The following is a 112320-nucleotide window of genomic DNA, read 5'->3' on the forward strand; positions in this document are numbered from 1 at the left end:
GCAGTTGTTGCTGCAAGACGGCCCACTTTTTAACAAGGTGTAGTTGCGATGAAACGTGTAGGTCTGATCGGTTGGCGCGGTATGGTCGGTTCCGTGCTCATGCAGCGGATGCTGGAAGAGCAGGATTTCGATCTTATTGAGCCGGTGTTTTTCACCACCTCGAACGTGGGTGGCCAAGGGCCGTCCGTGGGCAAGGATATTGCCCCGCTCAAGGATGCCTACAGCATTGACGAGTTGAAGACGCTCGACGTGATCGTGACCTGCCAGGGTGGCGACTACACCAGCGAAGTCTTCCCGAAACTGCGCGAAGCGGGCTGGCAGGGTTACTGGATCGACGCCGCGTCGAGCCTGCGTATGCAGGACGATGCCGTGATCATCCTCGACCCGGTCAACCGCAAGGTCATCGACCAGCAACTGGATGCCGGCACCAAGAACTACGTCGGTGGCAACTGCACCGTCAGCCTGATGCTGATGGGCCTGGGTGGCCTGTTCGAAGCGGGTCTGGTCGAGTGGATGAGCGCCATGACCTATCAGGCGGCCTCCGGTGCCGGCGCGCAGAACATGCGTGAGCTGATCAAGCAGATGGGCGCCACCCACGCGGCCGTCGCCGATCAACTGGCCGACCCGGCCAGCGCAATCCTCGACATTGACCGTCGTGTGGCCGAAGCCATGCGCAGCGATGCTTACCCGACCGAGAACTTCGGCGTGCCATTGGCCGGTAGCTTGATCCCATGGATCGACAAAGAGCTGCCGAACGGCCAGAGCCGCGAAGAGTGGAAGGCCCAGGCCGAGACCAACAAGATTCTCGGCCGTTTCAAGAGCCCGATCCCGGTTGACGGTATCTGCGTGCGCATCGGCGCCATGCGCTGCCACAGCCAGGCGCTGACCATCAAGCTGAACAAAGACGTGCCAATCGCCGATATCGAAGGGCTGATCAGCCAGCACAACCCGTGGGTCAAGCTGGTGCCGAACAACCGCGACATCAGCATGCAGGAGCTGAGCCCGACCAAGGTCACTGGCACCCTGAATGTACCGGTGGGCCGTCTGCGCAAGCTAAACATGGGCAGTCAGTTCCTCGGCGCGTTTACCGTCGGCGACCAACTGCTGTGGGGCGCGGCTGAGCCGTTGCGTCGCATGCTGCGGATTTTGCTGGAGCGTTGATCGCTTGAAGCAATAACAGAAACCCGCGTTCTGGTGACAGGCGCGGGTTTTTTATTGTTCTTTTGGGGGCTGTCGGGGGCAAGCCGCCTCCCACATTCGACCGAATTCCAACGTTGAAATGCTGTTCATTGTGGGCCGGGGCTTGCCCCGATAGCGCCGTCAGCCATGGCCCCACCCCCAGGTTAATTGCCTCACCTCCAGCCACCCGGTAAAGTGCCGCTCCCCCCGCAATGCCCGAGGCAGCCCCCATGACCCAGACCTTTGAAATTGCCGTGATCGGCGCCACCGGCACTGTTGGCGAAGCCCTGGTGCAGATTCTCGAAGAGTTGGCATTCCCGGTCGGCACCCTGTACTTGTTGGCTGGCAATAATTCCGCCGGTGCGTCGGTACCGTTTCGCGGCAAGAACGTGCGGGTCAAGGAAGTTGATGAATTCGATTTCAGCAAGGTGCAACTGGCGTTCTTTGCCGCCGGTCCAGCCGTCACCCTGAGCTTCGCCCCACGTGCCACGGCGGCGGGTTGTTCGGTGATCGACCTGTCCGGTGCATTGCCCGCCGAACAGGCGCCACAGGTCGTGCCGGAGGCCAATGCCCACGTCCTGAAGGGCTTGAAAAAACCTTTCCAGCTCGGCAGCCCGAGCCCGTCCGCGACCAACCTGGCGGTATTGCTGGCGCCGTTGCGTGGGCTGCTGGATATCCAGCGCGTCAGCGTCACGGCTAACCTGGCGGTGTCTGCTCAAGGACGTGAAGCCGTCAGTGAACTGGCCCGTCAGACCGCCGAGCTGCTAAACGTACGCCCGCTGGAGCCGAAATTCTTCGACCGGCAAATGGCCTTCAACCTGTTGGCACAAGTCGGCACGCCAGATGCCCAAGGTCATACAGCCCTTGAGAAGCGTCTCGTACACGAACTGCGTGCTGTGCTTGAATTACCGTCACTAAAGATTTCTGCGACCTGCGTTCAAGCTCCGGTGTTTTTTGGCGATAGCCTGACGGTGTCGTTGCAATTGGCTGCGCCGGTCGACCTTGCTGCGGTCAACCGTGCGCTCGACGTTGCGCCGGGTATAGAACTCGTGGAGGAGGGGGATTACCCAACAGCCGTTGGTGATGCGGTAGGCCAGGACGTGGTCTATGTCGGTAGGGTTCGCGCCGGTGTGGATGACCCGGCGGAACTAAATCTGTGGCTGACGTCAGATAACGTACGCAAAGGCGCTGCACTTAACGCCGTGCAACTGGCGCAGTTGTTGATAAAAGGCCTTGCGTAAAAGATACTTGGCCGCAATTTGTAGATTGATTCTAGCCAGGCGCTATGCTTGGCCCGAAGTGCAACAGAAGCGTGTCGGTAACCTATCGGCTCGCCATGCCTTATGGCAAGCGGTTACCAACCTTCTCGCAGGCCGGGGAGTGTTCAAACAAAGGATGAGGCTATGGTTCAAGTTCGCAAACTGGTGTTAGCAATAGCGGCCGCCTCGGCGCTGTCCTCCGGTATGGCGCAGGCGCTGCAGCTGGGGGAAATGACCCTCAAGTCGAAGTTGAACCAGCCGCTGTCGGTGGAAATCGAATTGCTCGATGTCGGCGGCCTCACCGCGTCCGAGATCACTCCTAGCCTGGCGTCCTCGCAGGCGTTTGTGGATGCCGGCGTCGATCGCCAGGCATTCCTCAATGACCTGACATTTACCCCAGTGATCAACCCCAACGGTCGCAGCGTGGTGCGTGTCACCTCCAGCAAGCCGCTGCCTGACTCCTACGTTCGCTTTCTGCTGCAAGTGCAATGGCCCAATGGTCGTTTGATGCGCGACTACAGCGTATTGCTTGATCCGTCCAAGTTCGACCGGTCGACCCCGGCCGCTGTGGCGCCAGCCCCACGCTTGGGCGCACCTGCCAGCGCCGCGCCTGCCGCAAGCAAACCGGCCCAGCACACCACCACCTCCCGCGACACCCTATGGGAAATCGCCGAGAAACACCGCAATGGCGGTTCGGTGCAGCAGACCATGCTTGCGATTCAGGCGCTTAACCCTGGCGCCTTTATCGACGGCAATATCAACCGCTTGAAAACCGGCCAGGTGCTGCGCCTGCCGGACACTGTCCAAAGCACCGCACTTCCGCAACCCCAGGCGATTGCCGAAGTTCGCGCGCAGAATGATGCCTGGCGCCAGGGGCGTCGCACGGCAGCCAACCAGGCCGCCGGCAAGCAACAACTGGACGCCACCAAGCGTACCCAGGCGGGCAGTGCGCCGTCGACCACCAATGCCCAGGACAACTTGAGCCTGGTTTCGGCCGAGGCGGCCAAGAAGGGCGGCAAGGGCAAGGCGGGCGACAGCCAGGGTCTGAGCGACAAGCTGGCGATGACCCAGGAACAGCTGGATACCACTCGCCGCGATAACGACGAACTCAAGAGCCGTGCAGCTGACCTGCAAAGCCAGCTGGATAAACTGCAAAAACTGATTCAATTGAAGAATGATCAGTTGGCCCGTTTGCAGGCGGAAAAAGGCGACCCGGCGACGCAGGCAACTGCTGCAACGGCTGCAGCGGTGATGCCCGCGCAGTTGGCCAGCGAACCGGCAGCCACTCCGGCAACCCCCGCCGAACAGGCGGCAACACCAGCACCAACGCCGGCCGTTCCGGTAGCTGCTCCCGCACCGGAAGCGGCTACACCGGTTGCCGCAGCTGACGCTCCCGAAGGCAAGTTCAATGACCTGCTGACCAACCCGGTTGTCCTCTCTGTGATCGGTGGTGCGGCGGGCCTGGTGGTGTTGTTGCTCCTGCTGCTGTGGCTGCGCCATCGCAACGCCCGTCGCGAAGAGGAAAAACACCTGCGGATGGCGCGTGCATTGGCCGAAGAGCCGCAATTTACCTCTGATATCGAACACGACCTTCCTTCGGATAGTTTCGAGGGGCTTGAAGTCCCGCCGCCGAACGTCAAACTGTCCGCCGCTCCGGCGCCCGCTCCAGTGGTTGAGCCTGCAGTGGTAGTGCCGACGGTCGCCTCCGTGCTCGCGCCGCTGGCCGTTGCCGTTGCGCCGCAAAACGCCAACGACGCACTGGTGCAAGCCCAGTCCCATATCGATCGTGGTCATCTTAACCAAGCTGCTGATGTGCTCGAACAAGCCATCAAGCACGAGCCCAAGCGCAGTGACCTACGTTTGAAATTAATGGAGGTCTACGGCCTGCAAAGTGACAAAGACGGTTTCGTGACCCAGGAGCGTCAACTGGTGGCCAATGGTGAAAACCACGCCCAGGTCGAGCAACTGAAGTCGCGCTTTCCGGCGATGGCGGTGTTGGCGGCAGGCGTCAGTGCGGCGGTTGCTGCCGCTGCGCTGGATGCTCAGTACGTCAAGGACTTGCTCGAAGACAAACCGGCAGCCCCCAAGCCAGAGGCTTTTGACACCGATTTTGATTTGAGCCTGGATGATCTGGAGGCTGCTTCACCGGCCGAGATCAAGGACGATCAGCAGACATTCGAGTCGCTGCTGCGAGAGCAAACCGCCACTAAGCCGGCCTCGGACGACCTGTCTGACTTTGATTTGGACCTGCAGTTGGATGCGCCGACGTCAGCTCAGTCCGATGATGACTTCCTGTCCGGCCTTGAAGATCAGATGAACGACGTGCCTGCCGTTGAGCCGCCTACGCTGACGCCTGCGGCCGTGGATGACTTCGACCTGCCGGAAGATTTTGATCTGTCCCTTGCCGATGAGCCGGACGCAGTCGTCAAGCCTGACGCGTTTGCATCGGAGCTGGACGATGTCAACGCCGAGCTGGATCGCCTGTCCCAGAGCCTTGAGCATCCACCCATCGAGCCATCTTTCACTGCTGAAGACGCAGCCTTGGGTGGTGATGAGCCTGAGTTCGACTTCCTGTCCGGCACTGACGAGGTCGCTACCAAGCTCGACTTGGCCCAGGCCTATATCGACATGGGCGATGCGGACGGCGCTCGGGACATCCTGTCCGAAGTACTGACCGAGGGCGACGAGTCCCAGCGCGGCGAAGCCAAGGAAATGCTCGGCAAAATCTGAAGGTCGATACCGCTCTGATGTGGGAGGGGGCTTGCTCCCGATAGCAGTGGATCAGCCCAGCAGGTGCTGATTGACACGGCGCTATCGGGAGCAAGCCCCCTCTCGCATGTGGTCTGCGTCAATCTCCAACAAAAGCGCCCGTCACACGGCTGCCGCATTTATAATGGCCGCCTTTGCGCAACTCATCAGGCTCTCAGTTCTTGGCAAATATAGATAACGCGGCCGCCGAAATGGCGGCCGCAGGCTTTTACCGCATCGCCCTGGGCGTGGAATACAAAGGTTCGCGCTATCGCGGCTGGCAGCGCCAGGCCTCTGGCGTGCTGACGGTACAGGAAACCTTGGAAAAGGCCCTGTCCAAGGTCGCCGATTCGCCCGTTTCGCTGATGTGCGCCGGACGTACCGACGCCGGTGTGCACGCCTGTGGCCAAGTGGTCCACTTCGATACTCAGGCCGAGCGCACGATGAAGGCTTGGGTGATGGGCGCCAACATCAATTTGCCCCACGACGTCAGCGTCAGCTGGGCCAAGGTCATGCCAGCGCATTTTCATGCGCGCTTCAAGGCGATTGCGCGGCGTTACCGCTACGTGATCTACAACGACCAGATCCGCCCGGCGCACCTTAACGAAGAAATCACCTGGAACCACCGTCCGCTGGATGCCGAGCGCATGGCCGAGGCCGCGCAGCATCTGGTGGGTGTGCATGATTTCAGCGCCTTCCGTGCCGGCCAGTGCCAGGCCAAGTCGCCGATCAAGGAAGTCCACCACCTGCGTGTGACCCGCCACGGCAAGATGATCGTGCTGGATATACGCGCTGGCGCGTTTCTGCACCATATGGTGCGCAATATCGCCGGTGTGCTGATGACTATCGGTACCGGCGAACGCCCTGTCGAATGGGCCAGGGAAGTGCTGGAGAGCAGGGTTCGCCGTACCGGCGGAGTAACTGCGCATCCATTTGGCCTATATCTGGTGGATGTGGAGTACCGCGACGAGTTCGAACTGCCCCAGCGATTTATCGGGCCGCACTTCCTTACCGGATTCAGCGAACTTGGCGGCTGACGCCCGGGAAAGCTTTTGTTACCATCCGGGACTTTCTCGGTCCAACCCTGAGGTTTCTACGATATGCCCGTCGTTCGCAGCAAGATTTGCGGGATTACCCGCATAGAAGATGCGCTGGCGGCAGTCGAGGCGGGGGCAGACGCCATTGGTTTCGTGTTTTATGCCAGGAGCCCGCGGGCGGTGAATGTGTTGCAGGCGCGGGCGATTATTGCCGCATTGCCACCGTTCGTGACTACCGTGGGTTTGTTCGTCAATGCCAGTCGTTGTGAACTCAATGAAACCCTGGATGCCGTGCAACTGGACATGTTGCAGTTTCATGGCGACGAAACCCCGGACGAATGTGAAAGCTATCAGCGTCCGTATATCAAGGCGCTGCGCGTGAAGTCTGGGGACGATATCGCCAGCGCGTGTGCCGCCTACGGTGGCGCCCGCGGGATTTTGCTGGATACGTATGTCGAAGGCGTTCCCGGTGGCACCGGCGAAGCGTTCGATTGGTCGCTGATTCCTGAGGGATTAAGCAAGCCCATCATCCTGGCAGGTGGGCTCAATCCCGCGAACGTTGCGGCAGCCATTGAGCAAGTTCGCCCTTACGCCGTGGATGTCAGCGGTGGCGTGGAGCAGGGCAAGGGTCTCAAGGATCACGACAAGATTCGCGCATTTATGCAGGCTGTGCGCGGGATGTGACGGCTGGCAGTCTGCCGCCGTCCATAACTACCACTGTGTAAAACAGCCCGGTGCCGTCTGAGGATGGCCCGGAAATGAAGTGGCAACCCTGCGCTGGCAGGTTGTCTGGAAGGCTGAGGATGCAGGCTGGAAATGGCAGGTCGAACGTCTGACCCCGTCCAGCCGGGCGTCATCGCCACATATGAATTTAGCTCAAGGGCATACGCGGGGCTGTGTTCAAGCCACCGGTACTGGAGAAAGAAAGCATGAGCAACTGGTTAGTAGACAAACTGATCCCTTCGATCATGCGTTCCGAGGTGAAAAAAAGCTCGGTTCCTGAAGGTCTGTGGCACAAGTGCCCTTCCTGCGACGCGGTGCTGTACCGTCCGGAGCTGGAAAAGACCCTGGACGTTTGCCCAAAGTGCAACCACCACATGCGTATCGGCGCCCGCGCCCGCATCGACATCTTCCTGGACGCTGACGGCCGTAACGAGCTGGGTGCTGACCTGGAGCCAGTGGATCGTCTCAAGTTTCGCGACGGCAAGAAGTACAAGGACCGCCTGACCGCTGCACAAAAGCAGACCGGTGAGAAGGACGCGCTGATTTCGGTCAGCGGCAAGCTGCTGGGTATGCCGGTGGTGGTCTCGGCGTTCGAGTTCTCCTTCATGGGCGGCTCCATGGGTGCCATCGTCGGCGAGCGCTTCGTGCGCGCCGCCAACTACGCCCTGGAAAACCGTTGCCCGATGATCTGCTTCGCCGCCTCCGGTGGTGCGCGTATGCAGGAAGCCCTGATCTCCCTGATGCAAATGGCCAAGACCTCAGCGGTGCTGGCGCGTCTGCGCGAAGAAGGTATTCCGTTCATCTCCGTGCTGACCGACCCGGTCTACGGTGGTGTTTCTGCCAGCCTGGCGATGCTGGGCGATGTGATCGTCGGCGAGCCAAAAGCCCTGATCGGCTTTGCCGGCCCGCGCGTGATCGAGCAGACCGTTCGCGAGAAATTGCCGGAAGGTTTCCAGCGCAGCGAGTTTTTGCTGGAGCACGGCGCAATCGACTTGATCATCCCGCGTGGTGAACTGCGTCCACGTCTGGGTAACCTGTTGGCGCAAATGATGGGCCTGCCGACACCTGTGTACGTCGCGCCTAAAGTCGAGCCTATCGTCGTACCGCCAGTGCCTGCGAACCTATGACCCAACGTACCCTGGGCGAGTGGCTCGCCTACCTTGAGCAGTTGCATCCGTCCGCCATCGACATGGGCCTGGAGCGCTCGCAACAGGTAGCGGCCCGCCTCGGGTTGGGCCGTCCGGCACCGCGTGTGATCACGGTGACCGGCACCAACGGCAAAGGCTCTACCTGCGCCTTCGTCGCCGCGCTGCTGCAAGCCCAAGGGCTGAAGGTAGGCGTGTACAGCTCACCGCACCTGCTGCGCTACAACGAGCGGGTGCAACTCAATGGCCTTGAGGCCACTGACGAGCAACTCTGCGAAGCCTTCGCCGCACTGGATGCCGGCCGGGGCGAGACTTCCCTGACTTACTTCGAGATGGGCACCCTGGCTGCGTTCTGGTTGTTCGAGCGTGCGCAGTTGGATGTGGTGGTTCTGGAGGTCGGTCTGGGTGGGCGTCTGGACACAGTCAACGTGGTAGATGCCGACCTGGCGCTGGTGACCAGTATTGGTGTTGACCATGCTGACTACCTAGGGGATACCCGCGAGTCGGTGTCTTACGAAAAGGCCGGAATTTTCCGCCAAGGCAAGCCCGCGCTGTGTGGTGATCTGGATCCGCCGCAGCCCTTGCTGGACAAGGTGCGCGAGCTGGATTGCCCGTTCTACCTGCGTGGTCGCGAATTTAATCTTGAAATCGGCGCGCAGCACTGGCAGTGGCAAGGGCGGGATGCCCGTGGCCAAGTTGTAGAGCTGCGCGATCTGCCGCTGCTGAACCTGCCGATGGAAAACGCCGCGCTCGCCTTGCAAGCCTATCTGCTGCTGGATCTGCCTTGGCATGCCGAGCAGATTGCTGCGACTTTGCTGGCAGCCCGGATGGTGGGCCGCTTGGATCGTCGCGCATTCGAGTGGCAGGGCAAACGCCTCAACTTGTTGCTGGATGTAGGTCATAACCCTCATGCGGCCGAGTACCTGGCGCAGCGCCTGGCGCTTACGCCGCCGGTGGGGCGTCGTCTGGCCGTCTTTGGGTTGCTTGCCGATAAGGATCTGGACGGCGTGATTGCACCGTTGCAGGGCAGTGTTCAGGCGTGGGCGGTGGCGCCGCTGGATACCCCGCGCAGCCGTCCGGCCGCAGAGCTTAAAGTTGCGTTGCAGAACCTTGGTGCGCCCGTGACGTCGTATGCAAGCGTGACCGCTGCCCTTGAGGCGCAGTGCGCGTTAGCGACGGCCGAGGACGAGATTCTGTTGTTCGGATCATTTTATTGTGTTGCCGAGGCGCTTGAGTGGTTGGCCCGGCGCTCCACGGAGGAAGCTGCACATGGCATTACTGGATAGCGCATACAAGCAGCGAATGGTCGGCGCCCTGGTATTGGTGGCATTGGCGGTGATTTTCCTGCCGATGCTGTTTTCCCGTCAGGACGAACAGCGCCAAGTGGTCGTCGAGGCCCCGGCTGCGCCCGAGGCACCGTCATTGCCGCAGGTGCAGGTTGAGCCGGTTGTGGTCCCTGAGCCCCAGGCCTTGCCTGAGGAAGAGCCTGTGCCGACCGATGAGGAAATGGCGGCGCCCTCTACGCCGGTGCAGCCGAGCGTGCCGGTGGTCAAGCCCGCTCCGGCTCCAGTCGTAGCCGCCAAGCCTGCCGCACCGGTGCCTGCGCCCAAGCCGGTAGCGCCGCAACCTGCCGCGCCGGGCAAGCCGGACGTGGGTCAGAGCCGTATCGATCCTAACGGTTTGCCGATCAGTTGGTCGATCCAGGTGGCTAGCCTGGGCAATCGCGAAGGTGCCGATGCCTTGCAGAAGAAGCTGCGCAGCCAGGGTTACAACGCCTATATCCGCAGTGCCGATGGCAAGAATCGCGTGTTTATCGGGCCGCTGATCGAGCGTGCCGAGGCCGACCGCCTGCGTGACTTGCTGGATCGCCAGCAAAACCTGAAGGGGTTCGTTACGCGTTTCCAACCTGAGCGCGGCTGAGTTCGTATCGATTTTGGCTTGGAATGCGATCAAATGTGGGAGGGGGCTTGCTCTCGATGGCGGTGTGACAGTCAACGGATGAATTGACTGATCCACCGCCATCGGGAGCAAGCCCTCTCCCACATTGGTTTTTCAATGGGTTGAAATGGTGCTGGCTCGCCACAAACTATTGATTTGCAAAGCAGCTGCAATCACAGCTTACCGATAGCCCGGCGCTCTGCTAAAATGCGCCGCCTTATCTGTCCGTAGGCTCAAACGTGCCATTTACCTGGGTTGATTGGGCGATTGTTGCAATCGTCGCCATCTCCGCTTTGATCAGTCTAAGCCGCGGCTTCGTAAAAGAAGCACTGTCGTTGCTGACCTGGATCATCGCAGGAGTCGTAGCCTGGATGTTCGGTGGTTCACTGTCGGTCTACCTGGCCGGATACATAGAGACACCCTCGGCTCGCGTCATCGCGGGCTGCGCCATCATGTTCATCGCCACGCTGCTGGTGGGAGCAATGGTCAACTATCTTATTGGCGAATTGATACGTGTCACCGGCCTCTCCGGGACCGATCGATTTCTCGGCATGGCCTTTGGCGCCGCGCGTGGCGCGTTGCTGGTGGTCGTGGCGGTCGGGCTGTTGAGCCTGGGGCCGGTACAGCAGGATTCGTGGTGGCAGGAGTCGGTACTCGTGCCAAAATTTCTATTAGTTGCAGATTGGTCCAAGAACCTCATCTTGGGGTGGAGCAGTCAGTGGCTGGCCAGCGGGATCAGCGTACCCGCTGATCTTCCGTTCAAGGAACACCTCTTACCGGCCAAAACGCCTCAGTAAGCTGTGTTCAGTCAAGATTCATTAAGTAGGGGTTGCGTCGCATGTGTGGCATCGTCGGTATCGTCGGTAAGTCGAACGTCAATCAGGCGCTGTATGACGCGCTAACCGTCCTCCAGCACCGCGGCCAGGATGCTGCCGGTATTGTGACCAGCCACGACGGCCGGTTATTCCTGCGCAAGGATAATGGGCTGGTACGTGACGTGTTTCATCAGCGTCACATGCAGCGCCTGGTCGGACACATGGGCATTGGCCATGTGCGTTACCCGACTGCTGGTAGCTCGACCTCGGCTGAGGCTCAACCGTTTTACGTCAACTCGCCTTATGGCATCACCCTGGCGCACAACGGTAACCTGACCAACGTTGAGCAACTGGCCAAAGAGATTTACGAGTCTGACCTGCGCCACGTCAACACCAGTTCCGATTCGGAAGTGCTGCTCAACGTGTTTGCCCACGAGTTGGCCCAGCGCGGCAAGCTGCAGCCCACTGAAGAAGACGTGTTCGCCGCCGTGATCGACGTGCATAACCGCTGCGTCGGCGGTTATGCCGTCGTGGCGATGATTACCGGCTACGGCATCGTTGGTTTCCGTGACCCGCACGGTATTCGCCCAATCGTGTTCGGCCAGCGTCACACCGACGAAGGCGTCGAGTACATGATCGCTTCCGAAAGCGTGTCCCTGGACGTGCTGGGCTTCACCCTGATCCGCGACCTCGCGCCGGGCGAAGCGGTGTACATCACCGAAGACGGCAAGTTGCACACCCGTCAGTGCGCCGTAGCTCCGAAACTCACCCCGTGCATCTTCGAGCACGTCTACCTGGCGCGTCCGGATTCGATCATCGACGGCGTTTCGGTATACAAGGCACGCCTGCGCATGGGTGAGAAACTGGCCGACAAGATCCTGCGTGAGCGTCCTGAGCACGACATCGACGTTGTGATCCCGATCCCGGATACCAGTCGTACTGCGGCGCTGGAGTTGGCGAACCATTTGGGCGTCAAGTTCCGCGAAGGCTTCGTGAAGAACCGCTACATCGGCCGTACCTTCATCATGCCGGGCCAGGCAGCGCGCAAGAAGTCGGTACGCCAGAAGCTCAACGCCATCGAGCTGGAATTTCGCGGCAAGAACGTGATGTTGGTGGATGACTCCATCGTGCGCGGCACCACCTGCAAGCAGATCATCCAGATGGCCCGCGAAGCCGGTGCTAAGAACGTGTATTTCTGTTCCGCAGCGCCTGCCGTACGTTATCCGAACGTGTACGGTATCGACATGCCGAGCGCTCACGAATTGATCGCACACAACCGCACGACCCAGGACGTGGCCGACCTGATCGGCGCCGATTGGCTGATCTACCAGGATCTGCCGGACCTGATCGAGGCTGTCGGCGGTGGCAAGATCAAGATCGACCAGTTCGATTGCGCTGTGTTCGACGGCAAGTACGTGACCGGTGACGTCGACGAGGCTTATCTGAACAAGATCGAACAGGCGCGTAACGACTCGTCGAAGATCAAGACCCAGGCGGTGAGCGCGATCATCGATCTGTACAACAACTGAGTAAACACCGGCCCTGAGGGGCCGGTTTTGTATCTTAAATAAAGAATTGAGTAAGGAGTCGCAGCATGAGTCAGGAATGGGATGCCGGTCGCTTGGACAGCGACCTCGATGGCGTAGCTTTCGATACCCTGGCTGTGCGCGCTGGCCAGCACCGTACGCCAGAGGGCGAACACGGTGATCCGATGTTCTTCACCTCCAGCTACGTGTTCCGCACTGCCGCCGATGCGGCTGCGCGGTTTGCGGGCGAAGTGCCAGGCAATGTGTATTCGCGCTACACCAATCCGACCGTGCGCGCGTTCGAAGAGCGCATTGCGGCCCTGGAAGGCGCTGAGCAAGCGGTGGCCACGGCCACCGGCATGGCGGCCATCCTGTCGGTGGTGATGAGTCTGTGCAGCGCTGGTGACCACGTGTTGGTGTCGCGCAGTGTGTTTGGTTCGACCATCAGCCTGTTCGAGAAGTACTTCAAGCGCTTCGGTATCGAAGTGGACTATGTGCCCCTGGCAGATTTGTCCGGCTGGGACGCTGCAATCAAGGCCAACACCAAGTTGCTGTTCGTCGAGTCCCCGTCCAATCCGCTGGCCGAGCTGGTGGATATCGCCGCGCTGTCCGAAGTGGCTCACGCCAAGGGCGCGATGCTGATAGTCGACAACTGCTTCTGCACGCCGGCCTTGCAGCAGCCGCTCAAGCTGGGCGCGGACATCGTCGTGCACTCGGCTACCAAGTTCATCGACGGCCAGGGTCGTTGCATGGGTGGCGTGGTCGCCGGTCGCGGCGAGCAGATGAAGGAAGTGGTGGGTTTCTTGCGCACTGCCGGCCCAACCCTGAGCCCGTTCAACGCATGGATCTTCCTCAAAGGCCTGGAAACCCTCAGCCTGCGCATGAAAGCTCATTGCGCCAACGCTCAGGCTCTGGCCGAGTGGCTGGAGCAGCAGGACGGTATCGAGAAAGTGCACTACGCCGGCCTCAAGAGCCATCCGCAACACGAGTTGGCCCAGCGCCAGCAGCGTGGTTTCGGTGCCGTGGTGAGCTTTGAGGTGAAGGGTGGCAAAGAGGGCGCCTGGCGCTTTATCGACGCGACGCGTCTGATCTCCATCACGGCCAACCTGGGTGATAGCAAAACCACCATTACCCATCCGAGCACCACCTCCCACGGGCGCCTGGCGCCGCAGGAGCGTGAAGCGGCCGGCATTCGGGACAGCCTGATCCGCATCGCGGTAGGCCTGGAAGACGTGGCCGACTTGCAGGCAGACCTGGCCCGCGGGCTGGCTGCCTTGTGATCGAATGGTCCATGGAGGCTGCAACGGCCAGTAATGGGCGCGTCGCACTGGTGACTGGCGCGGCACGAGGTATTGGCCTCGGGATTGCCGCGTGGCTGATCAGCGAAGGCTGGCAAGTGGTATTGACCGACCTGGATCGCGAGCGCGGCTCCAAGGTGTCTAAGGTGCTGGGCGAGAACGCTTGGTTTATCACCATGGACGTGGCCGACGAGAAGCAGGTTGCCCAAGGGGTTGCTGAAGTGCTCGGGCAATTCGGCCGCCTGGACGCGTTGGTGTGTAACGCGGCGGTGGCCGACCCGCGCAATATCACCCTGGAAAGCCTGGACCTGGCTTACTGGAACCGCGTGCTGGCGGTGAACCTGAGCGGGCCGATGTTGCTGGCCAAGCACTGTGCGCCTTACCTGCGTGCTCACGGCGGGTCCATCGTCAACCTGGCGTCGACTCGGGCCCGTCAATCGGAACCCGATACCGAGGCTTACGCGGCGAGCAAGGGCGGCCTGCTGGCCCTGACTCATGCCTTGGCGATGAGTCTTGGGCCGGAAGTGCGGGTGAATGCGGTCAGCCCTGGCTGGATCGATGCCCGTGACCCCGCTGCGCGGCGTGCCGAGCCGTTGACTGACGCCGATCATGCCCAGCATCCGGCGGGCAGGGTGGGGGTAGTGGAGGATGTGGCGGCAATGGTGGCGTGGCTGCTGTCGCGCCAGGCCGGGTTTGTCACTGGCCAGGAGTTCGTGGTGGACGGTGGTATGAGCAAGAAGATGATCTACAGCGAGTAGTGGGGTCTTGAAGCAATTTTGTCTTTTTCAGAAAAACTTCAAGCAGGCTATTGACTTAGGTCCGCTACCTGCGTAAATTTCGCGGCCTCAACGAAGCAAAGGGTGATTAGCTCAGCTGGGAGAGCATCTGCCTTACAAGCAGAGGGTCGGCGGTTCGATCCCGTCATCACCCACCACTTCTTGAGAGTTTTACCTTCGGGTAAAACGCAACGTTAAAAGTTGCACCGACGCGCAGCGGTAGTTCAGTCGGTTAGAATACCGGCCTGTCACGCCGGGGGTCGCGGGTTCGAGTCCCGTCCGCTGCGCCATATTTTACAGGTCTGACTTGTCAGGCTTGAGATTGAACAGCCAAGGCTGATTGATAAGATGTTTAAAGACGGTTGAGGTGTTTTGCTCAACTGATCAAGCGATACGCAGCGGTAGTTCAGTCGGTTAGAATACCGGCCTGTCACGCCGGGGGTCGCGGGTTCGAGTCCCGTCCGCTGCGCCATATCTGCCTCAAGGCCCACTGAACGCCTTGAAGCACAAAGTAAGCCTTTGGCTACTTTGACCCGATAGCAAAGACCCTGGTCGAAAGACCGGGGTTTTTTGTGTCTGCGATTTGGTGGTGTGTTGCTAGAGCCGGCGAGCCGGCTCCTGAGGCATTGTTAGAATCCCAGCTTGTCGCGCAAGCCGTAGTACCAAGCTCCCAGCGCCGCAAACGGCGTGCGCAACAGTTGCCCGCCCGGAAACGGGTAATGCGGCAGGTCGGCAAACGCATCAAAACGCTCTGCCTGACCTCTCAATGCCTCCGCCAGTACCTTGCCCGCCAAGTGGGTGTACGTCACGCCATGGCCGCTGCAGCCCTGTGAGTAGTAGATGTTGTCGCCAAGGCGCCCCACCTGCGGCAAGCGCGACAGGGTCAGCAGGAAGTTGCCGGTCCAGGCGTAGTCGATCTTCACATCCTTGAGTTGCGGGAAGGCCTTAAGCATCTTCGGGCGGATGATCGCTTCGATATTCGCCGGGTCGCGCGCGCCATATACCACGCCGCCGCCGAAGATCAGGCGTTTGTCACTGGTGAGGCGGTAGTAGTCGAGTAGGTAATTGCAGTCCTCTACGCAGTAATCCTGCGGCAGAAGGGTCTTGGCCAATTCATCCCCCAGCGGTGCAGTGGTGATCACTTGCGTACCGCAGGGCATCGACTTGGCTGCAAGCTCCGGTACCAGGTTGCCCAGATAGGCATTACCCGCGACGATGATGAACTTGGCCCTGACCTTGCCCTGGGCTGTATGCACGACCGGATTGGCGCCACGCTCGATACGCACTGCCGCCGATTGCTCGTAGATCGTGCCGCCCAGGGATTCTACGGCCGCGGCTTCGCCGAGTGCCAGGTTGAGCGGATGGATGTGGCCCCCGCTCATGTCCAACAGGCCGCCTACGTAGTTGTCACAGGCCACCACCTCACGGATGCGACGCTCGTCCAGCAACTCCAGCTGAGTATGGCCGTAGCGCTCCCACAGGCGCTTCTGCGATTCCAAGTGGCCCATGTGCTTGCTGTTGAGTGCGGCGAACACGCCGCCGTCCTTCAAGTCGCACTGGATCTGGTACTTGGCTACCCGCTCGCGAATGATCCTGCCGCCCTCGAACGCCATCTGCCCCAGCAACTGAGCTTGCTGAGGACCTACGCTGCGCTCGATCACATCGATGTCGCGGCTGTAGCTGTTGACGATCTGCCCGCCATTGCGGCCCGACGCGCCAAAGCCCACCTTGGCAGCTTCCAGCACGGTAACGCGAAAGCCGTTCTCTAGGAGAAACAGCGCACTTGAGAGGCCGGTATAGCCGGCACCAACCACGCACACATCGGTTTCGACTTCACCCTGCAGCATCGGGCGCGGCGGAACGGCATTCGCGGAAGCGGCGTAATACGACTGTGGGTAGGGGGTGTTCGCCATCCTGGAACCTCTGTTTTATATTTTTTACGAGTGCGCCGATCCTACCTGAGTTGAAAATTGCCTGCCAGCCACCCAAAAAATGCAGGTAGGTTGGTCGCAAATAAAAAATTCGCATATTCATAGGCTTAGCTGCAAAAAAGATGTTGACACCCCTCCGGAATTCCGTAGAATGCCGCCTCACAGCAGGCACGTAGCTCAGTTGGTTAGAGCACCACCTTGACATGGTGGGGGTCGTTGGTTCGAGTCCAATCGCGCCTACCAAACAAAATCCGCTCTGCTGGGCGGTCTAGAAGGGCTCACCGAAAGGTGGGCCCTTTTTTGTTGTCTGCGATTTGAAAAGTATCATTTCGTTGCCTGCCTCTCACTAGATAGTCTTCTTCATTCCCTCATCCGTGCCAATCCAGCCAGTTCGGGCTTGGATTCCTTTTTTGCAATGCCAGCCCTTGCGCGTTCACTTTCTACAGCTGAAATCTCAAGATCTTTGACGGGGTGTCGATACTGTCGTAGTGCCATCTTTTTGGGTGGGTGATGTTAAAACAGGGAGAAGCAACATGTCGGGTGTAGAGTGGTATTACGCGCTGAGCGGTTCGCGACAGGGACCTTTTACGTTTGAGCAAATGCAAGGTTTCTTGAGTTCGAACACTATCAGCGCGCAAACAAAAGTATGGCCGGGCGAGGGCGATTGGGTCGCGTTGAAAGACACTGACTTGGCCCAAAGCATTCCACGCCCCTCGGGCCCACCACCTCTTGCAGCAACAGAAATAGACAACCGATTTGTATGGGCGTTGGCGGGCGTCCAGTTGGCGGGTGGGTTGATCGAGTACTTTTCCGGTATGAGTATTTGGTGGGTTTTTGTGATCTTCAACGTAGCCCTGTGTGTTGTCGACGAAAAGCGTTTGAAAGCAGCCGGTCATGCCGCGCCACAAAGCTGGTGGGCGTTGATTGTTCCTGTTTATCTTTGGAAGCGAGCGGCGCTTTTGAAGCAGGAAAAGCACTATTTTTACGGTTGGGTGGCGGCGTTCGTTGTATCGGTCGTGCTGGGAATGTTCGGTGGCCAGTCCGCTATCGAAGAAGCGGCATGCCCAATTGTCACCGACATCATTCATAAGCAGTTTTACCAAACGTCATCGTGCGTTGCCGTGACGATTGACGACGAGATTAAAAGTGGTCTCTATCGTGCGAGCGCCTTGCTCGATAACGGAAATGAGATCGACATCACCATTGAGGAAAAGGGCAAGCAGATCCTTGTTCGGATTCCTCGCCAGTGATCGCATTGGCGTGACCAGTAAAAGCCCAACATTGTGTTGGGCTTTTTTTTGCTGCTGCGACTAAACGTGCAAGGCTTGTCTAAAGTAATTGCCTGGCAGGCCGATGCATTCTCAAATCTCTGAACGTCGGATATTTGGCATGCTTATCAACATTAGCACTACCGTTTCCGTAGCAAGCACTCCAAGCACTGTCACGTCGACGGATACCGCCACCGCCGAAAGTACACGTACCGCCAGCAGTTCCTCCGCTGGCGCGAGCGGTGAAACTAAAGGTGCGGCCGGCGCGGGCGGCGGCCAGGCCTCATCGAGCTCGCAGGAGTCCGATCGGGTCAAAGAGTTGAAAAAACAGATCGAGCAGTTGCAGCAGCAGCTTCAAGAACAGCAGCAGGCCCTTCAGAAGGCTCAGTCCAGTAGCCAGAGCGCAGACGCCAAGGCTGCCGCTATAGCCGCGGCTCAAACGCAAATTGCAGGCACTGCTGCCGCATTGCAGACGGCAACTTCGGCGCTATTGCAGGCCGTCACGGATGAGGGGGGCAGCGCGTCCGGTTCGATGGTCAGCACCACCGCCTGATCGCAGAAAAGTGTGTTGAACCGCCGTTTTTATCCGCGGTTCAGCACACTTTCTCCTGCACCCTTGGGCAATCGATACACATCCACCAGCGCCCACATCCCCAGCAATGCCACCCCTATGAACGCCACGCGGAAATCCCCCGACTGCGCCTGAACCTCATGGCCTTGCACGGTCATGGATGCGCGCAACAACAGCGCAGCTACCGTCACGCCCATGCCCATGGCCAGTTGGAATGACAGGCTGAACAACGCCGACGCTTCGCTCATGCGTGCCTTGGGCACATCTGCGAAGCCAATCGAGTTGTAACAAGTGAACTGCATTGAACGTGACAGCCCGCCCACAAACAACACGGCCGCAATCAGCGAAAACGGCGTCTGTGCCGTGAACAGCGCGCACGCCATTATGGACACCACGCCGATTACCCCATTGACCAACAACACTCTGCGAAAGCCGTAGCGTTGCATGATGGCGGTGGTGAAGGGTTTCATCGCCAGGTTGCCGGCAAACACCGCAAGTACCAACAGCCCCGCGTCCACTGGCGACAGGCCAAATGCGACCTGAAACAGCAGGGGCAGCAGGAAAGGCAGGGCGCTGATGGCAAGGCGAAACAGTGAGCCGCCGTAGATGCTCACGCGGAAGGTGTTGATGGACAGTGTATCGAGCGGCAACAGGGGAGCGCTGTAGTGCCGACAATGGCGCACGGCCCATACCGTCAGCAGTAAACCTGCCGCAACCAGCGCTGCGCCCGGGATGAGCATTTCGCCTGCCTGGCTGCCCAGCCATTCCAGCCCGCCCAAGAGGGCCACGCAGGCGCCTGCCAGCAGTAAAAACCCCGTTGTATCGAACTTGCGCACATCCGCCTCGCGGCCTTCCGGTACCAGCCACAGTGCCGCGACCAAGGCCAGGGCGCCCAATGGAAGGTTCACGTAGAAGATCCATGGCCACGATGCATGAGTCACGATCAGTCCACCCGCCAGCGGCCCAAGAATCGGCGCCACCAAGCCGGGCCAGGTAATCACTGCGACCATCTTCACCAAGTCTTTTTTATCGGTATTGCGCAGCACCGCTAGACGCCCGACCGGCACCATCAGTGCGCCACCGATGCCTTGCAGGACGCGGGCAAATACGAACATTTCGAGGCTTTGGCTGAGCCCGCAGAGCAGCGAGGCGAGGGTGAAAACAATGATCGCGCCAGCAAATACCCGGCGTGCACCGTAGCGGTCGGCGATCCAGCTGGACATAGGAATGAAGATCGCCACGGCAAGAATGTAGGCGGTGATGCCAATGTTCATGTCGACCGGCGTCACGCCGAATGCCGCGGCCATGGTTGGCAGCGCGGTGGCGATCACCGTGGCGTCGAGGTTCTCCATAAAAAAAGTCACGGCGACCACCAGGGCGATCAGGCGGGTTTGCGTGCTGAGGCCGGTGTCGGCTGTGGATGAGGTCACCGGTATTTCCCCTTGTTGGATGAGGGATGGCTGCTTGGCGTCGGTCTCAGCCGTTCCATATTTAAAGTTGTAATGAAGGCGCCATAAGCACGCGGCGCCACGATGCGCGAATCTGTCGCGGACTGTCTACAGGTTGTTAACGGTGTGGACTCCAGTCGCCGACAAAATTTATTGGTTCGCAGCAACAATTTTTCTTGTTGGACACCTTCCGCTTTCAGGCAGCACAGTTGCTGCCACTGACGCTCGCCCTGACGGGTCAACAATAAAAAAACCGAGCCGACTGCACGCCACTTCCTGCTGTGAACCCTTTGTTCACATCCTGCTGTAATGGCGCCGCAGCGCGCACTTAAGGACCTCTCCGCCATGCAAACTGTTGTGAACTTATGGCCGTTGATCGGCGTACTTGTGATCGTGGTTGGCTTTGTTTTACGTTTCAATCCGCTGTTGGTGGTCACCGCTGCGGCTATTGCCACCGGGCTTGCTGCCCACTTCCCGTTGGAAAAAATCCTCGCCACCATGGGTGATGGCTTCCTTCAGACCCGTGCCCTGCAATTGATCCTGTTGTTGCCTCTGGCCGTCATCGGCTTGCTGGAGCGCCATGGCTTGCGCTTGCATGCGCAAAACTGGATTGCACGGTTTGAGCGTGCCACTGTCGGGCGTCTGCTGATCATCTATCTGTTCGTGCGTGAATCCACCGCCGCCATGGGCTTGACCAGTCTGGGCGGGCACCCGCAGATGGTGCGCCCGCTGTTGGCACCGATGGCCGAAGGTGCGGCGGAAAAGCGCTACGGCAAGCTGCCGGACAAGTTGCGGCATAAAGTGCTGGCCATGTGCGCGGCGACGGACAACGTCGGGCTGTTTTTTGGCGAAGACATTTTCGTTGCGTTTGGCGCCATTGCATTGATGCACACGTTCCTGCTGGGCTCTGGGATTGATGTCGAGCCGCTGCACATCGCGGTGTGGGGTATCCCGACGGCGATCTGCGCCTTCATCATCCATGCGATCCGCTTGCATCGGTTTGATCGACGATTGACGCGTGAGATGACTCCCGTCGCCACGCCGGCAGGGGCCTCCCAATGATTATTTCCATTCAATACCTCTACTGGCTGGCTGGTGTGTTGTTGCTGATCACCGCAGGCATGATTCTGTTGGACCGAACCCATCCCAAGCGCTGGTCCAGCGCCTTGTTCTGGCTGCTGTTTGCCATACCGTTTCTGGTGGGCGAGCGCCTGCCATCGGTGGTGATCGGTGCGGGTGTGGTGGTGATGGCATTGATAGCAGGGTTCGGCGGCGTGGGCCGTGGCACCCATGTCGAGCTGCACGATAAGGCCTCGCGCGCCAGTGCTGGCCGCCTGGGCCACAAGCTGTTTATACCGGCGCTGGCCATTCCCCTGACCACGGTAATCGGCTCGGTATTGCTCAAGCACACCGAGATCGGCGGTATACCGTTGCTGGATCCGAAAAACACCACCTTCGTGTCTCTCGGTATCGGCTGTCTGATCGCTCTCGGCCTGGCCTGCTGGCTGACCCGCGATACGCCGGTACAGGCCTTGCGCGAATCACGCCGCCTCACCGAAGCCTTGGGCTGGGCCATGGTGTTGCCGCAGATGCTGGCGATGCTCGGGCTGCTGTTCAATGAAGCGGGCGTCGGCACGGCTGTCGCCCACGTCACCACCACTTACATCAACCTGGATTTCAAGTTGGTCGCGGTGATGGTGTATGTGTTGGGCATGGCACTGTTTACGGTGATCATGGGCAATGGCTTCGCCGCCTTCCCGGTGATGACTGGCGGCGTCGGTGTGCCGGTGTTAGTGGGCATTTACGGCGGCAACCCGGCAGTGATGGCCGCCATCGGCATGTTCTCCGGTTACTGCGGGACCCTGATGACGCCAATGGCCGCCAACTTCAACATCGTGCCGGCGGCGTTGCTGGAATTGCCGGACAAGAACGCAGTGATCAAGGCCCAGTTGCCGACGGCGCTGATGATGCTGGTGGTCAATATTGTGCTGCTCTACCTGTTGATGTGAGGTCTTGTATGCGTACCGTACTGCTGACGGGCTTTGAGCCCTTTGATCAAGATTCGGTTAATCCGTCCTGGGAGGCCGCACGCCAATTGGACGGCGTGCAGCTCGCCGAGGATGTGCAGATTGTTGCGCGTCGGCTGCCCTGTGCGTTCACCACCGCCCCCGAGTGTCTGGTGCAACTGATCAATGAACTGCGTCCGGTCATGGTTATCGCCACTGGTCTGGCGCCGGGGCGCGGCGAGATTTCCATCGAGCGGGTGGCGATCAATATCAACGACGCGCGTATCCCCGACAACCTGGGGTATCAGCCCATCGATACGGCAGTTGTCGTGGATGGCCCGGCGGCCTATTTTTCGACGCTACCGATCAAGGCCATGGTCAAGGCGGTGCGTGGGGCGGGGATAGCCGCGGCGGTGTCCCAGACGGCGGGCACGTTTGTCTGCAATCAGGTGTTCTACCGTTTGCAGCACGTGCTTGCGGGCACGGATGTTCGCAGTGGTTTTATTCACGTTCCCAACCAGCCATTGATGGCGCTGTCGAGCTTGGTCGATGGGTTGCGCGTCGCAGTCGCTACGGCGTGGAACACGCCGGTAGACGTGGTGGAAGTGGGCGGTCAGGTCAGTTGACGCCGCCCCAGGGATGACACTTCGGCTTGCCGGTGGCGGCAAGAGGCGATTGTTTACGCCTCGCGGCCAGGGAAAAACAGTTCGAAACAGGTCACGCCGTCCTTGCTGCTGACGCTGTACCGGCCGTGATGCAACTGCATGATGGTCGCCACAATCGACAGGCCCAGGCCATTGGACTGGGCCGAACGTTCCCTTGATTCATCCACCCGATAGAACCGCTCGAACAGCCGCGATAAATGCACGGCAGGGATGGTTTCCCCCTGGTTGCTGACTCGCAGGTGGATGCCCTCGGCGTCCGCAATCGCCTGGATCAACAACTCGGAACCCGGTGCGCCGTATTTGATGGCGTTGGCGCACAGGTTCGCCAGGGCCCTGCGCAGCAGCATCGGTTCGGCCCAGATCACGCCTTCACCCTCGGCACGAATGCTGATGTCCGCATCGCCTGCCAAGCCTTCAAAGTAATCGGCAATGCGGGCCACTTCATCGGTGACGCTGAGTGCCTGGCGCTGGCGCAGGGCGCTGGCCGGGTCGGTGCGGGCCAAGAACAGCATGTTGTCGAGCATTCGCGCCAGGCGCTCAAGCTCTTCGACATTGGAGGCCAAGAGCTGCTGATAACTTTCGATGCTGCGGTTCTGTTGCAGGGCAACTTGGGTTTCCCCCAGCAGGTTGTTGATCGGCGTGCGCAGTTCGTGGGCCATGTCGGTGGATACTTGGCCCAGTTGCGCAAAACCCTTGGCCAGGCGCTCAAGCATGGTGTTGAACGACTCGATCATCGGCAGCAGTTCTTTTGGTACTCCCTGGCTGTCGATGCGTTCGGCCAGGTTGCCGACGCCGATCCCTTGAGCGTGTTGGGCCAGTCGACGTAACGGTAGCAGGCCGCGATGCACCAGCAGGTAGCCCACCAGTGCTAGGAAGATCGCGGCGATGCTCGCCAGTACGTACACGCTCAACCGATAGCTGGCGAGCATGGCGGTACGCTCGGTCATCAGGCGCCCGCTGGTGACTTGCAGGCTCCCCAGGTCGCCGGAGTCTATGGATGCGGCCAAGGTGGAAAAGGGCACGCCATTTACGCCCGGCAAATGCTGCACATCGCTCAGCGTGAGGATGTGGCCTTTGGGGACCGGCTCGACTGCTGGCAGATCGATGTTGGCGGGGTTTACCAGCAGCAGCGGTTTTTGGCCGGGTGCGGCGATGCTCAGCACCGATTCGCGGTTGCCCAACATATTCTGGAACAGTTCCGGCTTGGTCTTGATCAAGTCCAGTGTGTTGCTGTCGTTAAGCAGGTTGCGTAGTTGATCCACGCGGGAAATCAATTGCACATCGTCGCGGCGGATCAGCTCGCGCTCCAACTCGCGGTACAGCGCCACGCCGACGGTAGCGAGCAGTGCAAAGGCGAGCAGGGCGAAGATCAGGGCCAGGCGCAGTGTCAGGGAATAATGGCGATGGTGGGTCATGGTTGGGTATCGAAACGGTAGCCAATGCCCCGCACGCTGTGGATCAACTTGAGCGTGAACGGGTCGTCGATTTTCAGGCGCAGGCGCCGTACGGCCACGTCCACCACGTTGGTGTCGCTGTCGAAGTTCATGTCCCATACCCGCGAGGCGATCAGCGAGCGCGACAGCACTTGGTCCTGATGGGTGGCGAACAGGTGCAACAGTGCGAACTCTTTATTGGTCAGGGTGATGCGTGTACCGGCGCGAGTGACGCGGCGTTTCAGTACGTCGATGTGCAAATCTGCGATTTGCAGGTGTTCTTCTTCCCTGATCGGGCCGCGACGGGTCAGGGTACGTAAGCGTGCTACCAGCTCGGCGAAAGAGAAGGGCTTGATCAGGTAATCATCGGCACCCAGCTCCAGGCCCTTGATGCGATCGGCAATATCGTCGCGAGCTGTCAGAAAAAGCACTGGGGTGTCGGAGTCTTTACGCAGGCGGCGCAGTACTTCCCAGCCGTCCATTTTCGGCATCATCACATCCAGCACGATCACGTCGAACGGCGTTTCCAGTGCTTGGTGCAGGCCGTCCACGCCGTCCCGTGCCAGGCTTACGGAGTAGCCCAGTTCCTGCAGGCCGTTGAGGAGGTAATTACCGGCCTTGGGTTCGTCTTCGACAACGAGGATGTTCATGTGTAATGCCTTGATTCAATACGTGGCGCCAGTGTAGCTCGATCAATTGTCACTGGCGCAGGCCATGGCCTGCACTGGGTAGTTGAGTCGTGCCAGTGCGCTCACGGTAACCCCGTACTTCAAACAGCCAGCCAACAGGATGATGACAAATTCGTAATGATTGGCTGGCTGTTGGGGCGTCAGCGTTTACAACCCAGTGGGTGATCCGTAGATTGCATCGGGCCGATTATTCGTTTCAGCTTACGAGGAAACCCCGCAGTGTCTATCCGAGGTTCAGCTGTATCAGCCCGCCCTTACCGCGCCTTCCTGTTCGATATGGATGGAACCCTGCTCAACTCCATTGCCGCTGCCGAACGAGTGTGGGGCATCTGGGCTGAACGCCATGGGCTGGACGTGGCGGCCTTCCTGACCACCATTCATGGTGCGCGGGCGATTGACACTATCACGCGCCAGGCATTGCCCGGCGTCGACCCGCAAGTTGAAGCGCAGTGGATTACCGAGGCTGAAATCAACGATGTGGAAGGCGTCGTGGCGATTCCCGGTGCCGTCGAGTTTCTCAATAGCGTGCCTGGTGATCAGTGGGCATTGGTCACCTCTGCGCCGAAGGCGTTGGCATTGCGTCGGTTGCAGGCAGCGGGTATCGCGCCACCGGCGGTGTTGATAACGGCCGAGGATGTGGCCATCGGCAAACCGAACCCCGCCTGTTATGAGCTGGGTGCGCAACGCCTGGGTGTGCCGGTGCAGGATTGTCTGGTGTTTGAGGATGCGACGGTGGGGATTCGTGCGGGGGAGGCGGCGGGTGCGGATGTGCTGGTCGTAACATCGACGCACCTCAAGCCCATGCTCACGGAGCATCCATCGATTGAAGGGTATGAACAGTTGCAGGTGCATCGCAGCGCTGATGGCTTGTTGTACCTGCAGAGCGCAGTGGACTGACACAAAAAAGCCGAGTCCGTATCCGGTCTCGGCTTGGTTCGCTTGGTCAGCCGCCAGTTTTATTTTCGGCCCGCCGGCACAGCTGACGCTGCAATGCTTTCTGGATAGGCTTGAGGCAGAACATGAACAGGTACGCACACAGCAGCAGTGCCAAATCAAACCAGGACTTAGGATAGGCGGGGTCCGAACCTTCGACTTCCAGCCGCAGGCCATATTCTACGCCCACAAAGGCCAGCCCAATCAGCAGGGCAATCATCCAGGATCTGGAAAAAAATGGCTGCGCGGTAATAGGCCTCATCGACGTGCTCCTGAGTCCACACGGATGGAAGTATGTCAGTCAGGAGATTCGGCTTTGGATAGTGGAACAAGTTCCAGACGCGAGGATAATTTCATCTTTGGGGCGCATGGACTTTGGACGACGCTAATCACTCATTCAGCCCAAGAACAGTCCAATAGGCTTTCGCCAGCCGTTACATGAACGAAAGGGCTGGCTACTGAGTGCGCCTCAAGGCGTCTGGTTTTTATCCGGAGCGGTCAGGCCGGCCTGGATGCGCTGGTAGATCTCCTCGCGATGCACGGCAACATCCTTGGGGGCGTTGATGCCGATTCTTACTTGCTGGCCGCTGACGCCCAGGATGGTGATCGTGATGTCATCACCGATGTTTATGCTTTCACCGACTTTGCGGGTGAGTATAAGCATGGACTTCTCCTTGATTGCTTTTAGGACACATGTTTCAGACAGGGCAGGTGTCGGATGTGTGTAGCTTACTGCTAAGCGCTTCCCTGTGACTGCCTCTTTTAGGACGCATAGAGGCGACATTAATTCCCATGGCGGCATCATACAGGTCTGGGATACATCATTCGCATTGTTTAAGCCAACGTTTATGACGGCCAGAATAGACAGTGAATGATAAAGTTGCCTCTTTATCCTTAGAGGAGCAGGGCAGTGCGTAAAGTAGCGATGGCAATTGCGGTGTTGGCACTGGCCGGTTGCGGTGAAGGCAAACGCGCCGACGCCCCCAAGGCCAAGCCTGCCGTGACCGAAAGCCAGCCACAAACCGGCGCGATTGCCGCCCAAGAGTGGGACCTGCGAGTAGGTCCGCCGGACCACAAACTGCAGGCGATCACCGACCTGACCGCCTGGTTGCTGGAACATGGTTTTAATTTTTATATCGTGAAGGTCGACGGCAAGGACGAAGTGCTGTTGGGGCCGTTCGCAACTAAGGCCGAAGCCGAGGCAAAGCAGACCCTGCTTAACGAAAAGATGGCTCGTGCCAAGAAAACTGACACGGTGTCTGAGATCATCGAACACCAGCCTGCGCAGTAACGGGCCAATTGGGCGACAGTGCCGCCCATCTTCAACCGCAGGCTTTCAGGTTGACCGGGCCGACAAACTCATTGCCACGCCCCATCACACACGCCACCGTCTGGTTACGCTGGCGCTCCCAGGCTTGGACCGGGTAGGTTTTGTTCCAGGCTTCGTACAACTGACGATCCTGTTTCGACAGGCGCAAGCCGTATTGTTTGCTCATGTAGAAGTAGGTTCGCGCGATCATCCCGCGTACGGAAGGTCGCGGCATCACCTTCTTGGCCTTGAAATCCACTTGGGTCAGGCATGAACCGTACTGCCCGCGTTGCACTGGCAGCCAGCCAAAGCTGAAGTTGCTTCGGTCTCCATTGACCTCGCCGATACTCGGCACCAAATTGTGCAGGTCTGCTTCGGCACGCTTGAACACGTCATCATGGCGCGTGCAGTTCTTGCGCCCGCCATTCTGCCAGCACTGGCGCTGATGTCCGATCTGCCAGGCCGGAACAATGTGTTCCCACTCGATGCGTGCGGCGCGGTTGGCGTTTTTGCGTGGGATATATCCGCAGGCTTTCAAGTCAACGCGGTTGCCGCTGTACTTGCAGCCGCAATAGAACTCGGTGGATTGCGGGGCGTAGAGTGTCCAGGCAACTTTTTTGGCTTCACTGAAGGTTCGGGGCGCCTGAGCGTGAGCGGTAACGGCAAAAAACAGGCAACACACAGCAATAAAACGGGCACTCATTCAATCAATCTTCCTTCGGCACAACCCAGAAAATCTGCACGCCACCGTCATCCCGGTAGGCTAGGGTGACGTTGTCGTTCTCCGCAATCTCCTCCAACAAGCGCTGCCAATCGTCCTCTGGTTCCTCCGGCAAGCGGAAGATCAGGGCTGCCTTGGCTTTTTGGGCATTGGTGGAGTTGATGATTTTTTGCACGCGAATGGCCAGGCGTGTGTAGGCATCGGGCGGGGTAGGTACTGCGGAAGATGACTTTGCCACGGAGCATTCCTTAATAATCTGTACGTGCATACAGTATTTAAGTGTGGGCAATTTCGCAACTGCTTAAAATTTAAGAGATTCGTCTGGCGGCGAGTTAGGGGGTTGGGTGTAGGGCGGGGGGAGAGGGATAGGTAGGTTGTTGTGGCGAGGGAAGTTGTTCCCGCTGGTCCGCGAAGCGGCCCCAAAAGAAGCTTTCGGGCGCTGCGTACATGAGCGGGAGCAAGCTCCCTCGCCACATACAGGGTTCAGTCAGGAATCAATATTCCCAGAAAATCCGTTGAAGCTCTTTGCTGTCTTGGGTCTTGGTCAGGGCAACCATTGCCAGAATCCGCGCTTTCTGCGGGTTCAGGTCGAGGGCAGCAACCCAGTCGTATTTGTCGTCAGGCTGTTCAGCGTTACGCAACACCATGCCGCCGGCATTCACGTGGGAGGAGCGAATGATCTGCACGCCTTGCTTGCGCAGTTCCACCAGGGCAGGTACCACTTTGGAAGATACCGAGCCATTGCCAGTACCCGCGTGGATGATTGCTTTGGCACCAGCCTGGGCCAGGGCTTTGTAGGCTGTGTCGCTTACGTTGCCGTAGCCGTAGGCGATTTCGACGTCCGGCAGGCTTTTGATGTTCTTGATGTCGAATTCCGAATCCATGGTATGGCGCTTGGCAGGCAGGCGGAACCAGTAGGATTTGCCTTCAACCACCATGCCCATTGGGCCCCATGGGCTCTTGAAGGCTTCGGTCTTGATATTGATCATCTTGCTTACGTCGCGACCCGATTGGATCTCGTCGTTCATGGTCACCAGCACCCCTTTACCGCGCGCGTCCTTGCTGCCGGCTACAGCCACGGCGTTGTAGAGGTTGAGCATGCCGTCGGCCGACATGGCGGTGCCTGGGCGCATGGAACCAACTACCACGATTGGCTTGTCAGTTTTTTCCACCAGGTTCAGGAAGTAGGCGGTCTCTTCCAGGGTGTCGGTGCCGTGGGTGATCACGATGCCATCCACGTCTTTGTTGTCAGCCAGTTCCGCGACGCGGCGACCCAGTTGCAGCAGGTTCTCGTTGTTGATGCTTTCGGATGCAATTTGCATCACTTGCTCGCCACGCACATTGGCAATCTGGCTAAGTTCAGGAACACCGGCGATCAATTGCTCGATACCGACTTTGGCCGCCTGGTAGGTAGCGCTGTTGGCCGCACTGGCGCCAGCGCCGGCAATGGTGCCACCGGTGGCGAGAATTACCACGTTGGCCAGTTTGGTCTTGGATTCAACTTCCTTTGCCTGAGCGGCAACAGGGAACAGCAGCAGAAGGGCTAACGCGCCCGGAACAAAGTTCTTCAGTGCAGATTTCATTGTTTTTCTCTCTGGTTTTTGATGAGTGCTGTAGCAGGTTCATCTAGAGCGCCCGGGCGGTTCTGAATGCCACGAGGTGCTGGGTAGGAGCAGGATTTGTACCAGGCTGATTAAGTTCTTGGATATAAATTAACTAGCTGATTTATAACAATAATTGTCATTCTTATGGCGGGTCACGCAATGCGTCTGTCCGGCTTTCCGAACACGCTGCATGATTGCGTTCGGTTGTCCGAAGATGATCATCGGGAAATACTGAGTCGCATGAAGAGGTCTGTCGTTTCAGAGAACGAAGCGTTGGGGGGAATGTTTAATAACGTCCTTTCGCCGGACGGGAGGACAGAGGCTAGAGGCCTTAGATGAAAGGCTGTGTTCTACCGTTGACAAATCTCGACAAGGTTCTCATAGTTTGATTAACGCAAACGTTTGCGAGATGTTTCACGCGGTGCTCCCTGAGTGCTCTGAAAGATCGAATCAGCCACCCTTGTGGGATGGCTGCCGAAGGACTCTTCGGTGCAAGCGTTGCTCACAATAATCATAAGATCGGAGTGAACCCATGAAGCTGCCATTCGCTGGACGTCTTCTTGCTGTCGCTGTGCTTGCTGCCGCATCCGCCGCTTTACCTCTGTCCTCTGTCTTTGCTGACGACGCCGCCGCCAAACCCAAGGTCGGCCTGGTGATGAAATCTCTCGCCAATGAATTCTTCGTCACCATGCAGGACGGTGCCAAGGCTTACCAGAAAGACCATGCCGCCGATTTCGACATGATCACCAACGGCATCAAGAACGAAACTGATACCAGCGCGCAGATCGATATCGTCAACCAAATGATCCTCGCCAAGGTTAACGCCATCGTCATCGCGCCTGCTGACTCCAAGGCACTGGTCACCGTACTGAAGAAAGCCTCCGACGCCGGTATCAAGGTCGTCAACATCGACAACCGCCTGGACCCCGGTGTACTGAAAAGCAAAAATCTCGATATTCCCTTCGTTGGCCCCGACAACCGCAAGGGCTCCAAGCTCGTGGGCGACTACCTGGCCAAGCAACTGGCAGCAGGTGACAAGGTCGGCATCATCGAAGGCGTACCGACTACCACCAACGCCCAGCAGCGCACCGCCGGCTACAAAGATGCGATGGACGCTGCCGGTATGAAGATCGTTTCCACTCAATCCGGCAACTGGGAAATCGACCAGGGCCAGAAAGTCGCCTCGGCCATGCTGAGCGAATACCCGGACCTCAAGGCCTTGTTGGCCGGTAACGATAACATGGCCCTGGGCGCTGTCTCCGCGGTGCGTGCGGCAGGAAAGGCGGGCAAGGTAATGGTCGTGGGTTACGACAATATCGAAGCGATCAAGCCGATGTTGCAGGACGGCCGCGTACTGGCTACCGCCGACCAGGCAGCTGCCCAGCAAGCGGTATTCGGTATCCAGAACGCCCTTAAGCTGGTCAAGGGTGAGAAAGTCGATGCCAAAGACGGCGTGATCGAAACCCCGGTCGAACTCGTCCTCAAGAAGTAATTCTGGCGGCACCCAACAGCGCCCGCTCGTCCTGAGCGGGCGCCTGGAGATTTTCTTATGTCATCTTCCGCCCCGAACGCTGTCCTCTCGGTCAGCGGTATCGGTAAGACCTATGCCCAACCGGTTCTGTCCGACATCACCCTCACGCTCAACCGTGGGGAAGTGCTGGCGCTAACCGGCGAGAATGGCGCAGGCAAAAGCACCCTGTCCAAGATCATCGGCGGGCTGGTCACGCCGACCACCGGGCACATGCAATTCAATGGTCAGGATTACTGTCCTGCCAGCCGTACCCAGGCTGAAGCGTTGGGTGTGCGCATGGTCATGCAGGAACTCAACCTGCTGCCGACGCTGACCGTGGCCGAAAACCTGTTCCTGGATAACCTGCCCAGCCACTGTGGCTGGATCAGCCGCAAGCAACTGCGCAAAGCCGCGATCGAGGCCATGGCCCAAGTCGGCCTGGACGCCATCGACCCTGACACGCTGGTCGGCAGCCTGGGCATCGGTCACCAGCAAATGGTTGAAATCGCTCGCAACCTGATTGGCGACTGCCATGTACTGATCCTCGACGAACCCACGGCCATGCTCACCGCGCGTGAAGTCGAGATGCTGTTTGAGCAAATCACCCGCTTGCAGGCTCGGGGCGTGGCGATTATTTACATTTCGCACCGGCTGGAAGAGTTGGCCCGTGTTGCCCAGCGCATTGCGGTATTGCGCGACGGCAAGCTGGTCTGCGTCGAACCGATGGCCAATTACAACAGTGAGCAATTGGTCACCTTGATGGTGGGGCGCGAGCTGGGTGAACACATCGACCTGGGGCCGCGTAGCATCGGCGGCCCGGCCCTGACTGTGAAAGGCCTGAGCCGCTCGGACAAAGTCCGTGACGTGTCCTTTGAAGTGCGTGCCGGCGAGATCTATGGCATTTCCGGCCTGATCGGCGCTGGCCGTACCGAATTGCTGCGTCTGATCTTTGGTGCCGATCTGGCCGACAGCGGCACCGTGGCCCTGGGCTCACCGGCTAAGGTGGTGAGTATTCGCTCTCCCGTGGATGCAGTGGGGCATGGTATCGCCCTGATCACTGAAGATCGCAAGGGTGAAGGCCTGCTGCTGACTCAGTCCATCAGTGCCAATATTGCCCTGGGCAACATGCCGGAAATCTCTGGCGGCGGCGTGGTAAACAGCCGCGATGAAACCGCGTTGGCCAAGCGCCAGATCGACGCCATGCGCATCCGCAGTTCCAGCCCGGCGCAACTGGTGTCGGAACTGTCCGGCGGCAATCAGCAGAAAGTGGTGATTGGCCGCTGGCTGGAGCGCGACTGCTCGGTGATGTTGTTCGACGAGCCCACCCGCGGAATTGATGTAGGTGCCAAGTTCGACATTTATGCCTTGCTCGGCGAATTGACCCGCCAGGGCAAAGCGCTGGTGGTGGTATCGAGCGACCTGCGTGAGCTCATGCTGATCTGCGACCGCATCGGCGTGCTGTCTGCCGGGCGTCTGATCGAGACCTTTGAGCGTGACAGCTGGACCCAGGACGAATTGCTCGCCGCCGCCTTTGCCGGCTATCAGAAACGTGATGCGCTGCTCAATGACGCAGTGCTTAGGGATACCCCATGAAAACCACAACTACCTCCGGTAAAGCGGGCGGCAACTTCTACGGCCTGGGCACCTACCTGGGGCTAGCGGGCGCCTTGCTCGCGATGATTGCGCTGTTTTCGGTGCTCAGTGACCACTTCCTGTCCTATGACACCTTCAGCACCCTGGCCAACCAGATCCCGGACCTGATGGTGCTGGCGGTGGGCATGACGTTCATCCTGATCATCGGCGGTATCGACTTGTCGGTGGGCTCGGTGCTGGCCCTGGCTGCGTCGGCAGTCAGCGTGGCGATTCTTGGGTGGGGCTGGAGCGTGTTGCCGGCCGCTCTGCTCGGCATGGGCTGCGCCGCGTTGGCCGGCACCATCACCGGCTCGATCACCGTGGCCTGGCGGATCCCGTCGTTTATCGTGTCCCTCGGTGTGTTGGAAATGGCGCGGGGCGTTGCGTACCAAATGACCGGTTCGCGCACCGCCTACATCGGTGATTCGTTTGCCTGGCTGTCCAACCCGATTGCGTTTGGTATCTCGCCGTCGTTCATCATTGCCTTGCTGGTGATCATCGCTGCGCAGCTAGTATTGACCCGCACCGTGTTCGGTCGTTACCTGATCGGTATCGGCACCAACGAAGAGGCCGTGCGCCTGGCTGGTATCAATCCCAAGCCTTACAAGATTCTGGTGTTCAGTCTCATGGGCCTGCTGGCCGGTGTCGCGGCGTTATTCCAGATCTCGCGTTTGGAAGCAGCGGACCCGAACGCTGGCTCCGGTCTGGAGCTGCAAGTGATCGCCGCGGTGGTGATCGGCGGCACCAGCCTGATGGGCGGGCGCGGTTCGGTAATCAGTACCTTCTTTGGTGTGTTGATTATCTCGGTATTGGCCGCTGGCCTGGCACAGATCGGCGCCACGGAGCCCACGAAGCGCATCATCACCGGTGCTGTGATCGTGATTGCAGTTGTTCTCGATACGTACCGCAGCCAACGTGCTAGTCGGCGGGGCTGAACCATGGCAACGATCAAGGATGTGGCGGCGCTTGCAGGAATTTCCTACACCACCGTGTCCCATGTGGTGAACAAGACGCGCCCAGTGAGTGAGCCGGTACGGGTCAAGGTCGAAGCGGCCATCAAGCAGCTCGACTATGTGCCCAGCGCCGTCGCGCGCTCGCTCAAGGCCAAGACCACGGCCACCATCGGTTTGCTGGTACCCAACAGCCTCAACCCGTATTTCGCGGAGCTGGCACGAGGCATCGAGGATTACTGCGAGCGTAACGGCTACTGCGTGATCCTCTGCAACTCCGACGACAATGCTGAAAAACAGCGCAGCTATTTGCGGGTGTTGTTGGAAAAGCGCATCGACGGCTTGATCGTGACCTCGGTGGGTGGTGATGACAGCGGCCTCGCCGCAGGGTTGAGCGCGGTGCGCACGCCCATGGTGATTGTCGACCGGGCGCTGGACGGCATTGATGTCGATCTGGTGCGCATCGATCATGAAGAGGGCGCCTACCTGGCGACCCGGCATTTGCTTGAGTTGGGGCATCGGGACATCGCCTGTATCGGCGGCCCGGCCCACACCCGTGTCGCGCAAATGCGCCTGGCGGGATACCAGCGCGCGCTCCGCGAGGCCGGTGTGGACGTTGCGCCCAATCGCACCCGGGAAAGCGACTTCACCAGCACCGGCGGTTATGCTGCTGCCGTGCAATTGCTGGCGCAGAACCCGCCCAGCGCGATTTTTGCCAGTAACGACATGATCGGCTTCGGCGTATTGCGTGCTGCAGCTGAGCGTAATATCCGCGTGCCCGGCGAGCTGTCGGTGATCGGATTTGATGATATTCAAATGGGCCGCTACGTGTACCCAGCCCTGACCACGGTCGGCCAGTCGATCCTGCAACTGGGCGAGACGGCCGCCGAGCTTTTACTGCGACGAATTGCAACACCCCAACTGCCGATCGATCAACGCATCGTGACGCCGAGCATCATATTGCGCGAGTCGACGGCGCCCGTCGCCGGTGTGTTCGCGCAATACCGCTGAACCGAATTGATGAGTACTGATGTATGCCAGCAAAAGTAGTGGTAGTAGGCAGCTTGAACATGGACCTGGTCACCCGCGCCAGCCGGCTGCCCCGTGCCGGTGAGACCCTGATTGGCCAAACTTTTTCCACGGTGCCGGGCGGCAAGGGTGCCAACCAGGCCGTTGCATCGGCGCGACTGGGTGCGAGTGTGGCGATGATTGGCTGTGTCGGCACCGATGCCTACGGCACTGAGTTGCGTGACGCATTGCTGGTGGAAGGTATAGATTGCCAGGCCGTCAGTACCGTGGACGGTTCCAGTGGCGTGGCGTTGATCGTGGTGGATGACAGCAGCCAGAATGCGATTGTGATTGTTGCCGGCAGCAACGGCGAGCTGACGCCCGCGTCACTGCAGGCGTCTGATGCGGTGCTGCAGGCCGCCGATGTGATCATCTGCCAGCTGGAAGTGCCGATGGCTACCGTGGCCTATGCGCTCAAGCGCGGTCGTGAACTGGGCAAGACCGTGATCCTCAACCCGGCGCCGGCCAGCGCGCCGTTGCCCGCCGAGTGGTATGCCTCGGTCGATTATCTGATTCCCAACGAAAGCGAGGCCACCGCATTGAGCGGTGTGACAGTCGACTCTCTGGACAGTGCCAAAGTGGCTGCCACGCAACTGATTAAAGCCGGTGCCGGCAAAGTCATCATCACTCTGGGCGCCCAAGGTGCATTGTTTGCGGATGGCAGTGGCTTTGAGCACTTGGTGGCGCCCAAGGTCAAGGCGTTGGATACCACGGCTGCTGGCGATACCTTTGTCGGTGGTTTTGCGGCGGCCCTTGCCAGCGGTAAAAGCGAAGCCGAGGCCATACGTTTTGGTCAGGTCGCTGCAGCATTGTCAGTCACACGTGCGGGTGCGCAACCTTCCATTCCTACGCTGCATGACGTTCAAGGTTTTGTACCTTTATGAAAAAGACCCCTCTGCTCAATATCGCTCTGTCGCGGCTGATAGCTTCCCTGGGCCATGGCGACATTCTGGTGATCGGCGATGCTGGTTTGCCGGTGCCGCCCGGCGTCGAGTTGATCGACCTGGCGCTTACAAAAGGTATTCCTGATTTCATCAGCACTTTGCGTATCGTGCTCAGTGAGATGCAGGTGGAAAGCCACGTGCTGGCGGAAGAAATCCTGCTCAAGCAGCCACCTGCGCTGGCGCAGTTGAACGTGCTGAGTGAACAGGCCGCCCTCGGCGAGCGACGTCTGCTCAGTCATGAAGCGTTCAAGCAACTGAGTCGCCAGGCGCGCGCGGTTGTGCGCACCGGCGAATGCCAGCCTTACTGCAATATCGCGCTGGTGTCCGGCGTAACGTTCTAGAGTTCCCCAACGACAAGGAGTGTTTTATGCAACGTGGTCTTCCAATCCTGAGAAATCTGTTTCGGAGTGTCCTGCTTTTGTCCGCGCTCACTGCTGCAAGCGCCCACGCGGCGGAAAAAATCGACCTCATCATCGACACTGACCCAGGTGCCGACGATGTAGTGGCCTTGCTCTTCGCCATGGCTTCCCCGGACGAATTGAACATCCGTGCGCTGACCACCGTCGCCGGTAACGTGCGCCTGGACAAGACCTCGCGTAACGCGCGCCTGGCCCGCGAGTGGGCGGGGCGTGAGGACATTCCGGTCTACGCCGGTGCACCAGCGCCGATGCTGCGCAAACCGATCTATGCCGAAAACATCCATGGCAAGGAGGGCATTTCCGGCGTCACCGTGCATGAGCCTAAAAAGGGCCTGGCCGAAGGCAATGCCGTTGATTACCTGATCAAGACCCTTCGTGCTGCCAAGCCTCACAGCATCACTATCGCCATGCTGGGTCCGCAGACCAACCTGGCGCTGGCACTGACTCAGGATCCGGAAATCACCCAGGGCATCAAAGAAGTGGTAGTGATGGGCGGCGCGCACTTCAATGGAGGCAATATCACGCCGGTTGCCGAGTTCAACCTGTTCGCCGATCCGATTGCTGCAGAGATCGTGCTCAAGAGTGGCGTCAAGCTGACTTACCTGCCGCTGGATGTGACCCACAAGGTACTGACCAGTGAGGCGCGTCTGAAAAAGATTGCCGACCTCAAGAACAACGCCAGCAAGGTCGTCGGCGATATTCTCAACGAATACGTCAAAGGCGATATGGAGCACTATGGCATCCCGGGCGGCCCGGTACATGACGCCACCGTTGTTGCGTACCTGCTCAAGCCTTCGCTGTTCAGTGGTCGCGAGGTCAATGTGGTGGTGGACAGCCGTGAAGGCCCGACATTCGGGCAGACCATCGTCGATTGGTACGACGGTCTGAAACAACCAAAGAATGCGTTCTGGGTTGAGAACGGCGACGCTCAGGGCTTCTTCGATCTGCTGACTGAGCGCCTTGCGCGGCTGAAGTAAACCGATTGCCGGTCGACGTTCGTCGGCCGGTTCTTATTCGCGCTCGGGGTTGTGTGCTCCCATGTGATCGGCCGGGTATTTCTCGAATACCTGGCCAATGAAGGCTTGTGCCGCCTGAGTGCCGAGTTCCTTGACCAGCAGGTCTATACCGATGATTGCCAGTTCCTCTGGGCTTCCGGGGCTGTAGGAGCTTTGTCCTTGGGGCCACTTGGCTTTGATGTCGGCTTGGAGCGTTACGGTGGTCATGGAGGTCTCACGAGCTGAAATACTGGGTAATGCGCTGGGGCGCGGTTTTACCGGGCGCAGTTAAGCATTTTGCGCGGCGTTTGGCACTGCTACTTAGGCATGAAGCAAGTGCTGTGCGACACTGTGCTCCTGTTTAATTGCCGGGGAATACCGCGTGCAGATCGATTTGAATGACCCCGAGAATCTCACCCTGGCCGCCGTGCGCCAATTGATCGCCAGTGCCAGTGATGACGAACATACTCAATTGCGTGTGACTAAGGCCGGTATCGCCTACCTATCATCTGGGGTAGTCGGGGGCACTGACATAGATGGCCTGTTGTTTCGTCTTGAGACCTGGGCAAAGGGCTCCGGTTACGTCGGAAATGTCGCTGCCAGCGACGAGGTCTGGGTCACACAGGTTTTCAACGCGCTGAAGCAAAACTGGCCCAAGCCACCTTTTGACTACATCGACATCTACTGATTATGTTCATATCTGGTCACGATTGATCGGGCGAATCACTGCTGATAGTCAGGCAGACTTGCCCGACGGCGATTTACGTCTTGAAACCAATCTGCAAGACGGTTGTCGCACGATCTCTGTTCATTTTTTCAATAGGAGGCTTCATGCCTTGGAAGCTCGCATCATTCGGTACTTTGTTGGCAGCACTCGCGTTGGCGGGTTGCAGCACCCCGGGTACCTCTGAGCCAGCCAAAGACGCCGCAGTGACCGATGCAGGTCATAGCCGCTGTGAGTCAAAGGCTGCCGAGTTCACAATCGGCCAGAAAGCTTCGCCTCAGTTGCTGGAGCAAGCCCGGGCCCGTGCCGGTGCGCAGAATGCTCGCATCCTCAAGCCCAACGATATGATCACTTTGGAATACCGCTCCGACCGATTGAACCTAAACGCTGACGACAACTTGGTGATCACTCGCGTCAATTGCGGCTGATCGCTGCTTTTGCAGCGCCCATAAAAAACCCCGCCACATGGACGGGGTTTTTTTAGCTCAGCGGAGAATTACTCGCCGCGAACCTGTGCAGCTTGCATACCCTTTTGGCCTTTCTCAGCCACGAAGGAAACGGTTTGGCCTTCTTTCAGGCTTTTGAAACCGTCGCTTTCGATAGCTTTGAAGTGTACGAACAGGTCGTCACCGCCACCTTGAGGAGTGATGAAGCCGAAGCCTTTTTCATCGTTGAACCATTTAACGGTGCCGGTTTGGCGATTAGACATGGTGTATCTCCAAGAAACATATATTTTCAGTAGTGCTGTGCTGCTCAGGCCAACTGGGCACACCGGGCTATCATAGTCGAAATGTTCGGCTTGGGAGCCCCCCCAAGGCATTGTTTGCCAATCAATAGCGTTGCATTTAGTGCTTAGGTCGGCTGAAAGCCCCGGTCTACGGGGCTTTGGCGCGAAATATCAGCTGTTAAAAAAAGCCGTAAAAGCTGCGTAATTTGTGAGAAATGGCAGTTTTCGGGCGATTTTTCCAGCAGAGCGGCCGTCTGATCTGGCGCCGATCTTACTTTTTCTTCACGACTTTGCAGGATGAAATTGCAGCCACCGCTTTGTTTTTAAGTGGTGCGCTGGCGTTCGGATTGGTCATCAATTCCTTGATTTCGGAACTGCTCAATTCGGCGTTGATCTTGTCGGCGCCACATTCGCAGTGGGCTTTGGCCGTTTTGACGTCCACGTTCTGGCTTGCCGCGGAAGTGCAGTCTTTGACGAAGCTGTCACGGGCACCGGCTGGCCAGTTGGAGGGCGCAGCAGCCTGCGCGCCGATGGAAAGGAGGCTCAGGGTAGCGGCGAGAGCGAGGGTAGAAGTAAAACGCATCATGGGATGCTCCTTTGGGTCGAGGACAAACAGCGATTCTCAGTGGGTTTGAGGTAGTGCGTACAGCTCAAGTTCCGTTTTGCAGCTATAAAGGCTGGAATTAGTAGTTACCTGGCCTGGCGCCGGCGCGATGAGCGTTCATCTGTGCTAGCATCGCTCCCCTGGCTATTCCCGGGCGCGCCATTTGCCGCCTCGCCATGTTCTTTTTGTTCACTCCAGTCACTCTGGTTCGATTATCGGTTGGCCGAAAGGCTCCTGCCGCTGTAAGGCAGGCGTTCATCACTGAACGGCCTGGTATTGGATCTTGTACTGGCTCATCCCAACCCACGTGACCTTTGGTAGGGGTCACCACTAGGAGAGGAGGCGCCATGCCAACTATTACTCTTCCCGATGGCAGTCAACGTTCATTCGATCATGCTGTATCCGTATCCGAGGTCGCCGCATCCATTGGTGCCGGTCTGGCAAAGGCGACTGTGGCCGGCAAGGTCGACGGCAAACTGGTTGATGCCAGTGACCTGATCACCTCTGACGCCAGTCTGCAAATCATCACGCCCAAGGATCAAGAGGGGCTGGAGATCATTCGCCACTCTTGCGCGCACTTGATTGGCCATGCGGTCAAGCAGTTGTACCCAACCGCGAAGATGGTAATCGGTCCAGTTATCGAAGAAGGCTTCTATTACGACATCGCCTACGAACGTCCTTTCACTCCGGACGACATGGCTGCCATTGAGCAGCGCATGCACGCGCTGATCGAGAAAGATTACGACGTCATCAAGAAAGTCACCCCGCGCGCCGAAGTGATCGAAGTGTTCACTTCCCGTGGTGAGGACTACAAGCTGCGTTTGGTGGAAGACATGCCGGACGAGCAGGCCATGGGCCTGTACTACCACGAAGAATACGTCGACATGTGCCGTGGTCCGCACGTGCCGAACACACGCTTCCTCAAGTCATTCAAGCTGACCAAGCTGTCCGGCGCCTACTGGCGCGGCGATGCTAAGAATGAGCAGTTGCAACGTATCTATGGCACTGCCTGGGCTGACAAGAAGCAGCTGGCCGCCTATGTCCAGCGCATCGAAGAAGCTGAAAAACGCGATCACCGTAAGATCGGCAAGCGCCTGAATCTGTTCCACCTCCAGGAAGAAGCGCCGGGTATGGTGTTCTGGCATCCGAACGGCTGGACCCTGTATCAGGTGCTTGAGCAGTACATGCGCAAGGTGCAGCGTGATAACGGTTACCTGGAGATCAAGACCCCGCAGGTCGTTGATCGCAGCCTGTGGGAGAAATCCGGGCACTGGGCCAACTACGCCGACAATATGTTCACCACCCAGTCGGAAAATCGCGACTACGCCATTAAGCCAATGAACTGCCCATGCCACGTGCAGGTGTTCAACCAGGGCTTGAAGAGCTACCGCGAGTTGCCGATGCGCCTGGCCGAGTTCGGTGCTTGCCACCGTAACGAGCCGTCGGGTGCGCTGCACGGCATCATGCGCGTGCGCGGTTTCACTCAAGACGACGCCCACATCTTCTGCACAGAAGAGCAGATGCAGGCTGAATCCGCTGCGTTTATCAAGCTGACCATGGACGTTTATCGCGATTTCGGTTTCACCGACGTCGAGATGAAGCTGTCCACTCGTCCGGAAAAGCGTGTCGGTTCCGACGAGCTGTGGGATCGCGCCGAAGCGGCACTGGCCGCAGCGCTTGATAGTGCGGGGCTTGCGTACGACCTGCAGCCGGGGGAGGGCGCGTTTTACGGTCCGAAGATCGAGTTCTCGCTGAAAGATTGCCTTGGCCGCGTCTGGCAGTGTGGTACCCTGCAGCTCGATTTTAACCTGCCGATCCGTCTGGGAGCCGAATACGTCTCCGAAGACAACAGTCGTAAGCACCCGGTTATGCTGCACCGGGCGATCCTCGGCTCGTTCGAACGGTTCGTCGGGATCCTGATCGAGCACTACGAGGGTGCATTCCCCGCGTGGCTGGCTCCGACCCAGGCAGTGATCATGAATATCACTGATAAACAGGCAGAATTTGCCGCTGAAGTTGAAAAAACTCTCAACGAAAGCGGATTTCGTGCCAAGTCCGACTTGAGAAATGAAAAGATCGGCTTTAAAATCCGCGAGCATACTTTGCTCAAGGTCCCCTATCTTTTGGTTATTGGAGATCGGGAAGTCGAGATGCAGACTGTCGCTGTGCGTACTCGTGAAGGTGCTGACCTGGGCTCTATGCCCGTCGCCCAGTTCGCTGAGTTCCTCGCGCAAGCGGTTTCCCGGCGTGGTCGCCCAGATTCGGAGTAATTATTATTAAGCGTGAAATGAGACAAGATAAACGAGCTGCACCGAAAGCCCCGATCAACGAGAATATCTCGGCACGCGAGGTTCGGTTAATTGGCGCTGACGGCGAGCAGATTGGCATCGTCTCGATTGATGAAGCGCTTCGTATTGCAGAAGAGTCCAAGCTGGACTTGGTGGAAATCTCCGCCGATGCAATCCCACCTGTTTGTCGGGTGATGGACTACGGCAAGTCGATCTTCGAAAAGAAGAAGCAGGTTGCCGCGGCGAAGAAGAACCAAAAGCAGATTCAAGTAAAAGAAATCAAGTTTCGTCCAGGGACGGAGGAAGGGGATTACCAGGTAAAACTGCGCAACCTGGTACGTTTCCTGAGTGATGGGGACAGGGCCAAGGTATCCTTGCGATTCCGCGGCCGTGAGATGGCCCACCAGGAGCTGGGGATGGAACTCCTCAAGCGGGTTGAAGCTGACTTGCTTGAGTACGGTTCGGTCGAACAGCATCCTAAGATGGAAGGACGCCAACTGATCATGGTCATCGCCCCGAAAAAGAAGAAGTAATCAACAGGGCACGGCAGGCCTTCTGATTATGTTTATCAACTGAATGCGGAGTATCCGAACATGCCAAAGATGAAGACTAAAAGTGGTGCTGCTAAGCGGTTTCTGAAAACTGCTAACGGTATCAAGCATAAGCACGCTTTCAAGAGCCACATCCTGACCAAAATGTCGACCAAGCGTAAGCGTCAACTGCGCGGTAGCAGCTTGCTGCATCCGTCTGACGTGGCAAAAGTCGAGCGCATGCTGCGCCTTCGTTAATTTTGGATCAAGAATAGAGGAAGTAACTCATGGCTCGTGTTAAGCGTGGCGTCATGGCCCGTAAGCGTCACAAAAAAATTCTGAAACTTGCTAAAGGCTACTACGGCGCGCGTTCACGCGTATTCCGTGTTGCCAAACAAGCGGTAATCAAGGCAGGCCAATACGCCTACCGTGACCGTCGTCAGAAAAAACGTCAGTTCCGCGCTCTGTGGATCGCTCGTATCAACGCCGGTGCGCGTGTTAACGGTCTGTCCTACAGCCGTTTCATCGCTGGCCTGAAAAAAGCGTCCATCGAAATCGACCGTAAGGTTCTGGCTGAACTGGCCGTGAACGAAAAAGCGGTGTTTGCTGCGATTGTCGAGAAAGCTAAAGCCTCCTTGGCTTAAGTACCCCCGACAGTCACCTTGGGCTGCTCCTGTAGCCCAAGGTGGTAAACGTCATAAATAGGGGAAGAGCCTTCAAGCTCTTCCCCTATTTTGTATCTGGAGTCTGTACATGGAAAACCTGGACGCGCTCGTTGCTCAAGCTCTTGAGGCTGTGCAAAGCGCTGAAGATATCAATGCCCTGGAGCAAATCCGGGTTCACTACCTTGGCAAAAAGGGTGAATTGACTCAGGTGATGAAGACCCTGGGGAATTTGCCAGCCGAAGAGCGCCCGCAAGTCGGCGCGCTGATTAACGTTGCCAAGGAGCGCGTCACAGAGGTTCTCAATGCGCGCAAGGCGTCGATGGAGGAGGCCAATCTCGCGGCCAAACTCGCCGCCGAGTCTATTGATGTAACTTTGCCTGGCCGTGGCCAAGCCTCGGGCGGTCTACATCCGATCACCCGGACTCTGGAACGTATCGAGCAGTTCTTCACCCATATAGGCTATGGCATTGCCGAAGGCCCTGAGGTCGAAGACGACTATCACAACTTTGAGGCGCTCAACATCCCAGGCCATCACCCGGCCAGGTCGATGCACGACACCTTCTATTTCAACGCGAACATGCTGTTGCGCACCCATACCTCACCGGTACAGGTCCGCACCATGGAAGCGAACAAACCGCCGATCCGCATCGTCTGCCCAGGTCGCGTTTATCGTAGCGACTCCGATATCACCCACTCGCCGATGTTCCATCAGGTCGAAGGCCTGCTGGTTGATCGCGATATCAACTTCGCCGACCTCAAAGGCACCATCGAAGAGTTCCTGCGAGTGTTCTTCGAGAAAGAGCTGGCGGTACGTTTCCGTCCATCGTTCTTCCCGTTCACCGAGCCTTCCGCTGAAGTCGACATGGAATGCGTGATGTGCAGCGGTAAAGGCTGCCGAGTCTGCAAACAGACTGGTTGGCTGGAAGTGATGGGCTGCGGCATGGTTCACCCCAACGTGCTGCGCATGTCCGGAATCGACCCGGAAGAGTTCTCGGGCTTTGCCTTCGGCATGGGCGTTGAGCGTCTGGCCATGCTGCGTTACGGCGTGAACGACTTGCGTCTGTTCTTCGACAACGACTTGCGGTTCCTTGCGCAATTTCGCTAGTCGTAACGAATCTTTAGGAGAGCAGGATGAAATTCAGTGAACAATGGCTGCGCGGCTGGGTAAGCCCGCAGGTAGATCGCGACGCGCTGGTTGCTCGTCTGTCGATGGCCGGTCTTGAGGTCGATAGCGTAACGCCGGCCGCCGGTGTTTTCAGTGGCGTGGTTGTGGGCGAGGTGCTGAGCACCGAGCAGCACCCTGATGCAGACAAACTGCGTGTGTGCCAGGTCAGCAACGGGGCGGAACCTTTCCAGGTTGTGTGCGGAGCGCCAAACGTGCGTCCGGGTCTGAAGATTCCGTTTGCCATGATCGGTGCCGAACTGCCAGGCGACTTCAAGATCAAGAAGGCTAAGCTGCGCGGCGTTGAGTCCAACGGTATGCTGTGCTCCCAGGCGGAGCTGCAGGTAGGCGAAGGTAACGACGGCTTGATGGAGCTGCCGGCGGATGCGCCTGTTGGCCAGGACATTCGTGTCTACCTGAAACTGGAAGACGCCAGCATTGAGGTCGACCTGACCCCAAACCGTGGCGACTGCCTGTCCCTGGCTGGGCTGGCCCGTGAAGTGGGCGCGCTGTACAACGCCCCGGTTACCCGTCCAGTAGTTGCCGCCGTGCCTGCGGTACACGATGAAGTGCGTCCGATTGAGGTGCTAGCGCCAGCTGCCTGCCCACGTTACCTGGGCCGCGTAATTCGCAACGTCGACCTGTCCAAGCCAACTCCACTGTGGATGGTTGAGCGCCTGCGCCGCGCCGACGTACGCAGCATCGACGCTGCCGTCGACATCACCAACTACGTGATGCTTGAACTGGGCCAGCCGCTGCACGCCTTCGATCTCGCCGAAATCAATGGCGGCATCCGCGTACGCATGGCTGAAGAAGGCGAGAAGCTGGTTCTGCTCGACGGCCAGGAAGTCAGCCTGCGCGCCGACACCCTGGTGATCGCTGACCATTCCCGCGCTCTTGCGATCGCCGGCGTAATGGGTGGCGAGCACAGCGGTGTTTCCGCGACCACTCGCGATGTCTTCCTTGAAAGCGCATTCTTTGACCAAATCGCCATCGCTGGCAAGGCCCGTTCCTATGGCTTGCACACTGATGCGTCGCACCGTTACGAGCGTGGCGTAGACTGGAAGCTGGCCCGTGAAGCCATGGAGCGCGCCACTGGCCTGCTGCTGGATATTACCGGTGGCGAAGCCGGTCCGATCACCGAGACTGTCAGCCAACAGTACCTGCCATCTGTGGCACCGATCACCCTGCGCGCTAAAAGCGTTGAGCAAATGCTCGGCCTGGTCATCACACCGATTGAAATCGAGCAACTGTTGTCGGCCCTCGGGTTGAACATCTCTGCGGGCGGGGAAGGGCAGTGGCATGTTGAAGTGCCAAGCCATCGCTTCGATATCAGCCTGGAAGTCGATCTAATCGAAGAGTTGGCTCGTCTGTACGGTTACAACCGCCTGCCGGTTCGTTATCCGCAAGCGCGCCTGGCACCGCAACCCAAGGCCGAGGCGCGTGCGCACTTGCCAGAGTTGCGTCGTCTGCTGGTTGCCCGTGGTTACCAGGAAGCGGTGACCTACAGCTTCATCGATCCGAGACAGTTCGAACTGTTCAACCCTGGTGTCCAGCCCCTGTTGCTGGCCAACCCGATCTCCAACGACATGGCCGCGATGCGCTCGTCTCTATGGCCTGGCCTGGTGAAGGCCCTTTCCCACAACTTGAACCGCCAGCAAGACCGCGTGCGCATGTTTGAAAGTGGTCTGCGTTTCGTGGGTCAGTTGGACGGTTTGAAGCAAGAGCCGATGCTGGCCGGTGTTGTCTGCGGCAGTCGCTTGCCGGAGGGCTGGGCGCAGGGCCGCGATGCTGTGGACTTCTTCGACGTCAAGGCTGACGTGGAAGCCGTCCTTGGCTTTGCTGGTGCATTGGATGCGTTCACCTTCGTTCCTGGCAGCCACCCGGCGCTGCATCCAGGGCAGACTGCACGTATTGAACGTGAAGGTCGCTTGGTAGGCTTCGTCGGTGCTATCCACCCAGAATTGTCGAAAACCCTCGGTCTCGACCGTCCAGTATTCGTTTTCGAGTTGGTCCTGGCTGAAGTCGCCTCGGGCAAGATGCCTAAATTCAGCGAGCTGTCGCGCTTCCCAGAAGTGCGCCGCGACCTGGCACTGATCGCTGACCGTGAAGTTGCCGCCACTGCCGTTTTGGATGTTATCCGTGAAAATGCAGGGGAATGGCTGACAGACCTCAGGCTATTTGACGTCTATCAAGGTAAAGGCATTGATCCGCATAGAAAAAGCCTTGCAGTTGGCTTGACCTGGCAGCATCCATCGCGCACTCTTAATGACGATGAGGTGAATACCACGACACAAAATATCCTCACCTCGCTCGAACAAAGGTTGAACGCCACGTTAAGGAAGTGACGTATGGGGGCTTTGACGAAAGCTGAGATGGCGGAACGTCTGTACGAAGAGTTGGGTCTGAACAAGCGCGAGGCCAAGGAATTGGTCGAGCTGTTTTTTGAAGAAATCAGACACGCTCTGGAAGACAACGAACAGGTCAAATTGTCCGGTTTCGGCAACTTTGACCTGCGTGACAAACGCCAGCGGCCTGGCCGCAATCCAAAAACGGGAGAAGAAATCCCGATCACGGCTCGCCGTGTGGTCACCTTTCGTCCAGGGCAGAAGTTGAAGGCCCGAGTTGAGGCTTATGCTGGAACCAAGTCATAACGACGAACTACCCGTCATCCCAGGCAAACGCTACTTCACCATTGGTGAAGTCAGCGAGCTCTGTGCGGTAAAACCGCATGTGTTGCGCTACTGGGAGCAGGAGTTTCCTCAACTTAACCCCGTCAAACGCACAGGGAACCGTCGGTATTATCAGCGCCAGGATGTGCTGATGATCCGACAGATCCGCGCGTTGCTTTACGACCAGGGGTTCACCATCAGCGGCGCTCGCCAGCGCATGTCCGGTGATGAGGCCAAAGACGATACCACCCAATACAAGCAAATGATTCGCCAGATGATCTCCGAACTAGAAGATGTGCTGGTGGTTTTGAAGAAGTAATACAGGCTTTTAAATACTTCCACATTTCAAAAGCTTGCGGTATATTCCTGATCGCTTCGTTCAGAAGCGAACCCAGTAAAACGCCTAGTCGGGGCGTAGCGCAGTCCGGTAGCGCACTAGCATGGGGTGCTAGGGGTCGAGTGTTCGAATCACTCCGTCCCGACCATTATTCCTGAGTAATATCAGACACTTGAGCCGATCAGATAGATCGGCTTTTTTGTGCCTGCGCAAAACTGGCGCAAAACTACCCAGTGATTTCGCTGATATTCAGGTCCGGAATCGCCTCTGACCAGATGATTTCCTCATGGTCCCGCTGGTAGTTTTTGGTCATGCCCTCGCTCGCATGGCCAGCGATCTTTTGCCCATCCTTTCCGGCTTTCTTGTACAGGTGCAGCGACAGCGCTCGCACTTCGTGAAAGCCCGGCATTTCCTCTTCCTTCCATCCCGCGTAGAAGTTCGCCGCCTCCCTGGCCTCCTTGAATGCTCGCGTCAAATACCGCTCCTCAACCTTCGTCCAGTGGTCCTTTGTCTGCGCTTGCTTCTGTTTCAGCCGATCTGGTTTACGGTGCACCAAGTAGGGCGAGGCGTGCGCAGTAGTGGTCGAATTCTTTGAGGGTTAGCGACTGATCAACGAGGAACTGAGTGATCATCCGCTGAACAATTACCGCCTCTTCCTGAGTGCTTGCAGCGTGCTTGAGGATTTCGAGCGCGTCGTCGATAAGGATGTGAGCGCTCATAGGTTGCCATCCACGTCGTCTTCGAGCTCTTCCCGTTCTGCTGCAACCGCGTCAAAGGCGTAGGGCCTGTGCAAATCCATGGCGATTCGTTCCGCGGCTTCGATGGGACGCTGTTCGCCCATCAGTTCCGCAGCGTGCCCGCGTGAATCCGCCTGACTGCCAAGGATCGAGGAAAGGAACAGTCGAGCGAACGAATCACGCTCGTCCAGGTCGTCGATCTGGCGCTGATTCAGGATGCCCTGCAGGTAAGTGCAATACCGATCAAACGTCACCACCTGCGGTTGGCCGTGGCGACGCTTCCACTTGATGTCCATGCCGCACACCAACTGTTCCGCAGAATGTTCAAGCCACTCCTATTCCGGATTCGCGTCGCTGACCTCTGGAGGCAACTTAGCGTCGAAACGCTCCTGGCAAATCTTCAATGCTGCGTTCATGGTCGCCTCCAAGGTGGCGGGTTGTTCACCTGTATTCGTCAACACTCATGCCTCCCGCTGGTTGCCGATGGGCGCGGGGGAGGAGTGCTGACGTAACAGAGGTGGGGAAGGGGCCGGAATATCGCTTTTTGAGGGGGCTCGTCTTGTTTCAAATAAGTGGCAACGTATCTGAGGCTGTGCCAGCATCCGGCAATAAACTTTGGCAAGGAAGCTGAACAATGCTCGATGCTCTGGAAGGCACGCCACTGTGGGTTTACGGCGCATTTCTCTTGGTCTGCTACTACGGTTTGAGTGCCAGGAAAACCAGTCGTGAAAGTCAGCGGTCGCTGATCATCACACCGGTTGTTTTGGTGGTCTGGTCACTCCTTTCTCTCAGCTACGCGGACCGCGTTGAGTTGACCGTGGGCAGTTGGGTCACGGGAATGCTTTTAGGTGGCTTAGTCGCATTTGCACTATTTCCTCGACGCGGACTGACTTTGGACGAGGAGGGCAAGCACCTGATCGTTCCTGGGACATGGAAAGTTCTTGGTATCTCGCTTCTCTTTTTTGCCGTGAAATACTTCATCGGTTATCAAGCTGCCGTGCATCCAGAATTCTCGGCCACTGTGGGAATGCTCGCCCTTGCTGGTGCCGCATCAGGGTTTACGGTCGGCTTGTTCTGCGGACGCACGGGTGTCTTCTACTTGGCGTGGCATGCACTTCGAGATATCCATGAAAGCAAACGCACTATCTGAGCTCGGTCGTTGATAGCTCGATGCACTCTCATAGAGACGATCGGGCAGCAGCCTTGCAGTCGGCTGCCGTCATTCGATGACCGTCTTCGCACTCAACGACGCGACGGCCGTTAAAGAGCCTTTTCCGGCGCCGGTTGGTCGTTGGGTTGGGCGATGATTGTTTTGAGCTCTGCGCTCATGGGGAATTTGAGATTCAAGCCTTTGGGAGGGATGGGCTGAGTAAACCATTTATCGTAGATGGCGTTGATTTCACCCGAGACAAAAAGTGACTTGATCGAGTCATCCACGACTTTTTTGAGATCCGGATCACCCCGACGCATTGTGCAACCATAGATTTCGTTGGATTGCGGGGTGCCAGTCACCACCCAATCTTCCGGTTTCTTCGCCTTGGCCATCTCGCCCGCCAGCAATGCGTCGTCCTGCATAAACGCAATGGCGCGGCCGGACTCGAGCATTTGGTAAGACTCGCCAATGTCTTTGGCAGAGATTACGTTCATGTTCATCTTTTTCTCGGCATTCATGACCTTGAGCATCCGCTCGGCAGTGCTGCCAGCAGTAGTCACTACGTTCTTGCCGTTGAGATCTTGAAAGTCCTTGTAAACCGAATCCTTCCTGACCAACAGGCGGGTGCTGGCTTCAAAAATGCCGACCGAGAAGTCGACCTGCCGAGCTCTCTCGGCGGTATTGGTTGTGGAGCCGCACTCCAGGTCCACAGTGCCGTTTTGCACCAGTGGGATACGCGTCTGTGATGTCACCAGGTTGTACTGTACGTTCAGCTTGGGCATACCGAGTTCTTGCTTGATAGCCTCGACAATCTTTAATTGAATGTCATGGGAGTAGCCCACCGGCTGACCGGATCCGTCGGCTATATAAGAGAACGGAATGGACGAGTCTCGGTGACCCAGGGTGATGGTCCCCGAGGTCTTGATTTTCTTAAGCGTGCCGGTGGGTTCGGCAGCCATGAGGGCAGTACTACTTAAGGTCACAGTCAGGGTAACGCCCAGGATTGCAGGGAAGGCACGCATCAAAAGCTCCTCATTAGGGTGAAGCGAGAGGTCTCGCGGGGCTTGGCGACTCGCTTGTTGTTAGTGACGGTCCAGCCAGACGGTCTGTGCATTACAGAGTTCGCGCACACCGAAATGCGACAGTTCACGGCCAAAACCGCTTTTCTTTACGCCGCCGAAAGTGACGCGTGGATCGGTTGCGCAATAGCCATTGATGAATACGCCTCCGGTTTTCAGTTCGCCGGCCAGCTTCTGGGCAAGTTCGACATTGCTCGTGTAGATGGTCGAGGCGAGCCCGAATTCACTGTCATTGGCCAGTTCCAGAGCATGTGCGGCGTCCCGCGCAGTGATGATCGATGCCACGGGTCTAAGGCCAGAAACGTTAGTCATGACACCGTCCTTTAGGATGGGAATGGATGCATAGCTTTTAAGCAACAGCGCCGGTTTTGAATCAGATCGCGCGAGCCAAAATGGATTGTGCGCGACCAATGACCGGCGCATCGACCATTTGCCCATCCAGCACGAAAACGCCTTCACCTGAACGAGCGGCTTCGATAATGCGTTGCGCCCAGTGCAATTCTTCCTGGCTTGGTTTCAGCGCCTGATGAATGATCGCGACTTGGGTTGGATGGATACACAGCGCGCCACCAAAGCCCATGTCGCGTGCAAAATGAACAGCACGTAGCAGCCCTGCGGTGTCCTGGATCGACGGAAATACCCCATCCAACGCTGGAGCGAGCGCGGCAACCCGGGTTGCAAGCAAAACGGCGTAGCGCGCATGGCTAAGGATTTCTTCAGCGGCAGGGCTGCCAGTAGACAGGTTCAGGTCCAGACCCAGATCCAGACTACCGAACGACAACCGCTCAACGCCTTGAGTGCCGGCAATTTCGTTGAGTGCTGACAAGCCCTTCGCGCTCTCGATGATTGGCCAAATCGGTTTTTCGGTACCGGCAGCTGTGGTGACCTGTTTCGCGCTTTCTGCTTTGGGCAGCAGAATTCCGATAACGCCGGCGTGGCGTCGGCAAAGATCCAGATCCGCAACATGCGCCCAGTGATCCGGGGCATTCACTCGGACCAGAATCCGTGCATCCGGGGCTTCGCTCAGGAACGCGTCGAGATTATCCCTCGCCTGCTCCTTGAGGTTTTCTTGCACGGCATCTTCCAAGTCAACGATGACTCGATCCGCTCCGGTGGCAATAGCTTTTGAGATGCGCTCTGGTCGAGTGGCCGGCACAAACAGGGCGGAGCGAACAATTGATTCGCTCATGGCGTTGCTCCATTGCTGAACTCGATCTCTCCAATCTGTGCTGTGCCGTCCTGATTGCCAGCCCAGACCTGTGCCTTGCCGTTTTCGATTAGACGTCCGCCCACCTCGAAAGGCTTAGGCGAAATCAGAGGTCGTACTCCGCGGAATGCGAAACGCTCCAGGCGCGCAGTTGGATGCGCTTTGGTAAAGGCACGCAAACTCAACGTGGCGATCAATGGACCATGTACCACCAGCCCCGGATAACCTTCGTTCTCTGTCACATACGGCCAGTCATAGTGAATACGATGACCATTGAAGGTCACTGCGGAATAACGAAACAGCAGGGTTGGAGTGGGCTCTATCCGTTCCTGCCATTGGCCTTCAGGTAGCTTTTCTGTACCGTTCAGTTTGGGCGGGGAAGGTTCACGGTAAACAATGTCCTGATCGTCTTGAAGGGCGCGTTTGCCGTCCTGGAAAAACTCATGGCGTACTGTGACGAACAATAAGGAACCCGTGCGACCGTGCTTCTCCTCGACGTTGAGGATGGTCGATACACAGGTCACTTCAGCATCCACTTTTAATGGCTGGAAAAACTCAATTCGGCTTCCCGCCCACATGCGATTGCGGTTATGGGCCGGCGGCAAAAATCCCCCAAGCGCTGGATGGCCGTCCGGCCCCAGTTCGCTGGCACCCACCGGCTCCTGAAAAAATGCCCAGTGCCACAGGGGCGGCAGCGGCTCACCGGGTTGTGGTGCCGACTCGCCCAATGTCGCGGCAATGCGTCTGACCAGAATGAAACTGATCCGGTCCTGGCTTTCCTGACGTCGTCCAATCCAGGCGGAAAAATCGGAACTGATGCTCATATTCTTTGCTCCAATCGGTCAGTGATCAGGCCAGGGTGGCCATTTCTGGAATCGCTTCAAAAAGATCCGCCACCAAGCCGTAATCGGCCACCTGGAAGATCGGCGCTTCCTCGTCCTTGTTGATCGCAACGATCACTTTGGAGTCTTTCATGCCGGCCAGGTGCTGGATCGCGCCGGAGATACCGACGGCGATGTACAGCTGTGGAGCAACGATCTTGCCGGTCTGACCGACCTGCATGTCGTTCGGAACAAAACCGGCGTCGACCGCGGCGCGCGAAGCACCCACGGCAGCGCCCAGCTTGTCGGCCAGGGCGTACAGGTGTTTGAAATTGTCGCCGTTCTGCATGCCGCGGCCGCCGGAAACGACGATCTTGGCAGCGGTCAGTTCCGGACGATCGGACTTGGCCAGTTCTTCGCCAACAAAGCTGGAGATGCCAGCGTCGTGGGCAGCGGAGACGGCTTCAACGGCAGCCGAACCACCTTCAGCAGCAACCGGGTCGAAACCGGTGGCACGCACAGTTATCACCTTGATCGCAGCGGTCGATTGCACGGTAGCGATGGCGTTACCGGCGTAGATCGGACGCTTGAAAGTGTCTGTGCTTTCGACCGAGATGATCTCGGAAATCTGGTCAACGTCCAGCTGGGCGGCAACGCGCGGCAGGATGTTTTTGCCGTTGGAAGTGGCGGCAGCCAGGATGTGGCTGTAACCAGCGCCCAGCTCGGCTACCAGCGAAGCAACGTTTTCCGGCAGCTGATGCGCGTAAGCGGCATTGTCAGCGTTCAGGACTTTGCTCACGCCAGCGATTTTCGCAGCGGCTTCAGCCACGGCGCCAGCGTCCTGGCCTGCAACCAGAACGTGGATGTCACCGCCGATTTTTGCAGCAGCAGCCACGGTGTTCAGCGTGGCCGGAGCCAGCACTTTATTGTCGTGTTCAGCAATAACCAAGATAGTCATTTCAGGCTCCTAACTCAAAGTACCTTCGCTTCGTTTTTCAGTTTCTCGACCAGTTCCGCCACCGACTTGACCTTGATACCCGTGCTGCGTGCAGCAGGCGCTTCGACTTTTACGGTCTTGTTGGTGGAGGCGGTGGAAACGCCCAAAGCGTCCGGAGTCAGCACTTCGAGAGGCTTCTTCTTGGCTTTCATGATGTTTGGCAGGGACGCGTAGCGCGGCTCGTTCAAACGCAGGTCGGTGGTGACGATGGCTGGCAGTTTCAGGGAAACCGTCTGTGCGCCGCCGTCGATTTCGCGGGTGACAGCAACGCTGCCGCCGCTGATTTCGACTTTCGAAGCGAACGTGCCCTGACCGTAGCCGCTCAATGCAGCGAGCATCTGGCCAGTCTGGTTGTTGTCGCTGTCGATGGCTTGCTTGCCAAGGATCACCAGCTGCGGCTGTTCCTTGTCGACAACCGCTTTCAACAGTTTGGCAACCGCCAGGGACGTCAGATCTTCAGCGGATTCGACGAGGATGGCACGGTCGGCACCCAGAGCCAGCGCGGTGCGCAGTTGCTCTTGAGCGGTGGTCGGGCCGATGGAGACGACGATGATTTCAGTCGCAACACCTTTCTCTTTCAGGCGTACGGCTTCTTCCACTGCGATTTCGCAGAACGGGTTTATCGACATCTTGACGTTGGCGAGGTCTACGCCGGAATTGTCCGCCTTGACGCGAACCTTGACGTTGTAGTCGACCACTCGTTTCACAGCTACCAGCATTTTCATTGGGCAGTGTTCTCTCGAAAAACTTTGATCGTTGCAGGCAGGTTTTTTGTTTTCAGATGAAGGCTAAATCGCCCCGGCTGCGCGCATTAGTTCAATACGGTCTGTATCCAGCCCCAGTTCCCTGAGCACCTGTTCGGTGTGCTGACCGAGACCCGGTACGGCATCCATACGTGGCTCGAACGCGCTGTTGCTGCCGGGAGGTATCAAGCTCGGGACGGTACCGGCGGAGGTTTCGACTTCCCGCCAGCGATCACGCGCCTGAAGTTGCGGATGGTCCCAAACACCTTGCATGTCATTGACCCGAGCATTAGCAATTTGCGCATGCTCCAATCGATCAAACACGGCATCGAAATTGAGTGTGGAGAACGATTCAACGATGAGTGCCCGCAGCGCCTGGCGGTTTTCGACGCGCTTGAAGTTGGCAGAGAAGCGTTCATCTTTCGCCAGTTCAGGGGTAAGCAGTACCTTGTCGCAAAACAGCCGCCACTCTCGTTCGTTCTGCAACCCCAGCATGACTGTGGTGCCGTCACCGATAGGGAAGGGGCCATAGGGGTAAATCGTGGCGTGCGCGGCGCCGGCGCGAGGGGGAGGGGGAGAGCCGTTGTAGGCGTAGTACATCGGGTAGTTCATCCACTCGACCAGGCTTTCCAGCATGGACACATCAAGGTGGCTACCTTCGCCAGTGCGTCCACGCAACAGCAAGGCAGACAGAATTCCGGTGTAGGCGTACATGCCGGCCGCGATGTCAGCAATCGAGCAACCTGCCTTGGCCATTTCTTCCTCACCTGGTCCGCCGGTGACCGACAGGAAACCGCCTTCGCTTTGGATCAACAGGTCATAGGCTTTTTTCTTTTCATACGGGCCGCCTGCGCCGTAGCCTGAAATGTCACAAACGATCAGGCGCGGAAACCGCTGATGCAAAGCCTCAAATGAAAGTCCCATTCGTGCTGCGGCACCCGGCGCCAGGTTCTGCACCAGGACATCGGCAGTGGCCAGCAAGCTGTCCAGCACCTCGGTGGCCGAATCTTGTTTCAGATCGAGGGTCAGGCTTTCTTTCGAACGATTGGTCCAGACAAAGTGCGAGGCGAGACCGTTGACGCGTTGGTCGTACCCTCTGGCGAAGTCACCCGTGCCTGGGCGTTCGACCTTGATCACGCGCGCGCCAAGATCGGCCAATTGTCGGGTGCAGAAGGGAGCTGCAATGGCATGTTCAAGGCTGACGACGGTAATGCCATCGAGCGGACGGACGCCTTTGGATTGGCTCATGATTATTATCTCTTTTGTCATGGCTCCCCAGTCGCGCCTGTTCGAGCCGACGCGCTGGGTTTTACGCTGATCCTTTAAAAGGAGCGCGGCAGTTCAAGCAGGTGTTCGGCAACGTACGACAGGATCAGGTTGGTGGAGATGGGCGCCACCTGATACAGACGGGTTTCACGGAATTTGCGCTCGACGTCGTACTCGCAGGCAAAGCCAAAACCGCCGTGAGTCTGCAAGCACGCATTGGCGGCTTCCCAAGAGGCTTTCGCCGCCAGGTACTTGGCCATATTGGCACTGGCCCCGGCGTTGATACCGCTGTCGTATTCCTCGCAAGCACGCCAGCGCATCAGGTCAGCCGCTTCGATTTCAATGTGTGCTTCAGCGATGGGGAACTGAACGCCCTGGTTCTGCCCGATAGGGCGTCCGAACACGACGCGATCACGCGCATAGGCGCTGGCTTTTTCGATAAACCAGCGGCCGTCACCAATGCATTCGGCTGCGATCAGTGTGCGCTCGGCGTTCAGTCCGTCCAGGATGTAGCGGAAACCTTTGCCTTCCTCGCCGATGAGGCTATCGGCAGGAATTTCCAGGTTGTCGAAGAACAGTTCGTTGGTTTCGTGATTGACCATGTTGGCGATCGGCTGCACGGTCATGCCGTTGCCGATGGCCTCCCGTAGATCGACGAGGAAGATCGACATGCCCTCGGATTTTTTCTTCACGTCGGCCAACGGCGTGGTACGCGCCAGCAAGATCATCAGGTCGGAGTGCTGGACCCGCGAGATCCACACCTTCTGTCCGTTGATCACGTACTTGTCACCGCGTTTGATCGCTGTGGTCTTGATCTTGGTGGTGTCGGTGCCAGTGGTGGGTTCAGTGACGCCCATCGATTGCAGGCGCAATTCGCCGCTGGCCAGTTTCGGCAGGTAGTAGCTTTTCTGCGCCTCGCTGCCGTGTCGTAGCAGGGTGAACATGTTGTACATCTGGCCGTGCACGGTGCCGGAATTACCGCCGCAGCGGTTCACTTCTTCCAGGATTACCGAGGCCTCAGCCAGCCCGAGGCCGGAGCCACCATATTCGACAGGGATCATCGCTGCCAGCCAACCTGCGTCGGTCAGAGCCTTGACGAAGGTTTCCGGAAAACCTTTTTCCTCATCGACTTTACGCCAGTAAGCTGCATCGAATTCAGCGCACAGAGCGCGTACGCCCTCGCGGATGGCATTGAGTTCTTCAGAGTTGTGATCAGTCATTATTATTCTCCTCCACGCGTCACGCACAGCACCTGCCCTGCGTGACCGGGACCGGGCAAAAGGCAATCAGATCGGGTTGAAACCCAGGGCGGCACGAAAGCGATTCTTGATGTAGTGACCATCACGTGGTGGCAGCACCCGTGGCGGGTTTTCCGCCTTGATTTTGATCGTCGCAAGCTTGACGCCATCGCGAGTTGCAAAGCGCTCGCGCAAGTTATGTACGCCTTCCATGTCACGGATTTCATCGGTCCAGCTGAAGCCGCAAGTCTTTGCGACCTGATTCAGGGAAATACCAAAACCGGCGTGGCTGACTTGCATGCCGGTTTCACCAAAGTGACCGTTATCCAGCACAGCGATGGTCAGGTTGGCAGGCTTCTGCAGTGCCACCGTGGCCAGTGCGCCGAATCCCATGAGCAACTCGCCGTCACCGGTGACCACCACCACCGATTTGTTTGGCTGCGCATTCGCCAGGCCAAGGCCCACAGTGATTGCGCTGCCCATGGCGGCCCAGAGGTAATAATTCAGATCGTTGTCACCGGCTGCCATCACGTCATAGGACGCAGAGCCCAGCCCCGTCACGACCAGCACGTCTTTGCGGTCGGCCAGTAAGGCCTTGACCACTTCGCGGCGGCACAGAGTGTGGTTTGCGCTTACTTGACCCATTTCTTTTCTCCAATCAGGCGCTGGCCGAGCAGCAGGGCAGTGGACGAATCACCGTTGAAGGCCATGGTCGCGGCACCGTGCAGCAGCGGGGCGACGTCTTCCGGGACGTCCGCGCGCCAGGTCATCACTTTCATCAGGTTCAGGGAGGCTTCTGTGGCCTGGCCCATCGGGTTCTGCCACGCGTTGAATTCGGCCCAGTCGCCGCGCATGGTGACCACCATCAACAGCGGGAAGCCGGCACAGACTTGAAGTGCCAGAGTGTTGATGCAGTTACCGACTCCGCTGGACTGCATCAGGAGGGCACCGCGTTCGCCGCCAAGCCATGCGCCGGCGAGATAGCCGATGCCTTCTTCCTCGGTGGTGAGGACAACAGCCTTGATGTCCGGGTCTGCATACGACATACGGATCGCCGCCGAGTGGCCTGCATCCGGTACGAAGACCACGTGTTTGACGTCGTGGGCCTTGAGCACGCGGAACACGTCCTCTTGCCAATCCTGTCCCACGGTGTGTTCAGCTTCTGTTGACATGCCAATCTCCCAAGCAGTGCTGCTTTTGTGTTTTCACCCATTCTGGGAGGGATGGAGGAGAAGGACGACTACCGTTTTTGTCTTTGAGATATGCCCATTTTGTATAGCAGGGGGGGAATGCGTGGCCTGTTGGGCAACGGCGATAACCACGCATTATGGGAAGGGAAATGATTAATGCAGAGAGGTGCAGAACGTACGGATCGCCTCGCAAGCCCGGCGCAATGAAGCGTCATCCAGGGCGTAGGCAATACGAATGTAAGGAACAAGGCCAAAGGCGCTGCCATGCGCGACATCTTCGTCGGTGTGCAGTACTCGGCCGGCATCAAGACGCCCGTCTTCGACTCAAGTCAGTTCAAGGATCTTGATCTGGATTTGCAGGCATGGCCAAACCGGGAAAGGTAACCACGGTTCATCAAGAGCATTCATCACAAGTAGCATAGGTATTCGCTATCCAATGATTTTAAAAGGGCCCATGGGCCCTTTCAAAAAACCACGGTAATCGTCAGTGCCTCAGATCCTTGCAGCCTGCGATTTGATGCAGCCCCTCAGTCCGGTGCGTTCTTCGATCTCACCCGAGCCGCTGATGTAACCATAGCGGGACAGGTTGGGCATTAGCATCGCTGCGATGAACGTGATGGTTACTACGGCCGCGACGTAGAAGAAGAAATACTCCTCAATACCCTGCGACCGAAGCGACAAGGCGACGTATTCGGCGGTGCCACCGAACGCCGCGTTGCCGACGGCATAAGGAAAGCCCACACCCAATGCACGTACCGCTGGCGGGAACAGTTCAGCTTTGACGATACCGGCAATCGGGGTGTAGAGCGACGCGATTGCCAGGCCGCCAAATACCAGCAGGAACGCTGTAAATGGACTACTGACTGATTGCAGTGAATAGAGCAGGGGGATCACCAGTAGCATGGCCAACCCGGAAAACAACAACATATGGACCTTGATTCCGATTCGGTCAGCGAGCAGACCAAAGAGTGGCTGACAAAACATGAAACCGACCAGGGCGGCCGTCATGATGAAACTCACCGTTTCCGGACTAAACCCCGCAGAGATCACCAGAAATTTCTGCATGTAGGTGGTGAAGGTGTAGAAGTAAAGTGAACCGCCAATGGTAAACGCGACCACCAGTGCCACTGCGCGTTTGTGTTTGAACATGCCACTTAGCGAGCCGGCATCTTTGCGGTTCATTTCTTTTTTTGTGGCGGTTTCATGCATCGCGCGACGCAAATACACGACTACGATAGAACTAAAGGCGCCGATGAAAAAAGGAATTCTCCAGCCCCATTCCCGCAATTCCTCGCCGGTAAGGGTTTGTTGAAGTATGACCACGGTCATCAGGGCGAGGAGTTGGCCTGCGATGATGGTGAAGTACTGGAATGATCCATAGAAACAACGACGCCCAGGTGTCGCGATTTCACTGATGTAGGTCGCGCCGGTGCCGTACTCCGCGCCGACTGACAGCCCCTGAATCAGCCTGGCAACGACAAGCAAAACTGGCGCCGCCACACCGATGGTTTCATAGGTCGGCATGACGGCAATCAACAAGGAACCGGCGCACATCATGAACACCGAGATAATCATCGATACCTTGCGGCCGCGGGTATCAGCAATCCAGCCAAAAATCCAACCGCCGAGCGGCCGCATGAAAAAGCCGACGGCGAAGACACCGGCGGTTGCGAGCAACTGACTGGTGGTGTCGCCTTTGGGGAAAAACGAGCTCGCAAAATAGATGGCGGTATAGGCGTAAATGAAAAAGTCGTACCACTCCACCAGATTGCCCGAGCAGGCACCCATGATGGCTCTGACACGATTCGGACTTTTCATCTGATCGGACTTTTCAGTGTGGCGTGTTGAGTCGCTGGTTGATGCAGACATTCTGTTCACCCTTGTTTCAAGGCGAGACGATACGAGGCCCACGCTGATGCGCGTCCGACGTTGCTAGCTCGATGGGTTGATGTGCTTAACGCAAGTGCTGTGACCCTTCGACGACCAAGGCACATGAAGCGGGGGGGTGTATATGAGAGGTCAGCTGTGCGCTGACTGTATAAGGCGGGTCGGTCAGGTAACGAGAAAGGTAGTAAATCATGGCGGCAAGCCCTCGAATCTTATTCTTGTAGTCAGTCGATCGCTCTTGGCGTCGACGTTGATTGCACGCTACCGCAGAGTGACGAGGGTAATAAGCCGTCAGCCAGGTCTAACTGATATACCGAAATTCTATAGCTTGTCTTGCAGCCCCTACGGGCTGGGGGATACAGCCGGCTAGAAAGCCATTAGGCCCCATGCGACGTGGGCCCTGTGGCATTCCAGGAAACGCTAATGCGTTTACACTCAGACTACTTTCGACGCATTTCGCGCCGAGCCCGACTTTGACTGGCCTGGTAATGGATGTCGTTCAACTCAAAACCTTGATTCACGTGGCCGAGCTAGGCAGTCTCAGCAAGGCCTCAGACCGGCTTCACATCGCACAACCGGCACTCAGCCGACAAATTCGAATGCTGGAAAAAGAACTCGGCACCTACCTGTTTGATCGACATGGACGAGGCATGGAGATTACCGATGCTGGTCGCGAGGTGCTGGCGCATGCCACTCGAATCATGGAGGAAATGGAATCCATTCGAAGTTCGGTGGTGGGCGGAAAGACCTCTTTTCGGGGAACGGTCGTCATCGGTACGACGCCGACGGTAGCGGAAATTGTCACCGTTCCTTTAGTGCGCAAAATCAAAGACGCGCATCCGAATCTTGCCGTCAGATTTTCCTCGGCCTTCAGCGGTTATCTGCTGGATTGGGTTCAGCGTGGCGAATTGGAACTGGCGATTTCTTACGATCCCCAACCCCTGCATACACTGCGTATTGTGCCGGTAATGATGGAAAACTTGCTGCTGGTCGGACCTGCCAGTGCCAAGCTGCGCCTGGATGTGCCGGTGTCATTCGAGTCATTGGCCGAGCAGCAGTTGGTGTTGCCAAGCGCCCGCCACAGTCTTCGCGTGATTCTGGATAATTGTGCGCGAGAAGTCGGCATCAAGCTCAAAACCAGCGTTGAAGCTGACTCCTTCGGCGCGATGATTGACCTGGTTCGTAATGGCTTCGGTTTGACAGCTTTGCCACTGGCATCGATTTACGCCCAAATCGAAGCTGGCGTGCTCAGCGCCGCCCCCTTGGTTGACCCCATTCCCATGCGCAAACTTGTTCAGGTTTACCCTGCCGACAGGCGTGTCAGCCCGGCTGCCAAATTCGTCGGGGATGCCTTCATCGAAATTGCTGCGGATCTGGTCAATCGTAAGATTTGGGCTGGGCACATGCTTTGAGCCAACGGATTCGTTGGCTAGGTGAATCGTTCGTTTAAACGTAATTGCTCAGCGACTCACGCTATCCGCTTTTCTCACCACTGATGACATTGTCTTGAATCAACAAACACGACTGCCTGGCGTATTCGGCAATTTTATTTTGGGGATGCTGCAGGTTCTGGTCTGGGGAGGCTCGTTCTTCCTGATGGCCCTCATGTCGCCTACCCATTATGTTTTGCTGATGGGGCGCATGGCTCGGCCTTCGCTCATAGGACAAGCCTTGACCCCCCCTTGCAGGCGGTTACCCGTTGCAGACCTGGGCGCTGGCGGTGTGCTTGCGGGACTGAGTGTGCTTGCCGTATTGAACGTGCTCTTGGTCTTGCTGCTCATTCGACTGGTATGAAAAGAACGGCTCGGATTGCCATCCTTCCTGAGGATCCCGGCCGGCATCATTGGCGGTCAGCGACTCGAGTCCTTTATGGTGATTTTGGCGATGAAACGGACTCCCCCTACTTTTCCCCCCACAAAAACGCCGGCTCTTGATGGACGTTACTGGACTCACTTAGAGCAGAACAGCGCTGGAGCTCAAGTAAATACTCGCTTGGAAAAATCCAGAGTAAAGCTTTGGAAGCTTTCAAGAAGTATGAAAAAGGAGATGGGGTGCTAGGGGTCGAGTGTTCGAATCACTCCGTCCCGACCATATAATTCAATGACTTAGCCCAAGTGGAAACACTTGGGCTTTTTCATGCCTGAATTTCTTATTCGGCAGCAAACCTCGTCCATCACCGCTTAGCGTTATACCGAGAGCTTCGCTCAGTACGTTGTGGCGATGACCTGTGCTAATTGCATATCAGGCATGAAAGGTGGGCTGTAGGTCGAGCGATAGTACCTGGAAGCCTGCTCAAACTGGGCGCCGCGGATCTCGCCCTCTGAACCGATAAACGCCAGTGCATCGGCCTTGGCGGCGCCGAAATATTTGCTGGGATGACTTGTCACATCACTGGCGAAGGAGCTGAAGAAGGTGGGCCCCGATGTCGTCCAGAACATGGCGCGGTCGCCGGGTTTCTTGATCTCTCCTGCCATCGCTTGAGTGGAAAATAACGCCAGCCCTGCGATGATTGCTGCCTTCCATGATTCCATTCGTCGTCGCGCCCCTTTTGTTTAATCAGCCCAGGGTAGCAGCGCAGGCGCGGTGATTTTGCTGGGCTGGAAAATTTCCCATATCCGGCGCATCCATCTCGGCGAAGGAGAAGCTCAATCAGGCCTAACGCGCACGTATCAAAACGTTTGCCCCATGGAGAACTGGAACACCTGCTTATCTGCATTCTCCGGCGTTCGAATCGGATACGCCAAGTTCACACTCAGCGGCCCCAAAGGGCTGTACCACGTCACGCCCACGCCTACCGAGCTGGCCATCTGGCTCAAATCCACGCTGCCACAGCCCTGGGTGGTGCTGAGGTAGCACTTGTCCGAATACACCGTGCCTACATCCCAGAACACTGAGGTCCGTACGGATTTGTTGTCTTTGATAAACGGCACCGGGAACAGGTATTCCGCCCCGCCGGTTATCAGGATATTGCCGCCCAAAGCCTCGGTGTCGCGGTCGGTGTAGTACGCCTGGCCGGCGCTGGAGTAGGCGCCGGTGGCCGGGGTGTTGCGTGGGCCGAGGGTGCCACTTTCAAAACCACGCACACTACCTTCGCCGCCTGCCGTGTAGGTTTCGTAGAAGGGCAGGCTATCGGTCGAGCCATAGCCGCCGCCGTAGCCAAGCTTGGTATGGAAGCGCAGCGACGTGCTGTTGGTGATAGGCAGGAAGGTCTGCCCCGAGTAGTCGATCTTGTAGAAGCTCAGGTCGCTGCCGGGCACTGTCACCATCACGTTGAGGTTCTGTGAGTGTCCGCGGGTGGCCAGTACACCCTTATTCAGCGTCGATTCCGACCAGCCCAGGTTGGCCTTGAAGTTGGTGAACTCCTTGCCTTCGCGGTCGACGAAGTCGTAGATCTCGTCTGCGCTGTAGGTGCCCGGTTCAATGCTGTCGTGTTGCGCCGTGAGGCCAAAACTCAGGCGAGAGGTTTCGTTGATCGGGTAGCCCAGGGTTGTGCCAAGGCCAAAGCTATTGATTGCGTAATAGGAAACGCCATCATCGTAGTAGTCGTTGTAGTCAGTCTTGCTGTAGAACGCGTTGTAGCCCAGGCTCACGCCGTCGGGAGTGAAATAGGGGTCGGTAAAACCGATGTTGTATTTGCTCTGGTACGACGAGCGGGTCAGCCCCAGGCTGGCGTAATTACCGGTGCCCAGGAAGTTGCTCTGGCTGATCGAGCCGCCGAGGATCAGGCCCGAACTTTGGGCAAAGCCGACACTGGCGGTAATCGATCCAGACGCCTGTTCTTCCACGGCGTAGTTCACGTCCAGTTGGTCATCCACACCGGCCACCGCCGGCGTTTCCACGTTCACTTCCTTGAAGAAGCCCAGACGGTCAAGGCGCACTTTGGATTGGTCGATTAAGTAGGTTGACGCCCAGCCACCTTCCATCTGGCGCATCTCACGGCGCAGCACCTTATCGTCTGTCTTGGTGTTGCCACGGAAGTTGATCCGATTGACGTAAGCCCGCTTGCCGGGGTCGACGCTGAAGGTAACGTCAACCGTATGATCTTCCTCATGCACCTGCGGAACGCCGTTGACGTTGGCGAACGTATAGCCCTCGTTTCCCAGGCGACGGGTGATCAGCTCCGAAGTGGTGGTCATCAACTTGCGCGAAAACACCTGGCCCTTTTGTACCAGCAGCAGCGAATTGACCTGATCCTCAGGCACCTTCAGCTCACCACTCAGCTTCACCGAACGGACCCTGTATTTCTGGCCTTCCTGGATGTTCACGGTGATATACACGTGTTTTTTGTCCGGGGTCATGGAGACTTGGGTCGAGGCGATATCCATGTTGATATACCCACGGTCCAGGTAGTAGGAGCGCAGCCGTTCGAGGTCGCCGGAGAGTTTTTCCCGAGCGTATTTATCGTCGTTCTTGAAAAATGACAGCCAGTTGCTGGTCTTGAGCGTGAACTGGTCGATCAGTGCTTCATCCGGGAATGCTGTATTGCCCACCACATTGATGTGCTGGATCGACGCCACTTCGCCTTCATTTATCTTGATCTTCACGCCCACGCGATTGCGCGGTTGGGGCACGACCTCAGTGTCGACCGAGGCCGAGTAGCGGCCCTGGGCAACATATTGGCGCTGCAATTCGTTGCGCACGCCCTCCAGCGTGGCTCGCTGGAAAATCTCGCCCTCAGCCAGGCCGGACTGCTTCATGCCCTTCATCAGGTCGTCGGTGGAGATCGCCTTGTTACCCTCGAACTCGATACTGGCAACCGAAGGCCGCTCAACTACATTAATAATTAGCACGTCGCCTTCGCGGCTAAGTTGAATGTCCTGGAAGAACCCGGTCTTGAACAGCGCGCGGGTCGAGTCCACCAGGCGCCGGTCATCCGCTTCATCGCCTACGTTCAGCGGCAATGCCCCGAACACACTGCCAGCAGAGACCCGTTGCAGGCCGTTGATTCGGATATCCGAGATTTTGAAACCCTGGGCGAGCACCAGTGAGGCATTGAGCAGCAGCGCAACCGAGCAGAGCAGGCGCGAAAAATTCATCAAGATCTTTTCCAGAATACAGCGCCGGCGCAGCCGGACGGGTGAACAGGCAGCTTAAGAGCGTGCGGCGTTTGGTGCGGTTAACCGAATGTCAAGTTAGGTAAAGGTTGGCCTGCAAAAACGCGCTAGGGCCAATAATGCGCGACCACCCACTGACGAGCTCGCGATGATCTCCGTACTGTTAGTCGACGATGACCAGGAACTCACTGGAATGCTGAGCCAATACCTGGAGCGCGAAGGATTTGCTGCGACCGCCGTGCACACGGGCGAGGAGGGTGAAGCAGAGGCGTTGTCGGGGCGCTACAGCATTGTGGTGCTGGACGTCATGCTGCCCCAGCGCTCGGGGATCGAGGTGCTCCGGCGCATTCGCGCCGTCAGCCAGGTGCCGGTGGTCTTGCTCACCGCCCGTGGCGACAACATCGACCGCATCACCGGCCTGGAACTAGGTGCCGATGATTATGTACCCAAGCCCAGCTCCCCCGGTGAGCTGGTCGCTCGCCTGCGCGCCATCATGCGCAGGGTGCAGCCAGCCGGCCAGCCGACTTCGGAGATGATCAAGACCGGCTCGCTGGTGTTGTGGCCGGGCAAGCGCCAGGCAATATGGAAAGGGGTTGAGCTGGGCGTGACCAGCACCGAGTTCAGCCTGCTCGAAGAGCTCGCCCGCAGTGCCGGGCAGGTGGTGAGTAAAAAGGACCTGTCGTTGAACGCCTTGGGTTGCCCGTTGACCCGCTACGACCGGCGTATCGACGTGCACATCAGCAGCATTCGGCAAAAACTCGGGCCACGCGCGGATGCCAAGGCGTGGATTCAAAGCGTGCGCGGCCTCGGCTACCTGTTGATTGCCGAATGACCAAGCCCAGCCTGCTGTTCTGGAAGCTGTTCCTGGCGTTCTGGTTGGCCACCAGCCTGACGTTCCTGGCGGGGGTCGGCGTGATTGAATTGGGCAGTTTTCGCGCGGGTGATCCGCACGTGGAAGCCATTCTTACCAGCGAAGAAAGACTGCTGGAGCAATTCGGTGTCGAAGCGGCCACCCAACTGCTTAACGTGTGGGAGCATCCCTCGGACGAGGCCATTGGGGTGTATGACAGCGCGGGCCACCTGGTGGCCGGTTCAACGGTGCTGAACCCGGTCTATGAGCGATCAATCATCAGTAAGGAAGGGCTGTCGCTGTCGGTCAAGTCCACCCATGCCCCCGACGATCACGGCAGACCCTGGCGCCAGATCCCGCTGATTATCGGTACGCTGATGAGTGCGTTGTTCAGCGGTTATATGGCGTATTACCTGGCCTGGCCCCTGGCTCATCTTAAGCGGGCCATGAGCGACGCGGCCCAAGGGCGTTTTGAAACCCGGGTCAAGCCCGCCATGGGCAAGCGCCGAGATGAAATCGTCGACTTGGCCGAAGACTGCGACCGCATGGCCAACCAGCTGAAGGTGCTGGTGGAGGCTCAGCAGCACTTATTGCACGATATCTCCCATGAGCTGCGTTCACCCCTCACGCGCATACAGGCCGCCATCGGGTTGTTGCGCCAGGATGTGGCGCGCGTGGAAATGCTCGAACGCATCGAGCGCGAATCCGAGCGCATGGACACGCTGATCGAGGCGCTGCTCACCCTGGCTCGTCTGCAGGGGCGCCCCGAAAGCATTGAGCGTGACGCCGTGGACATCGTCGAGTTGCTGGGGATGATTGTCGAGAATGCGCAATTCGAAGCCGGCATCAAAGGTTGCCGCGTGCACCTTGGGGCATGCCCGCCATTTATTGCCTGTGTCAGCGGCGAATTGCTGTACCGCTGCTTCGAAAACGTGATCCGCAACGCTGTGCGCTACACACGGCCTGGCACCACGGTGCAGGTGTCGGCCCGGATCAGTAGCGATGGGAACCGCCTCTGCGTGCACATCACCGACCAGGGGCCGGGCGTCGAAAACCGCCGGCTGCGTAGCATTTTTAACCCGTTTGAGCGCGGTGCAGGGGACGCCAGCGTGGGCTTTGGCCTGGGCTTGGCCATTGCGGCCAGGGCAGTGCAAATGCATGGCGGCAATATTGTGGCGCGCAACGAGCCGACCGGGGGACTGACGGTGGAGGTCAACCTGCACAGCGCGCGATCTTTACACGACATTACATTGGCTTGACCGCCCTGTACGTCGCACCTCTTTAGACTGGTCACCATCGATTGAGTGGAGGTGGCGATGTTTCAGGTGCATAAAAAAGGCTTTGTGCCCGGCAGGAAAATGGTCGATGGCCTTGTCCCCTATGACTTCTTTTGTGAAGACAGCCCGGCGATCAATCTGTTTGTGTTTACCGGCGCGGCCACGCCGGATGCGACTGTGCAGGAGCAGACCTTATGGGGTTTCACCCGGCTCGAACGTTTTGAAGCAATGACCGGCGCCCTGTTGAGCAACAAGCAGCACGCCGGATGGTTTCAAAGTGTCAGCGTCCTCACCGGACCCAGCCAGAACGGAACGCAGAGCGTGAAATTCCAGCGCGTGCTGAAGATCATCAAGCACGCCAGCGCCACCTGCAACGTCGACTACGAGATCCTGACTGACGAAGGCGACACCTACTTCACCCGTCAGACCGTTGCGCAGGACACCGCACAAACCATCATCTATTCGGCCGAATCCTTCTGATTCTGCTCGGGCAGGTGGCTGTTACCGGCGACCGCACTGCCCCGGCACGGGGCATTTTCTGAGCCATTTGGTAGCACATTCCTACACCGTCTTTGCGTATGCCGTCAGGCACTTGCGACCTATTTCATCCAAATCAATCACTTGGCTTACCCAATGAACGATTGGCACGCATTCTGCATTTGTGTATCCGTGGATAATTGGATACAAAAATTCAAAAGGTGCAGCCGATGCAGTTCGCCCCCGCTTACGTTGATCGCCAGCCTCTCACTGCCGAGGAGGAGGCCTACAAGTTCCTCCTCGACGCCATCTGCGGTGGCCGCTACCACAAGGGCGACCGGCTGATTGCTGAGGATATCGCCAGCGAGATCGGCATGAGCCGCATGCCGGTGCGCGAGGCGTTCCGTCGCCTGGACGCCCAGGGCCTGGTGACCTTGCGTCCCAACCGTGGCGCCATCGTCAGCGGCCTGGATATCGATGAACTGCACGAAGTGTTCGAGATGCGCAGCGCCCTGGAAGGTCTGGCGGTGCGCGTCGCGGTGGGCCGTATCGGTGAGCGGCAACTCGCCGCGCTGGAGCGCCTGCTCGACGAGATGGACGACTACCGCGATGAAAGCGCCGTGTGGGTCAGCCGTCATCGTGCCTTCCACGAATACCTGTGCAGCCTCAGCGGTCGCCCGCGCCTGATGAAGCAGATCTCTGCGCTGTACTCGCTGGTGGAGGCGCCCATGCGCTTGTGGTTGCAACACGGCGAAAAACCCCTCAGCGCGCGTCAGGAACACGCGGTGATCCTTGAGGCGATCCGCGCCGGTGATGGAGCACGCGCTGAAGCGGTGGTGCGCGAACACATCGAAGGCACCGTGCCCGCCCTGATCCAATTCCTGCAATCCGAACAATAAGAAAGCTGTCGTGTGTTGACGTTGAGTCCTGCCCCCGTTACTTAACGAACTGGAGTGTCTGGTCATGCATAAACGCCGTGCCTTGCTGATGGCTGTCTCCCTCGGCCTCTGTACCCAATGGGCTTTTGCTGCGCCCCAGGTGCCGGAGCGCCTGCAGAAAGTCGACAAACTCACCTACTGCTCGGGGATGGATTCACCGCCCCTGGTGTCCTTCGACGAAACCCAGCAACCGCGCGGGCTCACTGTCGATCTGGGGCTGGAAATAGCCAAACGCCTGGGCGATAAGCACGTGCAATGGCGGGTGATTCCGTTCTCCGGGCTGGTGCCGGCGTTGCTCGCCCAGCAGTGCGACATGATCGTTGACCAACTGTTCGACAAACCCGAGCGGCGCCAGGTGATCGACATCGTCAACTATATGTATTCCAGCCAGTCGGTGGTGGTGCCCAAGGGCAACCCCAAGGGCATCAAGACCCTGGATGACTTGTCCGGGCACAAGGTCGCGGTGCTCAACGGATCCACTATCAAGACCCTGCTCGATACCCAGAATGAAAGCCTGACCAAGGCCGGCAAGCCGCCGATGAAACTGGTGGTCTACAACACCGACACCGATGCCTTTCAGGCCCTGCGCATCAGCCAGGTCGACGCATACGGCACCACCGTGGAAACCGCCGGCTACTACGCCGCAATGGCCCCGGATCTGTTCCAGGAAGGTGTGCCCGCGTTCAGCCGCATCCTCACCGGCCTGGGCATGCGCAAGGACGACCCGCAGCTCACCGCCGCCGTACAGCAGGTGATCAGCGACATGCGCAGCGACGGCAGCTACGTGCAATTGCTTAACAAATGGCATGTCAGCAGCGACACACTCGACTGAGGCGCACCGACGATGAATTTCAATTGGGATGTGTTCTGGCAGTACCTGCTCCAGCCCAGTGGGGTGTACCTCACCGGGCTGTGGCTGACCTGCCTGATCAGCATATTGGCGATGCTGCTGGGCTGTGCGTTGGGTTTGGCGGCGGCGCTGTTGCGCCTGTCGAAGAATCCGCTGCTGCACCTGCCGGTGCGCTTTTACGTGTGGTTGATGCGCGGCACACCGTTGCTGGTGCAGATCGTGTTTTTGTACACCGCACTGGCGGCTGGCGGGATTTTCCGCTTCGAAGACATCGAGCTGTTCGGCCTGATCGTTCCCGGCAATATCCAGGCAGCCATCATCGCACTGGGCCTCAACGAAGGTGCGTACATGGCCGAGATCATCCGCGCCGGTATCGGCGCGGTGGACAAAGGCCAATACGAAGCGGGGCGTTCCCTGGGTATGGGCTTTGCCAAACTGATGCGGCGCATCGTGCTGCCCCAGGCGTTCCGCGTGATCGTGCCGCCGTTGGGCAATGAGTTCAACGTCATGCTCAAGAACACCACCCTGGTCAGCGTGATCGGCGTGCAGGAACTATTGCTTAGCACGCAGATGATCACCTCGGCGACCTTCCGCGTGTTCGAGCTGTACCTGGTGGTCGCCCTGTATTTCCTGACGCTGACCACCCTGTGGGGCTTCTTCCAGCGCTGGCTCGAAAATCGCTTCGGCCAGTCCGATCGACCTTCCGCGCCACCGCCGGCCGCCAGCCGTATGTTCGGTCGCAGCACCCTGAAATTGCTGAGGGGACGTTAACCATGGCGCACCAAAGTGAAGAGCTGATCATTGAGGCTTTGGATGTTCAGAAGTCGTTCGGCGAGTTGCAGATTCTCAAGGGCATCTCTCTGCAAGTGCGGCGGGGCGAAGTGGTGGTGCTGATCGGTGCCTCCGGCTCTGGCAAGACCACCTTTATCCGCTGCATCAACCTGCTCGAAGATATCCAGGGCGGACGCATTCGTGTCAACGGCCGCGCCATGGGCTATCGCGAACGCAGCGACGGCAGCCTGGTACGCGATTCGGAGCGCAACATCGCCCGTCAGCGCCGGGACATCGGCATGGTGTTCCAACGCTTCAACCTGTTCCCCCATATGACTGCGCTGGAAAATATCATCGAGGCGCCGATCCAGGTGCTCGGCACCCCGCGTGCCCAGGCGCTGGAACAGGCGCGCGGCTTGCTGGCGCGGGTCGGCCTGGCCGACAAAGCCAACCATTACCCGTCAATGCTCTCCGGCGGCCAGCAGCAAAGGGTAGCGATTGCCCGCGCGCTGGCGATGAAGCCCCAGGCCATGTTGTTCGACGAACCCACCAGTGCCCTCGACCCGGAAACCGTCGGCGAAGTCTTGCAGGTGATGAAGGAACTGGCGGAGGAGGGCATGACCATGGTGGTGGTCACCCATGAAATGGGGTTTGCCCGTGAAGTGGCCGACCGCGTGGTGGTGCTCGATCAGGGCGAGCTCATCGAGCAGGGGCCGCCGGAACAGATCTTCAGCCACCCCAGCCATCCGCGTACCCGGGCCTTTCTCAGTCGCGTGTTATGACCCTTTTTTGAAGAGCGTTTGCCATGTTGAAATTTTCTCCTCACGAGTACCCCTATCCGTCGCAACGCCAGAGCGTGTTTGCCCGTCGCGGCATGGTCGCCGCGTCGCAACCCCTGGCCGCCCAGGCCGGTATCGAAGTCATGCAAAAAGGCGGCAACGCCATCGACGCCGCCATCGCCACAGCCGCCGCCCTGACGGTGGTAGAACCCACCGGTTGCGGCCTGGGCGGCGATGCGTTTGCCCTGGTCTGGTGCAAGGGCCAGTTGCACGGCCTGAACGGCAACGGCCACGCGCCGGCGGCCTTGAGTATTGAGGCGGTCAAGGCCGCCGGGCATGAACAGATGCCCCTGTATGGCTGGACCCCAGTCACGGTACCGGGTTGCCCGTCGGCGTGGGCTGAGTTGTCGCAACGCTTCGGCAAGTTGCCGTTCGCCGAGTTGCTGCAACCGGCGATTTCCTTGGCGCGGGAAGGCTTTGCGCTGTCGCCGGTGGTCGCCCATCAATGGCAGATCTCCATGAACGAATTCAGCCCGCACCGTGACGAAGTGCTGGACGCGTGGTTCGATACCTTCCTGATCGACGGTCGCGCGCCACGCGCCGGTGAGATCTTCCGTAACACGGCCCAGGCCCGCACCTTGGAAGAACTGGCCGCTACCTGCTGCGAAAGCCTCTATCGCGGCGCGCTGGCCGAGCGTCTTGACGCCCACTCGCGCGCCAGTGGGGGCTACCTGCGCGCCAGCGACCTCAAGGATTACCGCGCGCAGTGGGTGGAGCCGATCCATATCAACTACCGTGGCGTGGATGTCTGGGAAATTCCGCCCAGCGGCCAGGGCCTGGTGGCGTTGATGGCGCTGAAAATCCTCGAAGGCTTCACCTTCGATCACCGCGACAGCCAGCAGACCTGGCATCGCCAACTGGAGGCGATGAAACTTGCCTACAGCGATGGGCTGCACTACATCACCGACCCCGCGCACATGCGCGTGGCGGTGGCCGACCTGCTCAGCGACGACTACAGCCGCCGCCGCCGTGACCAGATCAGCGAGCAGGCGCAGCCGCCCAAACCCGGCGACCCCCACGCCAGCGGCACGGTGTACCTGGCCACGGCGGACGCCGAAGGCAATATGGTCTCGTTTATCCAGAGCAACTACCACGGCTTCGGCTCCGGCGTTGTGTTGCCCGACAGCGGCATTGCGCTGCAGAACCGTGGGCAGGAATTCAGCCTCGACCCGGCCCATGCCAACCACCTGGCACCGGGCAAGAAGACCTTTCACACCATCATCCCCGGCTTCCTCACCCAGGACGGCGAGGCACTCGGCCCGTTCGGCGTGATGGGGGGGTATATGCAGCCCCAGGGTCATGTGCAGATGGTGATGAACCTGGTGGACTTCGGCCTCAACCCCCAGGCCGCGCTGGATGCGCCGCGCTGGCAATGGCTGGGTGACATGAAGGTTGGCATCGAACACGGCGCCTCGCGGGGCCTGGTCAATGCACTGGCGCGGCGTGGTCATACCGTGCAGACCGACAGCGACCTGACCGATTACGGGCGCGGGCAGATTATCCTGCGTGACCCGGTCAGCGGCGTGTTGTGTGGCGGCACCGAACCACGTGCGGATTCCCATATCGCGGTGTGGTAAGGCGCAGCATGCCCGGCCGCTGCGTGGCGACGGAACCCTTCGACATCACCGGAAACACCGGCGACAGGTGAATCAAAAACCCCATGAGACGCTCCATTTCTGCATGCTGAAGGAGTTGGGATAGTATTGAGGCCCTGGTCGTCATTGGTCTCTGAATCGAGGCTGTTTTCGATAAAATTTCTCACCCCGTCGAGCACGCACCGAATGGCCAAACCCGCTTCTTACACGCTGGACCTGGACGGCTTCGACTGGTCCATCCTGGCCTTGGTGCAGCGCGACAACGCCTTGCCCCTGCGTACTCTCGCCGAGAAGGTCAACCTCTCCACCGCCGCCGTGCAACGCCGCATCAAGCGCTTGGAAGAGGGTGGAGTGATCATCGCGAATGTGGCCCTGGTGGACCCGGTGAAGGCCGGCAAGCCGATCACCATCATTGCCGAGGTTTCCGTCGAACGTACCAGCATCGACGCGCTGTCGACGACCAAGGCCAGCTTCTCCGTGCCCCAGGTGCAGCAGTGTTATTACGTCACCGGCGAAGCGGATTTCGTGCTGGTGCTGAACGTTGCCAGCATGCAGGAATACCAGGATCTCGCCGCCCGGCTGTTCGCCGAGAACCCCAACGTGAAGTGGTTCAAGACATTGGTGGCGCTGGATCGCGTCAAGGTAGGGCTGGAAGTGCCCATTGGCTAAAAAATAACTCTCGAAGCCTGTCCCCTTTTTTCACCTCGCCTGTCATTCCAGGCAAGTGAACAAAATCGAGAGCTTCCTCCAATGTCCGCAGTCCTACCCTTGCGTTTGCGCCCGTTGCTCAAACTGAGCCTGATGCTGAGCCTCAGCGCCAGCCCATTGTTTGTGCCTACAAGCTTTGCCGAAGACGCCGCCGCGCGTCGCAGCTATCAGGTGCCTGCCGGCAGCCTGAGCGCAGCGTTGACCCGTTTTGCCGGGTTGTCGGGCGTCAACCTGTCAGTGGACCCCGCGCTGGTCAGCGGGCGCAGCAGCAGTGGTTTATCCGGCGAGTACGGCGTGGAGGAGGGCTTCGCGCGCTTGCTGCAAGGCTCCGGCCTGCAACTGCAACCCATGGGCGAGCAGGCCTACATGTTGGTGCCGGCGCCGGACGGCAGCACCCTGGAACTGGCGCCGACCTCTATCCTCGGCACCACCGGCCTGTACGACGGCGATACTTACGCCGGTGGCCAAGTGGCGCGCCGTGGTTCCCAAGGTTTGCTAGGCACGCGGGACTTCATGGAAACACCGTTCAGCATGACCACCTACACCGCCGATGCGGTGAAGAATCAGCAGGCGCGCACCCTCGGCGACCTGATCAACAGCGACCCCTCGGTACGCGCCACCAACCCGGCCGGTGGGCGTTATGAGCAGTTCACCATTCGTGGCTTCAGCCTGTTCAACAGTGATGTGTCGTACAACGGCCTCTATGGCGTATTGCCGACCTACACCATCGACATGGAAATGGCCGACCGCGTCGACATCTTCAAAGGCCCGACCCAACTGATCAACGGCATCTCGCCGCGCGGCAGTGTGGGCGGCGGCATCAACGTGGTGCCTAAGCGCGCCACCGACAAGGACATCACCTCGTTTACCGGCACCTGGGCCTCTGATAGCCAAGCCGGTGGCGCGGTGGACGTGGGCCGGCGCTTTGGCGAGGACAACAAGTTCGGCTTGCGTTTCAACGGCGTGAAGCAGTCCGGCGACACCGAATGGGATCACCAGAGTGTCGACCGCGAGATGGCCGTGCTGGGCCTGGATTTCCGGGGCGAGCGCCTGCGGTTGTCCACCGATATTGGCCGCACCGAACGGGATACCGATGCGCCCCAGGAACGTGTGCAGGTAGCGGCCGCCGCGCCGGTGCCGAGCGCCAACGATGTGCGCCGCAATTACGCGCAATCCTGGAGCAAGGCCCGCACCAAGGACACCTTCGGTACGGTGAATGCCGAATATGACCTGAGCGATTCGGTGATGCTCTACGGCGGTGTAGGCGCGCGTAAAAGTAATCACGAGTTCCTGCGCCATGCGGTGTCGGTGAGCAATGCGGCCGGTGACTTCCGCGTGCAGCCCCGGGATTTCACCCGTGATGAAAACGTGCGAACGGCCACGGCGGGTGTACGCAACTGGTTCCATACCGGGCCGGTGAGCCATGAGGTCAACCTGGCACTCAGCGACTTCTATATGGACTTCACCAACGGTGGCGCGCGTTATCCAGAAGGCACGAGCAATCTCTACAACCCTGTGCAAACCCCGACGCCGTCTACGGCCACGCGCCAGGATGCGAAGGTCTACACCGAAAACCGTTTCAGCGGCGTGGCCCTGTCTGACACCCTGGGCTTCTTCGAAGACCGCTTGTTGCTGACCCTTGGCGCGCGCTGGCAGCGGGTGAAAGTCGACGACTGGAGCGATGGGGTCAAAGGCAAAACCAACTACGACGAAGAAAAACTCTCGCCATCCGGTGGCTTGCTGTTCAAGGCCACCGACAAACTGTCGCTGTACGCCAACTACATGGAAGGCTTGAGCCAAGGCAAGATCGCGCCGTCCACGTCGCGCAACGAAAACGAGATCTTCCCGCCGTTTGTCAGTCGCCAGGTGGAAGTGGGCGCCAAGTACGACGCCGGTGCTTTCGGCGTGACGGCCGCCGTGTTCCGCATCAAGCAACCGGCCTACGAGACCAACGCCACGTCGAGGCTGTTCGGGCCTAACGGCAAGCGCGAAAACTCCGGTGCGGAACTGAGTGTGTTCGGCGAGCCGCTCAAGGGTGTGCGCCTGCTCGGCGGCGTGATGTACATCGACAGCAAACTCAAGGACACCACCAATGGCACCTACGACGGCAACCGCGCGCCGGCCACGCCCAAGTACAACGTCAACGTTGGCGCCGAGTGGGACGTGCCGATGCTCGAAGGCCTGACCCTGACCAGCCGTGGCATCCACTCCAGCTCGCAGTACCTGGACCAGTCCAACGTCAAGGAAATCGACGCCTGGAACCGTATCGACGTGGGTGCCCGGTATGGGTTCAAGGTCGACGACAAGCACATCACCCTGCGGGCAAATGTGGAGAACGTCGCCGATAAACGCTATTGGAGCTCGGCGGGTGCGTCGGATGACAGCGAGCCGGGGCTGACCCTGTCGACACCGCGCACCTATCTGCTCTCTGCCACCGTCGACTTCTAGACGCCGATCAAATGGGGGAGGGGCAAGTCCCCTCCCACAAATGAGAATGTTTTTTGATCACGCCGCGCTGATATGGAATAGTACCCGCCGTTTTCCCCAGCCGGTCCAGCCGGGGTGTTTTAACGCCGAGGTCCCTTCATGCAACTGTTGCGCTCCATCCCCATCCTTGCTGCCTGCCTGCTGGCGTTCTCTTCAAGCCTGTTAAGTGCTGCCCCCATCGATCTCAACGACGGCCAGCACGCTGTGCATCTGCCCGATGCGCCCAAGCGTGTGGTGGTGCTGGAGTTCTCCTTTCTCGATAGCCTCGCCGCCGTTGACGTGACCCCGGTCGGTGCAGCGGATGATGGCGACGCCAACCGCGTCTTGCCCCGTGTGCGCCAGGCCATCGGCCAGTGGACGTCAGTGGGCCTGCGTTCGCAGCCGAGTATCGAGGAAATCGCCCGGCTCAAGCCGGACTTGATCGTCGCCGACCTCAATCGCCATCAAGCGCTGTACAGCGACTTGGCCAGCATCGCGCCAACCTTGTTGCTGCCTTCGCGCGGTGAGGACTATGAGGGCAGCCTCAAGTCCGCCGAGCTGATCGGTAAGGCCTTGGGCAAAAGCCCGCAGATGGAAGCGCGCATTGCCCAGAACCGCGCGAACCTGACAAAAATTGCCCAACAGATTCCCGCCGGTGCCAGCGTGCTGTTCGGTGTCGCCCGCGAAGACAGCTTTTCGGTGCACGGCCCGGATTCGTACGCCGGGAGCGTGCTCCAAGCCATCGGCCTGAAAGTGCCTTCGGTGCGCGCCAATGCCGCCCCCACCGAATTCGTCAGCCTGGAACAGCTGCTGGCCCTGGACCCCGGTTGGTTGCTGGTCGGCCATTACCGTCGCCCGAGCATCGTCGACACGTGGAGCAAGCAGCCACTCTGGCAAGTGCTCGGTGCCGTGCGTAACAAGCACGTGGCCGAAGTGGATGGCGACAGCTGGGCGCGCAACCGTGGCGTGCTCGCTTCGGAGCAGATAGCCGAAGACGCCTTGGCGATTCTCAAGGGCGGCAACGCCGTACTGAGCCAATAAGCATGGCGCGTAGTCTCGCGGCGGCGGGCATTGTGCTGCTCGGCGCCGTGCTGTTCTGGTTGTCGTTGTACAGCTGGTCACCGTTCACCCTGACTGCGACAGATGCCTGGAATGGCTTGGTTCATCAAGGTGCTGTCGGCGGCAATATGGCTTATATCGTTGCCCAATTGCGGGTGCCGCGCGCGGTGTGTGCGGCGCTGGTGGGTGCTTGCCTGGGCCTTGCCGGGGCACTGATGCAAGGCATCACCCGTAACCGCCTGGCCTCGCCGTCGTTATTTGGCGTGACGGCGGGAGCGGCGTTGGGGCTGGCGTTGTTTTCGACAGGATTGGTTGCACCGCCGTTTGCCGGTGGCGCCTTGCTGATGACCTGCATCGGTGGCGCGTTGGCCTGGGTCACGGTGTTCAGCCTCGGTGGCGCCTGGTCGCCGACCACGGCCCAAGGTCGCTTGGTATTGGCCGGCGTGGCGGTGGCGGCGTTGTGCGCTGCCTTGACCCGGCTCACGGTGATTCTGGTGGAGGCTCAGGCACAAAGCGTATTGAACTGGCTGGCCGGCTCCCTCGCCAATGTGGGCGCTGCCCAAGTGCAACTGCTGTGGCCGTGCACCTTGATCGGTGGCCTGTGGGCGCTGTGGTGTGCGCCACGCCTGAACCTGATCAACCTTGGCGAAGACGCCGCCCGCTCGTTGGGCGTGGGCATCGCCAGCCTGCGCTTGCAGGTGTTCATTGCCAGCCTGTTGCTGGTGGGCGCCAGTGTCTGTGCGGTGGGGCCGATTGGTTTTGTCGGCTTGATTGCGCCGAATATCCTGCGCCAGTTTCTCGGCAATGATTACCGCTGGCTGATCCCGCTGAGTGCGGCTTTTGGCGCGGTGATCGTGCTCGGCGCCGACCTGCTCAGCCGCGCCGTGGCCTTTCCGGTGGAAACCCCGGCCGGTGTAGTCACTGCGCTGATCGGCGCACCGTTCTTTCTGTTTCTTGCCAGGCGCGCCCTATGATCCGCCCACGTTTTCGCCTGTGGTTGCTGCTCGGCCTGTTGCTGCTGGCGACCTTCGTCAGCCTCAGCGCCGGCACGTTGTGGCTCAAGCCCGCGACCGTCTTCGATCGCCTGCTGGCCCATGACGCCCTCGACTTCGAAGTGTGGAACCACCGCCTGCCGCGCAGCCTGATCGCCATCCTCGCAGGCGCAGCCTTCGGCCTGGCCGGTGCGATCGTGCAAGGCGTGATCCGCAACCCGCTGGCCTCGCCGGAAATCCTCGGCGTGACCCAAGGCGCGGGGTTGGCGCTGACCGTGGCGATCATCAGTTGGCCGCACCTGCCGATTGCCTGGCTGCCGTTGGTGGCCTGCCTGGGCGGTGCCGGCGGCGCTTTGCTGCTGGCGTTGTACAACACCGGCGTGAGTTTTTCCGGTGTGCGCTTCGCGCTGTCCGGAGTGGCGATTGCGGTGACCTTGTCCAGCGTCACCGAGTTTCTGATTCTGTCCCATCCGCTGGATATCAACACCGCGCTGCTCGCGCTCACCGGCAGCCTGTGGAGCCGCAACTGGCACCATGTGGCGCTGGTGTTGCCGTTCCTGCTGCTGATCCCGTTGGGGCTATGCCTGGCCAAACCGCTGAACCTGATCGCCCTCGGTGATGAAGCGGCTCATAGCCTGGGGACCGCATTGAGTCGCACGCGCTGGCTGGCGATGGCTTGCGCGGTGCTGCTCACCAGCCTGGGCGTAGGCGTGATCGGGCCGATTGGCTTTATCGGTCTGGTGGCGCCGCACATGGCGCGACGGCTGGTGGGCGGGCATCACCAGTACCTGCTGCCGGCGGCGATGCTGGTCGGCGCGCTGTTGCTGGTGCTGGCCGATACCCTCGGGCGCACGTTGATCGCGCCCAGCGAAATCCCCGCCGGGGTGCTGACGGCGGTGATTGGCGCACCGTATTTTCTTTGGTTGCTGGCACGGTTCAAGGGTTGATGACATGAGTGTTCTCCAGGCCCGCGAGCTTGATATCGGCTACGGCGGCACACGCATCGTGCAGGGGCTTTCGTTTGCGCCACCGGTGGGAAAAGTCACCGCGCTGATCGGGCCCAACGGCTGCGGCAAGTCCACGTTGCTCAAGGCCTTTGCGCGCATTCTCAAACCTACGCAGGGTGAACTGACGCTCGATGGCCAGCCTTACAGCGCCTTGTCCGCCCGCCAGCTGGCACGGCAGATCGCGTTTCTGCCCCAGGTATTGCCGGTGCCGGAAGGCGTCAGCGTGCGCCAGTTGGTTGCCTACGGCCGCAGTCCTCACAACTCACTGTGGGGACGCCTCAGCGGCAGCGATCAATCCCAGGTAAACCAGGCCCTGCAGCGCCTGGAACTGGACAACCTGGCCGACCGCGCCCTGGCGGATCTGTCCGGTGGCCAACGCCAACGCGCGTGGCTGGCGATGGTGCTGGCGCAGAACGCGCCGGTGGTATTGCTGGATGAACCGACGACCTATCTCGACATCAGTCATCAGGTCGAACTCATGGACTTGATGTGCGAACTGGCCGCCGAAGGCAAGACCGTGATCACCGTGCTCCACGACATCAACCAGGCGTGCCGCTATGCCGATCATTTGGCGGTGATGCACGGCGGTCATCTGGTCACCGATGGCGCGCCGGGCCAGGTGATCAGTGCGCAGTTGATGCGGGAGGTCTTTGAGGTGCAGGTGCAGATCATCAATGAGCCGGTTTCCGGTACCCCGATGTGCGTCGTGGAAAAAAGCACCCGCACTCAAGCCTGACGCGTTAAAAATGTGGGAGGGGGCTTGCTCCCGATGGCGCTGAGTCAGTACAAGCTGTTCCAACTGAAGCACCGCCATCGGGAGCAAGCCCCCTCCCACATGTTGATCTTCAGGGGGGCAGTTACTTAGCTTTATCTTTACGCATTCACGATCAACACATTACCGGACTGGAATCCACTCAACTGTGGGAGGGGGCTTGCTCCCGATAGCGCTGAGTCAGTACAAGCTGTTCCAACTGACGCACCGCCATCGGGAGCAAGCCCCCTCCCACATGTTGATCTCCAAGGGGGCAGTTACTTAGCTTTATCTTTACGCATTCACGATCAACACATTGCCGGACTGGAATCCAATCAACTGTGGGAGGGGGCTTGCTCCCGATGGCGGTGCAACAGTCAAAACATCAAGTGACTGACACACCGCCATCGGGAGCAAACCCCCTCTCACATTTTGATTTCAGTGGACTTCGGATTTCCACACGGCCTGCTTCACCTCAATCGCCTTGGGCAACAACCGGTTCTGGAAAAACAAATCCGCCGTCGCTTGCTGCGCCTGAATGATCCCCTCATCAATCGGCAAAATCGGCGATGGCGGGCGGTTATCCATATAGCGGGCGATCACGTCACCGGGCAGGCCCATGAAGGCTGTCAGTACCTTCACACTGTCCTCACGCTGGCTGCGGGTCAGTGCTTCGGCGTTGGTCAACTCACCCAGCAGATCATGGATAAATCCACCGTTGGCCTGGGCATATTCACGCCGCGCGGTGTACACCGGTCCCGACAACCCCAAGCCTTCACCATTGGCCAGCACATGGCTGGGGCTCTGGCTCAAGGCGAGGGACGAGTAGGGCTCCCAGATCGCCCAGGCATCCACGCTGCCTTGTTCGAACGCCGCGCGGGCATCGGCGGGCGGCAGGTACACCGGCTGGATGTCCTTGTAGCTAAGGCCCGCTTTGTTCAGCGCGCGCAGGATCAGGTTGTGGGAGCTGGAGCCTTTCTGGAAGGCAACTTTCTTGCCTTTCAAATCCGCCACCGAATGCAGTGGGCTGTCATTGCGCACCAGTATGGTTTCGGCGCTGGGCTTGGGCGGCTCGGCGCCGATATACACCAAGTCGGCGCCCGCCGCCTGGGCGAACAGCGGCGGGATGTCGCCGGTGGAGCCCACATCCAGTGCGCCCACGTTGAGCGCTTCAAGCATCTGCGGGCCGGCGGGGAATTCGATCCACTTCACATCCGTCTGCGGGAAGCGTTTTTCCAACAGGCCATGTTCCTTGGCCAGGACCAGGGCGATGGAGCCTTTCTGGTAGCCGATGCGCAGGGTGTCCGGCTCGGCCGCCCACGCGGTTTGGGTCATCAGTAAGGCCAACAACAGTGCCGGGATCTTCATGCCGGAGTCTCCTTGAAGCGATTTTCCGGGCGCGCCAAACCGAGGTTTTCCCGCAAGGTTGTGCCGGTGTATTCGGTGCGCAACAGGCCGCGCCGTTGCAGTTCAGGCACCACCCACTGGGCGAAATCCTCCAGCCCACCGGGCAGATGAGGCACCAGGATATTGAAACCATCCGCCGCGCCGTTTTCGAACCAGTTTTGCAGCTCATCGGCAATCTGCGCGGGCGTGCCGATCAGACTGTAATGCCCGCGACCACCGGCAATGCGCCGGCCCAGCTGTCCCAGGGTCAACTGTTCGCGATGAGCCAAATCACTGAGCAATTGCTGACGGCTCCGTTGCCCGCTATCGGTCAATGGCAGCTCCGGCAACGGCCCATCCAGTGGGTACCCGGACAGGTCGAAATTGCCCAGCATGCGCCCCAGCAAGGCAACGCCGACTTCGGGCTCCACTAGATCCTGGAATGCCTCGAATTTTGCCTGGGCCTCGGCCTCGGTGTGCCCGACCACCACAAACACGCCGGGCATGATTTTCAGCGAATCCGGCTGACGTCCATACCCGTCCAGGCGCCCTTTGAGATCAGCATAAAATGCCTGGGCATTGGCCAGCGAAGTCTGTGCGGTAAACACCACCTCGGCGGTCTGTGCCGCCAAATCGCGGCCCGTTTCCGAAGAGCCCGCCTGCACGATCACCGGCTGGCCTTGAGGCGAGCGCGCCACGTTCAGCGGGCCTTTGACCCGGAAGTGTTCGCCCACATGATCGAGCACATGCCGCTTCGTCGGCTCGTAGTAGGTGCCGCTGGCTTTGTCGCGCACGAAGGCGTCGTCTTCCCAGCTGTCCCAAAGGCCCGTCACCACCTTATGAAACTCGCGGGCGCGGCTGTAGCGCTCGGCATGGCCCACGTGTTCATCGCGGCCGAAATTTTGCGCCTCTGCAGCAGCGTCCGACGTCACCAGGTTCCAACCCGCCCGCCCCCCTGACAGGTGATCCAGCGAGGCGAATTTGCGCGCCACATGGTAGGGCTCGTTGTAGGTGGTGGTCGCCGTGGCAATCAGGCCGATATGCTCCGTCACCGCACTCAACGCCGAGAGCAGGGTCAGCGGCTCGAAATGATCCGATCGCGCCATATGGCTGGCGATCTCGCCCGTGGGCGCGGCAATGCTGTCGGCTACGAACAGTGCATCGAACCTGGCCGCTTCGGCCACGCGCGCCAAGTGTTTGTACTGGGCGAAATCCAGCCCGGCATTTGCCGGTACGTCCGGATGGCGCCACGCGGCCACATGGTGCCCGGTGGCCATGAGAAAGGCGCCGAGTTTCAGCTGACGGCTCATGTTAGAAATCCTTGCGCAGTTGCACGCCGAAGTAACGTTCATCGTCACGAGGTACGGCGCGGTAGATGTAGTTGCCGCCACTGGCCAGCAATGGCGAGTAGGACTTGTCGGCGAGGTTTTTGGCCAGCAGCGCCACGCGCCAGCCATTGCTGTAGTCCGCCAGGGCCACGCTGGCGTTCCAGATGCCGTAGGCGCCTTGTTTGGTGTCGAGGTTTTGGCTGATGTCGTACTGCACTTCGCTCTGCCAGCTGTAGTCGGTGCCCAGTTCGATATCCAGGCCGTTATCCAGTGGGATGGTGTAGTCGGCGCGTACGTAACTCTTCCAGTCCGGGCTGTAGGGCAGCGGCTTGCCGTTGACGTTGCAGGTGGCCGCCGCGCCCGCCGGGCAGGCGAATTCGTCGATGCGTGCACGGGTGTAGGCCAGGGCGCCGGAGAGCTTGAGTTGCTGGGTGGCCTGCAAGGCGTAATCGAGTTCGACGCCTTCGGTGCTGACGCTGCCGGCGTTGATCAGGCGGGTCACCACTTGGCCGGCGACCGAGTCGAAAAAGTTGGCCTGGTAGTTGTCGTAGTCGCTGTGGAAAACCGCCAGGTTGGTGGTCAGTCGGTTGTTCCAGGCCGTGGCCTTGATCCCGGCTTCCCAGGTGTTGGAGGTTTCCGGCTTGAGCGCATCGGTATCGCGCGGCTGCATGTTGAAGAACACGTTGTAGGCCGGGCCTTTGTAGCCGCGCGAGTAGGTCAGGTAGCTGGTGATGTTATCGGTCAGGTCGTACTGCACGCCGAGGCGCCCGGACCAGCCATCTTCGTCCACTGAACCCGAGCTGGACGTGGCCGGTTGAATCCCACTGACGGTGGTGGCCGAGGTGGATACGCGGCGGTGATCGTATTTCAAGTCGTCATGGGTGTAGCGCAGGCCGGCGATCCCGCGAAAGCGCGAGGTGAAGTTGAGCGTGGTCTCGCCAAACACCGCGTAGCTGTCGCTGGTGGTGCTGTAGTCGGCGACGCCACGGTCGGTGCGCGTGGTGGTGGTGAGCGTGCGCTGGTAAGTCTCTTCGTCCTTGCCATGCATGTAGAACAGGCCGCCGACGTACTCCAGGAATTCACCCTTGGGCGAGGCCAGGCGCAACTCTTGAGAGTACTGGTCGAAGGCCAGCTCACCCTTGTCGGCAGTGCCGGGAAACGCGGCGGTCACGCTGCCGAGGCGGTCGCCATCCTGGTATTGGGTGTTGTCCCAGCCGCGCCAGGCGGTGATTGAGGTCAGGGTGTAGTCGCCCAGATTCCAGTCCAACTGGGCGGACAAACCTTTGTTGGTGTCCTCGACATGGCTGCGCGTATCGGTGTTGATGTCGCGGTTGTCGCTGGAGGCCCGCACCGGGCTCAAGGCGTTGCTGAATGCTGGGGTCAATGACTTACTGACCACACCATTCGGCGCATCGTCGTGAGATTGCATGTAGTCGGCGATCAGCGTCAGCGTCACGTCGTCGTTGGGGGTGAATTCCAACTTGCCGCGAATGCCTTTGTGGTTGTAACCGTTGACCTCCTGACCGTTGTGCTGGTTGTCGACGTTGCCGTCATAGCTGCCAAACAGCGTGCTGACCGAGCCTTTGAGCACGTCCGGCACCAGGCTGCCGCCGATGCCGAAACGGGTGCGGCTTTCATTGCCGCTGTAGTACGACTGGTCGATGTAGCCGTGGGTCTCGGCGGTGGGGGCCTTGCTGGTGATGTTGAGCACACCGGCCGAGGCGTTCTTGCCGAACAGCGTACCTTGGGGGCCGCGCAGCACTTCGATGCGTTCCAGGTCCAGCAGGTCGAGGGTGGCCTGGCCGGGGCGCGCATAGACCACGCCGTCGATCACCGTGGCCACGGTCGGCTCCACGCCGGGGGAGGTGGAGATGGTACCCACGCCGCGTACGAATAATGAGGTGTCCTTGTTCGATGCGCCGGTACGGAAGTTCAGCGACGGCACCTGTTGCGCGATGCTCGCTACGCCGTTGCGGTTGTCGCGCTCCAGTTGCTCGCCATCGAGTACCGAGACCGCCACCGGGACTTTCTGCAGGGATTCTTCGCGGCGGGTGGCGGTGACGGTCACCGCTTCGAGGGTGGCTTGCGGCTCGTCGGCGGCAATGGCGGCGCCTGCCGGAAGTGCGGTCAAACCGGCGAGGAATAACAAGTGAGTGTGTTTGTGCATGTTGTGCCCGCTCAAAAAAATGCCCTGGTCCGCTGCGGTTCTACGACCGCCAGCGCCTGTGAAACTGTCTTGGGCATTCGCTTGAGCGAGTAGCAGACAGCGCGCTTTGTTAGCGCTAACATCGGCATTATTGTTAGCTCTGCTTTAGAGCGTCAAATACTTAAAAATTAGTCTCATATTCTTTTTGGTTGTTAACAGGATTCTCCCGTGAGCGAAGAAAAACCGCGCAAACGCCGTGGCGCCGGGCGTGTCACCTTGAATACCGTGGCGCGCCAGGCTGGCGTGTCGGCTATTACCGTGTCGCGTTATTTCAACCAGCCGGAACAGGTGTCCCCAGAACGCCGCGAACGCATTGCCCAAGTAGTCGCCGAGCTGGGTTACGTGCCCAACCTGGTGGCCGGCGGATTGGCGTCGGCGCGTGGGCGGATCGTGGCGATGGTGATCCCGAACATTTCCGGACCGATTTTTGCCAATACCATTCAGGGGTTCAGCGATACCCTCAGTCGCCATGGCTACCAACTGTTGCTGGCGTCGAGTTACTTCAGCGCTGAGCAAGAAGAAAGCGCGGTGCGGGCGTTTCTGGGTTGGTCGCCAGCGGCGCTGGTGCTGACCAGTCGCTTCCACAGCGCGGCGACTGAAAAGATGATTGCCGACGCGGACATTCCGGTGGTGGAAACCTGGGACTACGTGCCCGAGCGCGCACCGGTACAGATCGGCTTTTCCCACTACCAGGTCGGCGTCAGCGCCGCGCGTTACCTGCATGGCAAGGGCTATCGGCGCATGGCCTTCGTGCAGAACAGCGTGGCGGGTGACTTCAGCGCCCATGAGCGTGGGGAAGGATTTGCGGCAACCCTGGTCGAGCTGGGCGTGCAGCCCCAGGTGTTCGTCCCGGACGCCGGCCGCGCACCGTTCGAGGCGGGCAAGCAGGCCATGGAGGCGCTGATGAGCCACGCCACCCCACCGGAGGCGATCTTCTTCGCCAATGACAACCTGGCCGCCGGTGGCCTGCTGGCCGGGCAGCGTTCCGGATTGAAGTGCGCGGTGCTCGGGTTCGGTGATTACCCGTTTGCAGAAATGCTGCTGCCGAGCCTGAGCACCATCAAACCGCCGGCGCTTGAGATTGGTGTGCTGGCGGCGACGCGGGTCCTGGAAAGCCTGGGGGTCTTACCGGTTGCGGAGGACGTCCAGCGGCTGAATTTCTTGCAATGTCAGTTGATCGCGCGTGAGAGTGCCTGACACAACCGGGCGCTACTCACGCGGGCTCGTATGCTTATGTGCCGGTCCGACGAGCTGCCTTCGGGTAGGCCTTGTTTGCCCAGGCGATATCGCCTGGGCTGAGCATCGAGTTTCTTGAGTGGAAGGTATTACTCGTCGTCAACGCGGGGTTGATCGCGTAGTGCATGGCTGAGTCTTCGTCATACGGCAGAAAATCATAGGCAGCGCTGCGCGGCAGGGGCAGCAAGTTGGCTTGCTGGTAGTAACGGGGTATATGCCGGTCAAGTTTGGCCAGGTCCCACGGGATATTCGCGTCAGGATGCTGATGGGCATGCCGGGCGCCGAGCATGTGGCCGAATTCGTGCAACACGGTGTGGACGAATGAAGTCGACGAGTAGTCTATCGGCAGGTTCATGGTCGGCATTCCGGGGGAGACTTTTTGTGCATCGGTACCGACCATTGAGACCCCGGAACCTTGATGAATCGGCACCCCCGAGATGCGAACATCGCCTTCTTCCCCGCTGACGAATTCGAATTTGAGGTTGATATGGGGCAGCCACTCGCTGGCGGCCTGCTTGACCGCCTGCACATAAGGGTCGTCCATCTCGTAGTCATACATGGCGATTTTGAGGGTGCTGTGCTGCGGCCAGTATTTATCGGGCTCACCCACATCGCGGCGACTTCGGGAGAGGCGTTCGGTCGGTTGAATGCTGTCGCCGTCCTCGGCGGGCGAGGGGGGTGGCGCGGGCAGCGGAGGCGTGAATAGTCTTGAAGCGATCATGGCGTCTTACTCGGGTTATCTGGGACAAGTCCGAGCATTGATTGGCACAGATTGCCCAGAGCGTTCCATTGAAGCCCCGACACTCGCCCGAGGTTTATTTGCGGCGCGGTGGCATTTTGGATACGGTGCAAGCCTCTTCCTCCAGGACTTTTCCATGACCGAGTCGCCGCCGAAAACCCGCCGCGCACCCAAAGGTGAAAAACGCCGCGAAGAGCTGCTGGATGCGGCCTTGCAAGTGTTTTCCCTGGAAGGCTACAGCGGTGCCTCGATGGCGCAGGTGGCGGGGATCGTAGGGATTTCCGTGGCCGGGTTGCTGCACCATTTTCCGAGCAAGATCTCACTGTTGATGGGCGTGTTGCAGCGGCGTGATGAGGTCAACCAGCGGATTGCCGATGAAGTGCGTGCGGAGAAAACCCTCAATGGTTTGCTCGGCAGCCTGCGCGCAATCAATCGTTCAAATGCCACGGCGCCTGGCGTGGTGCGCGCGTTTACCATCTTGAATGCCGAAAGTCTGTTGGATACCCAGCCGGCCTGGGCGTGGTTCCAGGCGCGCTACGCGGCGATTCACCAACGCATGCAAGGACAGTTTGCCGACCTGGTGGCGGCGGGGGAGGTGCGCGGCGACGTGGACATCGCCGGGCTGGTGGAGGAGATCCTGGCCATGATGGATGGCCTGCAGATCCAGTGGTTGCGGTTTCCCGAGCAGGTGGATCTGGTGGCGCGCTTCGACGCCTACATTGCGCGGGTTGAAGCGGCCATTCGAACCTGAGTCAAACACAGTCAAAAATGTGGGAGGGGGCTTGCCCATCCCACATTAGACCGAGTCGGGATCAGTTACCGGCAGCACTGCCCTGGCTGCTGTCATCGCTCATGTCATAGCCATCACCTTCACTGGTGCCGCTGTCGCCTTCATTCTGATGCAGCACACCGCCAGTCTTCACCTGTGGCAGCTCACGCAACGTCGAATTGAGCGCTGAACGCGGCAACGGGTTGCTGGTGGTCGTCGACAGTTCCTGGCGGAACGGGTTGACCAGCTTGGCGTTCAGGCGAATGTCCTGAGACGACGCGCCCACCGACAAGTTGAAGCTGTCGGCGTCCACCACCCATTGCTTGCTCTTGACGTCGTAGTAGGCCAGCGAGCGATCGTTGAGCTCGATGGTCACGCGCTTGCTCTCGCCCGGCTTCAAGAACACTTTCTTGTAGCCCTTGAGTTCCTTGAGCGCCCGCTCGACTTTCGGATTGTTCTGGCCCACGTACAGCTCGGCGACTTCGGCGCCCGCCACCTTGCCGGTGTTGGCCAGGTCGAACGACACCTTGATCGGCGCCCCTGCAACTGCAACCCCTGGCGTCACGCTGATGTTGCTGTAGCCGAAGGTGGTGTACGACAAGCCATAGCCGAACGGGTAGAGCGGCTTGATGCCTTTTTTCTCGTAACCGCGATAGCCCAGGAACAGGTCGTCCTTGTAGCTCATCTCAGCCAGGGTTTCCTGGTTGTCGAACTTGGGGAAGGTCGCGTAGATCGGGTTGTCTTCGATGTTGCGCTCGATGCTGATTGGCAACTTGGCCGACGGGTTGACCTTGCCCAGCAGGATCTCCGCCAATGCCTGGCCGCCGTTCTGCCCAGGGTAGAACGCATGCAATGCGGCCGGTACCTGGTCGATCCAGTCGCTCATTTTCAACCCGGTACCGCCGTGCAGGGTGACGACAGTATTGGGGTTGACCTTGGCGATGCTCTGGATCAGTTGGCCCTGGAACTCCGGCAGGTCGAAGCTGTGGTCAAAGCCTTCACCTTCGTATTCATTGCTGTTGCCAGCAGCCACCAGCACTGCGTCGTACTTGGCCAGGTCCTGTGGCGCCACCAGCGAGGCCCAGCTCATCTGCACGCCCACCAAACCGCCCATGGTCGAGAGGTAGCCGTTGCGGCGCGAGTATTCCAGCTTGATGTCGACGGCTTTGCCAGCCTCCAGATTGACCTTGGCGAATACCGGAATGGTCGGTGGGATGCTGTTGTTGGGCAGCGGCTTGCCGTCGCCGTTATCCAGCACTTTCTTACCGTTGACGTAGAGACGCACGGCACCGTCGGCGCGAATCTTGAACACCTGTTCGCCGCTGACGGTCGGGGTGATCTGGCCGCTGTAGCGAATCGAAGTGGCCGCCGTATCGCCGTTCACCGGCAGGCTGTCGGTGGACCAGTCCAAGTCGACATGGCGATCGGTTCGGCTGGCCGCCGGGTCGCCGGACCAGTTGGTGTTGCTGAAGAACTCGGTCTTTACGCCTTTGACGCTGTTGCCGTCGCTGTCCGTGTGAGTCCAGTTGGAGGCCGTCGGGTCCAGGGACAGGCCGTCGATAAACTCGACCTTGGCACCCGGCGCCAATTGCTGCAGGCCGCTCAGCTCGCTGATGTAGTTGGCCGCCATCACATTCGCGCTGCCGAAACCGGTGGGCGGGGCGTATTTGGCCAGGTTGCCGACCACCGCGATGGTCTTGACCTTCTTGGCATCCAGAGGCAGCAGGTTGTTCTGGTTTTTCAGCAACACGATGCCTTCGCGCGCCGCGTTCAGGGCCACGCGGTTGCTGGTGGCGCTGTTCATGTTGTGGCTGGTCAACGGCGCTTTGCTGTCGAACTTGTACAGGTAGATCTGCTTGAGGATGCGCCGCACCTTGTCATCGATGGTCGCGCTGCTCAGCTCGCCGCTGTCCAGAAACGGCTTGAGCACCGTGCTGTTCATCTGGTAGCCCATCATGTCCAAGTCGGTGCCGGCCTGCGCTGCCGGCAAGCCGTTGACCACCGCGTTGTAGTCACTCTGCACGAAGCCTGGATAGCCCCATTCGGTCTTCAGGATGTCGCGCATCAGGTGTTTGTTCTGGCAGGCGAACTCGCCGTTCACTTTCTGGAACGCACACATCATCATCGCCACCTTGCTGTTCTTCGAGGCGGACTCGAAGGGCGGCAGGGTCATCTCGCGCAGCACACGCTCGCTGATGATTTCGTCGAGGTGGAAGCGATTGCTTTCCTGGTCGTTGGCCGCGAAATGCTTGGCGTTGGCCCACACGCCACGGGACTGGATACCGTTGATCACTGCCGGCCCCAGGCTGGCGCCGAGGAACGGGTCTTCACCGGACAGATACTCGAACGCACGGCCACTGTAGGGCATGCGGTACAGGTTCACGCCGGGGCCGGTGACGAACTGATAACCGCCGCTGGCAGTGTCGTAGCCCAGTGCACGACCCAGGTCGATGGCACGGCGCGGGTTCCAACTGGCGGCCAGGTTCGGTCCGGAAGGGTAGACCACGCCCTGGGCGTTGCCTTCACTGGTGTAGCGCACACCGACGCCGCCGTCGGCACCGTGGATCTGTGGGATGCCGTATTGGGTCAGCGGCTTGACGTCCCAGCCACCGGTGCCGCCGATGTAGGCGAGTTTTTCTTCCATGGTCATCTTCGCCAGGGTTTTGTCCGCGGCCTTTTCTGCACGGTTCACCCGGCCTTCGTCCAAGGCAGGGCTGGTGGCCGCGTGCACCTGGGATACGGCCAGCGCCAGCAGGGCAAACGCCGACTGCGCACCGATCATCTTGCGTTTATTCATGGGGTTTCTCCGACAACTGTTTAGTAAAAATAGGGTGACGCTCGTCACTTTTTCGTGGGCAATAGTTCGCCTTGATCGCAATGTTTAACCGATGGCTAATTGCAATTACTTGGCGGGTTTTGCAGATTCTGTAAGTTTAATAATTGTGTTAATTATTGTTGTGGATGATGTCTTGGCGATATCACTAGATGGCATTTTGAACCGCGAAAACGTGATAATTAAGGCAATTCTTGCGGTTATAAGTCAAACGAAAGCTAATTTTTGCGTGAAATAAGAAATATTTCATTACGATTTTGAACTAAGACTAAACCTACCAGTCGATTGGTTTAAGAAAATAGATGGTGGCATGGCGAACTAGTGGCGTTGCTCGGTAGTTCTAAAAGGCCATGTTTTATACACGCTGTCATACACAACGCTTTGCTGTAGGGTCTTGAACCGATTCAAGGCGCCACGTGAGCGTTTCGCAGTTTTTTATCTGGAGAATGTTTATGAAAAAGTCCCTGCTGGGTGCCGGTTTTGTGCTGGGCGTTGCATTGAGCGGCGCGGCCATTGCGGCTGAAGCCACCGACGCGGATGCCAAGTCCGGCGCCGCCGATTCCACCGTGTTGACCCAGTCCCACGATGCCAAGGCTGCCAAGAAGCAGAAGGCAGAAACCACCAAGGGTGGCCGACCGTTGAATGGCAGCCAGGCCGCGCCGAAGACCTCGAACTAACGGCGAAACGCGGCCCCCTGCGGGAGGGGAAAGCCCACTCCCACAGGGGTTCCCAGTAGCCCTTTAGAACATCGCCCCTCAGATAGCTACTCATGCCAAGTCCCTCAACGCCCATCAACGCCTGCCAGATGCACATCCCGCACACCGAACAGGTCTGCGCGTGGCTGATGCAGCACGCCGGCTTGAAAACCGTTGACCTGGAGCGCGCCCGGCGCCTGTCCCAGGAGTCTGACGACACCGAACTACTCGGCCTGCTCACCCGCCTGGGACTGGTCTCCGAAGTGGAGTTGGCCCGCGCCTGGGCAGACCTGCTTGGCGCACCGCTGTTGCTGGCGGACGCAGCGCCGCCGTTGCTCGACCCGTTGCCGGCCCTGACCGAGCGTTTTATGCGCCATCACCAAGTGGTGCCCGTGGGCTGGAGCCAGGGCGGGTTGCGGGTGCTGGCGGCCAACCCGGCGTTGGTTTATCCGTTCCAGGCCATGGCTTATGCGTGCGGTGTGCCGGTGTGGCTGGCGGTGGGCCCGCGCAATGAAGTCGATACCCTGATCGAGCGCTATTACGGCCAGGGCCGCTCGGCGATGGGTACCCTGATCGAAAACCTCGACGAACAGGGCGGCGCGCTCGAAGACATCGAACACCTCAAGGACATGGCCTCCGAAGCGCCGGTGATTCGCCTGGTCAACCTGATCCTGCAGCGCGCGGTGGAACATCGCGCCTCGGACATCCATATCGAGCCCTTCGAAAATCAGCTCAAGGTGCGCTACCGCATTGACGGCGTGCTGCATGAGGCGGAGGCGCCGCCGTCCAGTTCATCGGCGGCGGTGATTTCGCGGGTAAAGATCATGGCGCGCCTGGACATCGCCGAACGACGCCTGCCCCAGGACGGGCGCATCATGCTGCGCATCCAGGGCAAGGAACTGGACTTGCGTGTGTCCACCGTGCCCACCAGTTTTGGCGAGTCGGTGGTCATGCGTTTGCTCGACCGCCAGACCGTGCAGTTCGATTTTCAGAGCCTGGGCTTCGATGGCCAGCGCCTGGAAACCTTCCTCGAAGTGCTCGAACGCCCCCACGGCATCCTGCTGGTCACCGGTCCGACGGGCTCGGGCAAGACCACCACGCTGTACACCGCGCTGTCGCGGCTCAATACCGCCGAGCGCAAGATCATCACCGTGGAAGACCCGGTGGAGTACCAGCTCGAAGGCATCAACCAGATCCAGGTAAAACCGGCCATCGGCCTCGACTTTGCCGGCGCGCTGCGCTCCATCGTGCGTCAGGACCCGGACGTGATCATGATCGGCGAGATCCGCGACCTGGAAACCTGCCGCATCGCCATCCAGTCCTCTTTGACCGGCCATTTGGTGCTGTCGACCCTGCACACCAACAGCGCGGCGGCGAGTATCACGCGCTTGCTGGACATGGGCGTCGAAAGCTATCTGATCGCCTCGACCGTCAACGGCATCCTCGCCCAACGCCTGGTGCGCCGTCTTGATCCGGCCACTCGAGAAGCCTTCGAAGCACCGGCCGAATTGATCGCCGAACATGGCCTGGATCGTTTTACCGAGCAGCGCCCGATCATGCTCTATCGCCCTCGCGCCGACGCGCCCGGCGGCGGCTACCACGGCCGCAGTGCAATCACTGAATTGTTGGTGATGAACGATGAACTGCGCAGCCTGCTGATGCGTCAGGCCGACGCCGCCACCCTGGAACAGGCTGCCCGTCGCGGCGGCCTGCGCACCTTGCATGAAGAAGGCCTGCGCCAAGCCGTAGCCGGGGTGACGTCCCTGGAAGAAGTGCTGCGCGTTACCCGAGGGGAGGGCACGTGAGCCTGTTCAAATACCGCGCCCTCGACAGCCAGGGCACGCCGCAAAATGGCACCCTGGAAGCCAAGGACCAGGATGCCGCCGTCGCCGCGCTGCACAAGCGCGGTTTGTTGTTATTGCACATTGATGTGGCCGGCGCTCAAGGGCTGCGCAACGCCCTTGGGCGCGGCCAGTTGAACGGCGCGGCGTTGGTCAGTTTTACCCAGCAACTGGCCACGCTTTTGGGCGCCGGACAGCCGTTGGAACGCTCCCTGGGCATCCTGCTCAAACAGCCCGGCCAGCCCCAGACCCGCGCGTTGATCGAGCGCATTCGTGAGCGCGTCAAAGCCGGTCAGCCTTTGTCCAAAGCCTTGGAAGAGGAGGGCAGCCAGTTCTCGCCGCTGTACCTGAGCATGGTGCGTGCCGGCGAAGCCGGCGGCGCCCTGGAAAACACCTTGCGCCAGCTCAGCGACTATCTGGAGCGCAGCCAACTGTTGAGGGGCGAGGTGATCAATGCGTTGATCTATCCGGCGTTTCTGGTGGTCGGCGTACTGGGTTCACTGGCGCTGTTGCTGGCCTATGTGGTGCCGCAGTTCGTGCCGATCTTCAAAGACTTGGGCGTGCCGATTCCGTTGATCACTGAGGTGATCCTGAATCTCGGCCAATTCCTGGGTGCCTACGGCCTGGCGGTGTTGGCCGGGTTGATCGTGACGATCTGGACCCTGGTCGCTCGCCTGCGGGACCCCCGGCGCCGCGAAAATTACGATCGCCGCGTGTTGGGCATTCGCCTCATCGGCCCACTGTTGCAACGGGTCGAAGCCGCCCGACTGGCGCGCACCCTGGGCACCTTGCTGAGCAATGGCGTGGCCCTGCTGCAAGCCCTGGTCATCGCCCGGCAGGTCTGCACCAACCGCGCCCTGCAAGCGCAAGTCGCCCAGGCCGCCGAGTCGGTCAAGGGCGGCGGCACCCTGGCGAGTGCCTTTGGCTCGCAGCCGCTGCTGCCGGACCTGGCCTTGCAAATGATTGAAGTCGGCGAACAGGCCGGCGAACTGGACAGCATGCTGCTCAAGGTCGCCGACGTGTTCGACGTTGAAGCCAAACGCGGCATCGACCGCTTGCTCGCTGCGCTGGTGCCGTCCCTGACCGTGGTCATGGCGGTGCTGGTGGCGGTGATCATGCTGGCGATCATGCTGCCGCTGATGAGCCTGACCAGCAATATATGAACCCTCAAGGACCCACCTCCATGCGCTCAAAACCTGCACGCCGCCAAAGCGGTTTCACCCTGTTGGAAATGCTCGCCGTGATCGTACTGCTGGGCATCGTCGCGACCATCGTGGTGCGCCAGGTCGGCGGTAACGTCGATAAGGGCAAATACGGCGCGGGCAAGGCGCAACTGGCCAGCCTTTCGATGAAAATCGAAAGCTACGGGCTGGATGTCGGCTCACCGCCCAAGACCTTGCAGCAACTGGTCGAAAAACCGGGTAACAGCGCCGGTTGGGCCGGGCCGTACGCTAAGCCGTCGGACCTCAAAGACCCGTTTGGACATGCCTTTGGCTATCGCTTTCCTGGCGAGCACGGTGCGTTTGACCTGATCTTCTACGGCCAGGACGGCCAACCCGGCGGCGAAGGCTACAGCGCCGACCTGGGCAACTGGGAATAACCCACGACCATGCCCAACGCCCAACGCGGCTTTACCCTGCTGGAGATGCTGGTGGTGATCGTCTTGATCAGCATCGCGGCCGGGTTGGTCGGTTTTGGCCTACAACAAGGCCTGCGTGCGGCGAAAGAGCGCCAGGCGGTCGGGCAGATCGTCGAGGCGCTGCGCAGCACGCGGGCCCGGGCGATTGTCGGTGGCACCACTGAAAGCACCGTCTTCGATTTGCGCGACTTGAGTTTCCAGGCGCCCGGTCGCCCGAAAAAACACTGGCCCGCCGAGCTACAGGTAACGCTGCACACCGCCGAGCAAGCGGGCTCGGCGTTGGATTTCTATCCTGATGGCAGCTCCACCGGCGGCAACGTGCTGCTGGTCAACGGCAGCCGACGTTGGCGCATCGACATTGGCTGGCTGACCGGTAGCGTCCAGTCCAAGGCCCTGCCATGAAGGACCAGCGCGGTTTTACCCTGTTGGAAATGCTCGCCGCGCTGACGCTGATGGCGATCTGTAGCACGGTGCTGCTGGTCGCCTTCGGCCAGAGCGCGCGCTCGTTGTTGCAGGTAGCCCATAGCGACCGTCTCACCCATGCCGCCTTGAGCGTAATGGATCAGGAGGGCACCGGGCCTCTGGCGAGCGGCACGCGCCAGGGCGAAATGGACGGCATCGCCTGGCAACTGCGCATCGCCCAACAGCCCAGCCGCATCGGCCAGGCGCATTTGTTTCGCCTGGACCTGAGTGTCAGCGAAGGCCCGCGCCAGGCCAGCTTCAGCACCTTGAAACTGCGCGCCGCCGGGGCTGGATTGTGAAGCGGCGCCAGCAGGGCTTTACCCTGCTCGAAATCATGATCGTGCTCAGCCTGCTGGGGGTGCTGCTGACCCTGGTCGGCGGCGCGTTGCTCGGTGCCAATCGCGCGGTACTCAAGGCCCAGCGCTACACGGTCAGCCTGGATGAAATGCGTGCTGCCCAGCAGTTTTTGCGCACCGCCATCAGCGAGGCGTTACCGCTGGATGTGACCGAGGACGACAGCCAGGTCGATGGTTTTTTCGCGGGCGGACCGCAGCGCATGCAGTTTGTGGCGACCTTGCCCGGTGTGCTCGGTGGCGGCATTCAGCGTTTCACCCTGCAACTGACTGGCCCTGAGGCGCAGCGTGATTTGCAGGTGGCGTTTGCGCGGTTTGAGTCCCTGGCGCAGGTCAGCGTGCCGGCGTCACGCAGCGAGCCACAGGTGTTGCTCAAGGGCGTCGAAGACCTGCAATTCAGCTATCGCGGCTTGTCGCCCAAGGGCCAGGCCACCGGCTGGATCAGTGAGTGGCCGTGGACCAAACGCCTGCCCTACGCGGTGCGGATTGCAGCCCGCGTCGACGGCCCGGTGCCGTGGGTGACCCAGGTGGTTGCTTTGCGCCTGAACCTGTCCGGCGGGGCGCCCGAATGATCAAGCACCAACGGGGTGTGGCCCTGCTGCTGGTGCTCTGGGTGCTGGCCTTGCTCAGTTTGTTGCTGGGCGGGCTGGCCGGTTGGGTACAGCTGGAAACGCGCCAGGCCGCGTGGCATCGCCAGCACACCCAGGCCGTGTTGGCGGCGGAGGCGGGCGTGGCGCTGGCGATGCAAGCCGTGGCCGACCCGTTACAGCGCAAACAGTGGATTGCCGACGGGCGTGAAATCCCGCTGGTGTTCGACGACGCCCAACTACACGTGAGCCTGCGCAGCGAGCGCGGCAAGTTGTACCTCAACAGCGCCGAAGTGGGGGATTTTGCCCGCTTGGCCCTGGCCTGCGGCGCCACACAGGCCCAGGCCAAGCAGTTGGCCAGGGACTTGGAAGTGCGCCGCAACCAGGGCCTTGCACCGTTTCGGGTGGTGGAAGAAGTGCGACAACTGCCGGGCATGACCCAGGCCTTGTACAGCGCGCTGGTGCCGGAAATCAGCCTGTGGAGCGGTCTGGATCGGCCCGATCCGGCGTTCGCGAGCCCGTTGATGCGCCGTGCCTTGAACCTGCCGCACCAAAGTGCGGTGGGTGCCGACCCCGGTGATGTGCTGGTGGTCAGCAGCCGCGCCCAACGGCCCGGCGGTTACCACGCCGAGCTGCAAGCCACGGTGTTATTGAGCCCCGCGCAAGGCAGCGCACAACCTTATCGAGTACTACGTTGGCAAGAATGAATGAACATTTAACCGCGCGGCTGCACCTGCTGACGCAGCCGCTCGCCCGGCGCTGGCACGGCAGCCTGCTGCAACAAGGCTGGCGCCTGTGGCTCAAGGAGCTGCGTGGCTGCCTGCCGGGGTGGTTGTTGCCCCATGACATTCCCGAGCACGTCTACCCGTGGCCGATCACTGCGCCTGTGGTAAAGCTCACCGGCGAGGCGTGCCAGGTGTTGTTGCTGGCACCGGACGCCGTGTTGGTGCAGAGCCTGCAATTGCCTGTAGCCGCCGCACGCAACCTGTCCACGGTCGTCGGTTACGAACTGGACCGCTTCACTCCGTTCGACGCCGCCCAGCTGTACTTTGTCGCGCGTCAGGAACGCCGCACGGCCGCCCATCTACAGGTGACGCTGGTGGCGATCCTGCGCGAGCGTCTGGACCAGATCCTCGATGACTGCGCGGCACTCGGCTTGCAACCCCACGCCGTGGACGTATACGACCGCGCGGGCGTGCCCATGGGCATCGACCTGCTGCCGGCGCCGTTGCGTCCGCGCCAGCGCCCGGCGGGCAAGGGCTTGCAGCGCAGTCTGCCGTGGCTGTGCGGCGCCTTACTGATTGCCGCCATGGTGCTGTGGCTCAACGACCGCCAGCGCGTGCTCGACGCCATGCAACAGAGCGTGCGTGCGCAAAAGGCCCAGGTCGCCGAGGTCCAGGCCCTGCGCCAGCAACTGCTCAACACCCGGGGCGCCGCGCAGTACTTGATCCGCCGCAAGGCCGCGCAGCCGCCCTTGGCCGCATTGCTCAATGAACTGACCGCCTGCCTGCCGCCCGACACCTGGATCGACCAGTTGGAAGTCAACGACGGTGCCGACGTGTCCTTCTCCGGGCAAAGCGCCAAGGCCAGTGCCCTGATCACCCGCATCAAGAACTGCCGCAGCCTGGAAAACGCTCAGTTCGAAGGGGTCATCCAACCCGATGCGCAAACCGGCAAGGATCAGTTTTCCTTGCGCGCCCACCTGCACCAGGAGGCCGCCGATGCGCCGACCACTGACACCCCGTGAACGCCGTGGCGCGGCCTTGATCGTCCTCGCGTTGGTGCTCGGCGGCGCGTATTGGCTGTTGATCGACAGCTGGTTCGCCGGCCCGTTGCGCACCCTGGGCGAACAGGCCGAGCAACTGCGCGAACAGCAGCAACGCTACGCCGGCGTGCTGCGCCAGGGCGACAGCTTGCGCCAGCAACTGGAAGAAGCGCGCCAGGACCCGGCCAGCAGCACCAGCCTGTTACCCGGCGATGACCCCAGCGCGGTGGCCGCCGATTTGATGCAGCGCATCGCCGACCTGATCAATAGCCGCGCCGGTCTCGGTGGCGGCTGCAGCCTGACCCAGCGCATGCCCATCACCCCGGAGCAGGACGATGCCGAGCCCTATCGCCAGGTCAAAGTCAGCCTGACCCTCAACTGCGCCATCGAGCCCTTAACCGCGATCCTCCATGAACTGGAGTACCAGCGACCGTTTCTGTTTGTCGATGAAATGAGTATCCGCCGCGCCCCGGACGCACCCGCCAGTGGCGGCGCCGGCAAATTGGTGGTGCACCTGTTGGTGCGTGGCTACCTGCAACCGGCTGCCGCCGCGCAGGTGCGCCGATGATCAGCACCTTGCGTCCCCTGGAGTGGGGCTTGATCGGCGTGGCCGGGCTGTTGGGGCTGCTGATGGCCGGCATCCTCAGCAGCATCGGCGATGCGCCCCAGTGGTTGCCGCCGCCCGCGCCCGACACACGCGCCAATGCCGCCACCAAGGTGCTGGTGGCCCCGAGCGCAACCCTGGACAGCCTGGCCGGCACCTGGCAGGCACCGTTGTTCAGCCCCGACCGCAGCCCCGACCGCGCGGTGGGCCAAGGCGCTGTCTCCAGCCTGTCGAGCCTCACGCTGACCGGCATCGTCCTCGACGGTGACCTGCGCGTGGCGCTGCTCAAGCGCGCCGACGGCCCACCGTTGAAAGTCCACCAGGACCAGACCCTGCCCAATGGCTGGCGCCTGGAGCACCTGACCCCCCGCGACGCCCGTTTCGTACTCGACGGCCGCAGCCAAACCCTGAGCCTGCGGGCCCTGCGTTTGCCGCCGCCGTCCAGCACACCGCCGATTACCCTTCCTCGCGAGTCCACCCCTTGATCGATACCTTCCCTGGCGCCTTGCGCACCACCGCATTTTGCCTGGCCACCGCCGTCGCCCTCGGTGGCTGCGGGACATTCCCCGACCACCTCGACCCGGACGAGGCCCTGCTGCACGAAGCAATGCAGGGCACCGGCTCGCAACGTCCGCCCGTGGACCCGGCCAGCGAACAGGCGCCGGTCGACAGCGGCCAGCCCCAGGCAAAAACGCCGCCCCAGCGCCAACTGATTCGCGGCAACCAACAGTTTGTGCGGCAACCGGTTGCGGCACCGTCTGCTAAGGAGGAGGGCGGCGGCGACATCGTGTTCAACTTTGCCGACCAGCCGATTGAAGCGGTGATCAACAGCGTGATGGGCGATCTGCTGCACGAGAACTACAGCATCGCTCAGGGCGTGAAGGGCAACGTCAGCTTCTCCACCTCCAAACCGGTGAACAAGCAGCAGGCGTTGTCGATTCTGGAAACCCTGCTGTCCTGGACCGACAACGCGATGATCAAGCAGGGCAGTCGTTATGTGATCCTGCCGGCGAATCAGGCGGTGGCGGGAAAACTGGTCCCCGAAATGCGCGTGTCGCAACCGTCCAGTGGCCTGTCGGCGCGGTTGTTTCCGCTGCGCTATATCTCCGCCACCGAAATGCAGAAACTGCTCAAGCCGTTCGCCCGCGAAAATGCCTTCCTGCTGGTGGACCCGGCGCGCAATGTGCTGAGCCTGGCCGGCACCCCCGAAGAACTGGCCAATTACCAGGACACCATCGACACCTTTGACGTGGACTGGCTCAAGGGCATGTCGGTGGGCGTGTTCGGCCTGCAACGCGCGTCGGTGGCCGAACTGATGCCCGAACTGCAAAAGATGTTCGGCCCCGACAGCGGCATGCCCCTGGCGGGCATGGTGCGCTTTCTGCCTATCGAGCGGACTAACTCGGTGGTGGCGATTTCGTCGCAGCCGCAGTACCTCAGTGAAGTCGGCGACTGGATCCACACCATCGACGAAGGCGGCGGCAACGAGCCGCAGATGTATGTGTATGACGTGCGCAACATGAAGGCCACCGACCTGGCCAAGTACCTGCGGCAGATCTACGGCACAGGCGCGATCAAGGACGATACCCCGGCCAAAGTCGCCCCCGGTTTGCGCACGGCAACATTGTCGTCGCCGGGCACCAACAGTACGTCCGGCAGCACGCCGGGTGGCCTGAGCAACAACCTCAATGGCAACCAACCCGCCGCAGAGGATGAGGAGCAGGAACCCGAAGTCGAGCAGGACACCGCCGAGCAGGGCGCGACCGAAGACGCCCCGGCCAAAAGCCTCGACGCAGGCACCCGGATCACCGCACAAAAAAGCAGTAACCAACTGCTGGTCCGCACCCGGCCGGTGCAGTGGAAAGAGATCGAATCGGCGATCAAACGTCTCGACAATCCACCGCTGCAAGTGCAGATCGAGACGCGCATTCTCGAAGTCAAACTCACCGGTGAACTGGACCTTGGCGTGCAGTGGTACCTGGGGCGCCTGGCGGGCAATTCCACCAGCACCACTGTGGCCAATGCCTCCGGCAGCCAAGGCGCGTTGGGGGGTGGCGGTGCTGGGCTAGGCGCGGATTCGTTGTTCTACTCCTTCGTCAGCACCAACCTGCAAGTGGCGCTGCATGCATTGGAAACCAACGGTCGCACCCAGGTGCTGTCGGCGCCGTCGCTGGTGGTGATGAATAACCAGCCAGCGCAGATTCAGGTGGGGGACAACATTCCCATCAGCCAGACCACGGTTAACACGGGTACCTCGGATACCACCTTGAGCAGTGTTGAATATGTGCAGACCGGGGTGATCCTCGACGTGGTGCCGCGGATCAATCCGGGTGGATTGGTGTACATGGATATTCAGCAGCAGGTCAGTGATGCGCAGGATCAGGCGTCGACTAACAGCGACACGCCGACTAATCCGCGTATTTCCACGCGGTCGGTGTCCACCCAAGTGGCGGTGCAGAGTGGGCAGACGGTGTTGCTGGGCGGGTTGATCAAGCAGGACAACGCCGAGTCGGTGAGTGCGGTGCCTTACCTTGGAAAGATCCCGGGGTTGCGGTGGTTGTTTGGGAATACGAGCAAGTCCAAGGATCGGACGGAGTTGATTGTGTTGATTACGCCTAGGGTGATTACCAGCAGTAGTCAGGCGCGGCAAGTGACGGATGATTATCGGCAGCAGATGCAGTTGTTGCGGCCGGCTCGGTAGGTCTGGGTATGTGGTTGATGTGGGGCTTGCTTCGGATCTGCGGGTTGTTGGTGTACATATCCGTTATTCAGGCAACGGCGGCTTATGGTTCCGCTCTTACAGCGGGTCACTTTTGTAAAGGCCGGAATTCCGGCCAGCGTGGTTGACGGGGCGATTCCAGATCAAAAGCAAGGCCGCGGCGGCCTTAGAGCCGACCGCATTCCAAATGTGGGAGGGGCGGTGCGACGATTCGACTTGCTCCCGATTGCAGTGGTTCAGTTACAGCTCTGTTGGCTGACACACCGCCATCGGGAGCAAGCCCCCTCCCACAGTTTGATCTCCGTAGACCAGACAGATACCTAGGCTCGGTGTGCCCGTAATCCGACATTGATTTGGGGGGCCGCCGCCACGCGCCATCCATGGCGCAGGGCGGCTAAACCGGCATCCCTGCCGATTTAGCCCCCAAATCAACATCGAATTCTGGCCCGCGTGGTTGACGGGGCGACTCCAGATCAAAAGCAAGGCCGCGGCGGCCTTAGAGCCGACCGGGTTCCAAATGTGGGAGGGGGCTTGCTCCCGATTGCAGTGGTTCAGTTACAACTCTGTTGGCTGACACACCGCCATCGGGAGCAAGCCCCCTCCCACAGTTTGATCTCCGTAGACCAGACAGATACCTAGGCTCGGTGTGCCCGTAATCCAACATTGATTTTTTGGGGGGGGGCCGCCGCCACGCGCCATCCATGGCGCAGGGCGGCTAAACCGGCATCCCTGCCGATTTAGCCCCCAAATCAACATCGAATTCTGGCCCGCGTGGTTGACGGGGCGACTCCAGATCAAAAGCAAGGCCGCGGCGGCCTTAGAGCCGACCGGGTTCCAAATGTGGGAGGGGGCTTGCTCCCGATTGCAGTGGTTCAGTTACAACTCTGTTGGCTGACACACCGCCATCGGGAGCAAGCCCCCTCCCACAGTTTGATCTCCGTAGACTAGACAGATACCTAGGCTCGGTGTGCCCGTAATCCAACATTGATTTTTTGGGGGGGGCCGCCGCCACGCGCCATCCATGGCGCAGGGCGGCTAAACCGGCATCACTGCCGGTTTAGCCCCCAAATCAACATCGAATTCCGGCCAGCGTGGTTGACGGGGCGACTCCAGATCAAAAGCAAGGCCGCGGCGGCCTTAGAGCCGACCGGGTTCTTAAGCCGAACGCATTCCAAATGTGGGAGGGGCGGTGCGACGATTCGACTTGCTCCCGATTGCAGTGGTTCAGTTACAGCTCTGTTGGCTGACATACCGCCATCGGGAGCAAGCCCCTCCCACAGTTTGATCTCCGTAGACCAGACAGACAGATACCTAGGCTCGGTGTGCCCGTAATCCGACATTGATTTTGGGGGGGCCGCCGCCACGCGCCATCCATGGCGCAGGGCGGCTAAACCGGCATCCCTGCCGGTTTAGCCCCCAAATCAACATCGAATTCTGGCCAGCGTGGTTGACGGGGCGATTCCAGATCAAAAGCAAGGCCGCGGCGGCCTTAGAGCCGACCGCATTCCAAATGTGGGAGGGGGCTTGCTCCCGATTGCAGTGGTTCAGTTACAGCTATGTTGGCTGACATACCGCCATCGGGAGCAAGCCCCCTCCCACAGTTTGATCTCCATAGATCAGACAGATAGGTCCTAGCCTACTGTTCTGCTTTTGATCTGCTTTTGATCTGCTTTTGATCTTTATCTTAGGCGCCCCGTCAAACACGCTGGCCGCACACCGAGCCTAGGCGAGGTGCCGAGTGTTGGGGCAAGAGTCCTTGGTTACTTTGGGATGGGCTGGTATTCCGGCTCTTTTCCAAAGTGACCCGCCGTAAGGGCGAAACCAATAACCCGCCGTTACTCCAACAACGGATATCCCCCAATCCACCTAACCCCCGCACCCAAAAAAACATCATTATTATGAATAAAGTAATTAATAAATAATGAAATTAGAGAATATTAGCTTATATCAAAACAGCATTATATTTTCAAAACCCATTCCGTTATGTTTGATCGCAACAGCCTACCCCTGACCTCGGATGGTACCCAGCGTAATCAAGATTCTGCGCGCCATAACCGGGTGATCATCCCCCGCAGCAGAATCGTTGGAAGTGAGTTCAACGTATGTTGCCAATTCAATCCCCGCAGTCGCCCTAACCCCAAATCGCCGCAATAGCCCCAAAAAACCGAGCACCGCGCATCGCCGCGTGACTGCCCGACTTCGCGATTTGGAAATACAGGCACGCCTATGAAGCAAACGTCAAAACCCACCGCCATCCTGGCCCTGGCAATTCTGGCCAACACCGCCCATGCCCAGGACGACAGCACTCTGTCCACCGTGGTGGTCACCGGTAACCGTGGTGCCGAGCAGCGCACGGTCACCAGCAGTCCGGTGCCGATCGATGTGGTCAGCGCCAAGCAACTGCAAAGCACCGGCAAGCCGGGTTTGATGGAGGCGTTGAGTGCGGTGATCCCATCGCTGACCCTGCCGGAAAAAACCGGTTGGGACGCCAGCGGCATTGCCCGCGCGCCGAACCTGCGGGGTATGAGCGCCGCCGAAGTGCTGGTGCTGGTCAATGGCAAGCGCCGCCACACCGCCGCGACGCTGAATATCAACGGCATCAGCACCGGCGCCGCCCCGGCAGACCTGGACCTGATCCCCATCAGCGCCATCGACCATGTGGAAGTGTTGCGTGACGGCGCCGCTGCCCAGTACGGCTCCGATGCCATCGCCGGGGTCATCAACGTGATCCTCAAGGCCGACACCAGCGGCACTTCGGTGACCAATGCCGGCCTTGGCTATGACGGTAAAAAACAGACCGTGCAACAAAGCCTCAACAAAGGCTTTGAGATCGGCAACGGCGGCATCGTGCAGCTGGCGCTGGATGCACGCAGCCAGAACGATGACAACAAGGCCAGCGCCAACGGCTACACCTACGCACAGGCCTATGAGCAAGCCGGCCGTTCCACTTATGGCGGCTACGGCACGCCGAAGACCAACTTGCTGACCCTGGGCTACAACGCCGAGTTGCCTATCGACGACGATTTCAGCCTGTATTCCTTCACCACCTATTCACGGCGCAAGGCCGAGCAGGGGCAGAATTTCCGCCTGCCGACCATCACCAACACCATCACCACCGGGCCTAACGGTTACCCCGGTGGCTACACGCCGACCTGGTACATCGATGAGGACGATTTCCAGGCTGCATTCGGCGGCAAGGGCACCGTCGGCGAGTGGGACTGGGATTTGTCCACCACCTACGGGCGCAACGAAGCGGAGCAGGGCACCACCCATAACCAGAACCCGTCTTTGGGCGAGGCCACGCCGAACAGCTTCACCTCCGGCACTTGGATCAGCACCGAGCTGACCACCAACCTCGACTTCAAGCGCGGCTTCGATATCGGCCTGCAAAAGCCGCTCGACCTGAGTTACGGCTTCGAGCATCGGCGCGATACCTATGAGGTGCAGGCCGGTGATTACGAGTCTTATGCCAACGGCGGTTACTGCGTAGCCCCAGGCAATTGCGCATCAAGCGGGGCGCAGGTCACCAACGGCATTTCGCCGGATGAAGAAAGCAGCGCCTCGCGCAACAGCCTGGCCAGTTACGTCGATGTGGGCTTCAACCCGGTGCCGGACTGGTACGTGGGCACCGCGTTTCGCTACGAGCATTACAACCAGGGCGTGGGCGCCACCCGCAGCGGCAAGTTGACCACTCGCTACGATTTCACTCCACAGTTCGCCGTGCGCGCCACGGTGAGCAATGGCTTCCGCGCGCCGTCCCTGGCCAACAGCCTGTTCAGTGCGCGTTCCACCACCTATGGCGTGGTGGACGGCGTGTATCAGTCGATCAACTACGGCGTGCTGCCCACCGGTTCGGCGGCTGCCCAAGCCCTGGGCGCCCAGGATTTGAAACCCGAGCGCTCGACCAACTTCAGTCTCGGCTTCACCCTCACGCCCACCGACCGCCTGAGCTTCACCGCCGACGCCTACGTGATCAACCTGCGCGACCGCATCACCTTGACCGGCACTTTGCTGGGCCCGGAAATCACCCAGGTGCTGCAAGGCAACGGCATCACTTCCACCTCCGGCGGCCAGTACTTTATCAACGGTGCCGACACCCGCACCAAAGGCCTCGACCTGGTCGGCAACTACAGCCAGGACCTGGGCCAGTACGGCGCGCTGAAGTGGACCGCAGCGTTCAACTGGAACCAGACCAAAATCCTCAACTACAAGGAGTCCACCACGATCCTCGGCACGTCCTACGACCTGATGGACCGCCAGGCACGCAACCTGATCACCGGCGTACAGCCCAGCACCAAGCTGATCCTGGGCGGTGACTGGAGCATCGATCGCTTCAACCTCAACCTGGCCCTGACCCGCTACGGCTCCTACAAGGAGGTCAATGTGTCCGCCGACCGCAGCCTCGACCGGGTCTACGCGGCCAAATGGATCACCGATCTCGACCTTGGCTACAACCTCACCAAAGACCTCAACGTGGCCATCGGCGCCAAAAACCTGTTCGACGTCTACCCCAAGAAACAAGGCGTGCCCAGCAGCACCATGGTCAGCAGCTACGGCACCTATTCGCCCTACGGATTCACCGGCGGGTACTACTACACCCGCTTGACCTATGCCTTCTAAGGCCGAGGAATAAACCATGCCTATTGTTGCCAAACCCTATGACCTGATTGACCAGCCCCGCGAGGTTCGCCAGGTCCGTGTCTCCCCACCGATCAAAGCCCTGCAAGTGGTGCCTGCCCGGCACCCGTGGCGTTGGGCCGGGTCGATCTTCGCCGCTCTGGTGCTGCTCGCGATCGCCCATTCCCTCGCCACCAACCCGCGGTGGGAGTGGGGTGTGTTCGGCCAGTGGTTCTTCTCGCCGTCGGTGCTGCGCGGGCTTGGGCAGACGTTGTTGCTGACGCTGTTGAGCACGGTGTTCAGCGTGATCCTCGGCACGGCGCTGGCCCTGGCGCGACTGTCCGGCTCGCCGCTTTTGGCGGCCCTGGCCTGGGGCTATATCTGGTTTTTCCGTTCGATGCCGGCGTTGCTGGTGCTGATCATCCTGTACAACTTTGCCTACCTGTATGACCACATTGTGCTCGGCGTGCCGTTCACCAGCGTGGTATTTGCCGAGTGGTCGACGGTGGACGTGCTCAGCCAGTTCACCACGGCGGTTCTCGGTTTGAGCCTGATGCAGGCGGCCTACGCGGCGGAGATCATTCGCGGCGGCCTGATCGGTGTGGACGCCGGTCAGCATGAAGCGGCAGCGGCGCTCGGTTTGCCTGCATCACGCCGCATCTTCCGGATCATCCTGCCCCAGGCATTGCGCTCGATCCTGCCGTCGGGCTTCAACGAGATCATCGGCCTGGTCAAGGGCACGTCCATCGTCTACGTGCTGGCCCTGGCGGAGCTGTTCTACACCGTGCAGGTCATCTACAACCGCACCCAGGCGGTGATCCCGCTGCTGATCGTCGCCACCGTGTGGTACCTGATCATCACCACCGTGCTGACCAGTGCCCAGTATTACGTCGAGCGTCATTTCGCACGGGGAACGGCAAGGGTGCTACCGCCCACGCCGTTGCAGCGCATACGCGGTTGGCTCAAGGAGAAATCCCATGAGTGAAGCGCGCGCAGGACGTATCCAGATCCAGGGCGTGGGCAAGCGCTTTGGCAGCCAGCAGGTGCTCAAGGACATCGACCTGACCATCGACCCCGGCAAGGTCACGGTGATTCTTGGGCCGTCCGGCTCGGGCAAGTCCACCTTGCTGCGCACCATCAACCACCTGGAGAAAATCGACAGCGGGCACATCACCATCGACGGTGAATACGTCGGTTATCGGCGCAAAGGTGACCTGCTGTATGAACTCAAGGAGCGGGAGATTCTCAAGCGCCGCATCGACGTGGGCTTCGTGTTCCAGAACTTCAACCTGTTCCCGCACCTCACCGCTTGGGAAAACGTCGCCGAAGCGCCTTTGGCCCACAAGCGCTGGAGTAAGGCTGAGGCGCAGTCCAAGGCCGCAGAGCTGTTGGCCAAGGTCGGCCTGGCGGACAAGGTCGATGCTTATCCGCGCCAGCTTTCCGGCGGTCAGCAACAGCGCGTCGCCATCGCCCGTGCCCTGGCGCTGGACCCGAAGGTGCTGCTGTTCGACGAGCCCACATCGGCCCTCGACCCCGAGTTGGTGGGGGAAGTCCTCGACGTGATCAAGGGCCTGACCCAACTGGGCGTGACCTTGGTCATCGTCACCCATGAGATCGGCTTTGCCCGTGAAGTGGCCGACCACGTGGTGTTTCTCTGCGACGGCCAACTGATCGAAGAAGGCCAGCCTGAACAGATTTTCCGCCAACCCCGACATCCCCGCACCGTGGCCTTTCTCGGCAAAGTGCTTTAGTTAACGGAGTGACTGCCCATGTTTATCTCTACCGCTCGTATCGGCCTATTGGCGCTTGCCGTCAGCACCGCACAAAGCGCATTTGCTGTGCAACAGGTCGACCTCAGCCCCGACCGCGTGCGCGTTCATGTGCCGCGCAACGAGGCGGCCATCGCGCAGATCCCACCGGGTTTCAAGTTCGCCCAGCCGGGCAAGTTCACCGTGGCCGTGTCCGGCGTGGCCGGACCACCCCTGGCGCTGCTGGCCAGTGACGACAAAACCACCATCGGCAGCGAAGCCGACACCGCGCAACTGGTGGCCGATAGCCTCGGCCTGCAACTCAACGTGGTGCAGACCAGTTGGGAGGATTGGCCCCTGGGCGTCAGCTCGGGCAAGTACGACGCGGTGATCAGCAACGTCACCGTGACTGAGGCGCGCAAGAAGCGTTTCGACTTCGCCACCTATCGCCAGGACGTGCTCGGCTTCTACGTCAAGACCACCAGCAAGATCTCTGAGATCAAACAGGCTGCGGATATTGCTGGGCTGAAGATCATCGTCGGCTCCGGTACCAACCAGGAAAAAGTCCTGCTGGCTTGGAACGAAGCCAATGAAAAGGCCGGCCTCAAACCCGCGCTGTTGCAGTATTTCGACGACCAGGCCGCCGCGCAATTGGCGGTGCAGTCCGGGCGCAGCGATGCGCTGTTCGGGCCTAACTCGGTGTACGCCTATTCGGCGGCGATCACCGGGGGCATCAAGCGCGTCGGCACGGTGAACGGTGGCTGGCCGTTGCAGGCCGACATCGCTGTGACCACGCGCAAGGACAACGGCCTGGTCAAGCCTATCCACACCGCCCTGGAAGGCGCGATTGCCGGCGGCCAATACGAACAGGTGCTGCAACGTTGGGGCCTGGATGTGGAGCGCGTGGACAAGTCGCTGATCAACCCACCGGGCCTGCCGGATTAAGGAGCAATCGACATGGGACTGACACGACGTGAAGCGTTGTCGAGCATAGCGGCGGTAGGCGGCGAAAAAGCCGTCAAGGATGCACTGGCGGCATTAGGTTTGGGGCCGTCGTCGCACCGCCGTCCGCAACCGTTGAAACTCAAGGAAGGCTTGGGGCAAGGCACCCGCGTGCTGGTGTTGGGCGCCGGGATCGCCGGTCTGGTCACCGCCTTGGAGCTGACCCGCGCTGGGTTTGACGTGCAAGTGCTGGAGGCGCGTGAGCGGGTCGGGGGGCGTACCTGGACCCTTCGCCATGGCGACCGCGTGGACTACAAGGATGGCCGCACGCAAACGGCGGCATTCGATCAAGGGCATTACTTCAACGCCGGCCCGGCCCGGATTCCCAGCCAGCACCGCACGATCCTCGACTATTGCAGTGAGCTTGGCGTGCCGTTGGAAGTGCTGGTCAACAGCAGCCATGGCGCCCAGGTAAGGCCCGATGTGCAAAAGCCGGCGTTCAGCGTTGGCCAGGCGATCAATGATGCGCGCGGGCACTTGTCCGGTCTGCTGGCCAAAGCCGTGCAGCGTGATGCCCTTGATGATGTGCTGAGTACTGAGGAACGCGCGCGGTTGCTGGCGTTTTTGCAGGTGTACGGCGACCTGTCCCAAGCGCTGGCCTTTGAGGGCACGATTCGCTCGGGGCACCTTGAGTCTCCTGCCCATCCGGGCGCGTTGCCGGCCAGTCGCAGCCCGTTGTCGCTGGATCAACTGCTGCACCCGGAACTGTGGGGCGCATTGCTGCACACCGAGTTTCCGGAGTTTTCGGCGACCATGTTCCAACCAGTCGGCGGCATGGACCGCATCACCGACGCGTTCTATCAACGGGTGAGTGATCACGTGCAGTTGGGGGCCGTGGTGCGTCAGATCCGCCAATTGGAGGACGGCGTGGCGGTGACCTATCACGACCAGCACAGTGGCCGCGAACAGGTGGTGCGTGCCGATTACCTGATCTCGACGTTGCCGCTGCCGTTGCTGGCCAAACTCGATACCGACTTCAGTGACCCGATCAAAGCCGCGCTGCTCAGCACCCGCAGCGACCAGGCGACCAAAGTGGCGTGGCAATCCCCGCGCTTCTGGGAAACCGACTACCGCACCTATGGCGGGCTGTCGTGGATCGAACACCCCGCGCGCCTGTTGTGGTACCCGAGCAACGACCTCAATACCCGCGAAGGCCTGCTCGTAGCCGGCTATGTAACCGGCGAGGGCGCCGATGCGTTTGGCGCAAAACCCTTCACCGAGCAATACGCCACGTCCAGAGAAGCGGTTGAGCTGCTGCACCCCGGTTTCTCCAAACACCTGCGTAACCCGCTGGCCGTGACCTGGGAACAGATCCCCTACAGCGAGGGCCCGTGGTTGCAACGCGAACACTTCCCGGCTGACGCAAGCAGCCTGCTCGAAGCCGGCCATGGCCGTGTGTACTTCGCCGGCGACGGCCTGGTGCAAAGCGGCGTGGGCATCTGGCAGGAATCGGCGGCCAACTCGGCGCGGCATGTGATCGCGCAACTGGCCGAACGGGTAACCCAACAACGACAGGTCGCGGCACTCGCCGCCTCTTAAGGAGACACACCATGAGCGACAGCATTCAACGTACCAGCGTCGGCGATTTTCCGATCTCGCAGACCGTCACCGTGCCGGCGTCCGCCAGCCTGATCTTTGTCAGCGGGACCTTGCCGGACGCTGCCGATCCTCAGGTGCCGGGGGTCTATGGAAACACCGAAGCACAGACGGTTTCGGTATTCAACAAACTGCGCAAGGTTCTTCAGCAGCAGGACCTGGATCTGGGCGATATCGTGCAATTGCGGGTGTTTTTGGTGGGGGCTGAAGAGACCGACGGCAAGCTGGATTTTGCCGGGTTGCAGCGTGGGTATACGCAGTTCTTCGGTACGCCGGAGCAGCCGAACAAACCGGCACGGACGGCGTTGCAAGTCGTCGCGCTGCCATTGCCCGGAGCGTTGGTTGAAGTCGAAGCCATCGCTGCCCGCACAGCCTGATACACGCGGTTAAACGTGTGGAAGGGGGCTTGGCCCTTGATGAGGGCGTGTCAGTTGATGCCTCTTTGACTGACCCGCAGCCATCGGGGGCAAGCCCCCTCCCACAGGGTGATCCGTTTTTTGCCAGTCAGTCCTCATGTTCGTTATGGAGAAATCCCTATGTCCACCTCACCCCGGCAACTCAAATTCGGTGCCATCCTCACCGGCGTCGGCACTGCGCAAAACGAATGGCTGCACCCACAAATCCCCGGCGATGCCAGTGTCGATATCGACTGGTACCGTGCCCAGGCGCAACAGGCAGAAGCGGCCAAATTCGATCTGGTCTTCATCGTCGACAGCCCCTACATCACCCCGGATTCCGCGCCGCATTTCCTCAACCGTCTGGAGCCACTGACCCTGCTTTCGGCCATCGCCGGTGCGACGTCGAAGATCGGCCTGGTGGCCACGCTGACCACGTCCTACACCGAACCCTTCAACGTCGCCCGCCAGTTTGCCTCGCTGGACCTGATCAGCAGCGGCCGCGCCGGTTGGAACGTAGTTACCACCGGCCTGGAAGGCGCGGCCGGCAACTTTGGCCGTGAGCAGCATATTGATCACACCGAGCGCTACCGCCGCGCGGCCGAGCACCTGAGCGTGGTGCAGGGGCTGTGGGATTCCTATGAAGACGACGCCTTCGTGCGCGACAAGGCCAGCGGCGTATTCCTCGACCCGCAACGCCAGCATCGCCTCGACCACCACGGCGAGTTTTTCTCAGTGACCGGCCCGTTGAACATCGCGCGTTCAGCCCAGGGCCAGCCGGTGATTTTCCAGGCGGGCATTTCCGAGTCAGGCCGCAGCCTGGCGGCGAATTACGCCGAAGGCATTTTTGCCGGCGTGGGCAATTTCGAAGACGCCCAGGCGTACTACAGCGACATCAAAAAACGGACTGCTGCCGCCGGACGTAACCCTGATCACGTGACCATCCTGCCGGGCATTTCGCCGATCATTGCCGACACCGACGAACAGGCCCAGGCCATCGACCGCGAGCGCAATGGCGAGCTGGACCTGGATAAAGCGCTGGTGCAACTGGGGCGGCCGTTCAACTACCACGACTTCAGCCAATATCCATTGGATGAACCCTTCCCGGAGCTGGGCGACCTGGGCAGCAACGGCTATCGCGGCCATGCCGAAAACATCAAGCAAGTCGCCCGTGATCAGGGCTTGACCCTGCGCCAGGCGGCGTTGCGTTTTGCCAAGCCGTTCTCCAGCTTTGTTGGCTCGCCCAAGACCGTGGCCGACGAGATCGAACGCTGGTTTGTCGAAGGTGCGGTGGATGGTTTCAACATCCACGTGGGCGCACCGGATGACTTCGCGCGGTTTACCGACCAGGTGCTGCCGTTGTTGCGTGAGCGTGGGTTGTTTCGCAGTGAGTACAGCCACAGCACCTTGCGCGGGCATCTAGGGCTGCCGGTGCCGGTGAATCGGCACACGGCTGCACGGAGCGAGGCGGCCTGAGGGTTACCACCATTTCCAGCGGCCCTGTTGTTTCAGGGTCGCGATGATGGCTTCGCGTTTGTGGCGTAGCTCTACCGACTTTTGCCGCAGTTCGCGGCAGCGGTTGCTGTTTAGGATCAGCAGACCGACAAGTGGGCCGAGTAGGGCCAGTGCGTAGAGATAGGTGTTGGGGCGCCACAGGATGGCGGGTAGGGATATCAGCAGGCAGAGGAGGTAAATTGCGACGTTTATCCATACCCAATGGATTCGGCCGTAGAGCACTTCGTATTTGGCCAGGGCGAAAACTGCGGCGACTACCATGCCGCCAATAAAGGATGCGTTAGTGGATGTATGAATAGGAAGTGCAGAAAAATAGGTCATTGCGACCAGCAGCGTTACCAACCCTATTGAAAAGCATCCTGCAATAAGGTCGGCGCCTATTATTGGCATGAAGCGTCTTAGGAGTTTGCGCGGACCTTCGATAAAGAGCTCTGAGTGATAGGCATCTTCTCCTGTCATCCCTTTCCCGTCGTTTATGCTTTTAAGGTTGTTCAGACTGTTGGTTTTTCTTCGCTTATTCACTCGGTCACCTCTTCGTATAGACCGATTGCGAGTGTCTTGACGTTTCCGTTCATTGCACTGCTGGTAAACCCCAATGTTGCTGCCAAGGCATCTCTTATATGGTTGGCGGTGGCTTGTTTCATTTCGGTTGCGCTAATGCGTTTGGACGCCCGACCCGCTGCCTGTTCCAACTTGAGTAGCTGAGTGGTGAGGCGTGGGTCGCGGATTCTGAGCAACTCGTTGTTCAGTTTTGCCCGCTCTTGTCGGGATAGACCGCTAAGGACTTGTCGCAGGTTTTTTCCTGTCACGCGCGTAGCAGTGTTAGCCGCTTTAACCGTTACAAGCGCCGAGCTTGTGACGCCGAGCAACGCCACACCATCCAGGACAGTCATTGCAGCTTCATACCATGCATTGTTGTCCAGTTCATCGTTGAATTGAGGGTTGTAGGCCTCACTGAATGTTCGAACAACACCAGAAAAGCATTGAATTGTGCTCGCAACTGCAGCGGCTTTACCAACGAAGGAAATCACCGCACTTGCTCCGCCAGTGAATGGCATAAACATAACTCCAGTGCCGATAACCACCCAACTCAACACTGCTCCGATACACGTCGCTGTTGTACTCAGCGCCTCTACCATCAATTTTGACTCTCGAGGCTCATGCTCCAACATCCGCTTGAACTCCACGGGCCCCACATATCTCGGCGCTTCCCGCAGCACCACTTTGATCGGCCGCACGCTGCAAATCGCCTGGAACTCCCGCAGTACCACCACGTTGAAATCCCCATCGATATACACCACCCCCGCACCAATCAACGCCGGGTCGGCGTCTATGGCGAAGAACAGCCGTTGCAGGTCGATGCTGCTTTCAATGCGTTGGCGTGTAGTACGGTGGGCTGAGGGGAATCCATCCTTGAACAGAGCGGCCGTCATTCCTTAACTCCTTTTTTTGGGAGCTGAGAGAGTAAATACGCCGCAACTGGGTTGAATGTCGGAAGCTTCGCCATTTACAGTCGGGTACGTCCTGAAGCGATGTTGACGTCTTGTATGCCCGCTCCTGATTGAGGAAAAGTGCGCGCCACGTCACTTCCGGCGGACCACAGGACAAGGAGCCAACATGGCAGTCGACATGTTTTTGAAACTGGGTGACATCAAGGGTGAATCGCAAGACTTGGCCCATCGTGACGAGATCGATATCACCAACTGGGGTTGGGGATTATCGCAAACGGGCTCAATGCATTCCGGCACGGGAGGCGGTTCGGGCAAGGCCGACTTCACCAACCTGAACCTGACCAAACCCCTGGATAAATCCAGCCCCAACCTGATGATGGCGTGCGCCACCGGCAAGCATTACCCCGAAGCCAAATTGGTGGTGCGCAAGGCCGGCGGAACCAGCCCGGTGGAGTATCTGGTGATTACCTTGAAGGAAGTCATGGTGGTGTCGTACAGCACCCGCGCTGACACGGCCGATGATGTTTTGTACGACAGCATCGCCTTGAACTTCGCCACCGTCGACGTCAGCTACCAGCCGCAGAAGGCGGATGGCGCCAAGGACGGTGGGCCGGTGAAGTTTGGCTGGAATAT

The 112320-nt window shown here is 59.6% G+C and carries 108 protein-coding genes, 5 tRNA genes and 5 pseudogenes (1 of these 118 running past the window's edge); 81 read left to right on the plus strand and 37 right to left on the minus strand.

Annotated elements, in window-relative coordinates:
* Positions 1–48 precede the first annotated feature (48 nt).
* From asd to ACKZ62_RS09360, 15 genes are all read left to right on the plus strand, one after another.
* Positions 49–1161, plus strand: a complete 1113-nt coding sequence (gene asd, locus ACKZ62_RS09290) for an aspartate-semialdehyde dehydrogenase (RefSeq protein ID WP_032888280.1) — start codon at positions 49–51, stop codon at positions 1159–1161.
* Between the two features lie 248 nt (positions 1162–1409).
* Entirely contained in the window at positions 1410–2420 is a 1011-nt protein-coding gene (locus ACKZ62_RS09295; protein ID WP_181640365.1) for an aspartate-semialdehyde dehydrogenase, read from the plus strand.
* A 162-nt stretch (positions 2421–2582) separates the two neighbouring features.
* Positions 2583–5168, plus strand: coding sequence for a FimV/HubP family polar landmark protein (locus ACKZ62_RS09300; RefSeq protein WP_447096571.1), 2586 nt, complete (start codon positions 2583–2585; stop codon positions 5166–5168).
* A gap of 230 nt (positions 5169–5398) precedes the next feature.
* On the plus strand, positions 5399–6223 hold the full coding sequence (truA, locus tag ACKZ62_RS09305) for a tRNA pseudouridine(38-40) synthase TruA (protein WP_053128844.1): 825 nt from the start codon (positions 5399–5401) through the stop codon (positions 6221–6223).
* A gap of 63 nt (positions 6224–6286) precedes the next feature.
* Entirely contained in the window at positions 6287–6907 is a 621-nt protein-coding gene (locus ACKZ62_RS09310; RefSeq protein WP_099603136.1) for a phosphoribosylanthranilate isomerase, read from the plus strand.
* A gap of 245 nt (positions 6908–7152) precedes the next feature.
* Positions 7153–8073: an acetyl-CoA carboxylase, carboxyltransferase subunit beta gene (gene accD, locus ACKZ62_RS09315; protein ID WP_032888267.1), complete on the plus strand. Its 921-nt coding sequence runs from the start codon at positions 7153–7155 to the stop codon at positions 8071–8073.
* Positions 8070–9377: a bifunctional tetrahydrofolate synthase/dihydrofolate synthase gene (gene folC, locus ACKZ62_RS09320; RefSeq protein ID WP_447096572.1), complete on the plus strand. Its 1308-nt coding sequence runs from the start codon at positions 8070–8072 to the stop codon at positions 9375–9377. Before accD ends, folC begins: the two co-directional genes overlap by 4 nt.
* Positions 9361–10011 (plus strand): SPOR domain-containing protein, encoded by a 651-nt coding sequence (locus tag ACKZ62_RS09325; protein ID WP_122752901.1) that lies wholly within the window; start codon positions 9361–9363, stop codon positions 10009–10011. The genes folC and ACKZ62_RS09325 overlap by 17 nt, the downstream gene beginning before the upstream one ends.
* A gap of 257 nt (positions 10012–10268) precedes the next feature.
* Entirely contained in the window at positions 10269–10826 is a 558-nt protein-coding gene (locus ACKZ62_RS09330) for a CvpA family protein (RefSeq protein ID WP_003192538.1), read from the plus strand.
* A gap of 41 nt (positions 10827–10867) precedes the next feature.
* The gene (purF, locus tag ACKZ62_RS09335) at positions 10868–12373 is read left to right on the plus strand and encodes an amidophosphoribosyltransferase (protein ID WP_032888260.1); all 1506 of its coding nucleotides are present in this window, start codon (positions 10868–10870) and stop codon (positions 12371–12373) included.
* A 65-nt stretch (positions 12374–12438) separates the two neighbouring features.
* The gene (locus tag ACKZ62_RS09340; protein WP_032888258.1) at positions 12439–13650 is read left to right on the plus strand and encodes an O-succinylhomoserine sulfhydrylase; all 1212 of its coding nucleotides are present in this window, start codon (positions 12439–12441) and stop codon (positions 13648–13650) included.
* Positions 13651–13661: 11 nt separating this feature from the next.
* Positions 13662–14426 (plus strand): SDR family oxidoreductase, encoded by a 765-nt coding sequence (locus ACKZ62_RS09345; RefSeq protein WP_099603132.1) that lies wholly within the window; start codon positions 13662–13664, stop codon positions 14424–14426.
* A 100-nt stretch (positions 14427–14526) separates the two neighbouring features.
* Positions 14527–14602: transfer RNA gene (locus ACKZ62_RS09350), tRNA-Val, on the plus strand.
* Positions 14603–14657: 55 nt separating this feature from the next.
* Positions 14658–14734 (plus strand) — tRNA-Asp (locus ACKZ62_RS09355).
* Between the two features lie 105 nt (positions 14735–14839).
* Positions 14840–14916 (plus strand) — tRNA-Asp (locus ACKZ62_RS09360).
* 157 nt (positions 14917–15073) lie between these two features.
* On the opposite strand, the gene ACKZ62_RS09365 is transcribed toward ACKZ62_RS09360, so the two are convergent.
* Complete coding sequence (locus ACKZ62_RS09365) at positions 15074–16357, minus strand: NAD(P)/FAD-dependent oxidoreductase (RefSeq protein WP_447096573.1); 1284 nt, start codon at positions 16355–16357, stop codon at positions 15074–15076.
* 184 nt (positions 16358–16541) lie between these two features.
* Here ACKZ62_RS09365 and ACKZ62_RS09370 point away from each other — a divergent pair.
* The 3 genes from ACKZ62_RS09370 (at position 16542) to ACKZ62_RS09380 (ending at position 18196) form a co-directional block, all read left to right on the plus strand.
* Positions 16542–16618 (plus strand) — tRNA-Val (locus ACKZ62_RS09370).
* Positions 16619–16908: 290 nt separating this feature from the next.
* Positions 16909–17625 (plus strand): DUF4339 domain-containing protein, encoded by a 717-nt coding sequence (locus ACKZ62_RS09375; protein ID WP_050442833.1) that lies wholly within the window; start codon positions 16909–16911, stop codon positions 17623–17625.
* A gap of 139 nt (positions 17626–17764) precedes the next feature.
* Positions 17765–18196, plus strand: a complete 432-nt coding sequence (locus ACKZ62_RS09380; protein ID WP_447096574.1) for a hypothetical protein — start codon at positions 17765–17767, stop codon at positions 18194–18196.
* Positions 18197–18225: 29 nt separating this feature from the next.
* Here ACKZ62_RS09380 and ACKZ62_RS09385 read toward each other — a convergent pair whose 3' ends face one another.
* Positions 18226–19650: an MFS transporter gene (locus ACKZ62_RS09385; protein WP_447096947.1), complete on the minus strand. Its 1425-nt coding sequence runs from the start codon at positions 19648–19650 to the stop codon at positions 18226–18228.
* 357 nt (positions 19651–20007) lie between these two features.
* On the opposite strand from ACKZ62_RS09385, the gene ACKZ62_RS09390 reads away from it, so the two are divergent.
* From ACKZ62_RS09390 to pcp, 3 genes are read left to right on the plus strand one after another with little or no spacing between them, the layout of a single operon-like run.
* Entirely contained in the window at positions 20008–20724 is a 717-nt protein-coding gene (locus tag ACKZ62_RS09390) for a DUF969 domain-containing protein (protein ID WP_032887001.1), read from the plus strand.
* Positions 20721–21671, plus strand: coding sequence for a DUF979 domain-containing protein (locus ACKZ62_RS09395; RefSeq protein ID WP_032887000.1), 951 nt, complete (start codon positions 20721–20723; stop codon positions 21669–21671). Before ACKZ62_RS09390 ends, ACKZ62_RS09395 begins: the two co-directional genes overlap by 4 nt.
* A gap of 8 nt (positions 21672–21679) precedes the next feature.
* Positions 21680–22294: a pyroglutamyl-peptidase I gene (gene pcp, locus ACKZ62_RS09400; protein WP_032886999.1), complete on the plus strand. Its 615-nt coding sequence runs from the start codon at positions 21680–21682 to the stop codon at positions 22292–22294.
* A gap of 53 nt (positions 22295–22347) precedes the next feature.
* Here pcp and ACKZ62_RS09405 read toward each other — a convergent pair whose 3' ends face one another.
* Complete coding sequence (locus ACKZ62_RS09405) at positions 22348–23748, minus strand: heavy metal sensor histidine kinase (protein WP_447096575.1); 1401 nt, start codon at positions 23746–23748, stop codon at positions 22348–22350.
* Complete coding sequence (locus tag ACKZ62_RS09410; RefSeq protein ID WP_032886997.1) at positions 23745–24416, minus strand: heavy metal response regulator transcription factor; 672 nt, start codon at positions 24414–24416, stop codon at positions 23745–23747. The genes ACKZ62_RS09405 and ACKZ62_RS09410 overlap by 4 nt, the downstream gene beginning before the upstream one ends.
* A gap of 258 nt (positions 24417–24674) precedes the next feature.
* Here ACKZ62_RS09410 and ACKZ62_RS09415 point away from each other — a divergent pair, with 258 nt between their 5' ends.
* Positions 24675–25352 carry an HAD family hydrolase gene (locus ACKZ62_RS09415; protein ID WP_447096576.1) on the plus strand — a complete coding sequence of 226 codons (678 nt, stop codon included), beginning with the start codon at positions 24675–24677 and terminating at the stop codon, positions 25350–25352.
* 46 nt (positions 25353–25398) lie between these two features.
* On the opposite strand, the gene ACKZ62_RS09420 is transcribed toward ACKZ62_RS09415, so the two are convergent.
* Both ACKZ62_RS09420 and csrA read right to left on the minus strand, forming a co-directional pair.
* Positions 25399–25650: a hypothetical protein gene (locus tag ACKZ62_RS09420; protein WP_032886995.1), complete on the minus strand. Its 252-nt coding sequence runs from the start codon at positions 25648–25650 to the stop codon at positions 25399–25401.
* Positions 25651–25857: 207 nt separating this feature from the next.
* Positions 25858–26052, minus strand: a complete 195-nt coding sequence (gene csrA / locus ACKZ62_RS09425) for a carbon storage regulator CsrA (RefSeq protein WP_003192511.1) — start codon at positions 26050–26052, stop codon at positions 25858–25860.
* Between the two features lie 261 nt (positions 26053–26313).
* On the opposite strand from csrA, the gene ACKZ62_RS09430 reads away from it, so the two are divergent.
* Positions 26314–26679: an SPOR domain-containing protein gene (locus ACKZ62_RS09430; protein ID WP_447096948.1), complete on the plus strand. Its 366-nt coding sequence runs from the start codon at positions 26314–26316 to the stop codon at positions 26677–26679.
* Positions 26680–26710: 31 nt separating this feature from the next.
* On the opposite strand, the gene ACKZ62_RS09435 is transcribed toward ACKZ62_RS09430, so the two are convergent.
* The 3 genes from ACKZ62_RS09435 to ACKZ62_RS09445 form a co-directional block, all read right to left on the minus strand.
* Positions 26711–27400: an endonuclease gene (locus ACKZ62_RS09435; protein ID WP_095185574.1), complete on the minus strand. Its 690-nt coding sequence runs from the start codon at positions 27398–27400 to the stop codon at positions 26711–26713.
* A gap of 4 nt (positions 27401–27404) precedes the next feature.
* The gene (locus tag ACKZ62_RS09440) at positions 27405–27656 is read right to left on the minus strand and encodes a DUF1654 domain-containing protein (RefSeq protein WP_095185575.1); all 252 of its coding nucleotides are present in this window, start codon (positions 27654–27656) and stop codon (positions 27405–27407) included.
* Between the two features lie 256 nt (positions 27657–27912).
* The gene (locus ACKZ62_RS09445; RefSeq protein ID WP_032886990.1) at positions 27913–29001 is read right to left on the minus strand and encodes an asparaginase; all 1089 of its coding nucleotides are present in this window, start codon (positions 28999–29001) and stop codon (positions 27913–27915) included.
* A gap of 553 nt (positions 29002–29554) precedes the next feature.
* Here ACKZ62_RS09445 and ACKZ62_RS09450 point away from each other — a divergent pair.
* Genes ACKZ62_RS09450 through ACKZ62_RS09480 form a run of 7 tightly spaced genes read left to right on the plus strand, consistent with a single transcriptional unit; the run spans position 29555 to position 36522 of the window.
* Positions 29555–30514 (plus strand): sugar ABC transporter substrate-binding protein, encoded by a 960-nt coding sequence (locus ACKZ62_RS09450; protein ID WP_442117497.1) that lies wholly within the window; start codon positions 29555–29557, stop codon positions 30512–30514.
* A 57-nt stretch (positions 30515–30571) separates the two neighbouring features.
* A complete protein-coding gene (locus ACKZ62_RS09455) occupies positions 30572–32125 on the plus strand; it encodes a sugar ABC transporter ATP-binding protein (protein ID WP_095185576.1) in 1554 nt (517 codons plus the stop codon).
* Positions 32122–33099 (plus strand): ABC transporter permease, encoded by a 978-nt coding sequence (locus ACKZ62_RS09460; RefSeq protein ID WP_032886985.1) that lies wholly within the window; start codon positions 32122–32124, stop codon positions 33097–33099. Before ACKZ62_RS09455 ends, ACKZ62_RS09460 begins: the two co-directional genes overlap by 4 nt.
* 3 nt (positions 33100–33102) lie before the next feature.
* On the plus strand, positions 33103–34125 hold the full coding sequence (locus tag ACKZ62_RS09465; protein ID WP_447096577.1) for a LacI family DNA-binding transcriptional regulator: 1023 nt from the start codon (positions 33103–33105) through the stop codon (positions 34123–34125).
* Positions 34126–34148: 23 nt separating this feature from the next.
* On the plus strand, positions 34149–35066 hold the full coding sequence (rbsK, locus tag ACKZ62_RS09470) for a ribokinase (RefSeq protein ID WP_099602676.1): 918 nt from the start codon (positions 34149–34151) through the stop codon (positions 35064–35066).
* Entirely contained in the window at positions 35063–35467 is a 405-nt protein-coding gene (rbsD, locus tag ACKZ62_RS09475) for a D-ribose pyranase (protein ID WP_032886981.1), read from the plus strand. Before rbsK ends, rbsD begins: the two co-directional genes overlap by 4 nt.
* 26 nt (positions 35468–35493) lie before the next feature.
* On the plus strand, positions 35494–36522 hold the full coding sequence (locus ACKZ62_RS09480) for a nucleoside hydrolase (RefSeq protein ID WP_032886980.1): 1029 nt from the start codon (positions 35494–35496) through the stop codon (positions 36520–36522).
* A gap of 33 nt (positions 36523–36555) precedes the next feature.
* On the opposite strand, the gene ACKZ62_RS09485 is transcribed toward ACKZ62_RS09480, so the two are convergent.
* Entirely contained in the window at positions 36556–36768 is a 213-nt protein-coding gene (locus ACKZ62_RS09485; RefSeq protein ID WP_032886978.1) for a hypothetical protein, read from the minus strand.
* A 154-nt stretch (positions 36769–36922) separates the two neighbouring features.
* On the opposite strand from ACKZ62_RS09485, the gene ACKZ62_RS09490 reads away from it, so the two are divergent.
* Entirely contained in the window at positions 36923–37228 is a 306-nt protein-coding gene (locus ACKZ62_RS09490) for a hypothetical protein (RefSeq protein ID WP_032886977.1), read from the plus strand.
* Positions 37229–37371: 143 nt separating this feature from the next.
* Positions 37372–37692 (plus strand): I78 family peptidase inhibitor, encoded by a 321-nt coding sequence (locus ACKZ62_RS09495; protein WP_032886976.1) that lies wholly within the window; start codon positions 37372–37374, stop codon positions 37690–37692.
* Positions 37693–37760: 68 nt separating this feature from the next.
* Here the strand turns inward: ACKZ62_RS09495 and ACKZ62_RS09500 are convergent, their stop codons facing one another.
* Both ACKZ62_RS09500 and ACKZ62_RS09505 read right to left on the minus strand, forming a co-directional pair.
* Positions 37761–37973, minus strand: coding sequence for a cold-shock protein (locus ACKZ62_RS09500; RefSeq protein ID WP_003234260.1), 213 nt, complete (start codon positions 37971–37973; stop codon positions 37761–37763).
* 289 nt (positions 37974–38262) lie between these two features.
* Positions 38263–38577, minus strand: a complete 315-nt coding sequence (locus tag ACKZ62_RS09505) for a hypothetical protein (RefSeq protein WP_447096578.1) — start codon at positions 38575–38577, stop codon at positions 38263–38265.
* A gap of 365 nt (positions 38578–38942) precedes the next feature.
* Between ACKZ62_RS09505 and thrS the strand changes: the two genes are divergently transcribed.
* From thrS to ACKZ62_RS09550, 9 genes are all read left to right on the plus strand, one after another.
* Positions 38943–40865, plus strand: a complete 1923-nt coding sequence (gene thrS, locus ACKZ62_RS09510) for a threonine--tRNA ligase (RefSeq protein ID WP_095185580.1) — start codon at positions 38943–38945, stop codon at positions 40863–40865.
* Positions 40865–41416 carry a translation initiation factor IF-3 gene (gene infC, locus ACKZ62_RS09515; RefSeq protein ID WP_015884933.1) on the plus strand — a complete coding sequence of 184 codons (552 nt, stop codon included), beginning with the start codon at positions 40865–40867 and terminating at the stop codon, positions 41414–41416. The genes thrS and infC overlap by 1 nt, the downstream gene beginning before the upstream one ends.
* A 60-nt stretch (positions 41417–41476) precedes the next feature.
* Entirely contained in the window at positions 41477–41671 is a 195-nt protein-coding gene (gene rpmI, locus ACKZ62_RS09520) for a 50S ribosomal protein L35 (RefSeq protein ID WP_002553160.1), read from the plus strand.
* A 29-nt stretch (positions 41672–41700) separates the two neighbouring features.
* Positions 41701–42057: a 50S ribosomal protein L20 gene (gene rplT / locus ACKZ62_RS09525; protein ID WP_003192488.1), complete on the plus strand. Its 357-nt coding sequence runs from the start codon at positions 41701–41703 to the stop codon at positions 42055–42057.
* A gap of 109 nt (positions 42058–42166) precedes the next feature.
* Positions 42167–43183 carry a phenylalanine--tRNA ligase subunit alpha gene (pheS, locus tag ACKZ62_RS09530; RefSeq protein ID WP_447096579.1) on the plus strand — a complete coding sequence of 339 codons (1017 nt, stop codon included), beginning with the start codon at positions 42167–42169 and terminating at the stop codon, positions 43181–43183.
* Positions 43184–43209: 26 nt separating this feature from the next.
* Positions 43210–45588, plus strand: a complete 2379-nt coding sequence (gene pheT / locus ACKZ62_RS09535; RefSeq protein ID WP_447096580.1) for a phenylalanine--tRNA ligase subunit beta — start codon at positions 43210–43212, stop codon at positions 45586–45588.
* Positions 45589–45591: 3 nt separating this feature from the next.
* The gene (gene ihfA, locus ACKZ62_RS09540) at positions 45592–45894 is read left to right on the plus strand and encodes an integration host factor subunit alpha (RefSeq protein WP_002553164.1); all 303 of its coding nucleotides are present in this window, start codon (positions 45592–45594) and stop codon (positions 45892–45894) included.
* Positions 45875–46231 (plus strand): MerR family transcriptional regulator, encoded by a 357-nt coding sequence (locus ACKZ62_RS09545; protein ID WP_003219935.1) that lies wholly within the window; start codon positions 45875–45877, stop codon positions 46229–46231. The genes ihfA and ACKZ62_RS09545 overlap by 20 nt, the downstream gene beginning before the upstream one ends.
* Positions 46232–46320: 89 nt before the next feature.
* Positions 46321–46397: transfer RNA gene (locus tag ACKZ62_RS09550), tRNA-Pro, on the plus strand.
* 78 nt (positions 46398–46475) lie between these two features.
* Here ACKZ62_RS09550 and ACKZ62_RS09555 read toward each other — a convergent pair.
* From ACKZ62_RS09555 to ACKZ62_RS09570, 4 genes and pseudogenes are all read right to left on the minus strand, one after another.
* Positions 46476–46817 (minus strand): annotated as a pseudogene (locus tag ACKZ62_RS09555) (integrase); the annotation flags it as partial.
* Positions 46792–46968 carry a hypothetical protein gene (locus ACKZ62_RS09560; protein WP_095185582.1) on the minus strand — a complete coding sequence of 59 codons (177 nt, stop codon included), beginning with the start codon at positions 46966–46968 and terminating at the stop codon, positions 46792–46794. The gene ACKZ62_RS09560 and the pseudogene ACKZ62_RS09555, both read right to left, overlap by 26 nt.
* Positions 46965–47282, minus strand: coding sequence for a hypothetical protein (locus ACKZ62_RS09565; protein WP_447096581.1), 318 nt, complete (start codon positions 47280–47282; stop codon positions 46965–46967). Before ACKZ62_RS09565 ends, ACKZ62_RS09560 begins: the two co-directional genes overlap by 4 nt.
* A 39-nt stretch (positions 47283–47321) precedes the next feature.
* Complete coding sequence (locus ACKZ62_RS09570) at positions 47322–47447, minus strand: hypothetical protein (RefSeq protein WP_447096582.1); 126 nt, start codon at positions 47445–47447, stop codon at positions 47322–47324.
* Between the two features lie 173 nt (positions 47448–47620).
* On the opposite strand from ACKZ62_RS09570, the gene ACKZ62_RS09575 reads away from it, so the two are divergent.
* A complete protein-coding gene (locus ACKZ62_RS09575) occupies positions 47621–48136 on the plus strand; it encodes a hypothetical protein (protein ID WP_339484085.1) in 516 nt (171 codons plus the stop codon).
* A gap of 110 nt (positions 48137–48246) precedes the next feature.
* Here the strand turns inward: ACKZ62_RS09575 and ACKZ62_RS09580 are convergent, their stop codons facing one another.
* The 11 genes and pseudogenes from ACKZ62_RS09580 to ACKZ62_RS09630 all read right to left on the minus strand — a co-directional run.
* Positions 48247–49161 carry a transporter substrate-binding domain-containing protein gene (locus tag ACKZ62_RS09580; protein ID WP_099602682.1) on the minus strand — a complete coding sequence of 305 codons (915 nt, stop codon included), beginning with the start codon at positions 49159–49161 and terminating at the stop codon, positions 48247–48249.
* A gap of 60 nt (positions 49162–49221) precedes the next feature.
* Positions 49222–49506 (minus strand): annotated as a pseudogene (locus ACKZ62_RS09585) (aldehyde dehydrogenase family protein); the annotation flags it as partial.
* An 85-nt stretch (positions 49507–49591) separates the two neighbouring features.
* Positions 49592–50407, minus strand: a complete 816-nt coding sequence (locus ACKZ62_RS09590; protein WP_179178701.1) for an HpcH/HpaI aldolase/citrate lyase family protein — start codon at positions 50405–50407, stop codon at positions 49592–49594.
* Entirely contained in the window at positions 50404–51249 is an 846-nt protein-coding gene (locus ACKZ62_RS09595; RefSeq protein ID WP_447096583.1) for an HTD2 family dehydratase, read from the minus strand. The genes ACKZ62_RS09590 and ACKZ62_RS09595 overlap by 4 nt, the downstream gene beginning before the upstream one ends.
* A 25-nt stretch (positions 51250–51274) precedes the next feature.
* The gene (locus tag ACKZ62_RS09600; protein WP_401380221.1) at positions 51275–52204 is read right to left on the minus strand and encodes an electron transfer flavoprotein subunit alpha/FixB family protein; all 930 of its coding nucleotides are present in this window, start codon (positions 52202–52204) and stop codon (positions 51275–51277) included.
* 14 nt (positions 52205–52218) lie between these two features.
* The gene (locus ACKZ62_RS09605; protein WP_401380219.1) at positions 52219–52968 is read right to left on the minus strand and encodes an electron transfer flavoprotein subunit beta/FixA family protein; all 750 of its coding nucleotides are present in this window, start codon (positions 52966–52968) and stop codon (positions 52219–52221) included.
* A 63-nt stretch (positions 52969–53031) separates the two neighbouring features.
* Positions 53032–54234 carry a CaiB/BaiF CoA transferase family protein gene (locus ACKZ62_RS09610; RefSeq protein WP_163033175.1) on the minus strand — a complete coding sequence of 401 codons (1203 nt, stop codon included), beginning with the start codon at positions 54232–54234 and terminating at the stop codon, positions 53032–53034.
* A 74-nt stretch (positions 54235–54308) separates the two neighbouring features.
* Complete coding sequence (locus ACKZ62_RS09615; protein WP_032886957.1) at positions 54309–55472, minus strand: acyl-CoA dehydrogenase family protein; 1164 nt, start codon at positions 55470–55472, stop codon at positions 54309–54311.
* 66 nt (positions 55473–55538) lie between these two features.
* Complete coding sequence (locus ACKZ62_RS09620; RefSeq protein ID WP_032886955.1) at positions 55539–56135, minus strand: thiamine pyrophosphate-dependent enzyme; 597 nt, start codon at positions 56133–56135, stop codon at positions 55539–55541.
* Positions 56123–56662: a thiamine pyrophosphate-binding protein gene (locus tag ACKZ62_RS09625; protein ID WP_003442221.1), complete on the minus strand. Its 540-nt coding sequence runs from the start codon at positions 56660–56662 to the stop codon at positions 56123–56125. The genes ACKZ62_RS09620 and ACKZ62_RS09625 overlap by 13 nt, the downstream gene beginning before the upstream one ends.
* Before the next feature lie 171 nt (positions 56663–56833).
* Positions 56834–56983: pseudogene (locus tag ACKZ62_RS09630) on the minus strand (aspartate transaminase); the annotation flags it as partial.
* Between ACKZ62_RS09630 and ACKZ62_RS09635 the strand changes: the two are divergent.
* A pseudogene (locus tag ACKZ62_RS09635) lies at positions 56969–57064 on the plus strand (alanine:cation symporter family protein); the annotation flags it as partial. The pseudogenes ACKZ62_RS09630 and ACKZ62_RS09635 sit on opposite strands and share 15 nt — an antisense overlap.
* Positions 57065–57172: 108 nt before the next feature.
* Here the strand turns inward: ACKZ62_RS09635 and ACKZ62_RS09640 are convergent.
* Complete coding sequence (locus ACKZ62_RS09640; RefSeq protein WP_032886952.1) at positions 57173–58549, minus strand: MFS family transporter; 1377 nt, start codon at positions 58547–58549, stop codon at positions 57173–57175.
* Between the two features lie 506 nt (positions 58550–59055).
* On the opposite strand from ACKZ62_RS09640, the gene ACKZ62_RS09645 reads away from it, so the two are divergent.
* Together ACKZ62_RS09645 and ACKZ62_RS09650 are read left to right on the plus strand one after the other, a co-directional pair.
* The gene (locus ACKZ62_RS09645; protein ID WP_447096584.1) at positions 59056–59979 is read left to right on the plus strand and encodes a LysR family transcriptional regulator; all 924 of its coding nucleotides are present in this window, start codon (positions 59056–59058) and stop codon (positions 59977–59979) included.
* A 184-nt stretch (positions 59980–60163) separates the two neighbouring features.
* Positions 60164–60361: pseudogene (locus tag ACKZ62_RS09650) on the plus strand (MFS transporter); the annotation flags it as partial.
* A gap of 410 nt (positions 60362–60771) precedes the next feature.
* Here ACKZ62_RS09650 and ACKZ62_RS09655 read toward each other — a convergent pair.
* Positions 60772–61098 (minus strand): DUF2388 domain-containing protein, encoded by a 327-nt coding sequence (locus tag ACKZ62_RS09655; protein ID WP_447096585.1) that lies wholly within the window; start codon positions 61096–61098, stop codon positions 60772–60774.
* Between the two features lie 138 nt (positions 61099–61236).
* A complete protein-coding gene (bamA, locus tag ACKZ62_RS09660) occupies positions 61237–63603 on the minus strand; it encodes an outer membrane protein assembly factor BamA (protein ID WP_447096586.1) in 2367 nt (788 codons plus the stop codon).
* Positions 63604–63769: 166 nt separating this feature from the next.
* On the opposite strand from bamA, the gene ACKZ62_RS09665 reads away from it, so the two are divergent.
* The 14 genes from ACKZ62_RS09665 to fecE all read left to right on the plus strand — a co-directional run bounded on the left by ACKZ62_RS09665 (position 63770) and on the right by fecE (position 78186).
* Entirely contained in the window at positions 63770–64453 is a 684-nt protein-coding gene (locus ACKZ62_RS09665) for a response regulator transcription factor (protein ID WP_032886945.1), read from the plus strand.
* On the plus strand, positions 64450–65730 hold the full coding sequence (locus tag ACKZ62_RS09670; RefSeq protein WP_095185596.1) for a HAMP domain-containing sensor histidine kinase: 1281 nt from the start codon (positions 64450–64452) through the stop codon (positions 65728–65730). Before ACKZ62_RS09665 ends, ACKZ62_RS09670 begins: the two co-directional genes overlap by 4 nt.
* A gap of 57 nt (positions 65731–65787) precedes the next feature.
* Positions 65788–66228, plus strand: a complete 441-nt coding sequence (locus ACKZ62_RS09675; RefSeq protein ID WP_447096587.1) for a hypothetical protein — start codon at positions 65788–65790, stop codon at positions 66226–66228.
* Positions 66229–66455: 227 nt separating this feature from the next.
* Positions 66456–67124 (plus strand): GntR family transcriptional regulator, encoded by a 669-nt coding sequence (locus ACKZ62_RS09680; protein WP_032886938.1) that lies wholly within the window; start codon positions 66456–66458, stop codon positions 67122–67124.
* A 64-nt stretch (positions 67125–67188) separates the two neighbouring features.
* A complete protein-coding gene (locus ACKZ62_RS09685) occupies positions 67189–67995 on the plus strand; it encodes an ABC transporter substrate-binding protein (protein ID WP_032886935.1) in 807 nt (268 codons plus the stop codon).
* A 12-nt stretch (positions 67996–68007) separates the two neighbouring features.
* Positions 68008–68784, plus strand: coding sequence for an amino acid ABC transporter permease (locus ACKZ62_RS09690; RefSeq protein WP_181640348.1), 777 nt, complete (start codon positions 68008–68010; stop codon positions 68782–68784).
* 2 nt (positions 68785–68786) lie between these two features.
* On the plus strand, positions 68787–69566 hold the full coding sequence (locus tag ACKZ62_RS09695; RefSeq protein ID WP_095185598.1) for an amino acid ABC transporter ATP-binding protein: 780 nt from the start codon (positions 68787–68789) through the stop codon (positions 69564–69566).
* Between the two features lie 23 nt (positions 69567–69589).
* Positions 69590–71200 carry a gamma-glutamyltransferase family protein gene (locus ACKZ62_RS09700; RefSeq protein WP_095185599.1) on the plus strand — a complete coding sequence of 537 codons (1611 nt, stop codon included), beginning with the start codon at positions 69590–69592 and terminating at the stop codon, positions 71198–71200.
* A 204-nt stretch (positions 71201–71404) separates the two neighbouring features.
* Positions 71405–71887, plus strand: a complete 483-nt coding sequence (locus tag ACKZ62_RS09705) for an Lrp/AsnC family transcriptional regulator (RefSeq protein ID WP_032886925.1) — start codon at positions 71405–71407, stop codon at positions 71885–71887.
* Between the two features lie 81 nt (positions 71888–71968).
* A complete protein-coding gene (locus ACKZ62_RS09710) occupies positions 71969–74374 on the plus strand; it encodes a TonB-dependent receptor (protein WP_095185600.1) in 2406 nt (801 codons plus the stop codon).
* A 138-nt stretch (positions 74375–74512) separates the two neighbouring features.
* Complete coding sequence (locus tag ACKZ62_RS09715; protein WP_032886920.1) at positions 74513–75433, plus strand: Fe(3+) dicitrate ABC transporter substrate-binding protein; 921 nt, start codon at positions 74513–74515, stop codon at positions 75431–75433.
* A gap of 2 nt (positions 75434–75435) precedes the next feature.
* Complete coding sequence (gene fecC / locus ACKZ62_RS09720; RefSeq protein ID WP_447096588.1) at positions 75436–76425, plus strand: iron-dicitrate ABC transporter permease FecC; 990 nt, start codon at positions 75436–75438, stop codon at positions 76423–76425.
* Entirely contained in the window at positions 76422–77390 is a 969-nt protein-coding gene (locus ACKZ62_RS09725) for an iron chelate uptake ABC transporter family permease subunit (RefSeq protein WP_032886918.1), read from the plus strand. Before fecC ends, ACKZ62_RS09725 begins: the two co-directional genes overlap by 4 nt.
* Positions 77391–77394: 4 nt before the next feature.
* Entirely contained in the window at positions 77395–78186 is a 792-nt protein-coding gene (gene fecE / locus ACKZ62_RS09730) for a Fe(3+) dicitrate ABC transporter ATP-binding protein FecE (RefSeq protein ID WP_447096589.1), read from the plus strand.
* A 453-nt stretch (positions 78187–78639) separates the two neighbouring features.
* Here the strand turns inward: fecE and ACKZ62_RS09735 are convergent, their stop codons facing one another.
* Genes ACKZ62_RS09735 through ACKZ62_RS09745 form a run of 3 tightly spaced genes read right to left on the minus strand, consistent with a single transcriptional unit; the run spans position 78640 to position 83082 of the window.
* On the minus strand, positions 78640–79569 hold the full coding sequence (locus tag ACKZ62_RS09735) for a sulfonate ABC transporter substrate-binding protein (RefSeq protein ID WP_447096590.1): 930 nt from the start codon (positions 79567–79569) through the stop codon (positions 78640–78642).
* Positions 79566–80897, minus strand: a complete 1332-nt coding sequence (locus tag ACKZ62_RS09740) for an LLM class flavin-dependent oxidoreductase (RefSeq protein WP_095185604.1) — start codon at positions 80895–80897, stop codon at positions 79566–79568. The genes ACKZ62_RS09735 and ACKZ62_RS09740 overlap by 4 nt, the downstream gene beginning before the upstream one ends.
* A gap of 1 nt (position 80898) precedes the next feature.
* Complete coding sequence (locus tag ACKZ62_RS09745; protein WP_442117486.1) at positions 80899–83082, minus strand: TonB-dependent receptor; 2184 nt, start codon at positions 83080–83082, stop codon at positions 80899–80901.
* A 207-nt stretch (positions 83083–83289) separates the two neighbouring features.
* On the opposite strand from ACKZ62_RS09745, the gene ACKZ62_RS09750 reads away from it, so the two are divergent.
* Positions 83290–84318, plus strand: a complete 1029-nt coding sequence (locus ACKZ62_RS09750) for a LacI family DNA-binding transcriptional regulator (protein ID WP_122764687.1) — start codon at positions 83290–83292, stop codon at positions 84316–84318.
* A 34-nt stretch (positions 84319–84352) separates the two neighbouring features.
* Here the strand turns inward: ACKZ62_RS09750 and ACKZ62_RS09755 are convergent, their stop codons facing one another.
* Positions 84353–85078 (minus strand): M12 family metallopeptidase, encoded by a 726-nt coding sequence (locus tag ACKZ62_RS09755; protein WP_447096591.1) that lies wholly within the window; start codon positions 85076–85078, stop codon positions 84353–84355.
* A gap of 154 nt (positions 85079–85232) precedes the next feature.
* On the opposite strand from ACKZ62_RS09755, the gene ACKZ62_RS09760 reads away from it, so the two are divergent.
* Positions 85233–85847: a TetR/AcrR family transcriptional regulator gene (locus ACKZ62_RS09760; protein ID WP_032887231.1), complete on the plus strand. Its 615-nt coding sequence runs from the start codon at positions 85233–85235 to the stop codon at positions 85845–85847.
* 61 nt (positions 85848–85908) lie between these two features.
* Here ACKZ62_RS09760 and ACKZ62_RS09765 read toward each other — a convergent pair whose 3' ends face one another.
* On the minus strand, positions 85909–88662 hold the full coding sequence (locus tag ACKZ62_RS09765) for a beta-glucosidase (protein WP_095185608.1): 2754 nt from the start codon (positions 88660–88662) through the stop codon (positions 85909–85911).
* Positions 88663–89150: 488 nt separating this feature from the next.
* Here ACKZ62_RS09765 and ACKZ62_RS09770 point away from each other — a divergent pair, with 488 nt between their 5' ends.
* From ACKZ62_RS09770 to ACKZ62_RS09860, 19 genes are all read left to right on the plus strand, one after another.
* On the plus strand, positions 89151–89375 hold the full coding sequence (locus ACKZ62_RS09770) for a hypothetical protein (RefSeq protein ID WP_032887233.1): 225 nt from the start codon (positions 89151–89153) through the stop codon (positions 89373–89375).
* A gap of 92 nt (positions 89376–89467) precedes the next feature.
* The gene (gene gspE, locus ACKZ62_RS09775) at positions 89468–91198 is read left to right on the plus strand and encodes a type II secretion system ATPase GspE (RefSeq protein WP_095185609.1); all 1731 of its coding nucleotides are present in this window, start codon (positions 89468–89470) and stop codon (positions 91196–91198) included.
* Complete coding sequence (gene gspF, locus ACKZ62_RS09780) at positions 91195–92397, plus strand: type II secretion system inner membrane protein GspF (protein ID WP_447096592.1); 1203 nt, start codon at positions 91195–91197, stop codon at positions 92395–92397. Before gspE ends, gspF begins: the two co-directional genes overlap by 4 nt.
* A gap of 20 nt (positions 92398–92417) precedes the next feature.
* Positions 92418–92834 carry a type II secretion system major pseudopilin GspG gene (gene gspG, locus ACKZ62_RS09785; protein WP_095185610.1) on the plus strand — a complete coding sequence of 139 codons (417 nt, stop codon included), beginning with the start codon at positions 92418–92420 and terminating at the stop codon, positions 92832–92834.
* Between the two features lie 9 nt (positions 92835–92843).
* Positions 92844–93275, plus strand: coding sequence for a prepilin-type N-terminal cleavage/methylation domain-containing protein (locus ACKZ62_RS09790; protein WP_447096593.1), 432 nt, complete (start codon positions 92844–92846; stop codon positions 93273–93275).
* A complete protein-coding gene (locus tag ACKZ62_RS09795; protein ID WP_032887240.1) occupies positions 93272–93634 on the plus strand; it encodes a prepilin-type N-terminal cleavage/methylation domain-containing protein in 363 nt (120 codons plus the stop codon). The genes ACKZ62_RS09790 and ACKZ62_RS09795 overlap by 4 nt, the downstream gene beginning before the upstream one ends.
* Positions 93631–94260 carry a prepilin-type N-terminal cleavage/methylation domain-containing protein gene (locus ACKZ62_RS09800; RefSeq protein WP_032887241.1) on the plus strand — a complete coding sequence of 210 codons (630 nt, stop codon included), beginning with the start codon at positions 93631–93633 and terminating at the stop codon, positions 94258–94260. The genes ACKZ62_RS09795 and ACKZ62_RS09800 overlap by 4 nt, the downstream gene beginning before the upstream one ends.
* Entirely contained in the window at positions 94257–94982 is a 726-nt protein-coding gene (locus ACKZ62_RS09805) for a hypothetical protein (RefSeq protein ID WP_032887242.1), read from the plus strand. The genes ACKZ62_RS09800 and ACKZ62_RS09805 overlap by 4 nt, the downstream gene beginning before the upstream one ends.
* Positions 94979–96022, plus strand: coding sequence for a PilN domain-containing protein (locus ACKZ62_RS09810; RefSeq protein WP_447096594.1), 1044 nt, complete (start codon positions 94979–94981; stop codon positions 96020–96022). Before ACKZ62_RS09805 ends, ACKZ62_RS09810 begins: the two co-directional genes overlap by 4 nt.
* A complete protein-coding gene (gene gspM, locus ACKZ62_RS09815) occupies positions 95997–96608 on the plus strand; it encodes a type II secretion system protein GspM (protein WP_095185613.1) in 612 nt (203 codons plus the stop codon). The genes ACKZ62_RS09810 and gspM overlap by 26 nt, the downstream gene beginning before the upstream one ends.
* Positions 96605–97129, plus strand: a complete 525-nt coding sequence (locus ACKZ62_RS09820; protein WP_122764692.1) for a general secretion pathway protein GspN — start codon at positions 96605–96607, stop codon at positions 97127–97129. Before gspM ends, ACKZ62_RS09820 begins: the two co-directional genes overlap by 4 nt.
* Complete coding sequence (gene gspD, locus ACKZ62_RS09825) at positions 97126–99345, plus strand: type II secretion system secretin GspD (protein WP_032887247.1); 2220 nt, start codon at positions 97126–97128, stop codon at positions 99343–99345. The genes ACKZ62_RS09820 and gspD overlap by 4 nt, the downstream gene beginning before the upstream one ends.
* A gap of 2244 nt (positions 99346–101589) precedes the next feature.
* Positions 101590–103983 (plus strand): TonB-dependent receptor plug domain-containing protein, encoded by a 2394-nt coding sequence (locus tag ACKZ62_RS09830; RefSeq protein WP_447096595.1) that lies wholly within the window; start codon positions 101590–101592, stop codon positions 103981–103983.
* A gap of 16 nt (positions 103984–103999) precedes the next feature.
* Positions 104000–104965, plus strand: a complete 966-nt coding sequence (locus ACKZ62_RS09835) for an amino acid ABC transporter permease (protein WP_447096596.1) — start codon at positions 104000–104002, stop codon at positions 104963–104965.
* Complete coding sequence (locus ACKZ62_RS09840; RefSeq protein ID WP_447096597.1) at positions 104958–105731, plus strand: amino acid ABC transporter ATP-binding protein; 774 nt, start codon at positions 104958–104960, stop codon at positions 105729–105731. The genes ACKZ62_RS09835 and ACKZ62_RS09840 overlap by 8 nt, the downstream gene beginning before the upstream one ends.
* Positions 105732–105749: 18 nt before the next feature.
* Positions 105750–106673 carry an ABC transporter substrate-binding protein gene (locus ACKZ62_RS09845; protein WP_032887252.1) on the plus strand — a complete coding sequence of 308 codons (924 nt, stop codon included), beginning with the start codon at positions 105750–105752 and terminating at the stop codon, positions 106671–106673.
* 12 nt (positions 106674–106685) lie between these two features.
* Positions 106686–108269 (plus strand): flavin monoamine oxidase family protein, encoded by a 1584-nt coding sequence (locus ACKZ62_RS09850; protein WP_447096598.1) that lies wholly within the window; start codon positions 106686–106688, stop codon positions 108267–108269.
* Between the two features lie 11 nt (positions 108270–108280).
* Positions 108281–108703 (plus strand): RidA family protein, encoded by a 423-nt coding sequence (locus ACKZ62_RS09855; RefSeq protein ID WP_339484066.1) that lies wholly within the window; start codon positions 108281–108283, stop codon positions 108701–108703.
* A 159-nt stretch (positions 108704–108862) separates the two neighbouring features.
* Positions 108863–110197, plus strand: coding sequence for an LLM class flavin-dependent oxidoreductase (locus ACKZ62_RS09860; RefSeq protein ID WP_032887257.1), 1335 nt, complete (start codon positions 108863–108865; stop codon positions 110195–110197).
* 3 nt (positions 110198–110200) lie between these two features.
* On the opposite strand, the gene ACKZ62_RS09865 is transcribed toward ACKZ62_RS09860, so the two are convergent.
* On the minus strand, positions 110201–110758 hold the full coding sequence (locus tag ACKZ62_RS09865) for a hypothetical protein (protein WP_447096599.1): 558 nt from the start codon (positions 110756–110758) through the stop codon (positions 110201–110203).
* On the minus strand, positions 110755–111669 hold the full coding sequence (locus tag ACKZ62_RS09870) for an Ssp4 family T6SS effector (protein ID WP_447096600.1): 915 nt from the start codon (positions 111667–111669) through the stop codon (positions 110755–110757). The genes ACKZ62_RS09865 and ACKZ62_RS09870 overlap by 4 nt, the downstream gene beginning before the upstream one ends.
* Before the next feature lie 184 nt (positions 111670–111853).
* On the opposite strand from ACKZ62_RS09870, the gene ACKZ62_RS09875 reads away from it, so the two are divergent.
* Positions 111854–112320 carry the 5' portion of an Hcp family type VI secretion system effector gene (locus ACKZ62_RS09875; protein WP_032887259.1) on the plus strand. Its footprint extends 22 nt past the window's final position, so the window shows 467 of its 489 coding nt (coding positions 1–467); it begins with the start codon at positions 111854–111856; the stop codon falls past the right edge of the window.

It is taken from the genome of Pseudomonas sivasensis (assembly GCF_052938085.1).

What these genes read in the sequence shown, in the direction of transcription:
- ACKZ62_RS09390 (WP_032887001.1), top strand. Translation starts at nt 20,008, where the DNA reads ATGCAAACTGTTGTGAACTTATGGCCGTTGATCGGCGTACTTGTGATC.
- ACKZ62_RS09670 (WP_095185596.1), top strand. Translation starts at nt 64,450, where the DNA reads ATGACCAAGCCCAGCCTGCTGTTCTGGAAGCTGTTCCTGGCGTTCTGG.
- rbsD (WP_032886981.1), top strand. Translation starts at nt 35,063, where the DNA reads ATGAAAAAGACCCCTCTGCTCAATATCGCTCTGTCGCGGCTGATAGCT.
- ACKZ62_RS09620 (WP_032886955.1), bottom strand. Translation starts at nt 56,135, where the DNA reads ATGGGTCAAGTAAGCGCAAACCACACTCTGTGCCGCCGCGAAGTGGTC.
- ACKZ62_RS09560 (WP_095185582.1), bottom strand. Translation starts at nt 46,968, where the DNA reads ATGAGCGCTCACATCCTTATCGACGACGCGCTCGAAATCCTCAAGCAC.
- pheT (WP_447096580.1), top strand. Translation starts at nt 43,210, where the DNA reads ATGAAATTCAGTGAACAATGGCTGCGCGGCTGGGTAAGCCCGCAGGTA.
- ACKZ62_RS09500 (WP_003234260.1), bottom strand. Translation starts at nt 37,973, where the DNA reads ATGTCTAATCGCCAAACCGGCACCGTTAAATGGTTCAACGATGAAAAA.
- gspE (WP_095185609.1), top strand. Translation starts at nt 89,468, where the DNA reads ATGCCAAGTCCCTCAACGCCCATCAACGCCTGCCAGATGCACATCCCG.
- ACKZ62_RS09600 (WP_401380221.1), bottom strand. Translation starts at nt 52,204, where the DNA reads ATGACTATCTTGGTTATTGCTGAACACGACAATAAAGTGCTGGCTCCG.
- ACKZ62_RS09575 (WP_339484085.1), top strand. Translation starts at nt 47,621, where the DNA reads ATGCTCGATGCTCTGGAAGGCACGCCACTGTGGGTTTACGGCGCATTT.
- fecC (WP_447096588.1), top strand. Translation starts at nt 75,436, where the DNA reads ATGGCGCGTAGTCTCGCGGCGGCGGGCATTGTGCTGCTCGGCGCCGTG.
- ACKZ62_RS09610 (WP_163033175.1), bottom strand. Translation starts at nt 54,234, where the DNA reads ATGAGCCAATCCAAAGGCGTCCGTCCGCTCGATGGCATTACCGTCGTC.
- ACKZ62_RS09420 (WP_032886995.1), bottom strand. Translation starts at nt 25,650, where the DNA reads ATGAGGCCTATTACCGCGCAGCCATTTTTTTCCAGATCCTGGATGATT.
- gspG (WP_095185610.1), top strand. Translation starts at nt 92,418, where the DNA reads ATGCGCTCAAAACCTGCACGCCGCCAAAGCGGTTTCACCCTGTTGGAA.
- ACKZ62_RS09855 (WP_339484066.1), top strand. Translation starts at nt 108,281, where the DNA reads ATGAGCGACAGCATTCAACGTACCAGCGTCGGCGATTTTCCGATCTCG.
- ACKZ62_RS09870 (WP_447096600.1), bottom strand. Translation starts at nt 111,669, where the DNA reads ATGACGGCCGCTCTGTTCAAGGATGGATTCCCCTCAGCCCACCGTACT.
- ACKZ62_RS09695 (WP_095185598.1), top strand. Translation starts at nt 68,787, where the DNA reads ATGGCGCACCAAAGTGAAGAGCTGATCATTGAGGCTTTGGATGTTCAG.
- pcp (WP_032886999.1), top strand. Translation starts at nt 21,680, where the DNA reads ATGCGTACCGTACTGCTGACGGGCTTTGAGCCCTTTGATCAAGATTCG.
- rplT (WP_003192488.1), top strand. Translation starts at nt 41,701, where the DNA reads ATGGCTCGTGTTAAGCGTGGCGTCATGGCCCGTAAGCGTCACAAAAAA.
- ACKZ62_RS09430 (WP_447096948.1), top strand. Translation starts at nt 26,314, where the DNA reads ATGGCAATTGCGGTGTTGGCACTGGCCGGTTGCGGTGAAGGCAAACGC.
- ACKZ62_RS09640 (WP_032886952.1), bottom strand. Translation starts at nt 58,549, where the DNA reads ATGTCTGCATCAACCAGCGACTCAACACGCCACACTGAAAAGTCCGAT.
- ACKZ62_RS09735 (WP_447096590.1), bottom strand. Translation starts at nt 79,569, where the DNA reads ATGAAGATCCCGGCACTGTTGTTGGCCTTACTGATGACCCAAACCGCG.
- ACKZ62_RS09830 (WP_447096595.1), top strand. Translation starts at nt 101,590, where the DNA reads ATGAAGCAAACGTCAAAACCCACCGCCATCCTGGCCCTGGCAATTCTG.
- ACKZ62_RS09810 (WP_447096594.1), top strand. Translation starts at nt 94,979, where the DNA reads ATGAATGAACATTTAACCGCGCGGCTGCACCTGCTGACGCAGCCGCTC.
- ACKZ62_RS09345 (WP_099603132.1), top strand. Translation starts at nt 13,662, where the DNA reads ATGGAGGCTGCAACGGCCAGTAATGGGCGCGTCGCACTGGTGACTGGC.
- ACKZ62_RS09565 (WP_447096581.1), bottom strand. Translation starts at nt 47,282, where the DNA reads ATGGACATCAAGTGGAAGCGTCGCCACGGCCAACCGCAGGTGGTGACG.
- ACKZ62_RS09840 (WP_447096597.1), top strand. Translation starts at nt 104,958, where the DNA reads ATGAGTGAAGCGCGCGCAGGACGTATCCAGATCCAGGGCGTGGGCAAG.
- ACKZ62_RS09545 (WP_003219935.1), top strand. Translation starts at nt 45,875, where the DNA reads ATGCTGGAACCAAGTCATAACGACGAACTACCCGTCATCCCAGGCAAA.
- ACKZ62_RS09465 (WP_447096577.1), top strand. Translation starts at nt 33,103, where the DNA reads ATGGCAACGATCAAGGATGTGGCGGCGCTTGCAGGAATTTCCTACACC.
- bamA (WP_447096586.1), bottom strand. Translation starts at nt 63,603, where the DNA reads ATGAATTTTTCGCGCCTGCTCTGCTCGGTTGCGCTGCTGCTCAATGCC.
- ACKZ62_RS09455 (WP_095185576.1), top strand. Translation starts at nt 30,572, where the DNA reads ATGTCATCTTCCGCCCCGAACGCTGTCCTCTCGGTCAGCGGTATCGGT.
- ACKZ62_RS09590 (WP_179178701.1), bottom strand. Translation starts at nt 50,407, where the DNA reads ATGAGCGAATCAATTGTTCGCTCCGCCCTGTTTGTGCCGGCCACTCGA.
- ACKZ62_RS09805 (WP_032887242.1), top strand. Translation starts at nt 94,257, where the DNA reads ATGATCAAGCACCAACGGGGTGTGGCCCTGCTGCTGGTGCTCTGGGTG.
- ACKZ62_RS09860 (WP_032887257.1), top strand. Translation starts at nt 108,863, where the DNA reads ATGTCCACCTCACCCCGGCAACTCAAATTCGGTGCCATCCTCACCGGC.
- ACKZ62_RS09845 (WP_032887252.1), top strand. Translation starts at nt 105,750, where the DNA reads ATGTTTATCTCTACCGCTCGTATCGGCCTATTGGCGCTTGCCGTCAGC.
- ACKZ62_RS09380 (WP_447096574.1), top strand. Translation starts at nt 17,765, where the DNA reads ATGCTTATCAACATTAGCACTACCGTTTCCGTAGCAAGCACTCCAAGC.
- folC (WP_447096572.1), top strand. Translation starts at nt 8,070, where the DNA reads ATGACCCAACGTACCCTGGGCGAGTGGCTCGCCTACCTTGAGCAGTTG.
- asd (WP_032888280.1), top strand. Translation starts at nt 49, where the DNA reads ATGAAACGTGTAGGTCTGATCGGTTGGCGCGGTATGGTCGGTTCCGTG.
- ACKZ62_RS09790 (WP_447096593.1), top strand. Translation starts at nt 92,844, where the DNA reads ATGCCCAACGCCCAACGCGGCTTTACCCTGCTGGAGATGCTGGTGGTG.
- ACKZ62_RS09675 (WP_447096587.1), top strand. Translation starts at nt 65,788, where the DNA reads ATGTTTCAGGTGCATAAAAAAGGCTTTGTGCCCGGCAGGAAAATGGTC.
- ACKZ62_RS09725 (WP_032886918.1), top strand. Translation starts at nt 76,422, where the DNA reads ATGATCCGCCCACGTTTTCGCCTGTGGTTGCTGCTCGGCCTGTTGCTG.
- ihfA (WP_002553164.1), top strand. Translation starts at nt 45,592, where the DNA reads ATGGGGGCTTTGACGAAAGCTGAGATGGCGGAACGTCTGTACGAAGAG.
- ACKZ62_RS09450 (WP_442117497.1), top strand. Translation starts at nt 29,555, where the DNA reads ATGAAGCTGCCATTCGCTGGACGTCTTCTTGCTGTCGCTGTGCTTGCT.
- ACKZ62_RS09835 (WP_447096596.1), top strand. Translation starts at nt 104,000, where the DNA reads ATGCCTATTGTTGCCAAACCCTATGACCTGATTGACCAGCCCCGCGAG.
- ACKZ62_RS09655 (WP_447096585.1), bottom strand. Translation starts at nt 61,098, where the DNA reads ATGGAATCATGGAAGGCAGCAATCATCGCAGGGCTGGCGTTATTTTCC.
- rbsK (WP_099602676.1), top strand. Translation starts at nt 34,149, where the DNA reads ATGCCAGCAAAAGTAGTGGTAGTAGGCAGCTTGAACATGGACCTGGTC.
- ACKZ62_RS09480 (WP_032886980.1), top strand. Translation starts at nt 35,494, where the DNA reads ATGCAACGTGGTCTTCCAATCCTGAGAAATCTGTTTCGGAGTGTCCTG.
- ACKZ62_RS09325 (WP_122752901.1), top strand. Translation starts at nt 9,361, where the DNA reads ATGGCATTACTGGATAGCGCATACAAGCAGCGAATGGTCGGCGCCCTG.
- ACKZ62_RS09645 (WP_447096584.1), top strand. Translation starts at nt 59,056, where the DNA reads ATGGATGTCGTTCAACTCAAAACCTTGATTCACGTGGCCGAGCTAGGC.
- ACKZ62_RS09295 (WP_181640365.1), top strand. Translation starts at nt 1,410, where the DNA reads ATGACCCAGACCTTTGAAATTGCCGTGATCGGCGCCACCGGCACTGTT.
- pheS (WP_447096579.1), top strand. Translation starts at nt 42,167, where the DNA reads ATGGAAAACCTGGACGCGCTCGTTGCTCAAGCTCTTGAGGCTGTGCAA.
- ACKZ62_RS09445 (WP_032886990.1), bottom strand. Translation starts at nt 29,001, where the DNA reads ATGAAATCTGCACTGAAGAACTTTGTTCCGGGCGCGTTAGCCCTTCTG.
- ACKZ62_RS09580 (WP_099602682.1), bottom strand. Translation starts at nt 49,161, where the DNA reads ATGCGTGCCTTCCCTGCAATCCTGGGCGTTACCCTGACTGTGACCTTA.
- ACKZ62_RS09605 (WP_401380219.1), bottom strand. Translation starts at nt 52,968, where the DNA reads ATGAAAATGCTGGTAGCTGTGAAACGAGTGGTCGACTACAACGTCAAG.
- ACKZ62_RS09300 (WP_447096571.1), top strand. Translation starts at nt 2,583, where the DNA reads ATGGTTCAAGTTCGCAAACTGGTGTTAGCAATAGCGGCCGCCTCGGCG.
- ACKZ62_RS09770 (WP_032887233.1), top strand. Translation starts at nt 89,151, where the DNA reads ATGAAAAAGTCCCTGCTGGGTGCCGGTTTTGTGCTGGGCGTTGCATTG.
- ACKZ62_RS09460 (WP_032886985.1), top strand. Translation starts at nt 32,122, where the DNA reads ATGAAAACCACAACTACCTCCGGTAAAGCGGGCGGCAACTTCTACGGC.
- ACKZ62_RS09435 (WP_095185574.1), bottom strand. Translation starts at nt 27,400, where the DNA reads ATGAGTGCCCGTTTTATTGCTGTGTGTTGCCTGTTTTTTGCCGTTACC.
- ACKZ62_RS09745 (WP_442117486.1), bottom strand. Translation starts at nt 83,082, where the DNA reads ATGCACAAACACACTCACTTGTTATTCCTCGCCGGTTTGACCGCACTT.
- ACKZ62_RS09765 (WP_095185608.1), bottom strand. Translation starts at nt 88,662, where the DNA reads ATGAATAAACGCAAGATGATCGGTGCGCAGTCGGCGTTTGCCCTGCTG.
- thrS (WP_095185580.1), top strand. Translation starts at nt 38,943, where the DNA reads ATGCCAACTATTACTCTTCCCGATGGCAGTCAACGTTCATTCGATCAT.
- ACKZ62_RS09690 (WP_181640348.1), top strand. Translation starts at nt 68,008, where the DNA reads ATGAATTTCAATTGGGATGTGTTCTGGCAGTACCTGCTCCAGCCCAGT.
- ACKZ62_RS09755 (WP_447096591.1), bottom strand. Translation starts at nt 85,078, where the DNA reads ATGATCGCTTCAAGACTATTCACGCCTCCGCTGCCCGCGCCACCCCCC.
- ACKZ62_RS09760 (WP_032887231.1), top strand. Translation starts at nt 85,233, where the DNA reads ATGACCGAGTCGCCGCCGAAAACCCGCCGCGCACCCAAAGGTGAAAAA.
- ACKZ62_RS09820 (WP_122764692.1), top strand. Translation starts at nt 96,605, where the DNA reads ATGATCAGCACCTTGCGTCCCCTGGAGTGGGGCTTGATCGGCGTGGCC.
- ACKZ62_RS09680 (WP_032886938.1), top strand. Translation starts at nt 66,456, where the DNA reads ATGCAGTTCGCCCCCGCTTACGTTGATCGCCAGCCTCTCACTGCCGAG.
- gspM (WP_095185613.1), top strand. Translation starts at nt 95,997, where the DNA reads ATGCGCCGACCACTGACACCCCGTGAACGCCGTGGCGCGGCCTTGATC.
- ACKZ62_RS09375 (WP_050442833.1), top strand. Translation starts at nt 16,909, where the DNA reads ATGTCGGGTGTAGAGTGGTATTACGCGCTGAGCGGTTCGCGACAGGGA.
- ACKZ62_RS09715 (WP_032886920.1), top strand. Translation starts at nt 74,513, where the DNA reads ATGCAACTGTTGCGCTCCATCCCCATCCTTGCTGCCTGCCTGCTGGCG.
- ACKZ62_RS09625 (WP_003442221.1), bottom strand. Translation starts at nt 56,662, where the DNA reads ATGTCAACAGAAGCTGAACACACCGTGGGACAGGATTGGCAAGAGGAC.
- ACKZ62_RS09665 (WP_032886945.1), top strand. Translation starts at nt 63,770, where the DNA reads ATGATCTCCGTACTGTTAGTCGACGATGACCAGGAACTCACTGGAATG.
- accD (WP_032888267.1), top strand. Translation starts at nt 7,153, where the DNA reads ATGAGCAACTGGTTAGTAGACAAACTGATCCCTTCGATCATGCGTTCC.
- ACKZ62_RS09495 (WP_032886976.1), top strand. Translation starts at nt 37,372, where the DNA reads ATGCCTTGGAAGCTCGCATCATTCGGTACTTTGTTGGCAGCACTCGCG.
- ACKZ62_RS09700 (WP_095185599.1), top strand. Translation starts at nt 69,590, where the DNA reads ATGTTGAAATTTTCTCCTCACGAGTACCCCTATCCGTCGCAACGCCAG.
- ACKZ62_RS09340 (WP_032888258.1), top strand. Translation starts at nt 12,439, where the DNA reads ATGAGTCAGGAATGGGATGCCGGTCGCTTGGACAGCGACCTCGATGGC.
- ACKZ62_RS09485 (WP_032886978.1), bottom strand. Translation starts at nt 36,768, where the DNA reads ATGACCACCGTAACGCTCCAAGCCGACATCAAAGCCAAGTGGCCCCAA.
- rpmI (WP_002553160.1), top strand. Translation starts at nt 41,477, where the DNA reads ATGCCAAAGATGAAGACTAAAAGTGGTGCTGCTAAGCGGTTTCTGAAA.
- ACKZ62_RS09850 (WP_447096598.1), top strand. Translation starts at nt 106,686, where the DNA reads ATGGGACTGACACGACGTGAAGCGTTGTCGAGCATAGCGGCGGTAGGC.
- ACKZ62_RS09615 (WP_032886957.1), bottom strand. Translation starts at nt 55,472, where the DNA reads ATGACTGATCACAACTCTGAAGAACTCAATGCCATCCGCGAGGGCGTA.
- truA (WP_053128844.1), top strand. Translation starts at nt 5,399, where the DNA reads ATGGCGGCCGCAGGCTTTTACCGCATCGCCCTGGGCGTGGAATACAAA.
- ACKZ62_RS09705 (WP_032886925.1), top strand. Translation starts at nt 71,405, where the DNA reads ATGGCCAAACCCGCTTCTTACACGCTGGACCTGGACGGCTTCGACTGG.
- ACKZ62_RS09795 (WP_032887240.1), top strand. Translation starts at nt 93,272, where the DNA reads ATGAAGGACCAGCGCGGTTTTACCCTGTTGGAAATGCTCGCCGCGCTG.
- ACKZ62_RS09595 (WP_447096583.1), bottom strand. Translation starts at nt 51,249, where the DNA reads ATGAGCATCAGTTCCGATTTTTCCGCCTGGATTGGACGACGTCAGGAA.
- csrA (WP_003192511.1), bottom strand. Translation starts at nt 26,052, where the DNA reads ATGCTTATACTCACCCGCAAAGTCGGTGAAAGCATAAACATCGGTGAT.
- ACKZ62_RS09505 (WP_447096578.1), bottom strand. Translation starts at nt 38,577, where the DNA reads ATGATGCGTTTTACTTCTACCCTCGCTCTCGCCGCTACCCTGAGCCTC.
- ACKZ62_RS09310 (WP_099603136.1), top strand. Translation starts at nt 6,287, where the DNA reads ATGCCCGTCGTTCGCAGCAAGATTTGCGGGATTACCCGCATAGAAGAT.
- ACKZ62_RS09365 (WP_447096573.1), bottom strand. Translation starts at nt 16,357, where the DNA reads ATGGCGAACACCCCCTACCCACAGTCGTATTACGCCGCTTCCGCGAAT.
- purF (WP_032888260.1), top strand. Translation starts at nt 10,868, where the DNA reads ATGTGTGGCATCGTCGGTATCGTCGGTAAGTCGAACGTCAATCAGGCG.
- ACKZ62_RS09395 (WP_032887000.1), top strand. Translation starts at nt 20,721, where the DNA reads ATGATTATTTCCATTCAATACCTCTACTGGCTGGCTGGTGTGTTGTTG.
- ACKZ62_RS09685 (WP_032886935.1), top strand. Translation starts at nt 67,189, where the DNA reads ATGCATAAACGCCGTGCCTTGCTGATGGCTGTCTCCCTCGGCCTCTGT.
- ACKZ62_RS09410 (WP_032886997.1), bottom strand. Translation starts at nt 24,416, where the DNA reads ATGAACATCCTCGTTGTCGAAGACGAACCCAAGGCCGGTAATTACCTC.
- ACKZ62_RS09710 (WP_095185600.1), top strand. Translation starts at nt 71,969, where the DNA reads ATGTCCGCAGTCCTACCCTTGCGTTTGCGCCCGTTGCTCAAACTGAGC.
- ACKZ62_RS09740 (WP_095185604.1), bottom strand. Translation starts at nt 80,897, where the DNA reads ATGAGCCGTCAGCTGAAACTCGGCGCCTTTCTCATGGCCACCGGGCAC.
- fecE (WP_447096589.1), top strand. Translation starts at nt 77,395, where the DNA reads ATGAGTGTTCTCCAGGCCCGCGAGCTTGATATCGGCTACGGCGGCACA.
- ACKZ62_RS09405 (WP_447096575.1), bottom strand. Translation starts at nt 23,748, where the DNA reads ATGACCCACCATCGCCATTATTCCCTGACACTGCGCCTGGCCCTGATC.